Genomic DNA, 112,371 nt, shown 5'->3' with positions numbered 1-112,371 from the left:
GGGTACCACCTCGGCCAAACGCGGCTACTTCTTCGCCGCCGCTGTGCGCGATGGCGACAAGATCATCGGCGTGCTGGTGGTGAAGGTCGACCTGGACCACACCGAAAGCCTGTGGGGCAACACACCGGAACAACTGCTGGTGACCGACCACAACGGCGTGGTGATCCTGACCTCGCGCCCGCAATGGCGATTCCGCGCCACCCGACCACTGACGGACGAAGAACGCCGCGCCATCATCGCCATCCAGCCCTACCCGACGCGCGACCCGCAGCCGCTGAACCTCAGCTCTACGGCCTGGGTACGCCAGGCCACCGACATTGCCGAAACCGGCTGGAAGGTCGAGATTCTTGCCCCCCGCACGCTGATCAGCCGCCCGGTGCGCACCGTGGTCGCCGTAGGTGGCGCCACCCTGTTGGTGCTGATGCTGTTGCTCGGCTTGATGATGCAGCGCCGTCGTCACTACCTGGAGCGCATCGCCTTCGAAGCCAAGGCCCGCCGCGAGCTGGAAATGCGCGTGATCGAACGCACCAGCGACCTGGAAGGCCTCAACCGGCGCCTGAAACAGGAAGTACTGGAGCGCGAACATGCCCAGCAGGAACTGGTACGCGCCCAAGATGATTTGGTACAAGCCGGCAAGTTGTCGGCGCTGGGCACCATGTCGGCGAGCATCAGCCACGAGCTCAATCAACCGCTGGCGGCGATTCGCAGCTACGCGGAAAACGCCGAGATCCTGCTGGACCACCAACGCACCGACGACGCCCGTGGCAACCTCAAGCTGATCAGCGAATTGACCGGGCGCATGGCCTCGATCATCGCCCACTTGCGCGCCTTCGCCCGGCGTGACCGGCATGCGCCGGAAAGCGTGGCCCTGCAACCGGCACTGGATGATGCGCTGGCGCTGCTGGCCAAGCGCAGGCGGTCCATGGAGGTCGAGTTGATCCGCGATTTACCCGAGGCCACCTTGTGGGTCGCAGCCGGCGAAACCCGCTTGCGCCAGGTGCTGGGCAACCTGCTGGCCAACGCCCTCGACGCCCTGACCGAAAAAGGCCCGCCACGCAAACTCTGGTTGAGTGCCCAAACCACCGAACAGGGCGTCAACCTGTACATTCGCGACAACGGTCCGGGGTTCTGCATGGAAGCCCTGGGCCGCGCCAGCGAACCCTTCTACACCACCAAGACCCGCACCCAGGGCCTGGGGTTGGGCCTGGCGATCTGCGACACCCTGATGCGCGCCTTCGGCGGTGAACTGTTGTTCGCCAACCACAAGGAAGGCGGCGCGCTGTTAACCTTGAAACTGCGCGCCGGAGCACCGGGTGTCAGTCTGCAACCGTCCGAGGACCGCAGTGTATGAGTATCGATAACCAGATTCAGGTGGTGTTGATCGACGATGATCCACACCTGCGTCAGGCCCTGTGCCAGACCCTGGACCTGGCCGGGCTGAAGGTCCTGACCCTCGGCGAAGCCCAGGGCCTGACCGCGCGCCTGTCCCGGGATTGGCCGGGCGTGGTGGTGAGTGACATCCGTATGCCCGGCATGGATGGCCTGGAGCTGCTGAGGGAACTCCACGCGCAAGACCCGGAGCTGCCGGTGCTGCTGATCACCGGCCACGGCGACGTGCCGTTGGCGGTGCAGGCCATGCGTACCGGCGCCTACGACTTCCTGGAAAAACCCTTCGCCAGCGACGCCCTGCTCGACAGCGTGCGCCGTGCCCTCGCCCTGCGCCGCCTGGTGCTGGACAACCGCAGCCTGCGCCTGGCCTTGAGCGACCGCCAGCAATTGAGCACGCGCCTGGTGGGGCACTCACCGCAGATGCTGCGCCTGCGCGAGCAAATCGGCGCACTGGCGGCGACCAAGGCCGACGTGCTGATCCTCGGCGAGACCGGCGCCGGCAAAGAGGTGGTGGCGCGTGCGCTGCACGACCTGTCGAACCGCCGCACCGGCCCGTTTGTGGCGATCAACGCCGGCGCCCTGGCCGAGTCGGTGGTGGAAAGCGAGCTGTTCGGGCATGAGCCGGGTGCCTTTACCGGCGCCCAGAAGCGGCGCATCGGCAAATTCGAATTCGCCAATGGCGGCACGCTATTTCTGGATGAAATCGAAAGCATGAGCCTGGATGTGCAGGTCAAGCTGCTGCGGCTATTGCAAGAGCGCGTGGTGGAACGTCTGGGGGGCAATCAGTTGATCCCGCTGGATATCCGCATCATCGCCGCCACCAAGGAAGACCTGCGCCAGTCCGCCGACCAGGGGCGCTTCCGGGCTGACTTGTACTATCGCCTCAACGTCGCGCCCCTGCGCATTCCGCCACTGCGCGAACGGGGTGAGGACGCGCTGATGCTGTTCCAGCACTTTGCCGACGAAGCCAGCACCCGCCACGGCCTACCGATGAAAGAATTGCAACCGGGCCAACGCGCTCTGCTGTTGCGCCACAGCTGGCCGGGCAATGTGCGCGAGCTGCAAAACGCCGCCGAGCGCTTCGCCCTGGGCCTGGAACTGGCGCTGGACAGCACCCCGGACAACCCTTCGACCGGCATCCTCACCAGCACGCCCGGCGGCTTGAGCGAACAGGTCGAACAGTTTGAAAAAAGCCTGATCGCCGCTGAACTGACGCGCCCCCACAACTCCATGCGCAGCCTTGCCGAAGCGCTGGGCGTGCCGCGTAAAACCCTGCACGACAAACTGCGCAAGCACGGGCTGAACTTCGCCGACAGCGGCAACAGTCACGCTGACGACGAATGACCCTTTTCCACCTGCCACGAGGCCACCATGAGTCGCGATAGCCGTTACCTGGAATCGATCCTTCACCACGACATTCCCCTGACCCGGGAAATGGGCCTCAAGGTACTCGACTGGCAGGACCGACAACTGCAACTGCGCTTGCCGCTGGACGCCAACATCAACCACAAGAGCACCATGTTTGGCGGCAGCCTCTACTGCGGTGCCGTGCTGGCAGGCTGGGGTTGGCTGCATCTGCAGTTGCGTGAGGAAGGGATTGAAGATGGGCACATCGTGATTCAGGAAGGGCAGATCAGTTACCCGCTGCCGGTGACTACTGATGCGACGGCGGTTTGCCAGGCACCTGATGAGAAGGTGTGGAAGCGTTTTTTGGCGACGTATAAGCGTTATGGCCGGGCGCGGTTGGCGCTGGAGACGTGGATTGTCAATGAGGGCAGTGAAGAGCGGGCCGTGGCCTTCACTGGCCAGTACGTGCTGCACCGCTAACAATCATAACCCCCGCCCCGTATAACGCCCGCCCCGTAGCAGCTGTCGAGCGCCAGCGAGGCTGCGTCGGGCGCAACTCGGTCCTGCGCCAGCCGTGATTACAGCGGTGCTGCCACCGCAGCCTCGCTGGCGCTCGACAGCTGCTACGGGGCGCCGGGCTTCAGGAACGAGCCAGGGTCAGCAACCGCTCGCGCCACTCCGCTTTAGCCGGCAACGCCAGGAAGAACGGATTTAATAGCGACGCCCGAGCCGGATAACTGAACGGCTGCCCATCCAGCTCCAGCACTTCACCGCCCGCCCCTTCCAGCACACCCTGTGCCGCCGCCGTGTCCCACTGCGAGGTCGGCGCCAGGCGCGGGTAGCAATCGGCGCTGCCTTCAGCCAACAGGCAAAACTTCAACGAGCTGCCGATATTGGCCAGCTTCAACTCGCCCAATCCCACACTCAAACCGGCCAGCAAACGCTCCTGCTCCGGGCTGCTATGCCGTCGGCTGGCAACCACGGTAAACGCCTCGCCCGCCGCAGGTGTCCGGCGTACCTGAATCTGCTTGGGCGGCTCACTCACATCGGAGCGCCAGGCGCCCAGCCCGGCACCGCCGAAGTAGCAACGGCCGCTGGTGGGTATCGATACCACGCCGAACACCACGCGACCCTGTTCGATCAGGGCGATGTTGACGGTGAACTCCTCGCTGCCGGAGATGAACTCCTTGGTGCCGTCCAGCGGGTCCACCAGCCACCAGCGCTGCCAACCGGCGCGCACGCTCTGGTCGATGTCCGCGTCTTCTTCAGACAGCACCGGAATGCTCGGGTCCAGGGCGGTGAGCCCGGCGAGGATCAGGTGATGGGCGGCCAGGTCGGCGGCAGTGACCGGCGAATCATCGGTCTTGGTGGTCACGGCCACGTCGGCACGCCAGTACGGCAGGATGACCTCGCCGGCCTGGCGGGCCAACTCAATCACGGGGGCAATAAACGGGTGACCCAGGAACAGTTCGCTCATGGCTGGAACGCTCCTCGTTGAGTCAGCAGGTCACGTACCAGATACAGCGCAGCCAAGGCACGGCCCTCGCTGAACTGCTCGTTTTGCGCCAACTGCGAAAGCTCCCGCAGGTTGACCCGGTCAACGCGCATCGGCTCCGGCTCGTCGCCTTCCAGGCGCTCTTCGTACAGCTCGGTGGCCAGTACCACCTGGATTTTCTGGCTCATGTAGCCGGGGGACAGCGACAGTTCGGTGATGTGTTCCAACTGGCGGGCGCCGTAACCAGCTTCTTCCTTGAGCTCCCGGTCCGCGGCCGCCAACACATCCTCACCCGGCTCGATGAGGCCCTTGGGCAATGACAGTTCGTACTCGTCAGTGCCGCCGCAATATTCTTCAATCAGCAGCGCATGGTCCGAGTCGATCATCGCCACGATCATCACCGCGCCGTAACCGGCCCCCCTGCCCACCAGGCGTTCGTAGGTCCGCTCCACGCCATTGGAAAAGCGCAATTGCACTTCCTCCACGCGGAACAAACGGCTACTGGCGACTATTTCGCGGGCGAGGACGGTGGGTTTCTGGCGCATGAGCGGCTCCTTGGCGTGATCGGGTTACTATACCGTGGCTTTTCCGATTGTCTGTGTCGGATATCTTTTCTTACATGAGTGTTCTTTATGCCTCCACTGCCCTGGCACGCCATCGACACCGTCCTGCTGGACATGGACGGCACCTTACTCGACCTGCACTTCGACAATCATTTCTGGATGGAGCACCTGCCCCAGCGCTACGCCGAACTGCATGGCGTGAGCCGGGCCATGGCCGAGATGGAGCTGCAGCCGCTGTTCGAGCGTAACGCCGGACAGTTGCAATGGTATTGCCTGGATTTCTGGAGCGCCGAACTCAAGATCCCGGTGCGTGAACTCAAGCTGGAAACCGCCCACCTGATCGCCTTGCGCCCGGACGCCGATACCTTCCTGGCGGCGATCAAGCAGGCCGGCAAGCGGGTGATCCTGATCACTAACGCGCATCGCGATTCGCTGTCGTTGAAGCTGGAGCGCATCGAGTTGGCGCCTTATTTCGAGCGACTGATCAGCTCCCATGACTATGGTTTTGCCAAGGAAAACCCACAGTTCTGGGACGCCCTGTGCGCCGACATCGCCTTCGACCCGGCCCGCAGCCTGTTTATCGATGACACCTTGCCGATCTTGCGCAGCGCCCGGGATTTTGGCGTGGGGCACTTGCTGGCGGTGAAGGAGCCGGACAGCCGGAAGGGGCCTAAGGACACGGCGGAGTTTGCGGCGGTGGGGGATTATCGGGAGTTGATTGTCGGGCTTTAGATCGCATCGCGGGCAAGCCCGCCCCCACAGGAGAATGCATTCCAAATGTGGGAGCGGGCTTGCCCGCGATTGCCATCACTCAATATGAAGCCTTACTCAGGAATACGCAGTGTCTGCCCTGGGTAGATTTTGTCCGGGTGGGACAGCAGCGGCTTGTTGGCCTCGAAGATTTTGTTGTACTGGTTGGCGTTGCCATACACCGCCAGGGAGATCGCGCTCAGCGTGTCGCCCTTTTTCACCACCACAAAGCGGGCCGCAGCGACAACCGGACCGGAAACAGTAATCTGGTCATCAACACTCGCAACGCCGGCGATATTGCCCAGCGCCAACAGGATTTTTTCTTTCTCTTCCTGGCTGGCAACTTCGCCAGTCACGGTCACCTTGTCACCATCAACGGTGGTTTGCACATTGGGATTACCCAACCCGACCTTGGCCACGTGATCTTTCAACTGCTCGCTCGCGTTGGCATTACCCGGCGTCAACAGATCAATCAACTTCTCGCCTGCTTCCTTAACAAAACTGAAAATACTCATGGTGCGCTCTCCTTGGGATATGAATTCCAGATGCAAAAGACTAGACCAGTCCCACAGAATTGGGTTCCTGCCCGACCAAAGACCGGATAACTCCTACGGTTCCTGAGCCCCGACCCCAAACGCGCTAGAATTCCCCGCCTATGGACCACGCCCTGGAGCGAAGATGGACATCAAGCAGCTGAAATTCCTCATCGCCCTCGACGAAACCCGTCACTTCGGCCAGGCCGCCGCGCGTTGCCATATCACCCAGCCGACCCTGTCGATGCGCCTGCGCAGCCTGGAAGAAGAGCTGCAACTGCCACTGGTCAATCGCGGCCAGCGCTTCGAAGGTTTTACCGCTCCGGGTGAGCGCGTGTTGGCCTGGGCACGCACGGTGCTGGCAGCGTACGACGGCTTGCAGGCCGAGGCCGCCGCCTGTCGGGGCAACCTGGTGGGTACGCTGCGCCTGGGCGTGGTGCCGTTGTCGAGCTTCGATCCGCTGGCATTGATGCAGAAGCTGCATAAAGAGCACCCGAGCCTGCGCTTTGAGCTGTCCGCGTTAAGCTCCGAGCAGATCCTCGAACAACTGGCGAGCAACCGCCTGGACCTCGGTGTGTCGTACCTCGAACGCCTGGACGCCGAGCGTTTCGACTCCCTGGCCTTGGGCGAAACCCGCATGGGCCTGCTGTACGACCAACGGTTCTTCAGCTTCGGCGACAAGCCCCTGAGCTGGGAAGCGCTGATCGAGCTGCCCCTGGGCATGCTCACCAGCGGCATGCACTTTCGCCAGTCCATCGACCACAACTTCCACAGCCGCGGCCTCAACCCGCAGCCGCTGTTGCAGACCGATGCCGTCCATCAATTGTTACAAGCCGTGCACGGCGGCCTGTGCTGCGCGGTGATGCCACTGGACGGCGGCCTCGACGCCCTCACCGAGCACCTGCGCCTGCAACCCATTGAAGACGCTCACACTCTGGCCCGCCTGGGGTTGATCATGCGTCGCAGTGCTCCGCGCTCGGCATTGGCGGAAGCCTGTTTTGCGCTGTACCAGAAATCGCTGCTGGAACCTTGATCGACGTCATCTATCGATAGATCAGTACTGACGATTAGACGCGACCCTTTGTCGCGCCTAGTCTTAGAGCTGAATACTCCCGGTGGTAATGCCCAATGAACGCCCAGCGCCCAGTCTGCGCGGCGCCTGCCCTCGAAACGCCCGCGCCCGCCGCCAGCCAGAGCTACCAGTTTTGTAATCTCGAACACACCGAATCGGCCAGCACCGCGCTCGCCGAGGAAGTTGCGTTGGCGATTGCCTATAACGACATCAGCCAGGCGGTGATGCTGGTAACGCCCACCGACCTTGAAGACTTTATTGTCGGCTTCAGCGTCGGTAGCGGCATTATCGAAGACGTTAGCGACATTTATGACCTGAAAATCAGCGGATCGGGTTCAACTCAATACGCTCAGGTACAGATCTCCAGCCGCGCGTTCTGGAATATGAAGCAGCAGCGCCGGCAACTGGCTGGCACCAGCGGCTGTGGACTGTGCGGGGTAGAGGCCGTAGAACAGGCGCTGCCCAACCTCAAGGTGCTGCCCGGCGCGCCCCTGCCGCCTGCCGAATGGCTGGATGGCCTGCGCCAGCGCATCAGCGCGTTCCAACCCCTGGGCCAGTACAGCGGCGCGGTGCATGCGGCGGTGTTCATGAACAACCAGGGCGAATTGCTGCTGGGCCGTGAAGACATCGGCCGGCATAACGCCCTCGACAAGCTGATCGGCGCGCTGATCCGCCAAAAGATTCCGACCGACGGCGGCCTGGCGATTGTTACCAGTCGCTGCAGCCTCGAGTTGATCCAGAAAGTCCTGCGCGCAGGCATCCAGACCCTGGTCAGCCTGTCGTCGCCCACCGGCCTGGCCCTGCAATGGGCCCGCCGGCACAACCTCAATCTCATCCACCTGCCGCAGAAAAGTGCGCCGCGGGTCTACAGCCCTGCGATGGAGAATCAAGCGTGAGCAATCATCATCAAGCCGACGATAAACCCACCCCGCGCTACAAGCCCTACAAAGGCCCGGCCGGTGGCTGGGGCGCACTGATCAGCGTGGCGCAAGCCTGGCTGACCAGCGACAACGCGCTGAAAAACATCCGCATGATGCTCAAGACCAACCAGAACGGCGGCTTCGACTGCCCGGGCTGCGCCTGGGGCGACTCGCCGGAAAGCGGCATGGTCAAGTTCTGCGAGAACGGCGCCAAGGCGGTCAACTGGGAAGCTACCAAGCGCCGGGTCGACGCCGCGTTCTTCGCCAAGCACAGTGTCAGCGCACTGCTGGAGCAGAGCGACTACTGGCTGGAGTATCAGGGCCGCCTGACCGAGCCAATGAGCTACGACGCCGAAACCGACCGTTACAAGCCCATCAGTTGGGAGTCGGCGTTCGACCTGATCGGCAAGCACCTCAACGCACTGCCAAACCCGGACATGGCCGAGTTCTATACCTCGGGCCGGGCCAGCAACGAGGCGGCTTACCTGTATCAACTGTTCGTGCGCTCTTACGGCACCAACAACTTTCCGGACTGCTCGAACATGTGCCACGAAGCCAGCGGCGTGGCCCTGGCGCAAAGCGTGGGCGTGGGCAAAGGCACCGTGACCTTCGATGACTTCGAGCATGCGGACGCGATTTTCGTCTGGGGCCAGAACCCCGGCACCAACCACCCTCGGATGCTCGAACCGCTGCGCGAAGCGGTAAAACGTGGCGCCCAGGTGGTGTGCATCAACCCGCTCAAAGAGCGTGGCCTGGAACGCTTCCAGCACCCGCAACACCCGCTGGAAATGCTCACCAACGGCGACAAGCCGACCAACACCGCCTACTTCCGCCCGGCGCTGGGTGGCGACATGGCCATCCTGCGCGGCATGGCCAAGTTCCTGCTGCTGTGGGAACGCCAGGCCCAGGCCGAAGGCAAAGAAGCCGTGTTCGACCACGACTTCCTCAACGAACACACCACCAACGTGCTGGATTACCTGGGCAAGATCGACGACACCTCCTGGGATGAAATCGTCGAGCAGTCAGGCCTGAGCCTGGTGGAGATCGAGCAAGCGGCGCGCATGTACGCCAAAGGCAAGAACGTGATCATGTGCTGGGCGATGGGCATCACCCAGCATCGCCATTCGGTGCCGACCATCCAGGAAATCGCCAACCTGATGCTGCTGCGCGGCAACATCGGCCGCCCGGGCGCGGGCCTGTGCCCGGTGCGTGGCCACAGCAACGTGCAGGGCGACCGCACCATGGGCATCAACGAACGGCCACCGGTGGCGTTCCTTGACTCCCTGGAACGTCGCTTCCAGTTCCAGGTACCGCGGGAAAACGGCCATAACGTGGTGGAGGCCATCCACGCCATGCTCGAAGGCCGCTCCAAAGTGTTTATCGGCCTGGGCGGCAACTTCGCCCAAGCCACGCCGGACAGCCCGCGTACCTTCGAAGCCCTGCGCAATTGCGACCTGACCGTGCAGATCAGCACCAAGCTCAACCGCAGCCACCTGATGCACGGCAAAGACGCATTGATCCTGCCGTGCCTGGGCCGCACCGACATCGACATCCAGGCCGAAGGCCCGCAAGCGGTGACCGTGGAAGACTCGTTCAGCATGGTCCACGCCTCCAACGGGCAGTTGCAGCCGCTGTCGAAACAGATGAAATCCGAGCCTGCGATTCTGGCGGGCATTGCCGCCGCCACCCTGGGCAGCAAGCCGGTGGATTGGAACTGGCTGGTAGCCGATTACGACCGCATTCGCGACCTGATCGCCGACACCATTCCGGGTTTCAAGGACTTCAACGAACGCCTGAAAAACCCGGGCGGTTTCTACCTGGGTAACTCGGCCGGCGCACGTCGCTGGAACACCCCGTCGGGCCGCGCCAACTTCCGCCCGAACATCCTGCCCAAGGACCTGGTGCACGAACGCACCCGCAATACCGGGCAACTGCCGGACCTGATCATGCAGTCGATGCGCTCCCACGATCAGTACAACACCACCATCTATGGCCTGGACGACCGCTATCGCGGGGTCAAGGGGCAGCGGGATGTGCTGTTCGTCAACGAAGCCGACATCATCCGCCTGGGCTTCAAGCCGGGGCAGAAGGCCGACATCGTGTCGATCTGGGATGACGGCCGCGAGCGTCGGGTGAAGGGCTTTACCTTGCTGGCGTTTGATATTCCGGCAGGACAAGCTGCGGCTTATTACCCGGAAGTGAACCCGCTGGTGCCGCTGGAGAGCACCGGGGATGGCAGCCATACGCCAACCTCGAAATTCGTGGCGATTCGGTTGGAAGCAGCGAGTGCGACCGGCTTGATCATGGCGAAGTCGGCCTAAGCCACGCCGTCTTATTGTGGCGAGGGAGCTTGCTCCCGTTCGGGTGCGAAGCGCCCGTAAAAATTTCGAGGCCGCTGCGCAGCCCAACGGGAGCAAGCTCCCTCGCCACAAACAGCACCTGAGTTTTTTACGGGCACAAAAAAGGCCGCTTTTGCATAAAAGCGGCCGTTCCGAAGTAGTTAAAGACTCGCAAAAATCACTTAAGTTCCCCATACAAAACAGCAACTTATAGAATTGTATACAACCCATACCACTGGTCGGGTTTCGATTGTTTCCGCCTCGATACAACCTCAGGATCGCGCCGTCATCCTCTTGAGGTTCCTCTATGAAGTTCTCCTCGATTCTCTTGTTGTCCCTTGGCCTGGTCAGTGGCGCAGCCATGGCCGGTGGCACCACCGAAGCCGGTGTGGGCGGCGCATTGGGCGGGGTTTTAGGTTCGGTCGTAGGCCAGCAGTTGGGCGGTAACACCGGTTCGGCCATCGGTGCAGCCCTCGGCGGCGCAGGCGGCAGTGCGGTTGGTGCAGACAAACGCAGCCGTGGCGAAGCGGCCATTGGCGGCGCGTTGGGCGCAGCCGGTGGCAACGTGGTGGGCCGCAGTGTCGGCGGCAGCACCGGCAGCCTGATCGGCGCAGCAGCCGGCGGTGGCGCCGGTGGCGCGCTGGGCAACTACATGGGCAACAAGAGCGATGACGATGACCGTCGTTACCGCGGGCGCGACAACCGCCGTTATGACCGCGACGACCATCGCGGGCGCGGCCATGCTTATGGGCATCGCAAGAACAAGCATCACTATCGCCACCGGTAAGACTTGAAATACCTTCCGGAAAACGCAGCAAAATAGTGTGGGAGCTGGCTTGCCTGCGATGCGGTCGCCTCGGTGTATCAACCAAATCGCGGCGATGCTATCGCCGGCAAGCGAGCTCCCACATAAGCTGCGTCAGGCCACCAAGCGCTGCAAGGCACCTCGCAGCGCTTCTGGAATCGTCACCGGCTGGTTCGACGCCCGATCCACGAACACATGCACAAACCTCCCCGCGGCACAGGCGTCGTCTTCGCCAGCCTTGAACACCGCCAACTCATACTGCACCGAACTGTTGCCCAACTTGCCCACCCGCAGGCCTATCTCGATGCGCTCCGGAAAAGCGATCGAGGCGAAGTAGTCACACGCCGAACTCACCACAAACCCAACCACTTCACCGTCATGAATATCCAACCCGCCCTGCTCGATCAGGTAGGTGTTCACCGCTGTATCGAAGAAGCTGTAGTAGGTGACGTTATTCACATGGCCATACACATCGTTGTCGTGCCAGCGCGTGATGATCGGCTGGAAGTGACGGTAGTCGGCGCGCTGTGGCATTGAATCGGACATGGACAAATCTCGGGTCAGTTGATTTACAGGTCGTCCAAATGAGCTTCAGCCCATTCACGCACCTCGGCGTAGGGATATTCCTCAAGCGCGGCGAAGCCTGGAATGCTCTTAGCCTTCAGCTTGGTAAACAACGGCACGCTGATCCCGCCCAGGAACCGCGTCAAGCGCTCAGCGCCCGGCAAGTGACCGTTGTACTCATGATGCCTGTGGATAAAATCACCGCACAGCGCCTGGAAGTTTTTATCCACAAGCGGCGGCAGGCTTGGTGGCGGCGGCAAGTGAGCGACATTACCGTGACACACCGAACAATGCCCGCATTGCCGGGGCGCATTTTCATCGCCGAAATAGTGCGCCAGGCGGTAACCCAGGCACTGCTCTGTGGCGAACAGATCCAGCATGGCGTGAATCCGCGCCACTTCCGTCACCTCGTGCTGCTTGAAGCCTGTGTATAACTTTGTGCTCAGCGCCTGTGGATCAAAGTCGGTATTGAGCAAGCTGTAAACCTCGGTCATCTGCTTGCTTTCCATCTCGATCAGGCCCTGTTCCTGGAAGTAATCCAGGGCCTTCACCACACGGTTGCGCTCGGCTTGATGCTGCTGGTAAAGCGCATCGAAATCCACGGTCGCCCAGGTTTTCGCGCGTTTGCAGACCTGGATAATCGCTGCGACAAACTGCTGCCGCTCGCCGGAAAAACGCGCGAGCAAGGCTTCTGGCTCAATCAGATACTTGAAACGGTATTCAGCGTAAAACGCATAGCGCGGCGCGATCACGCCCTTGAGTTCAAGCTGCACCAGCAAGGTCTTCAGCGGCAGTTCGCGGATGTTGCTCTGGTCCGAAAGCGAGCGGAGCAGGAACTCCCACTGCCCGTCACCACGGGATGCCTGTATCTCCTCAAGCACGCGGCGAATACCTTCCTGTTCCGGCGTGTCGCCGTACACAAAGTTTTCCAGAATATTCAGGCTGTCGCGATTCGCCAGAACCAGGCAGTCGGAAGGCTGCCCGTCACGCCCGGCGCGACCGATTTCCTGGCTGTAGTTCTCGATGGACTTGGGCAAGTCGAAGTGCACCACGTTGCGAATGTCGCTCTTGTCGATGCCCATGCCAAAGGCGATGGTGGCGACGATGCAGTTGGACTGGCCGCCCATGAATCGCCTCTGGATGCCCTCACGCTTATCGTGCGCCAGGCCCGCGTGGTAAGCCTCGGCCTGGATACCGTTGCGATTCAGATGCTCGGCGATATGTTCGGCGGTTTTCTGCAGGGTGACGTAGACGATGCTCGGCTGATTGGCCCGCTCCTTCATCCATGCCACCAGCCGTCGACGCTTGTCCTGGCCAGCGACGGGCTCCACCAGCAGGTTGAGATTGGAGCGGTAGAAGCCCGTGGTGATCACATCGTCCGGCGCAATGGCGAACTTGGCCTGCATGTCGGCGATCACCTTGGGCGTGGCGGTAGCCGTCAGCAACAACGCCTGTGGGATACGGAACTGGCGCTGGTAATCCGGCAGCTTCAGGTAATCCGGGCGAAAATTATGGCCCCATTCGGAAATACAGTGAGCCTCGTCCACCACCAGCAGCGAGATCGGCACGCTTTGCAGGAAATTGCGGAAACGCTCGTTCTTCAAACGCTCCACGGAGACCATCAGGATTTTCAGCTCGCCCGAACGCGCCCGGGCCATGACGTCATTGGCGTCATCCCGGCTCTGGGCCGAGTCGATGCTGCCCGCCGAAATACCGTGGCGCTGCAAGAAACCCAACTGGTCCTGCATCAACGCCAGCAACGGCGACACCACGAGCGTCAAATGCGGCAGCAACACGGCGGATAGTTGATAGCAAAGGGACTTGCCGGAGCCGGTGGGGAAAATCGCCGCCGCCGAACGGCCCGCCAGAATCGCGCTGACCGCCGCTTCCTGACCCAAACGAAACTGTGGATAACCAAAGACCTGTTGGAGGGTGTTGTGCATAAGCTGTCACTCCATTGACCGCTGAACGAGCCCAAAACATAGACCAGCGCATTCAGCGAATCGAGAAAGGTCGCAAGTTAAAAAGAGTCAGGATGATACACAGCCTGGGCAATGGAGTAGGCACCAGTAGGAAACGTTCCAACCTCGCGCAGGACGCATCTGCAAACCCATTGCGCTACAATCAAGCTTCGCACCGAGAGGACGCTGTCATGGCCGAACTGACGTTTGAGCAAAAGCAGGATCACTACGACAAGATCCGCCGATCCAACTACCTGGCCAGCCTGCGCCTGGAAGGGTTCGACACCCAGCCCGCCGACGTCGACAAACCCCTGCCGACCCGCGAAGCCGTCCTCGCCAAGTACCGCAACACGCCACGCTGATGCTCGACAAATACGGCGTGGGCCAGGACCCGTACTGCTACCCCGGTAGCAGCGTCCTGCGTAACCGCCTGGATTTGTTCGACGAAGAGCGCCTGCACCAGGCCGAGCGGGAACTGTCTGAAATTGCAGTAGGCAGCCTGCCGCTGTATCCCCCACCCTACGACCTTGAACGCCTGCAACACATACACCGCACACTGTTCGGCGACATCTACGATTGGGCCGGTGAGCTGCGCACGGTCAATATCCAGAAAGGCGACACGCTGTTTTGCACACCGGAGCGTATACCGCCCGAAGCCGCGAAAATCATCCAGCACGTGGCCCAGGCCAACTGGTTCGTTGGGGCTACCCAGGCCGAGTTGGTGACGCAAATCGCCGAGGCTTATGGCGACCTCAACGTGATCCACCCGTTTCGCGAAGGCAATGGCCGGGCGCAGCGGATTCTGTTCGAGCAGATCATCGTCAACGCCGGATTTTCGGTGAATTGGTGGTTGGTGAAGAATGCGGCGTGGATACCGGCGAATATTGATGCGGTGGCGTGTGATTACCGGGGGTTGGAGGCGATTTTTGAGCGGTGCATCAGCACCCCGCGCTGAGCAAAACATTGCTCAACTTGCACCGCAACGCCACCCCCACCTATAGTTCGCCCCGTCGCTGCAAAATCAGCGATCAGGTTTGGTCACCTGTACAGAGTTCGCATACGCACCCTCAGATGTCGTAGGCACATTCGTGCCCACACGCTTCATGGCGGCTGTGTTTGGGACGCCTTCGGGCGTGCCGGGTGAATCTCTGCCGGTTGACCAACCTGGACACAGTCCGCCACCCATCGCTTGGTCACGATGATGGCGGTTCTCCTAAATTACAGAGATCGAAATCAATGAGCGCTATAAATCCATCTGAAAATCGCTATCGCCTTCTGCGCACCAACTTCACCGATACCCATCCTCTGGTCATAGATACTGAAGCCGCTGCCGAAGACATTCAGTCCGCCGCACACCAACGCATCCGCGCTGCAGCCGACCTACTGGAAACCTTCTCCTGCCTGACCTTCGAACAGGCCGACCTCAAAGACATTTCCCACATCACCAACGCCCTGTATTTGCTGGTCCAGGATGGATGTGACCTGCTGGAAGCCGCCCAATACGGAATGATGCAACTCACCACCGCAGATGCCATAAAGCGAACACCCTCTGAGCAATCACACAGTTAAAAATGTGGGAGCTGGCTTGCCTGCGATAGCGGAGTGTCAGACAACACCTCTACCACTGACACACCGCCATCGCGGGCAAGCCCGGCTCCCACTTTTGATTTCTTCGCATGCGAAGTATCAATCCACTGCAAATCTAGGATAAGGCCGTAAGAAAACGCCGAGCGCCACGCCATATCCTTCCCAAACTGCTTCCCGCACCAGCCAATCCCTCTACAGAACTCACCGCAGCCTGACCGAAACTAGCGCCCCGTCATCTACTCGGCAGAAACCCCGTGAACCTCGAAAGGACTCAATACATCGGCCACTATGGCGTCACGTTCACCGTGATCCAATTTACCGTAACACCCCATAACCGACACAAACTCGCCACTCCCTGCTTGATTGACGCACAAGCCTCTGCTGACGCTCAAGCTGAAGGCGGAATCGACCCTCAACGCTCTACGTCCTCAATGCACGTGTACTCAAATGAGTCATAGTCAGATGCTCTACTTACAAGCAGCGTGCTTTTTCGCCGCTTACCTGCTGCTGCACTACCAAATCACCGACGCCACAATCAGAAAGCGATGTGCCCTCACCTTTCTAACGACGGCGCTAATCCTGACTTTCTGGCTACCCTACGTGGCCATCATTCTCAGCATTCAACTCCTCCCTATCGCCCTGTTCTTGATAGGCTTGGCACTGTTCATCACACGAAATAAATTCCGCCGGAAACGTAACCGCCCTCCTCACCCACTCCAACGTGCCCCCACCATGAACCTGGCCCCCAACTTCCCCGAAGACGCCGCCATGCAGCAGCTCCTGCAACTGCTGCACGACGAAATCGGCTTGCCTAAACACAAAACCATCCGCCTCGAAACCTCAATCAACCTGGACTTGGGCTGCGACGGCACCGAGGCCAAGCAATTCATTGAGGCGCTGGAACAGGATTTCGCCGTCGACTTGAACGACTACGACGCTTATCGTTACTTCCAGCCTCCGGTCTTTGATGTGTTCCTGAAACGCCGAGCCAAAGGTCGCGGCGATAAAATCCCGCTGACCATCGGCATGCTCTACCTGGCTATCAAGACTCAGCGTTGGGACACCCAAACCCTGGAAAATCTCAGCTGAACTGTAGGAGCCGGGCTTGCCCGCGATGAGGCCCGAACAATCAACACACCTATAAGCCAATACACCGTAGCCTCAAAAAAATAACAAGGACCTTACATGGACGTACTAATGGGCCTGCTGGCCGCCCTGCTCTGGGGCGGCACGGACTTTCTCGTGGGCCTCAACGCCCGAGCCGTCGGCGTAAAACGCGCGGTGTATTTCGGCCAGGCCCTGGGCTTCCTGATCATGACCCTGCTGCTGGTCATATTCCCCGCCTTCCTCGTCAAATCCCTCGCGGCACCGTTGAGTGTCTGGCTCCTTGGCGCCGCTGCAGCCCTGCTGACCGTCTCCGGCGCCCTCGCACTGTCCAAGGCCTTCTCCCTGGGCAAAGCGGCCATCGTCGCACCGCTGGTGACGTCCTACGGCGTCGTGACCACTTTACTGTCATGGGCCAGCGGCGAACACATCAGCCTGATCCAACTCGGCTGCATCGCTCTCTGCGTAGTCGGCGTGATCCTGTCCAGCATTCACAAGGACAACGGCGTCCCTCACAACAGCTCCAGCCGCTCGATTGCCTACGCAATGCTCGCAGCGTTGCTCTACGGCACAAGCTTTTGGGTGCAAGGCCGCTACACCCTGCCGACACTTGGCCCGGTCACGATGCTTTGGCTTGGCTATCTGGTAGGCCTGTGTGTGCTGGTGATGATGGTGCTTAAAGTCAAAGACGGCCTGAAAATCCCACCGCTGAAAAACTGCGCAACATTGACCGGGGCGAGCCTGATGAACCTTGGCGGGTTCTCGGCATTTTCGTGGGGCGCAATGGTGGGGTCGGTTTCCGTGGTGACGGTGATCAGCACCCTATCCGGCGGGATCGCGGCGATTTTGGGATTTGTATTTTTCAAGGAACGACTTTCAGCGATACAAGTAACCGGCGTGGTACTGGTGTTGGTGGGAGCGGTGGTTTTGCACCTCGTCGACTGATCCATCGCCCACAAAAAAGCCGCCCACAAGGGGCGGCTTTTTCACAACCGCCGAATCTTACAACTTCGGACCAGCCGCCTTGATCGCATCGCTCACTTCAAACTTCTTGAAGTTCTCGATGAACAGACCCGCCAGCGCTTTCGCGGCTTCGTCGTAGGCAGCCTTGTCAGCCCAGGTGTTACGTGGGTTCAACAGGCCGGTATCAACGCCAGGTACAGCCAATGGCACGTCCAGGTTGATGGTGTCCAGGTGCTCGGTCTCGGCACCGATCAACGCGCCGCTCTGGATCGCTGCAATCACGCCACGGGTGGTCGGGATGTTGAAGCGCTTGCCAACGCCGTAGCCGCCGCCGGTCCAGCCGGTGTTGACCAGGTAGACCTTGGAGCCGAAGCCGCGCACGCGCTTGATCAGCAGTTCTGCGTATTCACCGGCCGGACGTGGGAAGAATGGGGCGCCGAAGCAGGTGGAGAAGGTCGACTTGATGCCGCCGCCCGAACCCATTTCAGTCGAGCCCACCAGAGCGGTGTAGCCGGACAGGAAGTGGTAGGCCGCTTGTTCTTCGCTGAGGATCGACACGGGCGGCAGTACGCCGGTCAGGTCGCAGGTCAGGAAAATCACAGCGTTGGGCTCGCCACCGAGGTTTTTCTCGGAACGCTTGGCCACGTGCTCCAGCGGGTAGGCGGCGCGGCTGTTCTGGGTCAGGCTGACGTTGGTGTAGTCGGCGTGTTTGGCATCGTCGATCACCACGTTTTCGAGCACGGTGCCGTGCTTGATGGCTTTCCAGATAACCGGCTCGTTCTTCTCGGACAGGTCGATGCACTTGGCATAGCAACCGCCTTCGATGTTGAACACCACGCCCTCGCCCCAACCGTGTTCGTCGTCACCGATCAGGTAACGGCTTTCGTCGGCGGACAGGGTAGTTTTACCGGTGCCGGACAGGCCGAAGAACAGGGTCACATCGCCAGCTTCGCCGATGTTGGCTGCGCAGTGCATCGGCAGTACGTCGGAGGCCGGCAGCAGGAAGTTCTGCACCGAGAACATGGCTTTTTTCATCTCACCGGCGTAACGCATGCCGGCGATCAGGACTTTTTTCTGGGCGAAATTGAGGATCACGCAACCGTCGGAGTTGGTGCCGTCACGCTCTGGCACGCATTCGAAGTTGGCCACGTTGAGCACTTGCCATTCTTCACGACCGGCCGGGTTGTACTGGGCCGGGTTGATGAACAGGCAACGACCGAACAGGTTCTGCCAGGCAGTCTGGGTGGTCATTTTCACGGCCAGGTAGTGGTCTTCTGCAGCCCCTACGTGAACGTGGGAAACGAAATGCTCTTGCGCGTTGTTGAATGCCTCGACGCGAGCCCACAGGGCGTCGAACTTGTCGGCCGGGAACTTGCGGTTGATCGGGCCCCAGGCAATGGCAGCCTGGGTGGAAGGCTCTTCAACGATGAAGCGGTCGACTGGCGAACGGCCGGTACGATGACCGGTTTCTACGACCAGCGCTCCAGTATCGGCAAGCACGCCTTCACCGCGCTGCAGGGCTTCTTTGACCAGATCGTCAACACTCAGGTCAGTGTATACGGCGTTATTGGCTTGCGTCATGAGGTTCCCCGTCGGCCTATGGCCGAGTGCTCCAAACGTTTTGTAGTAGAAAGTTGCGCACTACTACCGCGAAAAAAGTGGGCCGGATTATGCCAGAAAAGCCCAAAAAGAGTAGGGCCCTCCGGTCAGAACGGCGGAAATCTGGCGTTTCTCAGGTGATTTACCTGTGCTTAAACGTTTTAGTGGCGGGTGCCCGAAGGGGTGTCGACGCCCGCGCCGGCGAATAATTGAGCAATATCGGCGGCGTCGAACAGGTAGCGCTGGTTGCAGAACTGGCAGTCGATCTCGATGTTGCCACCGTGTTCCACCACCAGATCCTGCGCGTCTTCCAGGCCCAGGCTGACCAGGGCAGTGGCGGAGCGCTCGCGGGAGCAACTGCAGTGGAAGCGCAGGGATTGCACGTCGAACAGGCGCACGGCCTCTTCGTGGTAAAGGCGGTGCAGGATGGTTTCGTTGTCCAGGCCCATCAGTTCTTCGGCTTTCAAGGTGCCGGCCAAGGCGGTGATGTGTGCCCAGCTGTCGGCGCGGTCTTCTTCATCCTTGATGCGGTCGGCCGGCAGTTGTTGCAGCAGCAGGCCACGGGCGCGCTTGCCGTCGGCGTTTAGCCAGAAGCGGGTGCCCACTTGCTGGGACATCACGAAATAGTTGGTGAAGCAGTCGGACAGGGTTTCGCCGTCAAGGTCGACGATACCCTGGTAGCGCTGGCCTACGGTCGGGTCGACGGTCAGTGCCAGTACGCCGTCAGGCATGAGGTCGGCCAGGGTCGCGTCGGGGGCGATGCGGTCGGCGTCGTAACGGGCCAGGCCACGGATTTCGCGCTCGCTGGAGCATTCGATCATCAGCAGCGGGATCGGGCCTTCGGAGCGGGCCTGCAGGATCAGCAAACCATCGAACTTCAGGGTGCCCACCAGCAACGAGGCGGCCGCCATCAGTTCGCCGAGCAACTGCGCGACCGGCTCCGGATAGGGGTGCTTGGCGAGGACTTCGGCATAGCTGCGCTCCAGGGCGACCAGTTCGCCGCGGGCGTCGCTGTCGTCGAAGATGAAGCGTTGGGTGAAGTCGGTATCCGGTAGATCAGTCATAGGTCTGGGTATCTGAATTGATGACAAAAAGATGACAAGGTTTATAGAATTGCACGCTTTAGCACTATTTTGGTGCGGCCTTCCACGGGAAAACGAAGCGCTTTAAAGCAAAGAGGAAACAGTTTATGAACAATCCGGGTTTGTTCCAAGCCAAGTGGAACCTCGGGCGATTGGCCCTGTGCAATTTACTCGCTGTGGGGCTGCTGTGTTTTTGGCTCTGGCCGGCGGGCCAGGCGCTCTGCGTGGTTTTCGACGAGTGGCTGTTTCATCTGCTCAACGACCCTCTTGCCAGCAGCCCCGCGTGGCTGCATGTGTGGGCGGTGGCCAGTTTGCGCCCGTTTGACGCGGTGGTCGGGGTGATTCTGCTGACGCTGTTGATCCGCGGCGACTGGGTGTTCAAGGCGATTGAAGTGCGCCCGGCGTTTTTCGGATTCCTGGGCATTCTGCTGCTGTTGCTGTTTATCCGCATGCTGTTTTCCAAGCTGGCGGCGCAGATGGGCTGGCAACACCATAGCCCGTCGATGGTGATCAGCGGGGCGATCCAGATGAGTGACTATTTCCCCGGCCTTGAAAAAACCTGGGAACTGAAGGACCGCTCCAGCCAGAGTTTCCCGGGAGATCACGCGTCAGTTTTGTTGATCTGGGGAATGTTCATGACCGTGTTCGCCAAGCGCATCGGCCAGGTTCTCGTGATCTGGGGCTTGGCGCTGCTGTTCATGATGCCGCGGCTGGTGGCCGGCGCACATTGGGGGCAGGACGATTACATCGGCGGGGTGTTGCTGGCGCTGTTGGCGTTGGGCTGGGGTTACTACACGCCGTTTGCAGCGAAGGTTTCGGGATTTCTGATGCAGGTGACGAGCCCGGTGTTCGAGTGGTTTCAGCGGGTGCCGCTGGTTAATCGCTTGAGCGTTATTCGCAGCGTTTGAAGCGAAGTTGCAGGAGCCGGCCTGGCTCCTGCGCTTTTACGGTTAATCATCGTTGCCACTGCCGCGAAACTTGAACAGGTCGCGCCGCTGCTTCTTGCTCGGCTTGCCGTCGGTAGTCATGCCCAGTGAACCAGCCTTGCGCATGGCCGCCGCGTTTTCGCGCTTGGCGATGCTGGCTTCGGTTTCGGTATACAAGGCCTGCGCCTCGGGAGCGCCCCTTCGCACAATTGAAAGCGCCTGGACCACCACGGTTCGCTCATCAAAACCGGCACGAATCTGGAACTCATCGCCAATGCGCGGCTCCTTGCCAGGCTTGCAGCGCTCGCCCCGCCAATGCACTTTGCCACTCTCGATAGCCGCCTTGGCGAGGGCACGGGTCTTGAAAAAGCGCGCCGCCCACAACCACTTGTCCAGACGGACTTTTTCTTCCTCTTCCTGCTTCTGAGCCACTTGAATTCCTCGCTCTGAAAAATGTCGCAACTTTACCGTTGAAAGCCTTCAACGCATAAACCCTTGAGCTCACCTAAGATACGCCAGGTAGCAACCTGTTTTCGCGAGGTTAACGCGTGACCGACTTTCCCATTTCACTCACCTCGCCCAAACAAGGCTGCGCGGGTTGCCAGCAAAGCGAACCGCTGGGCTTTGAGTTTGCCTTCGCCTATCAGCCTATCGTGGACCTGCGCGACCACTCGGTCTTCGCCCATGAAGCCCTGGTGCGCGGCGTTAAGGGTGAGGGTGCGTTGTCGGTACTTGATCAGGTCAACGACAGCAATCGCTACCGTTTCGACCAGCAATGCCGCACCAAGGCCATCGCCACCGCCTCGACACTGGGCCTGCAGACGCACCTTTCAATCAACTTCATGCCCAATGCGGTCTATCGGCCCGAGTTGTGCATTCGCAGCACCCTGGAAGCGGCCCGCACGCATAATTTTCCATTGGACCGGCTGATTTTCGAGACACTGGAAAGCGAGCACGTAGATAACTATCGCCATTTGACGAATATTCTGCGTGAATACCGCGAATTCGGCTTCAAGACCGCCATCGACGATTTCGGGGCGGGCTATTCGGGGCTGAACCTGCTGGCCGATTTCCAACCTGACTTGATCAAACTCGACATGGCGCTGATCCGCGATGTCGACCGTGATCGTGTCCGTCAGGTGATCGTCCGGGGGATTGTCACAATCTGTGAGCAGTTGGGCGTTACTGTCATCGCCGAAGGTATCGAAAGTGCCGGCGAGCGGGATTTCCTCGCCGACTGTGGAATATTTCTGATGCAGGGCTACTGGTTCGCCAAGCCTGCATTCAAAGCCCTGGCCGAGGTTTCACCTGGCGCCTGGGCGAATTAATTGCCGGTTATTCATATTGAAGACATTTGACCATTTGACCGTTGTGGGTCTGCGTGAGTGGGTGGCACTTCCCGACTTGGGAGTGGCTGGCCTGCGCGCCAAGATCGACACCGGCGCCAGTACCTCAAGCCTGCATGCCACCGAGATCGAGCCATTTGAGCGCGACGGTGCAAAGTGGGTGCGCTTCACCGCGCACCTGGGCAGCGTGGTGCAACTGCGTCACCGGCGTTGCGAAGCGCCGCTGGTGGCGATGAAAACCATTAAAAGCTCCAACGGCCAGGCCCAGGTGCGGTATGTGATCAGCACCACTCTGGCCCTGGGTGATCGGGTGTGGCGGGTGGAATTCACCCTCGCCTGCCGCAAGGCGATGCGTTACCGGCTGTTGCTGGGCTCCAAGGCTCTGATTGACGGCCAGCTGGTGGTCAATCCCGGGCTCAAATACGTTCAAGACAAGCCGGTGTTCCCGGTATCTACTACCTCTGCCACAGGTGTTGCATGAAGATCGCTGTGCTGTCGCGTAACCCGCGTCTGTATTCCACCCGTCGCCTGGTCGAGGCCGGCACCGAACGTGGCCATGAGATGGTGGTGATCGATACGTTGCGCGCCTATATGAACATTGCCAGTCATAAGCCGCAGATCCACTACCGGGGCAAGCCGCTGGAAGGCTTCGATGCGGTGATCCCGCGTATCGGTGCTTCGGTGACGTTCTATGGCTGCGCGGTGTTGCGCCAGTTTGAAATGATGGGGGTCTCGCCCCTGAATGAATCGGTGGCCATCGCCCGTTCGCGGGACAAGCTGCGCTCGCTGCAGTTGCTGTCGCGCCGTGGCATCGGCTTGCCGGTCACCGGTTTTGCACACTCCCCGGACGATATTCCCGACCTGATCGAGATGGTCAACGGCGCGCCGCTGGTAATCAAGGTACTGGAAGGTACCCAGGGCATCGGTGTGGTGCTGTGTGAGACGGCAACGGCCGCCGAGTCGGTGATCGAGGCGTTTATGGGCCTCAAGCAGAACATCATGGTGCAGGAATACATCAAGGAAGCCGGCGGTGCGGATATCCGCTGCTTCGTGGTGGGCGACAAGGTGATTGCCGCGATGAAGCGTCAGGCCAAGCCGGGGGAGTTCCGCTCCAACCTGCACCGTGGCGGCAGCGCCAGCCTGATCAAGATCACCCCGGAAGAGCGCATGACGGCCCTGCGCGCGGCCAAGGTCATGGGGCTGAGTGTGGCGGGTGTGGATATCTTGCGTTCCAACCACGGGCCGTTGGTGATGGAGGTGAACTCGTCACCGGGCCTGGAAGGGATTGAAACCACCACCGGCAAGGATGTGGCGGGGATCATCATTCAGCATCTGGAGAAGAGTGGTGGGCCGAATATGACGCGCACCAAGGGCAAGGGTTAATCCCCCCTGTAGGAGCTGGCTTGCCTGCGATACAGGCACCTCGGTTTTTCTGGCGAACCGCGGTGATGCCATCGCGGGCAAGCCCGGCTCCCACACAAGCCCGCTCCCACATTTAATCTGTGTTGGGTGTTAGACCGCGTCTCTAGGCAGCATCAGCCCCAACGGCAAACGCACTCGTGCTTCCAGGCCGCCATCCGGCCGGTTGCGCAATTCAACATTGCCGCCATGCATCGAAGCAATTCGCCGCACAATCGCCAGCCCCAGGCCGGTGCCCTTGCCACCCCGGGCACGGTCGCCACGGGTGAACGGGTTAAAGATGCCTTCCAGTTCCGCCGGATCGATACCGGCGCCACGGTCCATCACACTCAGCACGACGTAAGGCGCGCTGGTATCCCCGGACACGTACGCCGCCACTTCCACATCGGAACCGGCGTGATGCAAGGCGTTGCCAATCAGGTTGTTCAGCAACCGCTTCATCGATACCCGGCGCAACGCGAACGGCTGGATCGGCTCCAAACGCATGCGAACCTGCTCGCCGTTCTGGTTGTAGGGCGCCACCACTTCACGTACCAGGTCCGTCAGGTCGACCTCTTCCACCACTTCGTCGCGACCGTCACGGATAAACGCCAGGAACTGGTCGAGAATCGCGTCCATGTCCTCGATGTCGCGAACCATGTCGTCGGTCAGGTCGGTGTGGTTGCCCATCAGCTCCAGGGACAGCCGCAACCGCGTCAGCGGCGTGCGCAGGTCATGGGATACCCCCGCCAGCATCAGCTCGCGTTCGCGTCCCGCCTGTTCGACATCCTCGGCCATCTGGTTGAACGCGCTGTACACCTCGGTCATTTCACTCGGTGTATCGCTGATGGGCAGGCGCACACTGCGGCCCTGGCCCAGTTGGCGTGCGGCAAACACCAGGCGCTTGAGCGGCTGGTTGAGCTGGCGCACGAAAATCCAGGCAGACGCGGTGGAAAGCAAACCAATCGCCAGGAACCAGCCCAGCACGTTCCAGATCTTCTGCCCCCGCAGCGGATGCGGATACAGCGGCACCTTCAGCCAGTCCTCGCCCAAGCTTGGCGCCCGCACCCACAGTGCCGGCGACACATGCATGCGCAGCCGCACCTCGGTGTCTTCACCCAGTTCGGCCTGCATCTGGCGTTGGTAGATTTCGCTGTAGGGCCAATGTTGCTCGCCCTCGGGCACGCCTGCGCCCGCAACCCGAACCAGGGTAGCGGCCTTGGCGATCTTCTCGCGGTTCTCGGGGTCTGCGGCCCAGTAGGCGCGCAAGGTCAGGGCGACACCGTGGCTGTACTGCCGGTCCACCAGCACGTCTTCGTTCATCAACAGATAAACCAGTGTCAGGGCCTTGGAAAACAGTACGACGATGAGCACCAGCCAAAGGGTGCGTGAGAAGAAACTCTGCGGGAACCACAACGGGGTTTTCATAAAAGACAGCTGGACACCTTGCAGGCGCGAGCGAAGCTCGCAGAATTGCAAACGCCGGGCAACCGGCTGACTCTTATCGAGTCATCACCGGCAGGCCCGCCTCTGCAAATCATTGGTCACTTGGTTGCAGTGCCGTCCGGCACAAACACGTAACCCACACCCCACACCGTCTGGATATAACGCGGCTTGGATGGATCGGGCTCGATCATCCGGCGCAGACGGGAGATCTGTACGTCGATGGAGCGCTCCAGGGCGTCCCACTCCCGGCCTCGGGCCAGGTTCATCAGCTTGTCGCGGGTCAGCGGCTGGCGAGCGTTCATCACCAGTGCCTTGAGCACGGCGAATTCGCCGGTGGTCAGCATGTGCACTTCATCGCCACGCTTGAGCTCACGGGTGGCCAGCGACAGCTCGTAGTCACCGAAGGTCACGCTTTCGTCTTCGCTGCCTGGAGCGCCCGGTACCGGGGCGGCCTGGCGACGCAGTACGGCCTTGACCCGGGCCATCAGCTCATCCGGGTTGAACGGCTTGGCCAGGTAATCGTCGGCGCCCAGTTCGAGGCCCTTGATGCGGCTCAGCTCATCGCCCTTGGCGGTCAGCATGATGATCGGGATCTGATTGTTGGCGCCGCGCAGGCGTTTGCAGGCGGTCAGGCCGTCTTCGCCGGGCAGCATCAGGTCCAGCACCACCAGGTTGAAGACTTCACGTCCCAACAGGCGGTCCATCTGTTCGGTGTTTGGCACCGCGCGGGCACGATAGCCCTTGGAGTTGAAGAAACGCTCCAGCAGGCTGCTCAGCCCCGGATCGTCATCAACGATGAGAATTTTTTCGCCTTCAGCAGTTTGTGCAGTGCTGCTCATTAGATGCTCCTCTTATCTCGGCGCGCATTATGGCGTAGCTGCCGTTATACGCACCGTGTGCATTGTTAGCAGATTTTTCCTCTACCGCCAGCGAACCCGCGCCCTACAACCTTGGCCGCAATCCCCCCAAGGGCGGAACGCTGGTTATAATGCGGCGCCTTTGTGCAGGGCAACGTCAGTTCGTTACCGCTTACTGCCAGGGGATTTTTTTACCCGCTTGTAGTGATTTTTTCGATTTCGAGGGTCAATAGGCTGCCTCTTGACCCAGGCAGCGGCGCCAGTCGGGCCGCTCAACCAGCCTCGCAAGCCTTGTTTTCCGGGCCTGCGAGCCTGCTTTCAGAATTTCAGGTGGTTTTATGGACAGCATCAACAGCCGCATCGCCGAGGAACTCGGTGTACGCCCACAACAGGTCGAAGCGGCCGTCGCTCTACTGGATGAAGGCTCCACGGTGCCCTTCATCGCCCGTTACCGTAAAGAAGTCACCGGCAGCCTCGATGATATCCAGTTGCGGCATCTGGAAGAGCGCCTGCGCTACCTGCGAGAACTCGACGAACGGCGTATCAGCATCCTCGCCAGCATCGAAGAGCAAGGCAAGCTGACCCCGCAACTGGAACGCGACATCAAGCTCGCCGACACCAAGACCCGCCTCGAAGACTTGTACCTGCCGTACAAGCAGAAGCGCCGCACCAAGGGCCAGATCGCCCTGGAAGCCGGCCTCGGCGAGCTGGCCGACGGCCTGTTCAACGACCCGTCCCTGGCCCCGGAAAGCGAAGCCGCACGCTTTGTCGATGCCGAAAAAGGCGTCGCCGACGTCAAGGCCGCCCTCGAAGGCGCCAAGTACATCCTCATGGAGCGTTTCGCCGAAGACGCCAACCTGCTGGAAAAACTGCGCAGCTACCTGAAGCAGGAAGCCACCCTCAGTGCCCGCGTAATCGCCGGCAAGGAAGAGGAAGGCGCCAAGTTCCGCGATTACTTCGAACACGACGAGCCGCTGAAAAGCATGCCGTCCCACCGCGCCCTCGCGATTTTCCGCGGTCGCAACGAAGGTATTCTGAGCTCCGCGCTGAAAGTCGGCGACGAGCTGCCGGGCACCATGCACCCGTGCGAAGGCATGATCGGTCAACAATTCGGCATCCAGAATCAGAATCGTCCTGCGGACAAATGGCTCGGTGAAGTCGTGCGCTGGACCTGGAAGGTCAAACTCTACACCCACCTGGAAACCGACCTGCTGGGCGAACTGCGCGACGGCGCCGAAACCGAAGCCATCAGCGTGTTCGCCCACAACCTGCACGACCTGCTGCTGGCCGCGCCGGCCGGCCCGCGCGCCACCCTGGGCCTCGACCCGGGCCTGCGTACCGGCTGCAAGGTTGCCGTGGTTGACGCCACCGGCAAGATGCTCGACCACGCCACGGTCTACCCCCACGTGCCGCACAACAAGTGGGACCAGACCATCGCGATCCTGGCCGCCCTGTGCGCCAAGCACTCGGTAGACCTGATCGCCATCGGCAACGGCACCGCCAGCCGTGAAACCGACAAGCTGGCCGCCGAACTGATCAAAAAATACCCAGGCATGCAGATGACCAAGGTGATGGTCTCCGAGGCCGGCGCTTCGGTGTACTCCGCCTCGGAACTGGCTTCCAAGGAATTCCCGGACCTCGACGTGTCGATCCGTGGCGCCGTGTCCATCGCTCGCCGCCTGCAGGACCCACTGGCCGAACTGGTGAAGATCGATCCGAAATCCATCGGTGTCGGCCAGTACCAGCATGACGTGTCGCAGCTGAAGCTGGCCCGCGGCCTGGATGCGGTGGTGGAAGACTGCGTGAACGCCGTCGGTGTCGACGTGAACACCGCCTCGGTTGCGCTGCTGGCTCGTATCTCCGGCCTCAACGCGACCCTGGCGCAGAACATCGTGACCCACCGCGACGAGAACGGTGCGTTCAAGACCCGTGCAGCGCTGAAAAAAGTCGCACGCCTGGGCGAAAAAACCTTCGAACAAGCTGCCGGCTTCCTGCGCGTCATGAATGGCGACAACCCGCTGGATTCCTCGGCCGTTCACCCGGAAGCCTACCCGCTGGTGCAACGCATTGCCGCTGAAACCGACCGCGACATCCGCTCGCTGATCGGCGACGCCGCGTTCCTCAAGCGCCTGGACCCGAAAAAGTACACCGACGAAACCTTCGGCGTGCCGACCATCACCGACATCCTGCAAGAGCTGGAGAAACCTGGCCGCGACCCGCGCCCCGAGTTCAAGACCGCCGAGTTCCAGGAAGGCGTCGAAGACCTCAAGGACCTGCAACTGGGGATGATCCTCGAAGGCGTGGTCACCAACGTGACCAACTTCGGCGCGTTTGTGGATATCGGCGTGCATCAGGACGGTTTGGTGCACATCTCTGCGCTTTCGGAGAAGTTCATCAAAGACCCTCGCGAAGCGGTGAAAGCCGGTGACGTGGTCAAGGTGAAAGTCATGGAAGTCGACATCCCGCGCAAACGCGTCGGCCTGTCGATGCGCATGAGCGACACCCCCGGCGAGAAAATCGACGGTGCCCGCGGCGCACGCCCAGGCTCTGCGCCACGCCAGTCCCAAGGCAGCGCACCGCGCAAGGAAACCGCAGCCCCAGCCCCGGCCAATAACGCCATGGCTTCGCTGTTCGCCAACGCCAAACAACTGAAGAAACGTTAATGGAACTGCCAGCCGGCTTGACCCACAGTGCTTTCAGCGAACTCATTGGCTGCCGCCTGCAACGCCTGGAAACCGGTGTTGCCGAGGTGGCCATGACCCTGGAACCACAGCTGCGCAACCGCGCTGGCAAACTCCATGGCGGGGCGATCTTCAGCCTGGTGGACATTGCCATGGGGCTGGCGTGTTCCAGCTCCCATGGTTTCGACCAGCAGAGCGCGACCATCGAATGCAAGATCAACTACATCCGCGCCGTTTCCGACGGCGACGTGCTGTGCACCGCGCGGGTGATTCACCCCGGCCGGCGCACGCTGGTGGTCGAGGCTGACGTGTACCAGGACGAAAAACTGGTCGCAAAAGCACAAGGCACCTTCGCTGTCCTATAGCTCCCTGTCATCGATTTGAGTTAATTTCGGCGCTGCGAAAGTTGCGCCGAACTTTTCTTCGTGCGCGATAGCCAGATTCAAGGACGAGGGCGGCTCTTTCAGAGTGGGTCAATCCGGCTCGAAAACCAGGCGATAACGCCAGTTTCCACTTCACCCTTGTAGACCGTCCTGCCCACCCCCATATTGGGGCGACTGACGCGTGAAGGAATCCAACTTGAGCGAACTTCTCAACCGCCGCCTGGCATTGCTCGGCAAGCACGAACACCTCTCTTTGCTCGAGCAATGCCTGCACGGCATCGAGCGCGAATGCCTGCGCGTCACCGGTGAAGGCCGACTGGCACAAACGCCGCATCCCGAGGCCCTGGGCGCTGCACTGACCCACGAACAGATCACCACCGACTATTCCGAGTCGCTGCTTGAGTTCATCACGCCGGCCCTGCCCAACCCGGCCGACACCCTGAGCAGCCTCGACAAGATCCACCGTTTTGCCTACAGCAAGCTCGGCAACGAGTACCTGTGGAGTCCATCGATGCCGTGCCCGTTGCCGGCCGAGGAAGATATTCCGATTGCCTACTACGGCACCTCCAACATCGGACAGCTCAAGTACGTGTATCGCAAGGGCCTGGCCCTGCGTTACGGCAAGACCATGCAGTGCATCGCCGGGATCCACTACAACTTTTCCCTGCCGGAAGACCTCTGGCCGCTGCTCAAGGAAGCCGAAGGCTTTGTGGGCACCGACCGGGACTATCAGTCCACGGCCTATATCGCACTGATCCGTAACTTCCGCCGCTACAGCTGGCTGCTGATGTACCTGTTCGGTGCCTCGCCGGCCCTGGACGCGGGTTTCCTGCGCGGTCGCTCGCACCAGCTTGAAGTGCTGGATGCCGACACCCTGTACCTGCCGTACGCCACCAGCCTGCGCATGAGCGACCTGGGTTACCAGAGCAACGCCCAGGCCGGCCTGACGCCGTGCTACAACGACCTGGCGAGCTACACCGACAGCCTGCGCGAAGCGGTGGCAACGCCCTACGCACCGTACGTCGAAGTCGGCACCCATAAGGACGGTGAGTGGGTACAGCTCAACACCAACATCCTGCAGATCGAAAACGAGTACTACTCCAACATCCGGCCCAAGCGCGTGACCTACACCGGCGAACGGCCGATCCAGGCGCTGATGGCCCGTGGCATTCAGTACATCGAAGTGCGCTGCCTGGACATCAACCCGTTCCTGCCGATGGGTATCGACTTGCAGGAGTCGCGCTTCCTCGATGCGTTCCTGCTGTATTGCGCACTCAACGACAGCCCGCTGTTCGCCGACAACGAGTGCGGCAACGCCACCTCCAACTTCCTCAGCGTGGTCAAGGAAGGTCGCCGTCCGGGCCTGCAATTGCAGCGCCGTGGCGAATCGGTGGACATGAAGGAATGGGCGGCCGAGCTGCTGGAGCAGATTGCTCCGCTGGCAGCCTTGCTGGACCAGAGCCAGGGCATCACTGAGCACAGCCAGGCGCTGGACGCCCAACTGGCGAAGGTCAAGGACTCGTCCCTGACCCCGTCGGCCCAGGTGTTGGCGGCGATGAGCGAACGTAAAGAGAGCTTTGCGCAGTTTTCGCTGCATCAGAGTCAGGTGCACGCCGAGCATTTCCGCAGCGAGCCGTTGAAGGCTGAGGAACAGGCACGCTTTGAGGAACTGGCGCGTAATTCGCTGGCGCAGCAGGCGGAGCTGGAGCAGAACGAAGTGGGCGACTTTGACGTGTTTGTCGGCTCGTACCAGGCGAGCATCCTCGCCATCAGCAACTAAAGGCCTTACGCAAAACCCTGTGGGAGCCGGGCTTGCCCGCGATGCAGGCGCCTCGGTACTTCAGTAGTACCGAGTCGATGCCATCGCAGGCAAGCCAGCTCCCACATTTGACCTCTGCAGACCCAAGCTTCAGGTTCACTTCTCCTCATAAGCTAATTCGAAAATGTTATTTATTTTCGGATTCTTAGATCATTTAGTCTTCTCACACGCCGACCTCCGGCCGCCTGATGAGGACTCTCCCCTTGAAACTGCACTTCCCCCTTCGCCTCCTGGCGGCCTTGTCCCTGGCCGGTGCCAGCCTGTTTGCCCAGGCCGCCGACGTGACCATCGCTTACCAGACCACCGTCGACCCGGCGAAAGTCGCCCAGGCCGACGGCGCGTACGAAAAAGCCACCAACGCCAAGATCGACTGGCGCAAATTCGACAACGGTGCCGACATCATCGCCGCCATCGCTTCCGGCGACGTGCAGATCGGCTACCTCGGTTCCAGCCCGCTGACCGCTGCGGTAACCCGCAAGGTGCCGGTGGAAACCTTCCTGATCGCCACCCAGATCGGCGGTGCCGAAGCCCTGGTGGCCCGCAACGGTTCCGGGATCAACAGCCCGCAGGACCTGATCGGCAAGAAAGTCGCCGTGCCATTTGTTTCCACCGGCCACTACAGCCTGCTGGCCGCGCTGAAGCACTGGAACATCGACCCTTCGAAAGTGACCATCCTCAACCTCGCCCCGCCGGCCATCATCGCCGCCTGGAAGCGCGGTGATATCGACGCCACCTACGTGTGGGACCCGGCCCTGGGCGTGGCCAAGGAAAACGGCAAGGTGCTGATCACCTCCGGCGAACTGGCCAAGTTTGGCGCGCCGACCTTCGATGCCTGGATCGTGCGTAAGGATTTCGCCGAGAAGCACCCGGAAATCGTCACGGCTTTTGCCAAAGTCACCCTGGATGCCTACGCCGCTTACCGCAAAGACCCACAAGCCTGGCTGGCTGACAAAGGCAACGTCGACAAACTGGTGAAGCTCTCCGGGGCCAAGGCCAGCGACATTCCGCTGCTGCTGCAAGGCAACGTGTACCCGCTGGCGGCTGACCAGGTGACCCTGCTCGGCGCACCGACCACCAAGGCCGTCACCGACACTGCTGCGTTCCTCAAGGAACAAGGCAAGGTCGACGCCGTACTGCCGGACTACGCCCCGTACGTCAGCCCGAAGTTCATCACTAACTGATACCAGGAGTTAACCGCGATGGCCTTGCTACAACTGGAGCGCATCAGCGCACAGTACCCAGGCAGCCCGGAGCCAGTACTGGCAGATATTTCCCTGAGCCTTGGGCCCCAGCAATTGCTGGTGGCCCTCGGCCCTTCCGGCAGTGGCAAGACTTCGCTGTTAAACCTGATTGCCGGTTTTGTCGAACCCAGCGCCGGGCGCATCACCCTTGACGGCGTGCCGGTGAAAGGCCCCAGCGCCGAACGCGGCGTGGTGTTCCAGGACGACGCCCTGCTGCCCTGGCAGGACGTGCTGGCCAACGTCGGCTTCGGCCTGGAACTGGCCGGCGTGTCCAAGGCCCAGCGGGAAATCCGCGCCCGGGAAATGCTCGCCCTGGTGGACCTCGCCGGTTTCGACAGTCGCCGCATCTGGCAACTTTCCGGCGGCCAGAAGCAACGCGTCGGCCTGGCCCGTGCGTTGGCTGCCGACCCACGCGTACTGCTGATGGACGAACCCTTCGGCGCCCTCGATGCCTTCACCCGCGAACAGATGCAGGAGCTGTTGCTGCAAGTCTGGCGACGCACGGCAAAACCCGTCTTCCTGATTACCCACGACATCGAAGAAGCGGTGTTCCTCGCCACGGACCTGATTCTGCTGGCACCCAACCCCGGGCAGATCGTCGAGCGCCTGAGCCTGGACTTCGGCCAGCGCTACGCTGCGGGCGAATCGGCACGGGCGATCAAGTCCGACCCGCGCTTTATCGAAACCCGCGAACACGTGCTGGGCAAGGTGTTCTCCCAACGGCAGGTGTCCGCATGAGCAGTTACGAATTACCGGCCACGGCCGCCAAGCCGGCGACCAAACCCGTCACGCCCGTACGCCGCAGCCTGAGCACCCGCTGGATCAGCGTGCTGACCCTTCTCACTCTGGTTGCCATCTGGTGGGCCGTAACCGCCAGCGGGCTGATCGAACCGCTGTTCCTGCCACCGCCTTCGGCCGTGCTGCAAAAAGGCTGGCTGCTGGCGACCACCGGCTACATGGACTCCACCCTGTGGCAGCACCTGGGTGCGAGCCTCAAGCGTATCGGCCTGGGCCTCGGTTTTGCGGTGCTGACCGCCGTGCCGGTGGGCATTGCCATCGGCTCCAATCGCATCGCCCGGGGCATTCTGGACCCGCTGATCGAGTTCTACCGGCCGATTCCACCCCTGGCTTACCTGCCGCTGATCGTGATCTGGTGCGGCATCGGCGAGCTGTCCAAGGTGCTGCTGATCTACCTGGCGATTTTTGCGCCGATCGCCATCGCGACCGCCACCGGCGTACGCACTGTCGACCCGGCCAAGTTGCGCGCTGCGCAGTCGTTGGGCGCAACACGGGCACAGCTGATTCGCCACGTGATCCTGCCGAGCGCCCTGCCCGACATCCTCACCGGCGTGCGGATTGGCCTGGGTGTCGGCTGGTCGACACTGGTGGCCGCCGAGCTGATCGCCGCCACCAGCGGCCTGGGCTTCATGGTGCAGTCCGCGGCGCAGTTCCTGGTCACCGATGTGGTGGTGCTGGGGATTCTGGTGATCGCACTGATCGCCTTCGCCATGGAAATGGGCTTGCGTGCCCTGCAGCGCAAACTGGTGCCTTGGCATGGCCAGGCACACTAAGCACATATTCGACGAGAACCCCATGAGCAGCCTGACCGTAACGCCTCTCAGCACCGCCCTTGGCGCCCAGATCAGTGGCGTCGACATTACCCAACCGCTGACCATCGAACACCGCGACGCCATCGAACAGGCGCTGCTCAAGCATTCGGTGCTGTTCTTCCGCAACCAGCCAATCAACCCGCAGCAACAGGCGCGGTTCGCGGCACATTTCGGCGACCTGCACATTCACCCGATCTACCCCAACGTGCCGGAACAGCCTGAAGTGCTGATCCTCGACACCGCCGTGACCGACGTGCGCGACAACGCCATCTGGCACACCGACGTGACCTTCCTGCCAACGCCAGCCCTCGGCGCGGTACTCAGCGCCAAGCTGTTGCCGGAGTTTGGCGGCGATACGTTGTGGGCCAGCGGGATTGCCGCGTATGAGGCGTTGTCGGAGCCGTTCAAGAAACTGCTGGACGGTTTGACGGCAACCCATGACTTCACCCGATCCTTCCCGCTGGAGCGTTACGGCAACACGCCGGAAGACCTGGCGCGCTGGGAAGAAGCCCGGCGCAAGAACCCGCCGCTGTCTCATCCGGTGATTCGTACGCACCCGGTGAGCAGGCGCAAATCGCTGTTCGTCAGTGAGGGGTTCACCAGCAAGATCAACGAACTGGAGCCGGCGGAAAGTGAAGCGGTGTTGAAGCTGCTGTTTGCACACGCCACCCGGCCGGAGTTCACCATTCGCTGGCGCTGGCAGGAAAATGACGTAGCGTTTTGGGATAACCGCGTGACCCAGCATTACGCGGTGGATGATTACCGGCCGCAACGGCGGGTGATGCATCGGGCGACGATTTTGGGGGATGTGCCGTTCTAGAAAGAACGCTACAGATCTAATGTGGGAGCGGGCTTGCCCGCGATAGCGGTGGGTCAGCGACATATTCATCGACTGGTACTCCGCCATCGCGGGCAAGCCCGGCTCCCACAGGTGACCGGGGTTGATTCAGAAACCGCTTATTCAGCCGTAGACGGCTTTTCCCACAAGTTGATCCCGCCTTCCTGGGCAAACCGATCAATCTCCGCCAGCTCCTGCGCACTGAAGCTCAGGTTCTGCAACGCGCCGACGTTTTCAATGATCTGCTCCGGCCGGCTCGCACCGATCAGGGCGCTGGTGACCCGTGGATCACGCAACGTCCACGCCAGCGCCATCTGCGCCAGGCTCTGGCCACGGCGCTTGGCGATTTCGTTCAACGCACGCGCGTGGGCAATGTTGGCCTCGGACAAGTGCTTGGCCTGCAACGAACCACCACCCGGACGATTCACCCGTGCATCCGCCGGTACGCCGTTGAGGTATTTGTCGGTGAGCAGGCCCTGGGCCAATGGCGTGAACGCAATCACCCCGGCGCCGAGTTCTTCGGTGACGTCCAGCAGGTCTTTTTCCACCCAGCGGTTGAGCAGGTTGTAGGCCGGTTGGTGGATCAGCAGCGGGACTTTCCACTCTTGCAGCAGCGCTGCGATCTCGCGGGTTTTCACGCCGGAATAAGACGAGATCCCGATGTACAACGCCTTGCCCTGTTGCACGGCGGTGGCCAGTGCGCTGGCGGTTTCTTCCAGTGGGGTGTCGGCATCAAAACGGTGGGAGTAGAAGATGTCCACGTAGTCGACGCCCAGGCGTTGCAGGCTCTGGTCGAGGCTCGCCAGGACGTACTTGCGCGAACCGCCGCCCTGGCCGTATGGGCCCGGCCACATGTCCCAGCCGGCCTTGCTGGAGATGATCAGTTCATCGCGGTAGTGCTTGAAGTCTTCGCGCAGCAAACGGCCGAAGTTGATCTCGGCGCTGCCGTACGGAGGGCCATAGTTGTTGGCCAGGTCGAAATGGTTGATCCCCAGGTCGAACGCGGTGCGCAACAACGCGCGCTGGGTGTCGATGGGGGTGCTGTCGCCAAAGTTGTGCCACAGCCCCAGGGACAGTGCCGGCAGCACCAGTCCGCTGCGACCTACGCGGCGATAAGGAATAGATTCATAGCGGTTTTCGGCAGCAATGTAAGTCATCGAATCCTCTCTGGTCTTATGAGCAAATAAGGCCTGGGAATAACGATATTCCCAAGCCTTTTAAGCAGCTGAATCGCTTAAGTGTGCTTGCTCTTTGTACAGCAATTTCCTACCAGAGTGGAACGACGTAGCTCACATAGAAGCGGTTTTCATCTTGCACGGTGGCACCGGTGATATCCGGGCTGGCGTGGGCATTTCGCCAGGTTACGCCGAGGCCTTTGAGGGTGCCGGTGGGCACTTGGTAAGCCACGGTGACGTTACGTTCCCATTCGCTGGTAGTGCCTTGGGTGGTGCGGATGTCATCACCGTGGGCGTAGGACGTGGCGAAGGTCAGGCCGTTGAGGCCGAGTTTGCCGAAGTCATATTTGTACTGGGCCAGCCAGGTGCGTTCGCCGGCGTGCTGGAACTTGTTCAGTTGCATGTTGGTGAGTGCCGGGGTGTCGGCGCCCGAACCCGGGCCCTGGTTGCTGGCACCGCTGTTCAGGCCGGAATCCAGGTACGGGAAGTCGCTGTCGCCGCTGTTTTTCTGGATGCCCAGGCCGACGGTATGGCCGTCCAGGCTGTAGCTTTCCAGCAGGCTGACGGTGGACTGGTTGATGCGACCCTTGGAGGTGCCGTCGCCGTAGAGGCCGGCAGCGGAATAGTCTTTGTCGCCGGAGGCGTTTTCACCTACACCCAGGCTGCGGTACAGGCGCACGTCGGTGTCGATCGCGCCCACAGGCAAGGCGTCATGGCGCTTGGCACCGAGGAAGAACTGCTGGTAGTAATCCTCGAGGTTCGAGTACCACAGGCTGATGGTGGTGTCCGGCAAGCCTTTGTAGTCCGCGCCGCCGTAGAGGAAGCGATCGCTCTCTTTTGTGCCGCCGGCGGTGATCATGCCCTGGTCGCCGGTTTCGTTGCGGATCTTGGTCTTGAGGATGTCACCGGCGGTAAAGGTGAAGTCGGTCAAGTCTTTGGAAACCAACTGCACGCCGGTGTTGGTCTGCTGGTACAGGCGGCCGTCGGTGTTGGCCAGTACCGGGTTGTTGCCGTAGAGCGTACCGACGCGCAATTCATCCTGGGCGAAGCGCATCTTGAAGGTCGGGCTGAGCACGCCGAACTGGTCGGCGGACTTGCCGTTATCCAGCGGGAACATGCTGCCGGGGTAGCGGCCCTGGTGATCCTTGTCGTTGAGGTCGCCACCGGAGTCCAGTTTCAAGCCGTAGAACGCCTGCAGGTCCAGACCAAAACCGACCGGGCCTTCGGTGTAGCCAGACTTGAAGTTGAATTCGAAACCCTGGCCCCAGTCACGGATGCTGTGGGCCTTGTTATTGCTGTTCACCACATCGCGCCCCTGCTGGTTGAGGTAGCGGTTCAGCAGGGTCACGTCGGCGTGGCTGTCATCGATAAAATCGGCGTGGGCGGACAGCATAAAGCTCGCCATGGCGGCACCCACCATGGGGCTTAATAACGTCTTCATTGGTACCGGTCTCCGTCACTGTTCTGAAATGAAAGCGTCAAACGCTTCACACAATTAGGCGATGGCCATGTGACAGTTCGGAGTCAAAACACCCTTTACCCGGATGAAATTAAATTTAAGAAACCCAGCAAGTACGCGGGTTAGCGGGCAGTGGCGAAGATTTCGGCGAGCCAATCGACGAACACTCGCACCCTCGGCGACATGTGTCGGTTTTGCGGGTAGAGCACCGAAACCGGCATGGGCGGCGGCGGGGTATCGGTGAGGATTTCCTGCATCACGCCCTGGTTAATCAACTCGGCCATGCGGTAGTGCGGGCACTGGATAATGCCCAGTCCGGCCACCGCGCTGGCGGAGTAAATCTCTGCACCAAACACCGACAAGGCACCCTCGATCGTGACTTCCCGCACTTGGCCGTCGACCATGAATTCGAACGGAAACAGCTTGGCGGTGGTGCGCGAAACGTAGTTCACCGCGCGGTGCTCGCCAAGGTCGGGGAGGCTTTTTGGCTCGCCATATTTACGCAGGTACGCCGGGCTCGCGCAGGTCACCTGGCGCAGCGTCGCAACACGTCTGCCGATCAACGCCGAATCTCCCAGGGTGCCCGCCCGCAGCACGCAATCCACGCCTTCGGCGATCAGGTCGACGAAGCGGTCGGCCTCGCTGATGGACAGTTCGATTTCCGGGTAGCGCGCCATGAATTGCGGCAGTGCCGGGATCACGAAGTACTTGGCCAGGGTGCCATGCAAATCCACTCGCAGACGGCCCTTGGGCGCCACTGAACGGAATGCCAGTTCCGCCTCTTCCAACTCCGCCAGCAGTTGCACGCAACGCAGGTAGTAGGCCTCGCCATCCAGCGTGGGCCGTACACGGCGGGTACTGCGCTCCAGCAACCGCGTGCCCAGCCAGGCTTCGAACTGGTTGAGGGTGTGGGTCAGAGTCGCGCGCGGCAGGTTCAGGTCATCGGCAGCTAGAGTGAAGCTGCTGCGCTCGTAGATCCGTACGAACACTTTCATCGCTTTGACCTGGTCCACAGTGCGTCTCCATTGTTGGCGATTCTTGAACAGTCAAGGCAACTCTGGCGCATTTATCGACCTGGGTAAACATGTGAATCTGCTTGCACACCCACTCCAAGGAACGCTCACCATGACCACTCAAGTTGCAATCATCACCGGCGCTTCCCGCGGCATCGGCGCCGTGGTTGCCAGACAACTGGCCGCCGACGGTTACGCCGTCGCCATCAACTACGCCAACAGCGCCACCGAAGCGTCGAAACTGGTAGTGGAGTTGCGCCAGGCCGGCCACCAAGCCATAGCGATCCAGGGCGACGTGGCCAGCGCCGCCGACGTCAAGCGCCTGTTCGACGAGACCGAGACCCAGTTGGGCAAGGTTGATGTGCTGATCAACAACGCCGGGATTCTCAAGGTGCTTCCGCTGGCCCAGCACAGCGATGAGCTCTACAACCAGAACTTCGACATCCATACCCGTGGCACCTTCAACGCCCTGCGTGAAGCGGCCACCCGCCTGAACGACGGCGGGCGCATCGTCAACTTTTCCAGCAGCACCGTCGGCCTCAACTTCCCGGGTTACGCGGTGTACATCGCCAGCAAGGCGGCGGTGGAGTCCCTGACCCAGGTGTTCGCCAAGGAAATGCGTGGCCGGCGCATCACCGTCAACGCTGTCGCCCCGGGCCCGGTGGCTACCGAACTGTTCCTGCATGGCAAAAGCGAAGAGCAGATCCAGGGCCTGGCGAAGATGGCGCCACTGGAGCGTCTTGGCCAACCGGAAGATATCGCGCGTGTGGTGTCGTTCCTGGTGAGCCCGGCCGGTGGTTGGGTGAACGGGCAAATCCTGCGGGCCAATGGTGGTTTGGTCTGAAACCACACAACCACTCACCCTACGACGCACTAATATTGTGGCGAGGGAGCTTGCTCCCGCTGGAGTGCGTAGCGCTCCCAGGATTTTGGGGCCGCTTCGCAGCCCAGCGGGAGCAAGCTCCCTCGCCACAGGGTTGTTGTTCATATCAGGAGACTTCAGCCATGCACACCGCTCTCGTCATCACCTGCGGCCTGATCCTGCTCGCGTTGATGCTGTTTGTCGGCCAGAAGCTGGGCGTCAGCCGGCACATTCTAGCCTACAGCTTTGTCGGAATCTGGCTGGTGGTGTCGGTGGTGAACGGCGCGGTAGGCGTGGTCACTGCCGGCCAGCCCCTGGTCTCGGAGCTGGTGATCGGCAGTGGGGTGTTCGGTGCGCCGTTGGTGGCACTGGCCCTGTTTATCAGGGCCTGAGCCTTAGCGAACCAGGTGCAGGAACTGCAGGTGCCGTTCGTACTGGTCAAGGATGTCGTTGATGATCTGCTCCTTGGTGTAGCCCACCAGGTCGTAGTCCTGGCTGCCCTCGCTCAGGTGCACTTCCGCGCGGTAGTAACGACGGTTGTTGAGCTGCTTGGAACCCATCCCGCCCCGTGCGAATGACGGCGTGAAATAGCCGCGCATCTGCACCTGATACACGAACGGATGCTCCTCGCCGTGGCCGATTTCCAGGCTGACGCTGTCGTTGGACGGGTCGGGCTGGGTAACCACGTTCAGGCCTTTTTCGACAAACACCGCCGTCACTTCTTCAATGGCCGGACGCACCGTGGTCTCGAGGAAACGGTACACCTCATCCCGTGACGGGAAATGCACCGCCTGGCTCAAACGCTGGCGCCAACCGCCCGTACCTTTGCGTGAACCCGACACCGGTGCCAGGGAATGCAGCTGCGCAATCTGCTTCTGCGACTCAAGGTAGAACGCCTTGTGCAGCCCCCACATCATCAGCAGCAAAATCATCGAGAACGGCAGCGAGGTCAGCACCACGGCCGACTTGAGGGAGTCGATGCTGCCGGCGAACAGCAGCGCGCTGGTCACCAACGCGGTCATCGCGCCCCAGAACACTCGCAGCCACTTCGGCCCGTCTTCATCGGCATTGCCGCCTTTGGCCGACAGGGTCGAGAGCACCACGGTGCCGGAGTCGGCCGAGGTGACGAAGAACACGAAGCTGATAAACACCGTGACCGCGATGACCGTCTTGCTCCACGGGTAGGTTTCCAACAGCAGGTAGAGGCTCATCGACGGGTTATCAATCGCCGACTGACCGAGGGCGGCCATGCCGTGGTTGAGCACCTGGTCGATGGCGCTGTTGCCGAAGATCGACATCCACGCCAGGGTGAAACCCAACGGGATCAACAGCACGCCGAACACGAATTCACGGATGGTACGGCCGCGGGAAATACGCGCGATAAACAGGCCCACGAACGGTGACCATGCGATCCACCAGGCCCAATAGAACACCGTCCAGCCGCCCAGCCAGTCGCTGGGTTTGTCATAGGCATAGAGGTCGAAACTCTTGGTGGGCAAGGCGCCGAGGTAGTCGCCGATGTTCTGGATCAGGGTGTTGAGCAAGTGCTGGGTGGGCCCGGCGAACAACACGAACAGCAGCAGCGCACAGGCCAGCAGCATGTTGATGTCGGACATCACGCGCACGCCCTTGTCGACGCCGGAGACGGCCACCAGGATCGCCGCGCCCATCATCAAGGTGATGAGGCCGACCTGGATCCACTGGGTGTGGGCCACGCCGAACAGGTAGTCCAGCCCGGAGTTGAGGTGCAACACGCCAAAGCCCATGTCGGCGCCGAGGCCGAACACCGTGGCGATGATGCCGAAGCCATCCACCGCGTAGCCTATGGGGCCGTTGATGCGCTTGCCAATCAGCGGGTACAGCGCCGAGCGCAACGCCAGCGGCAGGTTATGCCGGTAGGCGAAGTACGCCAGGGCCATGCCGACAAAGGCGAACACGCCCCAGCCATGCAGGCCCCAGTGCAGAAACAGGATCTGCATGGCCTGGCGCGCGGCGTCACCGTTCAAGGCTTCGCCCTGGGGCGGTTGCACCAGGTGAGTCAGCGGTTCGGACACGCAGAAGAAAAACAGCGTGATGCTGATGCCGGCGGCGAACAACATGCCGGCCCAGGACAGGTAACTGAATTCGGGCTCGTCGTGGTCGGCACCGAGTTTGATCTTGCCGTAGCCCGATAACGCGGTGACCACCACGAAGACCAGATACAGGGTCATCGCCAGCATGTAGTACCAGCCGACCGTATTGGCCGCCCAGTTTTGTGCGGCCAGCAGCCAGGCGCCGGCTTGTTCGGGAATCGCGATGACGGTCAGGCCGAACAGCAGGATGAAGCTCGCGGCGAAGTAAAACACCGGCGGGTTCATGCGGACCAGACCGCTGGAAGGTAGGGACGATGCACTCATGTAGGGTGCACCTCAAGGGTATGGGATGTGGCTGTGAAAAACGGACTCAGCAAAGGTAAGCCTCCTGTTGTGAGCGGGCAGCGAACCACCGATTTAACTTGAACGAACAGTCAAGTTAAACATGGATAGGGGTTTGAGGACTAATCGCAGGGCCGAGTGGTAGGTGTTTCCTACACTAGCTCAAGGATTGGTATGACGCGTGGGGATGGGGAAACGTTCAGTGATTGCTGAGCGAAAAAGCGGCCAGAACTGGAATACGGTCTCCTGTGGGAGCTGGCTTGCCTGCGATGGCGGTGGGTCAGCCATACCTCTGTCGCTGATACACCGCTATCGCAGGCAAGCCAGCTCCCACATTTGATCTGCGTGATCGTTAGAGAGAGCAGTGTTTTACTTCTGCGTGCCGTCGTCGTGCTGCAGGTTCGCCTGGGTCAGGTTCGCCCCCGCCGGCACGCTGCGCGTCAGCCACACGTTGCCGCCAATGGTCGAACCCTTGCCGATCGTGATCCGCCCCAGAATCGTCGCCCCGGCGTAGATCACCACGTCATCTTCAACAATCGGATGCCGCGGATGGCCCTTCTGCAACTGCCCATCCTCATCCGCCGGGAAGCGCTTGGCGCCCAAGGTCACGGCCTGATAAATGCGCACTCGCTCGCCGATGATCGCGGTTTCGCCAATCACCACACCCGTCCCGTGGTCGATAAAGAAGCTCGGGCCGATCTGCGCGCCTGGGTGAATATCAATCCCGGTCGCCGAATGCGCGATTTCCGCACTGATGCGCGCCAGCAACGGCAAGCCCGCACGGTACAGGTGGTGAGCCAGCCGATGGTGAATCACCGCCAGGATGCCCGGGTAGCACAACAGCACTTCATCCACGCTGCGGGCCGCCGGGTCGCCGTGGTAGGCGGCGAGCACGTCGGTGTCCAGCAGGCTGCGCAAGGCGGGCAAGGCCAGGGCGAAATCCTGGATCAGGTGGATGGCATGGGCGTCCACCTCACTGTCATCCTGGCCGCCTTGCCGCGCGGCGTAACGCAGCTCGAGCCGCGCCTGGGCGAGCAATGCATTGAGCGCCACATCCAGGGTGTGGCCGACGTAGAAATCTTCACTTTCTTCACGCAGGTCCACCGGCCCCAAACGCATGGGGAACAGCGCACCGCACAATGCCTCCAGAATCTGCGCCACGGCTTCCCGTGACGGCAGCTCGCGCCCGCCCTGCTCGCCGCTGACCCGACCATTGCGGGTGCGCCACTGGTCCCGGGCGCTGCGCAGCTGGCTGACGATGGTCTGTAATTGCCAATGACTGGAACGCTCACTCACGGTCTTCACTCCTGACGAAATGCCCATCACTTTACGGCAAGGAACCTTAGCGTCCTTAAGAACCAATAGTGCAATGCTAATAACCGGTGCGCATAAGCGATTGCCGGTTGCCCACTGAAAAGTGCCTGCCTATAGTCGGTGCATCTCTGACCACCCGTGCGTAGCCATGATCAAACAACAGCTCGACCGCTTTAACCGTCTGGAACTGCTGGGCGGCGCCACCGCCCTGGAAAAACTCGAACGGCTGTCGGCCTGGCTGGGGCGTGACGTGTACGTCAAACGCGATGACACCACACCGCTGGCGATGGGCGGCAACAAGCTGCGCAAACTCGAATACCTCGCCGCCGATGCCCTCGCCCAGGGCGCCGATACCCTGGTGACCGCCGGTGCGATCCAGTCCAACCATGTGCGCCAGACCGCCGCACTGGCCGCCAAGCTGGGCCTGGGCTGCGTCGCCCTGCTGGAAAACCCCACGGGCACCGAAGACCCCAACTACCTGGGCAACGGCAACCGTCTGCTGCTGGACCTGTTCGACGCCAAAGTCGAGCTGGTGGAGAACCTTGACGACGTCGACGCCCAACTCAACGCCCTCGCCGACCGCCTGCGCAGCAACGGCAAAAAGCCGTACCTGGTACCCATCGGCGGCTCCAACGCCCTGGGCGCCCTGGGTTATGTACGCGCCGGCCTGGAGCTGGCCGGGCAGATTGAAGACAGCGGCATCCAGTTCGCCGCCGTGGTCCTGGCCTCGGGCAGCGCGGGCACACACAGCGGCCTGGCATTGGCGCTGAGCGAAGTGCTGCCGGACCTGCCGGTGATCGGCGTCACCGTGTCCCGCACTGATGAAGCCCAGCGTCCCAAAGTACAAGGCCTGGCCGAACGCACCGCTGAACTGTTGGGCATAAACATACCGGATGCCTTCAAGGTGATTTTGTGGGACGAGTACTTCGGCCCGCGTTATGGCGAACCGAATGCCGGCACCCTGGCGGCAATCAAGCTGATGGCCAGCCAGGAAGGCCTGCTGCTGGACCCGGTCTACACTGGCAAGGCCATGGCCGGCTTGCTGGATGGCATTGGTCGCCAGCGCTTTGAAGAGGGGCCGATCATCTTCCTGCATACCGGTGGCGCACCGGCGTTGTTTGCTTATGATTCGAGTTTTTGATATTCCATAAAGAAATATCAATCTTGTTTTATATTATTTTCAAGTCTTAAAAGCGCTGTTTATAGTCACGCCGTAGGCGAAGTTACTGGCGATCCCCGCGACTCGGTGAATCTTAAACACCGAGTTGATGCATTCGCGAGCAAGCCCGCTCCCACACACCGCGCTTTTAAGGCAGGATACGACTACCGCGTCACCTGCATCGCTCAACATAAAAAACACAGGGGCTCTTCATGACTATTTCCGTATTCCGTCGCACGTTACTGGTTGGTACGTTGGGGTTGGCGCTTGGCGCCGGGTGGCTCGGCCAGGCGGTTGCCGGCGAGCAGCTGGACAACATCAAGAAAGCCGGCGAAATCAAGATTGGCCTGGAAGGCACCTACCCGCCGTTCAGCTTCGTCGATGAAAGCGGCAAGCTCAGCGGTTTCGAGGTCGAGTTGTCTGAAGCGCTGGCCAAGAAGTTGGGCGTCAAGGTCAAGCTGCAAGCCACGCCGTGGGATGGCATCCTCGCCGCCCTGGAATCCAAGCGCCTGGACGCAGTTGTCAACCAGGTGACCATCTCCGATGCGCGCAAAGAGAAATATGATTTCTCCAAGCCGTACACCGTCTCCGGGATCCAGGCGCTGACCCTGGCGAAAAACGTCGACACCATCAAGACCGCCGACGACCTGGCCGGCAAGAAAATCGGTGTGGGCCTGGGCACCAACTACGAACAATGGCTCAAGGACAACCAACCCAAAGCCATCGTCAAAACCTACAACGATGACCCAACCAAGTTCCAGGACCTGCGCATCGGCCGTGTCGACGCCATCCTGATCGACCGCCTGGCCGCACTGGAATACGCCAAGAAAGCCAAGGACACCGCCGCTGCAGGCGCTGCGTTCTCCCGCCAGGAAGCCGGCATTGCCCTGCGCAAAGGCGAGCCTGAACTGCTGGCCGCCGTGAACAAGGCCCTCGACGAACTGCGCGCCGACGGCACCTTGAAGAAGCTGTCCGAGAAGTACTTCAACGCTGACGTTACTCAATAATGGAAGCAGGTTTCCAACTCGCGCTGGACTCCGCGCCCTTCCTGCTCAAGGGCGCGTATTTCACGGTAATCCTTAGCCTGGGCGGGATGTTTTTCGGCTTGCTGCTGGGCTTCGGCCTGGCCTTGATGCGCCTCTCGCGCTTCAAGTTGTTGAGCTGGATCGCCCGGGTCTATGTGTCGTTCTTTCGCGGCACGCCCTTGCTGGTACAGCTGTTTTTGATCTACTACGGCTTGCCGCAAGTGGGCATCGAGCTGGATCCGATCCCGGCCGCCATGATCGGCTTCTCGCTGAACATGGCCGCCTATGCCTGTGAAATCCTGCGTGCCGCCATCGGTTCCATCGAGCGCGGCCAGTGGGAAGCTGCGGCCAGTATCGGCATGACCCGTGCGCAGACCCTGCGCCGGGCCATCCTGCCGCAGGCCATGCGCACGGCCTTGCCGCCGCTGGGCAACAGCTTTATTTCCCTGGTCAAGGACACCGCGCTGGCAGCCACCATCCAGGTGCCGGAGCTGTTCCGCCAGGCGCAATTGGTGTCGGCCCGTACCTTCGAAATTTTCACCATGTATCTGTCCGCCGCCTTGATCTACTGGATTCTTGCCAGCGTTCTGGCGCACGTGCAAAACCGCCTGGAAGCACGAGTCAACCGGCATGACCTGGAGTCTTGAAGCATGATCGTGGTTGAAAAACTGACCAAACAATTCAAGGGTCAGGTGGTGCTTAACGGGATCGACCTTGAGGTCAAGGAAGGCGAAGTCGTCGCCATCATCGGCCCCAGCGGTTCCGGCAAGACCACCTTCCTGCGCTGCCTGAATTTCCTCGAAGAACCCACCAGTGGCCGGATCAAGGTCGGTGACATCGAGATCGACAGCAGCCGCCCGCTCAACCAACAGCAAAGCCTGGTGCGGCGCCTGCGCCAGCACGTGGGTTTTGTGTTCCAGAACTTCAACCTGTTCCCCCACCGCACCGCCCTGGAGAACGTCATCGAAGGCCCGATCGTGGTCAAGAAGATGCCCCGGGCCGCCGCGGATGCCCTCGGCCGCAAGCTGTTGGCCAGGGTTGGCCTGGCGGGCAAGGAAGACGCCTACCCACGGCGCCTGTCCGGTGGGCAGCAGCAACGGGTCGCGATTGCCCGGGCACTGGCGATGGAGCCGGAGGTGATCCTGTTCGATGAACCCACCTCGGCCCTGGACCCGGAGCTGGTGGGTGAAGTGCTGGCGACCATTCGTAGCCTCGCTGAAGAAAACCGCACCATGGTCATCGTGACCCACGAAATGAGTTTCGCCCGGGATGTAGCCAACCGGGTGATCTTCTTCGACAAGGGCGTCATCGTTGAACAAGGCGAAGCCAAGGCACTGTTTGCCAACCCGAAAGAAGAACGTACCCGGCAGTTTCTCAGCAAGTTCATCAACAACTAACTTGCGCCGACCTGGTGTAAGAAACTTCGCTTTATAGAGTTGCCGAAAGGCAACTCACCTCTTTAGCATTTTTTGGGAAAAGCCCTTTATTCATTGGGTAAAAGTCACCTCGAAACCGCCAGTTCAAGCGCCTCTCCAGTAAGACCCTTCTGAATATTCCATAGCGCCCTATTTGCCCCGCCCAGCCTCTTGACGCCAACTAACCAAGCCTCTTATCTAACGCCAGGATAATTGGATCCATTCTGGTTTTTCATTAAATCGTTCCTTTCGGACTACGCCGCCTGCCCGCGCCAAATGTCCGGAACGATTGCTGCTGGCTGCATCAAGGAGATTATTTATGAAGCGTATTTCCACCCACGCGCTGCTCACCGCCCCGACCTTGCCCCAGGCCAATCGTGAAGGCATCAACGCTCTTGCCGCGACCCACCTGCAGGTCGATATCGCGCCTTACTGCGGCATGGACGAGGGCGACCTGATCGAGTTGTTCTGGAACAACTGCTTTGCCGCCTCCCGGCGCATCACCGCCGGCAAAATCGGCATGCCCACCCGCCTGCGGGTGCCGGAAAGCTTTGTGCAAAATGGCCCGGCGCGGATTCACTACCGGGTCATGCAAATCGGCCACGGCCCGGCGCGGTCGGCCGTCACCCGGGTGCAGGTCAAGACCGATTACCCCGGTGGCCATCCCTCTGCGTTGAGTAACGACGAAAACCAGAACCTGGCCGCCGTCGGCCTGCCCGAGACCATCCGCCGCCACGGCGTCAACAGCAGCCAGATCCGCCGCGGCGTGCCCCTGACCATCGAGCCGTACCTGAACATGGAAGCGGATGACGAGATCACCCTGCGCTGGGGCGACGTGCGCCTGGACCTGCCGAAAATCCAGGCCGGCGATGTGGGCAAGGCGCTGCAGGTGTGGGTGCCGTCGGCGGTGATTGTCGAGGCCGGGGACGACCATCGTCTCGAAGTGACCTACTGCATTCTCGATCGCTTCGGCAACAATTCACGCTGGGCGCCCGCCCGCACCCTGCGCATCGCCGCGCTTGTTCCCCAAGCCCCGACCAGCCCAGCCAGGGCCCCGCTGGTCTATCAGCCACGTCGCCCCGGCTCGCCTTGCGAAGCCGGGTGACAGACCTTCTATGCATATTCCTAAAAGTTAGTTTATTTAAAAATTTAACACGCTTAGGGTATATGCACCGGACCACCGGACATTCCTGATTTTTTTATCTTTTCAACGGATGTGAGGTAGGTATGGTCAAAATTACCCCGGTGCGTAACGCCAGGGCATTGCGTGCAGCCAAGGAGCGGCGCTGATGTCTAACTTGGCCCAAACACCCCACCAGAGTGATCTGGACGTCGCCCCGCTGTTGTTGCCCGCCAGGGTGCTGCGCAACGACGCCGAGGCCCTCAGCGCCGCCCACACACTTGCCCAGGCCGCGCGCCTGCAAGCGGCCAGGCGCGATCAGCAACGCAAACTGCCTTGGGCTGAAATCGAGCATTTCACCCGCAGCGGCCTGGGCAGCATTTCGATTCCCCGTGAGTACGGCGGCCCGCAGGTGTCCTTCGTGACCCTGGCCGAAGTGTTCGCGATCATCAGCGCGGCCGACCCGGCGCTGGGTCAAATCCCGCAGAACCATTTCGGCATCCTGCACGTGTTGCAAGGTGCGGCCAGCGAGCGCCAGAAAAAGCAGCTGTTCCAGAGCGTGCTGGACGGTTGGCGCATCGGCAACGGCGGCCCGGAACGCGGCACCAAAAACACCCTGGACCTCAAGGCACGCATCACCGCCGAAGGTGACGGCTACGTCATCAGCGGCCAGAAGTTCTACTCCACCGGTGCGCTGTTCGCCCATTGGGTGGCGGTCAAGGCGCTGAACGATGACGGCAAAGTCGTCATGGCGTTCGTACGGCGTGGCGCCGAAGGGCTGCGCATCGTTGATGACTGGTCGGGCTTTGGCCAACGCACCACGGCCAGCGGCACCGTGCTGCTGGATCAGGTGGCGGTGGACGCCGAACTGGTAGTGGACACCTGGCGCCTCGGCGAATCGCCGGGCATCCAGGGCGCGGTTTCGCAATTGATCCAGGCGGCCATCGACGCCGGCATCGCCCGTGGCGCAATCGACGACACCATCAGTTTTGTGCGTGAGCGCTCGCGGCCATGGATCGACGCCAAGGTCGAACGGGCCAGCGATGACCTGTATGTGATCGCCGATATCGGCAAGCTGAAAATCGAACTGCACGCGGCCGAAGCACTGCTACGCAAAGCCGGGCAGGTGCTGGACCAAGTGAGCGCGGTGCCGATCACCGCAGAGTCCGCGGCACGCGCCTCGATTGCCGTGGCCGAAGCCAAGGTGCTGACCACCGAGATTTCATTGCTCGCCAGCGAAAAGCTTTTCGAACTGGCCGGCAGCCGCGCCACCCTCGCCGAATTCAACCTCGACCGCCACTGGCGCAACGCCCGGGTGCACACCCTGCACGACCCGGTGCGCTGGAAGTACCACGCGGTGGGCGCCTATCGCCTGAACGGCACATTGCCGGCCCGACATTCCTGGATTTAACCGACCAGACCTCTGGAGAATACGCATGACCCTTTCTCACCACGTCGCGGTTATCACCAGCGATGAACAAGCCCTTATTGTCGCCAGCGACCTGGCTGAAGACTTCCGCCGCGACAGCGCCCTGCGCGACCGCGAACGACGCCTGCCCTTGCCTGAACTGGACGTGTTTTCCCGCTCCGGCCTGTGGGGCATCAGCGTACCCAGGGAGTTCGGCGGTGCCGGAGTTTCCAACGTGACCCTGGCCAAGGTCACGGCACTGATTGCCCAGGCGGATGCGTCCCTGGGGCAGATCCCGCAAAACCATTTTTATGCCCTCGAAGTGCTCCGTGTGAACGGCAGCCCGGCGCAGCAAAAACGCCTGTACGCCGAAGTGCTCGCCGGCCAGCGCTTCGGCAATGCCCTGGCAGAGCTGGGCACCAAGACCGCCCATGACCGCACTACCTCGATTACCCGCGACGGTGACGGCTTGCGCATCACCGGCCGCAAGTTCTATTCCACCGGTGCGATCTACGCCCAACGTATTCCCACTTCTGTGGTGGATGAAAACGGCGTGCAGCAACTGGCCTTTGTCCCCCGTGACAGCCAGGGCCTGAGCGTGATCGACGACTGGAGCGGCTTCGGCCAGCGCACCACCGGCAGCGGTTCGGTGGTGTTCGATAACGTGTGGGTCGCGGCCCAGGACGTGATCCCGTTCCAGAGCGCCTTCGAGCGCCCGACCACCGTCGGCCCGCTGGCGCAGATCCTTCACGCCGCCATCGACACCGGGATTGCCCGCGCGGCTTATGAAGATGCCCTGCATTTTGTGCGCACCAAGACCCGGCCATGGATCGACGCCACCAGCGACAAAGCCACCGAAGATCCGCTGACCCTGAAAAGCTTCGGCCACCTGAGCATCCGCCTGCACGCCGCCGAGGCATTGCTGGAGCGCGCAGGTGAGTTCCTCGACCGCGCCCAGGCCGACAGCAATGCCGACACCGTCGCGGCCGCGTCCATCGCGGTCGCCGAAGTACGCGCCTTGAGCACTGAGATTTCACTGGCCGCCGGCAGCACCCTGTTCGAACTCGCCGGCAGCCAGGCGACCCTCGCCGAACACGGCCTGGACCGCCACTGGCGCAACGCCCGGGTGCACACCCTGCACGACCCGGTGCGCTGGAAGTATCACGCGGTGGGCAATTACTACCTCAACGAGGCGAACCCGCCACTGCGGGGGACTATCTGATGGCAAAGAAAAAGATCCTGCTCAATGCGTTCAACATGAACTGCATCGGGCATATCAACCATGGCCTGTGGACCCATCCACGGGACACCTCGACCCAATACAAAACCATCGAATACTGGACCGAGCTGGCGCAGCTGCTGGAGCGCGGGCTGTTCGACGGGCTGTTCATCGCCGACATCGTCGGGGTGTACGACGTCTACCAGAACTCGGTGGACGTGCCGCTCAAAGAGGCGATCCAGCTGCCGGTCAACGATCCGTTGCTGCTGGTCTCGGCCATGGCCGCCGTCACCAAAAACCTCGGCTTCGGCCTCACCGCCAACCTCACCTACGAACCGCCGTATCTGTTCGCCCGACGCATGTCCACGCTCGATCACCTGAGCCGTGGCCGGGTGGGCTGGAACATCGTCACCGGCTACCTCGACAGCGCCGCCAAGGCCATGGGCCTCACCGAGCAGGTCGAACATGACCGGCGCTACGACCAGGCCGACGAATACCTGGAAGTGCTCTACAAACTCTGGGAAGGCAGCTGGGAAAACGACGCGGTGATCAACGACCCGCAGGCGCGGGTGTACGCCCAGCCCGAGAAGGTGCACAAGGTCGAGCACAAGGGCGAGTTCTATCAGGTGGAGGGTTATCACCTGTGCGAGCCGTCGCCGCAGCGCACTCCGGTGCTGTTCCAGGCGGGCAGTTCGGACCGTGGTTTGCTGTTCGCCGGGCGCCATGCCGAGTGCGTGTTCATCAGCGGGCAGAACAAGGCCGCGACCAAAATCCAGGTGGACAAGGTGCGCGCCAGCGCCGTGGAAGCCGGGCGCAACCCGCAGGACATCAAGGTGTTCATGGGGCTGAACGTGATTGTCGGTGCCACCGAAGAAGCCGCGTGGGCCAAGCACGCCGAGTACCTGAGCTACGCCAGCGCGGAAGCCGGCGTGGCGCATTTTTCGGCGTCTACGGCGATTGATTTTTCACAGTACGAAATCGACGAACCGATCCAGTACGTGAAGAGCAACGCCATTCAGTCGGCAACCAAAAACCTGCAAAACAACGACTGGACCCGGCGCAAGTTGCTGGAGCAACACGCCCTCGGCGGCCGCTATATCACCCTGGTGGGTTCGCCGGCACAGGTGGCCGACGAGCTGGAGTCATGGATCAGCGAGACCGGCCTGGATGGCTTCAACCTGACGCGCATCGTGACCCCGGAAAGCTACGTCGACTTCATCGACCTGGTGGTGCCGGAACTGCAGCGCCGGGGTTCGTACAAGACCGCGTATGAGACCGGGACGCTGCGGGAAAAAGTCTTCCACAGCTCCGCGCACCTGCCCGAACAACACACTGGTTCCAGCTACCGCCACTAACCCCGAACTGTAGGAGCTGGCTTGCCGGCGATTGCGGTGGGTCAGCGAAATCTTCTTCAACTGACACACCGCAATCGCCGGCAAGCCAGCTCCTACAGTTGACCGAGTTGCTCACACAAATATCTTATGACTGGAAATCCACTATGAAAAAAACATTGCTCAGCCACCCAGTCAAAGCACTGGCCCTCGCCCTCGGATTGTTCAGCTCGGCAGTGTTCGCCGCCGATGCGCCGTTGAAAGTCGGCACCACCGCCGCCTTCGCCATTCCCCTGGAGGCCGCCGTCGAAGAGGCCGGCAAACAGGGTTTGAAAGTCGAACTGGTGGAGTTCACCGACTGGATCGCACCCAACGTCAGCCTGGCAGCCGGCGATATCGACGTGAACTACTTCCAGCACATCCCGTTCCTGGAAAACGCCAAGGCCGCCGCCGGCTTTGACCTGGTGCCGTACGCGCCAGGCATCATCAACAACGTCGGGCTGTATTCGAAGAAGTACAAGAGCATCAACGACCTGCCCCAGGGCGCCAGCGTGGCGATTGCCAACGACCCGATCAACAGCGGTCGCGGCCTGCAACTGCTGGCCAAGGCCGGCTTGATCACACTCAAGCCGGGCGTGGGCTACAAGGCCACTGAAGAAGACATCGTCACCAACCCGAAGAAGATCAAGATCCTGCAAGTGGAGGCCGTGCAACTGGTGCGCGCCTATGACGACGCCGACCTGGTGCAGGGCTACCCGGCGTATATCCGCCTGTCCAAGACCTTCGATGCCGAGTCGGCGCTGCTGTTCGACGGCCTCGACCACCCGGAATACGTGATCCAGTTCGTGATCCAGCCCAAGAGCAAAACCGACCCGCGTGTGATCAAGTTCGTCGACATCTACCAGCACTCGCCGGTGGTGCGCGCCGCGTTGGATAAATCCCTTGGCAAGCTCTACCAAGTGGGCTGGGAAGATAAAAAATGACCGCCGCCCACTCTCAACTGCGCGACCTGGGCTTGCCGCCCAGGGACGCCGAGCAGACAGAACTGCACCCGGATCTGAACCGCGCGCACGTGCGCTTTATCAACCTGGGCAAGACCTATGACGGCCAGGCCGTGCCGGCCCTGCAAGGCATTGACCTGGCGATCCAGCGCGGCGAAGTGTTCGGCATCATCGGCCGCAGCGGCGCCGGCAAGTCGTCGCTGATCCGCACGATCAACCGGCTGGAGCAACCGAGCAGCGGCCGGGTGTTGATTGACCAGGTGGACATCGGCGATTTCGACGAAGACCGCCTGGTCGCCCTGCGTCGGCGCATCGGCATGATCTTCCAGCACTTCAACCTGATGTCGGCCAAGACCGTGTGGCAGAACGTCGAACTGCCACTGAAAGTCGCGGGCGTGCCCAAGGAGCAGCGCGAGAAAAAGGTGCGCGAACTGTTGGAACTGGTGGGTTTGCAGGACAAGCACAAGGCCTACCCGGCGCAGCTGTCCGGCGGGCAGAAACAGCGGGTGGGCATTGCCCGTTCCCTGGTGCATGACCCGCAGATTCTGTTGTGCGACGAAGCCACGTCTGCGCTCGACCCTGAGACCACCCAATCGATCCTCGGTCTGCTGCGGGAGATCAACAAACGCCTGGGCCTGACCATCGTGTTGATCACCCACGAGATGGCGGTGATTCGCGAAATCTGCGACCGCGTGGTGGTGTTGGAACACGGCCATGTGGTTGAGCAAGGCCCGGTGTGGGAAGTGTTTGGCAACCCGCGGCACGAGGTCAGCAAAACCCTGCTGGCCCCGTTGCAACACGGCCTGCCGGAAGAACTGCAAAACCGTTTGCATGCCCACCCGGCCTCAAGGGACGCCGCCGTGGTGCTGCGTTTGCAATTGACCGGCAGTGCCGAAGACGAGCCAGACCTGGCCGCGCTGTTCAGCGCCCTCGGCGGCCGTGTGCGCTTGCTGCAAGGCGGTGTGGAGCGCATCCAGGGCCATGCGCTGGGGCAATTGCTGCTGGCGGTCAGCGGCTCGTCCCTGAGCGCCGAAGAACTGCGCACCCGCGCCGGGCGCTGGGCACAACAGGTGGAGGTGCTGGGCTATGTGGTTTGATCGTTTATTGCAGGGCGCCATCGACACGCTGTTGATGGTCGGCGTGTCGTCGCTGATCGCGCTGCTGGTGGGGATTCCGCTGGCGGTGTTCCTGGTGACCAGCGACAAGGGCGGCATCTATCAGGCGCCCGCCTTGAATCGGGTGCTGGGGGCGTTCGTTAACCTGTTTCGCTCGATTCCGTTCCTGATCCTGATGGTGGCGTTGATTCCGTTCACCCGGCTGATCGTCGGCACCACCTATGGCGTGTGGGCGGCGGTAGTGCCATTGACCATTGCGGCCACCCCGTTCTTTGCGCGGATCGCCGAAGTCAGCCTGCGGGAGGTCGATCACGGCTTGATCGAAGCGGCCCAGGCCATGGGTTGCCGGCGCTGGCATATCGTCTGGCATGTGCTGTTGCCCGAGGCGCTGCCGGGGATTGTCGGCGGGTTCACGATCACCCTGGTGACCATGATCAACTCCTCGGCGATGGCCGGGGCGATTGGTGCCGGCGGGCTGGGGGACATTGCCTATCGCTATGGGTATCAGCGCTTTGACACTCAGATCATGCTGACGGTGATCGTGCTGCTGGTGATCCTGGTGGCCGTGATTCAGTTGGGCGGCGATCGGTTGGCCAGGGTTCTGAACAAGAGGTGAGGTATAGTCGGGCCATCTCAGCGCCCGGTACTGCCCGCCATGAAACTCGCCCCCGACGACCTCGACCAGATCACCTCCACCACCCTCGGCCACTACAACAAGGTGGCCGAGGATTTTCGTGAAGGCACCCGCGATCACGATGTGAGTCAGAACATCGATGCATTGCTGCGGCATATCCAGGGCGACGCACCGTTTACCGTGCTGGATTTCGGCTGCGGGCCGGGGCGGGACTTGCAGACGTTTACCCGCATGGGGCACATCGCGGTGGGGCTTGATGGCTCGGAGCGGTTCGCGCAGATGGCTCGGGAAGACAGCGGCTGTGAAGTGCTGCAGCAGGACTTCCTGAAGCTGGATTTGCCTGCCGGGCGTTTCGACGGGATCTTTGCCAATGCGGTGCTGTTTCATATTCCCAAGCAGGAGTTGCCGCGCATTCTTGGGCAATTGCATGGGGCGTTGAAGGTCGGTGGCGTGTTGTTCAGCTCAAACCCCCGGGGTGAAAACCAGGAAGGTTGGAACGGGCCACGGTATGGCTCGTATCACGACTTGCAGGCATGGCAGGAACTGCTGACGGCGGCGGGGTTTGTGGAGCTGGAGCATTACTATCGGCCGGCGGGATTGCCACGGGAACAGCAGCCGTGGTTGGCGAGTGTGTGGCGCAAAACCTAACCCCCCGTAGCAGCTGTCGAGCCCTGGCGAGGCTGCGTCAGGCGCACCTCGGTCACCGCGCCTGGCTCAAATTCGGCAGCGCGGCCAACGCAGCCTCGCTAGGGCTCGACAGCTGCTACGGAATAAATCGTAGGTGATTCGCCGGATATGAACGCCGTTACGCTGCTCGCCGCATAACCTTCTCTCACCTCCCCGGAAAAATTCGCCACCAACCGCGTTCCATCGGCAAAGCTGGTCTGCTGCACCTGTCTGTCTGCCGTCAACCAGCGGAAATCCGTCATGGCCTGAGTCGCCAACCGTTCATGCAGCGGCCGGAAAAATTCGTCCTGACGTTGAATCAACGGCAAACGCTGCTTCACCGTTGCCGCACTCAAGTGATACAGCGGCGGCACGTTGTAGAGCAGTTGCGTCAGTTCGTTCTCCCGCCGCACATTGCTCAGTTTCAGGCTGTCGAACAGCCAATGGTGCGTGGTGATCACCGAGCCGTGGAACACTGCCTGATACAGCGGCAGGCGCATCGTCGGGTCGAAGTAGACCGTACGGAATGGCTCTTTCAACGGCACGGATTTGAAGAACACCGCCGGCTGTTCCGGCGGGTACCAGGCGCCTACGTAATAGGGCGACTGCTTGTCCCGGGTCATCTCCTTGTCTCCCCAGCCGAGCACCGGTGTTTGCATGCCGTGGGCAAACAAAATGCCTTGGGCGGTCATCGCGTTGCCGTCCTCGGACCCTGCCGGCAGCTTGAGCACGGTACTGATCCAGCGGGACGCATCGATATTGCCATCGGCGTTCTGTGCCTGGGTCATGCCGGCGCCGATGCGATAGCTGTCGAACAGCATGCTGGTGGCATAGGCGTCGAGGAACCAGGCGTTGAACCCGGACCTGGCCTGCACCGCCTTGATCCGTGCTTCCAGTAACGGCCGCACGCAGCGTGGGTCGGTGTAGTGGCCGGACTTCTGGAAGCCGGTCTTGAACTCGCCGCCCTTCAATACGATCGCGCATTCGCTGTAGGCCTTGCTGCCCAGGTGCGCGGTGGTCCAGTCGGGGTTTTCGGTGGCGGACAAGGCGGTTTCATAGGAGTCGTAGGGCGCCATCAAGTAACCGGCATCAACCCCCGCCTTGACCGCTTCAGGGTGCCAAAGGCCGCCTTCCCAGCCTTCGCCCTGGGTCACCAGCAGGCGTTTGAGGTCTGCGCCCTTCAATGCGTTGGTGACCGATAACGTACTGCCCCAGCTCTCGGGCGTGGCGCTCAAGGCGCCGGCAAAGGTCACCGCCAATTCGCTGCGCAATGCGCCATAACCGTCAGCGAGCCGGGTCATGTCGGGCTCGGTGGAGGGCTGCCAGCCTTGCCGGGCCTTTTTGTTGATCGCGGCGTTCAAGCCCCGCAGGAGAACGCCTTGCTCATACGGTTGCTTGGCCTGCCGCAGCTGCGCCGATTCCTTATCCAGCAAACCATTCAATTCAGCCGCCAGGCCTTTGCCGCCGCGCAGCAGCTTGAGCAGTTGCGGCCAATCGCGCACATCGCCCGCGCCCAGCAGGTCATTGCCCCACAGGTAGATATGGCTCGCGCCCAGCAGTTTTTCCGCTTCCGGGGTTTGCCGCAGTTTGTCCGCCAGGGGTTCATAGCGGCCCTGCTCCACCAGCCACTGGCGATAACGCTTGGCGCCGGCCAGCGGATCGCTTTCGCCCAGGTGCAACAGCAGGGTCATCGGCGTGGCGGGATCCAGCGTTGTGAACTCATGGGAGGCCGACAACGCCAGCCCTTTGCCGTCAGCCTGCCAACGCAGCCGGTTGTTGTAGGGATTGGTCATCAGCCAGTTGAGGGTGAACGTGCCGTGATCCACACCCCACAGCGGCAGGCTGAGGTCTTGCGTGGTGTTGACGTCGCCCTGTTCCAGCAGGAATTTTTGCCATACGGCATTGCCCGCCGGCACGTAATGCCCTTCGGCCAGAGGCCAGACCAGGCCCTTGCCGATGGCACTGGCGGGTTGCCGCAGGATCGGCAGCTCACCGGCGTCACGTGCAGTGATCGTCAGCGCCAAGTCACGCTGCTCAAGGCTGGCACTCAGGCTGTAGGCGCCGCCGTCCCAGTGCCAACTGGCCTGTTTGGAACTCTCCTTCAGATCGCCAACCTTGTGCCCGTCGACGCCGCTGGAGGCTTGCACCGCATCACTGTCGGCCGGAGTCACACGTATCGCCAGGGTGGCCGGGTCGAGTTCGATGCGCCACAGCTGGTTTTCCAGCACGGTCGTGGCGACGGCCAGGGGCGATAAAACCAGGCTGCTCAGCAGCAGCCCGTGGCGCAACCAGTGAATCATGCTCAAGCCTGTTCGTTCTTCGGCTCGCGAATCTTGTACCAGGCCACATACAGCGCCGGCAGGAACAGCAGCGTCAGCAACGTCGCAATGATGATGCCGCCGATCATCGCATAGGCCATCGGCCCCCAGAACACTTCCCGGGCGATAGGAATCATGCCCAGGCTTGCCGCCGCCGCGGTCAGCAGGATGGGCCGGCGCCGGTGCTCGGTGGCTTCCACCACCGCGTCCCACGGCGTGTAGCCGTCGCGTTCATAGGCGTCGATCTGCGTCACCAGGATCACCGAGTTGCGGATGATGATGCCGATCAGCGCAAGAATCCCGAGGATCGCCACAAAGCCCATGGGCGTGCCCGTGGGAATCAGCGCCAACACCACGCCAATCAGCCCCAGCGGCGCGACGCTGGCCACCAGGAACATCTTCTGCACGCTGTGCAGCTGGATCATCAGGAAGGTCGCCATCAAGAACAGCATCAGCGGCACCACCTTGGCAATCGGGCCCTGGGCCTTGCCGCTTTCTTCCACGGTGCCGCCGGTGGCGACCTTGTAGCCCACCGGCAACGCGGCGCTGAACTTGTCGATTTCCGGCTTGAGCTGTTTCACCAGGTCGGTCGGCTGCATGTCGTCGCGCACCGCAGCCTTGATGGTGATGGTCGGCTTGCGGTCGCGACGCCACACCAGCGGCTGTTCAAGTTCATAGCGCACGGTGGCGAACGCCAGCAGCGGAATCGAGGTGCCGTTGGGCGTGACGATCTGCAGGTTCTGCAAGGTCTCCGGCGTGCCGCGTTCGGCATCTTCGGCGCGGCCGACCACGTTGATCAGGTAGATATCGTCATGCACCTGGGTCACCGACGCACCGCTGACCACGCTGTTCATCAACTGCGCCACGTCTTCCGACGACAGCCCCAGTTGCCGCGCCTTGTCCTGGGCGATGTCCACCCGCAGGACTTTGCCCGGCTCGTTCCAGTCGTAGATGATCTCGCCCATGTGGGTATTTTTATCGAGCATGGTCGCCAGTTCGATCGCATGTTTGCGCACCTGATCGATGTCCTTGCCAGACACTCGATACTGGATCGGACGCCCCACCGGCGGGCCCATTTCCAGCGGCTGCACAAAGCTGCCCACGCCCACAAAATCTTCCCGCAGGCGTTTTTGCAGGCGCGCAATCAGCGCGCCGCGCTCTTCCAGGCCCTTGCTGACAATCACCAGCTGCGCGTAGTACGGGTTCTCCAGTTGCTGGTCCAGGGGCAGGTAAAAACGGATCGCACCCTGGCCGATGTAGGTGCTCCAGCGGGCGATGTCCGGGTCGTCCTTGATGATCGCTTCAAGGCGGTCGACGGCCTTGCGGGTCTCGTTGATCGAGGCGTTTTGCGGCAGGTTGAGGTCGACTAGAATTTCCGGGCGGTCCGAAGACGGGAAAAACTGGTTCTGCACGAACTGCATGGAAAACACCGACGCCACAAACAACAGCACGGTAATGCCGATGGCCCACCAGCGATTGCGCATGGCCCACAGCATGCCGCCATTGAACGCCCGGCCCACCCGGCCCGGCTCGGCGTTATGGGGTTTTACCTTGCTGCTGAGGATGTGCACGCCGAGCACCGGCGCGAACAATACCGCGACCACCCACGACACCAGCATCGCCACGGCAATCACCGCGAACAAGGTGAAGGTGTACTCACCCGCCGAGCTGGCGTTGAGCCCGATCGGCACAAACCCGGCGACGGTCACCAGCGTGCCGGTCAACATCGGGAACGCGGTGGAGGTGTAGGCGAAGGTAGCGGCCTGCTCCTTGGTCTCGCCTTTTTCCAGGCGCGTGATCATCATTTCCACGGTGATCATCGCGTCGTCCACCAACAGGCCGAGGGCGATGATCAACGCGCCCAGCGACACCCGCTGCATGGTGATGCCGCTGTATTCCATGAACACGAACACCAGCGCCAGCACCAACGGAATCGAGCACGCCACCACCAACCCGGCGCGCACGCCGAGGCTGATAAAGCTCACTACCAGCACGATGATCACCGCTTCAAACAGTGCGCTTGTGAAGCCACCGACGGCCTCTTCCACCACTTCTGCCTGGTCGGAAACCTTGTGCACGCCCACACCCACCGGCAAGTCGGCAGTCAGGTCGTCCATGCGCTGGTGCAGGGCCTTGCCAAAGTCCTGGATGTTGCCGCCCTTCTGCATGGCGATGGCCAAGCCGATGGCGGGCTTGCCGTTGAAGCGAAACATCGGCGTCGACGGGTCGACATAGCCACGGGTGATTTCCGCCACATCCGCCAGCCGATAGAACCGGTCATTGAGCCGCAGGTTGACGTTGGCCAGGTCCTTCTCCGAGGCGAATTGCCCGGAGGTGCGCACCGAAATCCGCTCAGGCCCCGCCTCGATCACCCCGGCCGGGGTCACCGCGTTCTGCGATTGCAGGCTCTGCACCACCTGGCGTTGATCAATCCCCAGGGCCGCGAGTTTGCGGGTGGAAAAATTCAGGTAAATCACTTCGTCCTGCTGGCCGATCATCTCGACCTTGCCCAGCCCCGGCACCGAGCGAATTTCGGCGCGCACCTGCTCCACGTAATCGCGCAGTTGGCGCATCGACAGGCCATCGGCGGTGAACGCATACACCGAGCCGAACACATCCCCGAACTCGTCGTTGAACGCCGGCCCCTGCAAGCCCTGAGGGAAGCTGCCGCGGATGTCGTCGATCTTCTTGCGTACCTGGTACCAGATCTCCGGGATGTCCTTGGCGCTGGTGGTGTCCCGCAGGAACACGAACACCGTGGACTCGCCGGGCCGGGTGTAGCTTTTCACGTAGTCGAGGGAGTCCAGCTCTTCGAGTTTTTTCTCGATGCGGTCGGTGACCTGCTTGAGGGTTTCTTCCTGGGTCGCGCCCGGCCAGCGGGTCTGGATCACCATGGTCTTGATGGTGAACGACGGGTCTTCCTCACGCCCCAGGTTCATGTACGAGAACACGCCCATCAGCAGCGCGACGAACATCAGGTACCACACGAAGGACTGATGCTTTAGGGCCCAGTCGGATAAGTTGAAGCTCCCTTTCATCGCGGGCTGTCCTCGTCGATTTTGACTTTTTGCCCGGGCTTCAGGCTGTTCACGCCGGCACTCACCACCCGCTCGCCGGGTTTGACGCCGGCGTTGAGCAAGGCGCTGTCGGCGTCACGGCTGACGATGGTGACGTCACGGGGCTGCACGGTCTGGCTTTGGGTGTCGATGACCCAGATGCGGGTCTTGCCGTCGGCTTCCTGCAAGGCGCTGAGGGGCAACACGATGCGCGGGGCGATGGCCGAGCTGAGGGTTACGCTGATGGCGGTGCCGAGGCGAAACGCAGGCGGGGTTTCGGCCAGGGTCAGGCGGGCGCGACGGGTGCGGGTGGCGCTTTGGGCCTGGGGTTCGATCTCACGCACGGTGGCGGTGGTGCTGACGCTCGGGTCCATCTGCCCGGCAACCAGGAACACTACGTCCGGCGGCAGGCGCTCGGCGAGGCCGGCGGGCAAATCAATGACGGCTTCCTTGATGTCCGGTCGCGCCAATGTCACCACTTGCTGCCCGGCGCTGACCACTTGGCCGGCCTCGGCATTCCAGGCGGTGACGATGCCTGCATGGTCGGTGCGCAGTTCGGCGTAGTTGAGCTGGTCTTTGGCCTGGTTGACCGAGGCCTTGGCCTGGTCGAGCGAGGCCTGAGTGGTTTTCAGGTCGGTCTGGGCGATGTCCAGTTGGGCCTGGGCGCCGACGCCACGGTTGAACAATTCCTGCTGGCGGCGTGCGTTGGCCTGGGCGTTGATCCACTGCGCCTGCACGCGAGCCAGGTCGCCCTGGGCGGCGCGCAATTGGTTCTGTTGATCGGTGGGGTCGAGCACGGCCAGCAACGCGCCCTGCTCCACTTCAGCGCCTACGTCGACCGCGCGCCGGGCGATGCGGCCGGGCACACGGAAACCGAGATTGCTTTCGTAGCGGGCCTGGATCGTACCGGCGAAGCGCCCGAGGTTTTCCTGGTCTTCGGACTTCACTTCAATCGACAACACCGGGCGCACCGGTTCCGGCGCCGGTTCTTCCTTGGAGCACGCCATCAGCAACAGGCTGGCGGCCAGCACACACGTCAGCCGCTTCATGGCTGCACTCCTTGGGCCTGGGCCTGGTCCGGCGGCTGGGCGATTTCCACGATCATGCCGGGGTGCAGCAATTGCCCGCCGGCCACCACGACTTTTTCGCCGCCCTTGAGGCCGTCGCTGATGATCACCTTGCCGGTGAGATAACGCGCGACCGTGACCTTGTGCAGTTGCGCCTTGCCGTCGTCGTCAATCAGCCATACCGCTGGCTCGCTGATGTCTTTGGTCAAGGCAGCCCACGGCAACTCGATGCTGGCCTTGGCCGGCCCGTTGGCGGTGGCGCTGACCACCGAGCCCAGTTGCATGCCCTTGGGCAGCGCGTCGAGGGCGATCTTGACCTGCACGGTGCCGGTATTCGCGGCCACCGCCGGGGTGACTTCGCGGACTTTGCCCACGGCAGTAATCTGCGGGTTTTCCAGCAGGCTGACGGTAATCGGTTTGTCCGGTGGCGGCTCTACCAGCAACGATTCATAGACGTTGAACACCGCATCGCGCTCGCCATCCCGGGCCAGGCTGAAAATCGGCACGGTGGCCTGCACCACCTGGCCCACCTCGGCCTGGCGTGCGGTGATGATGCCCGGCGCGTCGGCGATCAGCGAGGTGTAGCCCAACTGCTCACGGGCATTGGCCAATTGCGCCTGGGCGGCGGTCAGCGCACTTTGGCTGCTGCGCAACGCGGCCTGGGCGGAGTCATATTCGCTGCGGCTGGTGTAGCCCTTGGGCAAGAGTTTTTCCTGGCGCACAAACGCGGCAGCAGTCTGCTTGACCCGCGCCTGTTCGGCGACCACCTGGGCCTGGGCGGAGTCGACATTGGTCTGCAAATCTTTCGGATCGAGCTTGGCCAGCACCTGCTTGGCGCTGACCCGGTCACCGACATCCACCATGCGCTGGATGATCTTGCCGCCGACGCGGAACGACAGATCGGTCTGCACCCGGGCCTGGATATCGCCGGTCAGGGTCACGGCGGCGGCGAAGTCGGCAGACTTCACGGTCTGCACAAACACCCGGGAATGTTCCTTGGGTTCGGCTTTTTCCTGGCCGCAGCCGCTCAGCAGCGCCAACAGGCCAAGGCCGAAGATAAATCTCGAGGTGGGACCGCCCATGCAGGCTCCTTTTGCGTGATGCCGCCGTGCCAGTGTCTATGCGACTGTGAGCTTAGAACAGGGTTCCTTATCTGCATGGAGAATCCCATACTCCGATGGTTCCCACGCCGATAATTTTTCTCATGCTCAAGACCCTCGCGGTGGCCAATTACCGCTCGATCAACAAATTGGTGGTGCCGCTGGATCGGTTGAACCTGATCACCGGCCCCAATGGCAGCGGCAAGTCCAACCTGTACCGCGCCCTGCGACTGCTGGCGGAGACAGCCCAGGGCGGGGTGATCAACGCGCTGGCCCGTGAGGGTGGGCTGGATTCGACCTTCTGGGCCGGGCCGGAAACCATCAGCCGGCGCATGCTCAGTGGCGAGGTGGCGGTAGAGCCCGTTGTGCGCCAGGGCGTGAGGCGCCTGCGCCTGGGGTTTGCCGGGGACGATTTCAGCTACGCGATTTCCCTCGGTTTACCCGAGAAAACCTTGTCGTTCTTCAGCCTGGACCCGCAGATCAAGAAGGAATGCATCTGGGCCGGCCACGTGTACCGCCCGGCCAGCCTGCTGGTGCAGCGTTCCGGCCCGATGGTGCGTGCCCGGGACGGTCGCGCCTGGGATGTACTGGCCCAGCACACGTCGAACTACCACAGCCTGTTCGATCAGGTCGGCAGCCTGCGGGGTTCGCCGGAAGTGCTGTTGCTGCGCGAGAGCATTCGCGGCTGGCGCTTTTATGATCACTTTCGCAGCGATGTCGACGCCCCGGTGCGCCAGCCACAACTGGGCACGCGTACGCCGGTGTTGCATCACGACGGTCGGGATTTGGCGGCGGCGTTGCAGACCATTCGCGAGATTGGCGACCCGGATGCGTTGCAGCGGGCGATCAGCGATGCGTTTCCCGGGGCACGGTTGAATATCGAGCCGTTGCAGGGCGGACGCTTTGCCATCGAGTTTTATCAGGAGGGGTTGCTGCGGCCGTTGTCGGCGGCGGAGTTGTCGGACGGGACCTTGCGCTATCTGCTGCTGGTGGCGGCGCTGCTGACACCGAGGCCGCCAACGATGATGGTGCTGAACGAGCCGGAAACCAGCTTGCATCCGGACCTGTTGCCGGCGTTGGCGCGGTTGATCATCCAGGTGTCGCAGCAGTGTCAGGTGTGGGTGGTGTCCCATGCCAGCCGCTTGATTGCGGCGTTGCAGCAGGATGAAGGGTGTAATTCGATCATGCTGGAAAAGGTGATGGGGCAGACACAGGTGGTGGGGCAGCGGGTGCTGGATGAGCCGGCGTGGCATTGGCCCAGTTAGGCGGCGCCTGGCCCGGCCTCATCGCGGGCAAGCCCGCTCCCACATTTTGATTTGTGAATACGTTCAAAGGTGGGAGCTGGCTTGCCTGCGATAGCGGTAGAACAGTCAGTGCAGAATTAGCCCTGCCACTTCCCGCCTTCAACAATCACGCTTTCTGGCTTGGTGTCATCGCTCAGTTCCTTGCGAACATACTGGTCATACAGCTTGAGCAAATATTTCTCCTCGCCCAGCTTGGCCAGCTCGGCATTCACCCAATCGCGCAGTTCGATGTTGCCCTTCTTCACCGCCGGCGCGATCGGCGCTTCATCGCCCAGTTTCTGCTCCAGCACACGGTAGCCCGGGTTCTGCTTGGCCCAGCTGAACAGCACCAGGTTGTCCTGCGCGTACGCATCACCACGGCCTGCCGACAACGCTTGCAGCGACTCGGAGTTTTTCTCGAACTTCAGCAGTTTCCAGTCCGGGTGGTTCTTGGTCAGCCAGATATCAGCGGTAGTGCCGGTGGTGACGATGGTGGTGCGGGTCGCCAGGTCGTCCAGGCTTTTCACCGGGCTGCCGTTGGCCACCAGCGCCTGCACTGCCACTTTCAGGTTTGGGTTGGTGAAGTCCACCGCTTCCTTGCGCTCAGGGGTCACGGTCATGTTGGCGAGGATCAGGTCGACCTTGTCGCTTTGCAGGAACGGAATGCGGCTCGCCGGTTCCACGGCGACAAATTCAACCTTGTTTTCGTCGCCCAGCAGGTCCTTGGCGAAGCGGCGGCCGATGTCGGTATCGAAGCCGACGTAGCGGCCGGACTCATCCACAAAACCAAACGGCGGTTTGTCGGTAAATACGCCGACGATCAGCTTGTCCCGCGCCTTGATCTTGTCGATGTAGCTCACGGCGGCAGCAGGTTTTGCGGGCTCTTCGGCCTTCTTGTCGCAGCCGGCCAGCAATGCGACGGCGAGCAATGGCAGTAACAACTTGGCAGTTTTCATATCAGCTCCAGTTCCTTGGTTTTCTTGGGCAGTGTTGAAACAAAGGAGAACTTCTCCAGGAACTGCTGCGCGCGTGCGGTTTGCGGGTTCGTAAAGAATGCCTCGGGGGTGTTTTGTTCGAGGATGCGGCCGGCCTCCATGAACACCACGCGGTCGGCGACCGCGCGGGCGAAGGCCATTTCGTGGGTGACGATCAGCAGGGTCATGCCGTCTCGGGCCAGGTCCTGGATCACTTCCAGTACTTCCTTGACCATTTCCGGGTCGAGGGCAGCGGTGACTTCGTCAAACAGCATGACCTGCGGGTTCATGCACAACGAACGGACGATGGCGATGCGTTGCTGCTGGCCGCCCGAAAGCTGGCGCGGGTAGGCGTCGCGCTTGTCCGAGAGGCCCACGCGTTCCAGGAGTTTTTCGGCCTGGGCCCGGGCTTCGCGGGGCTCGCGTTTTTGCACCTTCAGCGGGCCGAGCAGGATGTTGTCGAGCACGCTCATGTGGGGGAACAGGTGGTAACTCTGGAACACCATGCCCACGTCCTGGCGCACCTGGCGCCAGTCGGTGGCCTTGTCCAGCAGCTCCTTGCCGGCAAAACGCAGGCTGCCGCTGTGGGCCACTTCCAGGCCGTTGAGGCAGCGCAGCAAAGTGCTTTTGCCGCAACCGCTGGGGCCGAGGATCACCACCACCTCGCCGCCTTGCACGCTCAGGTCGATGCCCTTGAGCACCTGCTGGTCGCCGAAGTATTTGTTGAAACCCTGGAACTCGATCAATGCGCTCATGCTTGGGCCCAGCGCCGTTCCAGCACCTTGGAGGCGGCCGACAACGGGTAGCAGATAAAGAAGAAAAACAGGAACAGCGCGCCGTAGATCAACACCGACTCGTAGGTGCGCTCGATGATTTGCTGGCCGACCTTGATCACGTCCACCACACCGATCAGCACCGCCAGGGAGCTGGTCTTGATGATGCGGGTGTAGACGTTGATGGTCGGCGGGGTCATGCGTTTGAGGGCCTGGGGCAGCAGCACGTAGCCGTACAGTTGCGGGTCCGACAGGCCAATCGACAGGCCGGCTTCGCGCTGGCCGCGGGGCAGCGAATGCAAGGCGCCGCGCACCACTTCGCCGACTTCACTGGCGCCCCACAGCGACAGCACCAGCACCGCGCACCAGAAGCTGGGGATGCTCAGGCCAAAGAAAATCGGCAGGCCGAAGAACAGCAAATACAGCCACACCAGCACCGGGATGGCGCGGAATAGCTCCAGGTAAACCCGCAGCACCAGGTTGATCGCTTTCGAGTTCAGCGTGCGCAGCACGCCATACACCACGCCGCCGACGGTGCTGAAGGCGATGCTCAAGAATGAGATCGACAGGGTTTGCGCAGCGCCCTTGCCCAATTGCGGCAACGACACCCAGAGTAATTCAAGACCCGAACTGGCCATGCTGGAGCCTCCTTTCAAGGCGGCTGAGCAGCAGCGACAGCGGCAGGAATAACAACACGCAGATCAGTGTGAGCACCGCGAGCATTTCGTAGGTTTTGTAGTAGAGGGCGATGTAGCTTTTGGTGGTGTAGAGAATTTCCGGCACCGCCACCGCCGACACGATGGTGGTTTCCTTGAGCAGGAAAATGAAGTTCGCAAACAGCGCCGGCAGGCTGAGTATCCCGGCCTGGGGCAGGATCACATGGCGCAGCAGTTGCCAGTGGGACAGGCCGATGGACTTGCCCGACTCGATCTGTGCCAGCGGCACCGCCTCGACGCCGGCGCGCAGCACTTCGGTGAGATAAGCACCGCCGAGAAAGGTCATGGTGATGATCGCCGCCCAGAACCCGGAGATATTCAGCCCCAGGGCCGGCAACGCGAAGTACACGAAAAACAGTTGGATCAGCAGCGGGGTGTTGCGCGCCAGCTCGACGTACAGCGCCACCAGGCGCCACACGTAAGGGGTGCGAAATACCAGCAGCGCGGCGTTGATCAAGGCCACCAGCAGGGAGGTGCCAATGGCGATCAGGCCGACTTGCAAGGTCACGCCCACGGCCTTGAGAAACGCCGGCAGCGTGCTGAGGATAAATGCGTAATCGAAGGTCATCTCAAATCCCTGACGCCGCAGGGGTAATGCGGCGTTGGTGCGGTCCGGTCCAGCGTGGGTAACGCGGAGTAGCGCCGACTTTAAAGGTATAAAAAGTAAAATTTAAATACCGAAATAGCATATTGATATCACCCAAATAGATAACCTGCGGATTCGCGGTGCAGGCGGATGACAGCTACTGTTCCCGTGTAAGTAGGAAGGGTCTATTTATCGGCGCTGCACTTCAGGGATAGGCAGCGCCTGGCCAGACTGATGGCCCATCAACAGGCGAGGGAATGAGCGATGACCGAGGCAAAACCGATTGACCCGCAGGAACTGGTGAAGTGGCTGGTGGCGTTGCGCAGGGCCATTAACAGCCGGAATCTTTAAACCGACACCGATCCAGTGTGGGAGCTGGCAAGCCAGCTCCCACAGTTTTGACCGCATTCCAGCCATAAAAAACGCCGACGCTGTATAAGCCGTCGGCGTTTAAACCTTGAAGGAGGTTTTGGGGCTCGATCAGAACGCCGGCACGACCGCGCCGTTGTATTTCTTCTCGATGAAGGCTTTCACTTCAGGGCTGGTCAGGGCTTTGGCCAGCTTCTGGATGGCATCGCTGTCCTTGTTGTCCGGGCGGGCAACCAGGAAGTTCACGTACGGCGACTTGGCGTCTTCGATGATCAGCGCGTCCTTGGCCGGGTTCAGGCCGGCTTCCAGGGCGTAGTTGGTGTTGATCAGGTCCAGGTCAACCTGGTCCAGAACGCGTGGCAGCAAGGCCGATTCCAGCTCTTTGAATTTCAGGTTTTTCGGGTTGCTGGCGATGTCTTTCGGCGTGGCCAGGGCGTTGGTTGGATCTTTCAGGGTGATCACGCCAGCTTTCTGAAGCAGCAGCAGGGCACGGCCGGAGTTGCTGCCTTCGTTCGGGATGGCCACGGTGGCGCCATCTTTGAGCTCAGAGATATTCTTGATCTTTTTCGAGTAGCCGCCGAAAGGTTCGACGTGCACACCGATCACGGTGACCAGGTTGGTGCCTTTACCCTTGTTGAAGTTTTCCAGGTACGGCAGGGTCTGGAAGTAGTTGGCGTCCAGACGCTTCTCGGCCACCTGTACGTTCGGCTGTACGTAGTCGGTGAAGACTTTGATTTCCAGGTCCACGCCTTCTTTGGCCAGGGTCGGCTTGACCAGCTCGAGGATCTCGGCGTGCGGGATCGGGGTAGCGGCTACCACCAGTTTCTCGTTGGCCTGGGCGAAGCTGGCAGTCAGGGCAGCCGCCAATGCGGTAAACAACAGAACCTTTTTCATGCAGTGTCCTTATCGAAAATCCGGGTCGTCTGGGACGGCCGCTTTTTTAGTTGAGTGCCAGCGAAGTGCTATCGCGGCGTGAAGCGGACAATACCGAGGTTTTTTATTCCAGAACAATACTTTTTATTAACTTTGATATTCCATTTTGTTCATGTAGGAGCCCGGCTTGCCGGCGATGGCGTTCTTGAGCCTTGCGATGCTCCTGAGGACGCCATCGCCGGCAAGCCGGGCGCCTACAAAACAGCGTGTTCTTTCAGATAGCTTTTCAGGGCTTCAACCTCGGCGGCGCTGGCGTGGCCAAGAATTCGCCGCACCTGCTCCACAGGCGAACCTGCCACGGGCAGGTTCAAATGCTCCGGTAAAATCTCGTCGCCACTGCTGACCAGCAGGGCAAAGTGGATCACGTTCTCCAATTCCCGGGTGTTGCCCGGCCAGCTGTGATGCTCCAGCACGCGCTGGGCTTCATCGCTGATCAATGGCACCGGCAGGTCGAGACGCTGGCTGTAGATACCGAGGAAATACTCCGCCAGCGACAGGATGTCGCCCACTCGCTCGCGCAGTGCCGGCAACTCCAACTGGCCTTCGCTGAGGTAATGGAACAAGCGCTCATGAAACTTGCCGGCCGCCACGGCCTGGGCGAGGTCGATGCTGGTGGCGGCCACCAGCCGCACATCCACCGGGCTTGGTTGATGGGCGCCGACGCGAGTGACTTCGTGGTTTTCCAGCGCCGCCAGCAGCTTGACCTGGATCGGCAGCGGCAAGTCGCCGATTTCATCCAGGTACAAGGTGCCGCCATTGGCCGAGCCAAACCAGCCGGCCCGGCTGCTGGCCGCGCCGCTGTGGCTGCCGGCGGCATAGCCGAATAATTCGGCGTCGGCGTACGTCGGGCTGATGGCGCCGCAATTGACCGAGACAAACAAGCCGGTGCGGTCGCTGCCTCGGTGGATGTGGCGCGCGAGCAGTTCCTTGCCGCTGCCGGTTTCACCGCGGATCAACACGGGCAAGGCACGGGGGGCGAGGTTTTCGAGGTCTTCGCGCAGCTGGCGCGAACGCGGGTCGACAAACACCAGCGCCTTGGCACGAATGCTCAGGGGGCTTTTTTCGGCGTCGGGGAAGGTCAACAGGGGCTGACCGAAGGTTTCATGCAGGCTCATGGCAGACTCCCGCCCCATCCACGAAGGGGAAGGGGCGTTTAAAAAATTTTATGCACGGCGCCTGGAGTGGTGCTCCAGGCGATTTTGCAGGCGATAGAGGTAGGCGAAGCCCTGTTCCCAGCGTTGGTGGCCGGACTTCACATTGATGTGCCCGGCACCCGACAGGATTCCGGCTTCGGCGCCCCAGTTGCGGGCCAGTTCAAGGGCGCGGGTGGCGCTGACGGCGCTGTCGTTGTCGGAGCTGACGACCTGGCTGGGGAACGGCAACAGGTCGCTGGGGATTGGCGCAAAGTTACGCAGGGCGGGAGCGCATGCGGGGCGTTCGACATCGGCCGGGGCCACCAGCAGGGCGCCGCGTACCTGACGCAGAAACTGCACCGGGGCGGTGGCGGCCCAGTGGGCAACGGTGATGCAGCCCAGGCTGTGGGCAATCAGAATCACCGGGGTGCTGTCGGCGGCGATGGCTTCGGCCAGTGCTGCCACCCAGTCTTCGCGGCGCGGGGTGAGCCAGTCGGCCTGCTCCACGCGTGCGCTGTTGGGCAGGCTGTTCTGCCAATGACTTTGCCAATGATCTTCTGGCGATCCTTGCCAGCCCGGCACGATCAGATAACGAATCGACTCGCTGTGCATGGGTGTGCCCTCCTGCAGCGTTTAACGTTGTGGGTCAGTATAGGCACGGGGTATATATTCGTTAAGGAATAAGAAGCTATTTATTAATAACCAAAGTGATGGCTTGAGGGTACATATCCGTTATTTAGGTAACGGCCACCTATGGTTTCGCTCTTACAGCGACTCACTTTGGAAAAGCCGGAATGCCGGCCCAGCCCAAAGTAAGCAAAGGGCTCGGCCCCGCCTGTCGGCACCTCGCCTAGGCTCGGCGTTCCCTCACTCCGGGCTGAATGGGGCAGTCAGATCAAAATCAAAAGCAAGAGCACGGCGGCCTGAAAGCCGACCTGAGTGGTAAAAGCAAAGGCAAAAGCCGCTTTTCTGTAGGAGCTGGCTTGCCGGCGAAGAACCTGAGAACGCCGCGTTCATTCAGGACGCCAGCGTCATCGTTAACGACCATCGCCGGCAAGCCAGCTCCTACAGTGGACCGTGCTCGCTTTAGATTTTGCCTTTGCTTCACCACACTCAAGCCGGCCTGTAGGCCGCTGTGCTGTTGATCTGCTTTTGATCTTGATCTTAGGCGCCCCGTTAAACCACGCTGGCCGAACGCAGGTAGTACGGAGCGGGTAAACCGGCAGGACGCCGGTTTAGCCGCGACGGGGCAGGGACGCCCCGTCGCGGCGGCCCGCTTCGTGCTACCGGAGCTGAGGGCACACCGAGCCTAGGCGAGGTGCCGAGTGGTGGGGCAAGAGCGTTTTGCTTACTTTTGCGCTCTTCAAAAGTGAGCCGCTGTAAGAGCGGAACCATAGCCAGCCATCCCCCAAATAACGGATATGTACACACCCCCCCAAACCGCAGGCAAAAAAAAGGCCGCACCCTGCCAAGGAGACGGCCAAAAAAATTGTCGAGGCATTTGAAACTAACGTGCAGTAATCACCGACAGCTTGGTAATCCCAGCGCGCTCGATAGACGCCATGGCTCGCGCCACTTCGCCGTAGTTCACTCCATCATCAGCCTGCAGTTGCACCCGCACATCCGGGTCCTTGGCCTTGGCCGACTGCAGGTTGAATTCCAGCAGGTCCGGCTGGATTTCATCCTTGTTGATAAACAGTTTGCCGGCGGCATCGATGCTCACCACCAACGGGTCTTTCTGCTCCACCGGCGCCACGGCCTCGGTCTTGGGCAGGTTGATCGGAATCGCATTGGTCAACAGCGGCGCCGTCACGATAAACACCACCAGCAGCACCAGCATCACGTCCACCAGCGGGGTGACGTTGATCTCGCTCAGCACCTCATCACTGTCTTGCGTGGAGAAGGCCATCTCAGGACGCCTCCTTCACTTTTTGCGCGCCGCCCTGGGCACCACCCGCCTTGCTCAGCGTCGGGTGCAGCAGCACACGGAACGAGTTCTTCTGCGCCAGGCTGTAGAAGTCGTGGGCGAAGTCATCCAGGTCGGCGGCGGTGAGTTTCAGGCGACGCAGGAAGTAGTTGTAGACCAGCACCGCCGGCACCGCGACAGCGATACCAACACCCGTGGCAACCAGCGCGGCACCAATCGGCCCGGCCACGGTTTCGAGGCTGGCGGAACCGGCGGCGCTGATGCCTTTCAAGGCTTCCATGATCCCCCACACGGTGCCGAACAGACCGATAAACGGCGAGGTGCTGCCGATACTGGCGACCACGGCCAGGCCGGTTTCCAGAGAACGACGCTCACGCACAATCTGTTGGCGCAGGGCACGTTCGAGGCGGTCCTGGTGATTGATCGCCTGGCTCAGGTCAGCCGCGTGCGGCGCATCGCCGACCTGGATCGCGGCGTAACCGGCCTGGGCCACACGGGCAGCAGCGCCCGGTTTGGTTTCAGCCAGTTCCGCGGCCGAATCCAGGCTGGAGGCCGCCCAGAACTGTTTGTGGAACTTGCGATCCTGGGACTTGAGGCGGCCGAACTGGACGCCCTTGAGCAGGGCCAGGCCCCAGGTGGCGACCGAAAAGACCACCAGCAGCCAGATAACCGCGCTTTCGATGGATTCAGTTGGAGATGCTAATGCCATGATGTCTTCCCTCTGTGCAGGTCGCGATGTGTCCAACACACCGCATCCCAATAATTAATGAATCTTGAAATCGATCGGTACGCTGACCCAGCCGTCCTGGGCCACATCGCCCTGCTTGGCCGGTACAAAACTCCAGCGCTTCACGGCAGCCAGTGCGGCTTCGTCGAGTTGCTGGCGACCACTGCTTTTCTGAATCTGGATCTCACCCGGTTTGCCGGTAGCCAATACATGCACCCGCAACAACACCGTGCCTTCCCAACCCCGGCGCTGGGCCAGTGACGGGTATTCGGGCGCCGGGTTCTTCAGGTACGCGGCGTTGGCCGAGGCCGGCGTTACCGGCGCTGGCGCAGGCGGTGCCGGGGCTGGAGCCGGTGGCGCAGGTACAGGTGGCGCAGGCGGCTGCTCCGCCACCGGTTTCGGTGCGGGCTTGGGCACAGGCTTCGGTACCGGCTTGGGTTTCGGAATCTTTTTCGGCGCCGGCTTGGCGGCCAACTCATCGACCACCGGTGGCGGTGGCTCGACAACCGGTGGCGGCGGCGGTGGCGGCACGGGTGGCGGCGGTTCCACAACCGGCGGTGCCGGCTGGGAAAATTCGATGGTCATCGGCGGAATTTCCGGCGGCACAATCGGCAGCACCGGGGTTGGCTTCTGGCTGACCCAATAGATCACCGCGCCGTGCAAGGCCAGCGCGAGAATCCCCAACAGGATCGCTTCACGCCGACTCAACACACCCTTGGGGGTTTTCTGCGTACGCAGCTGCCCCAACGGCGCGCGATGCGGCCGGCCAAGGTCGACCAACTCACCACCCGGTGCCTGGCGCCACTGCGCCTCTTGTGCACTGGCGGCGGTCTGGACATTGCCCATTGATTAACTCCCCTGCGGTCTTAAGCAAAAAAACCGACGGGCCTGCCTTGGCGGCCGTCGAGGGGTGAATCATCGGCGGCAGACGCTTATCTCTTAAAGTAATCTTTAAAGTTATAGATAGATCTAAATTGAATAACCGAAACATCCGGATACGCCGAGGCCACGTCCTGCGCGGCCTGGCGCCGAGGGGGAAAATCTCAATGCTTTTCAGGCATAAGAAATATTCTCTAAAGGCATCGGTTCAGAGACAGCACTTACGCAATTGATCGCGCAGTTCAACAGCCACCTTCGTGAATCCCGACACCCAGTCACAGAAAATCACTTCGTCCAAGGCCTTCATCGACATCTGGGAACACAACCTGAGCAAACCGGCTTCATCCAAGGCTAACCAACGCCCAGCACTGCGTCCCTGTTGAAAATTCATCTCAAGCATTCGTCGGCATCCCAACGGACTCAAGTCAGACAGGCCCATCGTGCAATGCAACGTCACACTTGCCGCATTCTTCGGCATTTCGATGATTACCGCTTCCTGTTGCCGAGCGTCGGCCAAAGCGCACACACCGTCCTGCAATGAAAAATTGCCACCAAACCTTTTGCTCAACGCCGCCATTAGCAAATTGCTAGCTTCCACCGTCATTCTCCCTTGAGTTGTACGGCACAAAGAGTGGTTAGACGGCGACTCAGAGTTCCATGCAAAGCGTAGGAAACTCTCCGCAGCAGCCGTACGGCGTTTGGAACTGCGCTCAGCAACCGTACCACTGAGCTAAACCAATCTGAGAAAAGGTAACCGCATGTTCATCCATCAATCCGTCCCTTCCATGCCCCCACTCGTTGGCGTGGAACCTCCTCAGCTAAACCAGCTTCGCCAGCACACGGCTCCACCTGTGTCGCGCAGCGAGTCCTTGATCGAAAGGGGCGCGCGTGGAGCAGATTTGACTGCCCTCCAGCAGGTTCCTCTGCCTGCTCTCCCCAAAACGACTGCCCAGCCTCAGCACACGGGCTTTGTCGACCCAGCCACTCGTTCTGCCGCAAACAGCCAAACACGACAATTGGCGTTGCAACAGACCATGAGTGCCAGGGACCTGCTCTATAACCCAGGCGAGGCGCTACGCACCGAACTGGGATTGGCCGCAGGCCGCGCGCACGACATGATCAGCGGCCTCGGTGATCTGCAGGACCCTCTGGGTGGGCACTTGTTCGGAGCAGAAGGGCTCATGCCAGGCCAGAACGCGCAGGCATTGCTCGACACCTTGAAACGCATGCATAACGACATACCTCCGGGCCGCAGCAACGCGACGGCGAAAGACCGATCGATATTGATCGCGCTCATGGGGGATATCGGCGCGATTCTGAGTGATTCCACTACGGGTGTTGAGCGTACAAAAGACCAGGACAAGCAGCTCAAGGAATTGATTCCAAAGCTACTGAACCTTGCGACGTCACCAGAGACGATCATGGCGCCCACTGCGGCATTGGGAGGCTCTGGCACCATAGGCCCGGCCAAGAAACAGGAAAGAATCAAGCCACCCAATGAGCAGCCTCCCCGCACAGGTATTCATAATCTGGGAAAAGAGGCGGATGACCAGTTAGGTATTGCGCAATCAGGACGGCTGCTCCCCAGCCGATGGGATGTGTCGCAGCTGAAAACCGAGCGAGTCCTCCAGACGACAGAGCCTTTGGTAGCCCATATGTCAGGTACCCAGGCGGAAACCCTGGCCGTCTGGGACATGCTTCGTGGAGAAAAAACACCCTACACGGGGGTAATGGAAAACCTCAGGGCACAACCACAGCAGGCAAACGACCCCATGGCCCATTTGCCTGACGACGAACGGAACGCCCGATACGCGCGTGCGGCCGGCACTGCCGCGTTCCTGATCAGCAATGGCTACCATAGTGCGGTGGAAGTTCTGGGCGGAACACTGGCTTACACAGGCCAGGATGGACAATCTGTGGTCGGCCCTGGACAAGACGCTGCGCATCTCTTCGGGCAAGGTGCCGCGACGGAACTCGTCAGCGAACTGATGAGTAAACAGAGGTCTCCTCGCACTTAAGCCGTGGCACCATGACCGGGCACGTTCATCGCCCCGGCCATGGTGCCTGTTTGATCCAGCCCATCGCTCTCACCTGCCTGCGCATAACTTTACGATTTGCCGTTGTAACGTCTGCCCTGCGGCTCCCAGGCCTCCCCGCACATACAACGCCAGACGCACCCCCTGCACCACGGGCAAACCACTGTCCGTCCCGAGCACGATATGCCCCGCCTGCACCACTCGCCGTGGCAACAGGCTGATGCCCAACCCCGCCCCCACGGCCGAACACACACTCGCCAGGCTCGCGCTTGAATAGCCGATGCGCCAGCGCCAGCCACCCACTTCCAGGTGCTGCAGCATTTCATTACGGTAAAGGCCGCCTACGGGAAATGCCACCAAGGGCAGCGGGTCACGGCCCAGGGACGGCGTACTCAGGCTGTCCACCCAGCACAGCGGCTCCGGCCAGGACGCCACGCAGTCATCGCTGTCGCCCATCTGCTTGACCAACAAAATATCGAACTCACCACCACGATACTGACGCTGCAATTCAGGGCCCAGCCCGCTGGTGACTTCCAGCCGCACTCGCGGATACGCCACAACAAACGCCGACAGCAGCGGCATCAGGCGCTCCGCGGCAAAATCCTCCGGCACACCCAGGCGCAATACACCGTCGCTCTGCTGGTTGATCAGCACGTCGGCCGCCTCTTCGTGCAGCGCCAGGATGCGTCGCGCATAGGCCAGCAACCGTTCGCCTTCCACGGTGGCCACCACGCGGCGCTGATCACGGTCGAGCACCTGGCTGCCCAGCGCGTCTTCGAGGCGGCGGATCTGTTGGCTGACCGTGGACTGGGTCAAATGCAGGCGCTCGGCGGCGCGGGTGAAATTGCCGCAATCAACCACGGCGACAAAACTGCGCAACAAGACGGGATCGAACATGGGCCTCACCATTCCATTTGCCACTGATTGGCATGGTTATATTTAATTTCAGAATACCCCTGCGGCTGCCCATACTTCACGCCTCATTGCGCACAAGGGGGTTTCCATGACTGACGATCAGCAACATCTGCATCACGCCGTGCAACTGGCCCAGGCCAACGTCGCCGCCGGTGGCCGTCCGTTTGGTGCAGTGCTGGTGCACGACGGCGAGGTGCTGGTGGAAGCGGTCAATGAAATCCACTTGAGCCAGGACCCCACCGCCCACGCCGAGATGCTCGCCATCCGCGCCGCCAGCCAACGACTCGGCCCGCGCCTGGAAGGCTGCGTGATCTACGCCAGCGGCCAGCCCTGCCCGATGTGCCTGAGTGCGATGTACCTGTGCGGCGTGTCCCGCGTGGTATTCGCCGCCAGCAACGACGTGGCGGCGCCGTTTGGCCTGTCCACAGCGGCGATCTACCAGCAATTGGCGCTGCCGCTGGCGGAGCAAAAATTGCCCGTACAGCATCTGCCGCAGGCAGCGATGCAGACCCTTTACGCGCAATGGCAGGCCCTGCATGACGCTGAATAATTCGTTCGCCGGCAAACTCGCCGGCTGGGGCTTGCTGGTGGTGCTGGGCCTGAACCTGCGGCCCATCCTCAGTTCCATCAGCCCGTTGCTGGGGGAAATCCGCCTGGCCACCGGCCTGAGTTTCCAGAGCAGCGCGCTGCTCACCAGCCTGCCGGTGATCTGCATGGGCCTGGTGGCGTTGGTGGGTGTGCGCCTGGAGGCCAAGCTGGGGGAACGTCGCGGGATCGCCCTGGGCCTGATGATGATTCTGCTGGCGTGCCTCGCGCGCTGGCTGTTTGGCCAGGCGCCGGCACTGCTGGCCACCGCGTTGTTCGGCGGCGCGGGTGTGGCGCTGATCCAGGCATTGGTGCCGGCGATGATCAAGCGCCAGTTTCACCAGCGCGTGCCACTGGCGATGGGGGTTTACTCGGCGTCGCTGATGGGCGGCGGTGGCTTGGCGGCACTGCTCAGCCCGCTGGTGGCTGGGCATTTCCAGCACTGGCAGGCAGGGCTTGGGATCTGGTTGCTGCCGGCGCTGGGAGCGTTGTTGCTATGGGCCTGGCTGCCATTGGGCGCGGCGAAAAACCCGCAGGTGACAGCGCCATTCCAAGGCCTGCGCAACCGTCGCGCATGGCTGCTGGCGCTGTATTTCGGTTTGGTGAATTGCGGCTACATGAGCATGGTCGCGTGGTTACCGGCCTACTATCAGCAGTTGGGTTGGGACGTGCTGCCCAGTGGTTCGCTGCTGGCGTTCATGACGATCTTCCAGGTAATCGCCGCACTGTTGATGCCCGCATTGGCGCAACGCGGCATTGATCGTCGACCGCTGCTGAGCATCAGCCTGCTGGCCCAGACCGTGGGCTATATCGGCCTGCTGACGGCGCCGCTGCAATTCCCGCACCTGTGGGTGGCGCTGATCGGCTTCGGCCTGGGAGCATGTTTTGCCCTGAGCCTGCTGCTGACCCTGGATCACCGCCGCGACCCTCGGGAAGCCGGTCAACTGGCAGCGTTTGTCCAGGGCGTGGGCTTTTTGATCAACGCTATCTCGCCGTGGCTGACCGGCTGGCTGCGGGAGTTGACCGGCAGTTTCGTCAGCGCGTGGATGGTGCTGACAGTGACGGTGGTGGCGATGCTGATACTCACCCGAGTGTTCAGCCCGGCCACCTACCGCACCGGCTCTATGAATATGCAATTTGAGTCTAGATAAAACAATAAAGCTTCTTTGGCGGAATAAGCGAGGCGATTAGAATCCCGGTTTCCTTCAGGACGCCGGAAAACTCCATGGACCTTCGCCAACTGCGCTACTTCATCGCTCTGAACGAGTACCGCAGTTTTGTGCGCGCCGCCGACGCCATGGGCATTACCCAGCCGGCGTTCAGCCGCAGTATCCAGAGCCTGGAACAGGAGTTCGGCTGTGTGCTGGTGGACCGCGCCCACAAAGACCTGCGCCCCACCCCCGAGGGCCAGGTGGTGTTGCAACATGCCCTGTCGCTGGTTCAGGGGGCGGCGCGGCTGAGCCACGAAGTTACCCGCATGACCAAGCTCGACGCCGGCGAATTGCGCTTTGGCTGCGATGCCGTGGCGGCAGTGAACCTGGTGCCCGAGGCGATCGCGCGGTTTGTCGGCGCCCATCCCCGAGTACGCAGCGGATTGCAGGTGGATAACTGGGAAAAACTCGGGCGTAGCTTGAGCCGCGAGGAGATCGAATTCTTCATCGCCGATGTGCGCCACTTCGAGGCCGATCCGAACTTCCAGACCCAGGCCCTGACACCCCGGCGCAATGTATTTTTCTGCCGCGCCGGGCACCCGCTACTGGCTAAGGACAGCCTCTCAACCAACGATTTGTTTGACTACCCGCTGGCCACACCGCTGATCGCTCCCGGGGTACGCAAGCTGCTGGCCAACCTGAGCGGGCGTATCGACTTTTCTCCCGCGATCGAGCTGGAGCAGTTTGCGGCGCTGGCAGCCATCGTGCGCCAGTCCAATGCGATCGGCCTGGGCGCCGAGGATGCGTTTGCCGAAGACGTTGCCCGTGGCGCACTGACGGTGCTGCACTGGCGCAATGTGCCTCACAGCCTCGACAGTTTGAACAACCGCTGCGGGATCATCAGCCGTACCGGGTTTCGCTTGTCGCCGGCGGCGAAGGCGATGATCGAAACCCTGGTCACCGTGGACAGCCCCTCAGCTGAAGCAAGCTTGCTCGCCCGCAGCTAAAAAACCGGGCGTACGCGGCAACCCATTCTCTTGATTTCAATGAAACTGTTATCGGCAATCAGCGGGTTTTTTCGTCTGCCGGGAACCGACACCATTGGCCCCAGAACAGAAAAACCTGGAGCCCCGCCATGTACTTGAAATACCCACTCAGTTGGACTGCCCTTGCCTTGGCAGTGGCCCTCACCGGCACTGCCGCCCAGGCTTCCATGCCGGCGAACCTGCCCGCCGATCAGAGCGTTGGCGCCATCGAGCAGGTGCACGCCTTCAACGATGCCATGCCCACCGGCGTGAGCGTTACCGAGACCGGACGCATCTTTGTCAACTTTCCTCGCTGGGGCGACGAGGTGCCGTTTACCGTCGCAGAACTGCGCGATGGCAACGTCGTACCCTACCCTGACCAGGCGATAAACCAGGCCAACCCCAAAGACCCGGCCAAGGGATTTATCAGCGTACAAAGCGTGGTGGCCGACGGGCGTGGGCACCTCTGGATACTGGACACCGCAGCGCCTGGCTTCTCGTCTCCACAGCCGGGGGGTGCCAAGCTCGTCGCGGTTGATCTCGCCACCAACAACGTGGTCAAGACCCTCGTATTCCCGAAAAACGTCATGCTGCCCGGCACCTACGTCAACGACATGCGCTTTGATTTTCGCGTAGGTGACCAAGGCGTGATCTATATCACCGACTCCTCCCTTACCGGCCCGGGCGCGATCATCGTCATGGACATCGCCAGTGGCACCGCCATACGCCGGCTCAGTGGTGCACCCTCGACCTCGGTCGACCCGAACTTCGTGCCCACGGTCGAAGGCCAGGTCCTCAAAGTGCGGGATGCCAAAGGCGGCACCCAACCGTTTGCCGTGGCTTCGGACGGCATCGCCCTGTCGGCGGATGGGCAGACCTTGTATTTCTGCCCGCTGTCGAGCCGGCACCTGTATTCCATCCCCACGGCACTGCTGCGAGACGCGACAGTCAGCGAAGCGCGCCTCGAGATGGCGGTCAAAGACCTCGGGGAAAAAGGCGCCTCGGACGGGCTTGAAGCCGACGCCTCGGGGGCCGTCTATGCCGGCGACTACGAAAACAACAGCGTGCGCAAACGGCTGGCGAACGGGCAATGGCAGACCATCGTCCATGATCCTCGTGTGCTCTGGCCCGACACACTGTCAATCGGTCCTGACGGCTACCTGTACTTCATCGCCAATCAGTTGCACCGCCAAGGCATCTTTCACGCAGGCAAAGACTTGCGCCAGAAACCCTACAGCCTGCTGCGAGTGAAGATCGATGCCGCGCCGGCGCCCACACACTAGCGGCGCACAAGCATGAATATCGATGCGTTGAACCTTTTCATGCGATCAACGGAACTGGGCAATATCACCGCAGCCGGCAGGGAGCTGGGACTCGCGCCCTCGGTGGCCAGCCACAAACTGGCGAAGCTTGAAGAATACCTGGGCATGCGCCTGCTGCATCGCACCACCCGCCAGGTCAGCCTGACCGAAGACGGCGCGCTGTTTCTGCCCCATGCAATCCGGGTGCTGGCAGCCGTGGACGAAGCCTATCTGGTCGCGGTGAAAGGCAAGGACGTGGCCAAGCGGGTGTTAAGAGTATCCGCCCCCGGGTCCTTCGCGCGGATGTGCCTGATGCCGGCCATTACCCGGTTCCTGCACGCCAACCCGAAGCTGAAGATCGACCTGATACTGTCCGATCAAATGCAGGACCTGACCGAGATCGGGATTGATGTGGCAATCCGCATCGCCGCCTTGAAGGACTCATCCCTGGTGGCGCGCAAGCTCGGCTGCGACCGGCGCATCCTGTGTGCGGCACCCGCCTACCTCCAGGCGCATGGCGAACCGACTTCACCGGCGGAGCTGATCAACCATTCCTGCATCCTGCTGGGCGACGAGGACCATTGGCGTTTCGTGGGCGCCCAGTCACACGAAGTCACGGCAATCAGTGGTTCGCTCAGAGTCAATTGCGGCGAAAGCGCGCGGCTTGCCGCCGAGGGTGGGCTCGGCATCGTCTCTGTTTCACAGTGGAACGTCAGGGCCTCACTGGAAAGCGGCGCGTTGGTGGAAATCATGCCGTGCTGTGTGCTGGAGCAAACCCGGGATATCTGGGCGATCTACCCCAGCGCGCGGTTGATCTCCTCCAAGGCTCGGGCGTTCGTCGAGTTCATGATCGCCGAGTTCCAGGGCGATTTTTAGCATAGGAAAAAATCATGACGGTGACTCACCAAACTGCAGGCAAAACAAATCTCGCGAGCGGCCCACGCGTCGTTCGACTAGGGGTAACGGACCTGTCTTTCCATCGGGTTACCGCTGCGGTAGTAGCGCAGGTGTTGCAACGCATGGGCCTGACCGTTGAGCGCCACTATGCCCTGCACGAGGAAAACTTCGAGCAGTTGCGCAAAGGCTCGGTCGACATGCTGGTCTCCGCCTGGATTCCGTTCAGCCACGGGCTGTACAAGCAAGCGGTGGAGGCAGTGACGCCCACTCGCGAACTGGGCCTGCACTATCAGCCTTATGCCTTGTGGGGAGTGCCGGACTACGTCAGCGAGCAGGACGTGGAATCCATCGAGGACCTGCTCAAGCCCGACGTCCGGGCCCGGATGAACCCGCTGATCCAGGGGATCGGCCCGGGTGCAGGCATTACTCGTTTCTCGCTGAAAATCATGGACGAATACGGGTTGAACAACGCCGGATATCAGTTCCGCACGGGCAGCCAGGACGATTGTATTAAGGCGTTCGAGGCGCTGTATCAGCAGCGGCGCTGGGGCATCGTGCCGCTGTGGCATCCTCAGTTCCTGCACCACCGTTATCGAATTCGCGACCTGAAAGACCCCAAGGGATTACTCGGCAGTGTCGACAGAGCGGTGCTGCTGGCCCGCGAGGATCGCCTGGTGTTACTCACGGCTGCCGAAATCCAGGTGCTGGACAATATTCGCCTCTCCAACCTCATCGTTGCCGAACTTGATGATGCGCTCAACCGTGGAGGGCAAGCCGCGGATGACGCCGCGAGCGACTGGCTGGCAAGGCATCCCGACACCTTGCGCACCTGGCTCGCCCCACTGGCCTGACTCGGCAACGAGGCCTTTTACGAATTCTGAATTCGCGGCGGGCTGGCTACAAGGGCCCGCTCACTGAGGCTAGTTTGGCGATGCAGATGTTCTGCAATCTCCCCAAACCGAGGATTCCAACATGCTCTACCTGGTTTTCAGCGGCACCATCAAAGAAGGCAAGCAGGCCGAGTTCTATCGTGATGTGGCGGCCGTTTCACAGAAACTCACCCATCAGCACGACAAGGCCGTGGTCTATCAATGGCACAAGGATGAAGAGAACCCCAACCGGTTCTTTCTCAACGAACAGTGGGAAAGCGTCGCGGACCTGCACGCGCATTTCGAAACGCTCTACAAAGCCTTCGGCCCGGCGAAACCCACCGAGCGCCTGCCGGCGAAAATCCTCGCGTACCTCGATGAAGCACAGGTGAACTTCTACCAGGCCATTCAGTAAACCGCACCCGGTCACCCCAGGGTGACCGGGACGCTTGCTCAGCGCGCGGTCGTTTCCACCGGGTTGAGCTCGCTCAGCCGTCCCTCCTGGCGCGCAAACCGGTTAGCCCGGGCAAAGGTGCCGAAATCATTGAAGCGCACGCCCATCTCAGCCATCACCTTGTGCGCCGTTTTCACCGTCATCTGGCGAATGTAGAACGGCTCCTTGACCACAAAATGATGAATCCCGTGGGTGCTGCCGAAGTTGAAGCAGAACGCCTGCAACGGCCACAGCCACCAAGGGTTGAGCACCTGGGTTTGCTGGATCACATTGCCCGGTTCGATGTCGCCGTAGTAGTGCATGTTGGAGCTGACAAAGTGCAGGCAGAAGGTGCGCAGCACGTTGGGGCCGATGATCACCACGGCGGCGATGTCGATGACGTGCATCACCGCCAGGGTGTTGGCCGACCAGTCGATCGGCGCGCCCAGCAGGCTGGCGATGCCATTGGCCGCATGGAAGCCGAGGAACACATACCACGCGCCCCAATGCAGCAGCGCCAGCGGTGCGTAAACCAATGCCGTGCGCTTGAGAATGCCCAGCTTGTGCTTCCAGGACGGCGCCCGCAGCACCCGGATCAGCGCCGACATGATGTTGTCGCCGACCATCAGCAACCGCGCGATTCCCCACGGCTCACCGTTGGTGATTGCCCGCTCCTCGATGTCGGTTTCGCTGCCGGACACCTTGTGGTGATTGAGGTGCAGATGGCGCCGCACCCAGGGGTTGATGGTGCTCGGCCGCGCCAGCCACACCAGGCCCATCATCAGGTTGTGGGGCAGGCGCTGCTTGCGAAAGTACATGCTGTGGATCAGGTCGTGTTCCAGCTCGTGAGTCAGTGACGCCAGAAACGCGTTGAGCAACAGGCACACCCACCACGCCATGTGCCCGGTGATATACAGCGCCGCCGAACCCAGCATGCCCACCAGGGCAAAGGCCAGGATGCCCGCGCCAAGCGCGTCCTGGTGCAGCAGCCAGGGGTGGCGCTCACGCAATAACAGACCCTCGGCCAGCACCACTTCACGAATGTGCGCTGAACGCTGTTGCGCGTTCATCTGCCGGGGACTTGCAGAAGTACCGTCCATGCTTCCATCCTCTGTCTTATTGATGCGTACATCCTGCCCTATGCGATCTGGCGGGACGCTAGCCCCACACGCCAACCTGTTGACCGCAAGCGCCAATCAACATGACTGAACCGACCTCCCTAGCCAGCTGGACCCGCGCCCTGCGCAAGCAGTTGGACGCCCTGGACCTCGACAGCGCCGCACTGTGCGCCAAGGCGGGGCTCGACCCGCAGTTGATGGACGATCCCAACGCGCGCTATCCGTTGTCGGCCACCACGCGCCTGTGGGAACTGGCGGTGCAGGCCAGTGGCGACCCGGCGATTGGCTTGCGGGTGTCGCGGTTTGTCAGCCCCACCACCTTTCATGCCCTGGGTTATGCGCTGGTGGCCAGCGGCAGCCTGCGGGAAGTGTTCGAGCGGATCGTGCGCTATCACCAGGTGGTCAGCGATGCCTTGAGCCTGGAGCTTAGCCGCGAGGGCGAACGTTACCGCTTTCGCCTGCAACAGCCCGCCGGCACGCCCGCGCCAGCGTTTGAGGCAATTGATGCATTCGCGGCGATCTACGTGCGCACCTGTCGCAATCGCCTGGGCCGCGAATATGCGCCGCTGGCGGTGTACCTGCGGCGGCCCGAGCCGGCCGACCCCAAGCCGTGGCACACGGTGTTTCGCGCGCCGGTATTTTTTGCCGCCGAGGAAGACCGCCTGGAATTCGCCGCCCGGGACTTCGACAGCCACCTGGACGATGCCAACCCGGAGTTGGCTGAACACAATGAAACCGTGCTCAAACGCACCCTGGCGCAACTGCGGCCGCTGACCTGGGAGCGCAAGGTGCGTTCGGCCATTGAAGCGCAGTTGCCCGACGGTGAGCCGAGCGCCGAGCGGATTGCCCAGGCGTTGCATTTGAGTTTGCGCAGCTTGCAGCGGCACCTGGCAGACGAAGGCTGCCGGTTTGATGCGCTGCTGAATGAGTGCCGGGAGAACCTCGCGCTCCTGCATCTGCGGGATCCCGAGTGTTCGTTGGCGGAGATAAGTCATTTGCTGGGGTTTGCCGATACCAGCAGTTTTAACCGGGCGTTCAAGCGCTGGACAGGGATGACGCCGGGGCAGTTTCGCGATGGTTTAAGGTAGTTGGAGATGCGGTGGCTGTTAGGGCCTCATCGCGGGCAAGCCCGGCTCCCACAGTTGACCGAGTTGGCTTGGGCAACAGTGTTCAAATGTGGGAGCCGGGCTTGCCCGCGATAGCGATGGTTCAGCCACTACAAGCGCCAGATCAATCAGCGCCCCCGATCCCGCCGCAACACCTTCTTCACCCGCGCCACCAACGCCCGGGCTTCAAACGGCTTGAGCAAATAATCATCCTCATGCAATTCCAGCCCGCGCAGCCGATCCTCAATCCCGTCGGGCGTGGTCAGGAACAGCATCGGCGTCTCGCCTTTCAGCCGAATCGCCTGTTGGAGCTTCCAGGCATTCAACCCCGGCAACATCACATCCAGGATCACCAGGTCGTACTCGGTGCTTTCCACAAAGCGCAGGGCCGCCATGCCATTGGCCGCCACCTCCACCGTGTAGCTGGCCTCCTCAAGACTGCGGCCCATCGCCTCGGCCGCCTCTGACTCGTGTTCCACTAGCAGGACGCGCATAACACACCTCGAATGATCGTAACGCAGGCTACCACCCTCAGGCGTGCGCCGCCTCGCGCAAACGCTGCGGGTCGAGGATTTCGATCTCGCCATAGCCCAGGCGCACGATGCCCTGGCCTTGCAGCTCCTTGAGCAAGGCGTTGGTGGTCTGGCGCGACAGGCTCAGCATCGCGGCCAAGTCTTCCTGGGGCAGTTGCAGCACCTGCCGGGCCTGGTCGATGTCGCCGTAGCCTTCGGCGATCATCAGCAAGCGGTGCGCCACCCGCACCGACGCCGGCATCAGGCTCAGTTGCTCGATGTTGATAAAGGTCAGGCGCAGCTTCTGGCTCATCAACAGGGCCATGTCGCGCCAGTAACACGGAGCGTCTTCGAGGATTTTCAGCAGGGCCGGCTGCGGCACTTGCAACAGCGTGCAAGGCCCGACGGCGCAGGCGTCGTGGGTGCGTGGCAACCCGTCGAACAGGGAGATCTCGCCGAACCAGTACGGTAACTCTGCCAGGCTCAACACCGCTTCCTTGCCATGCTCATTCACCGCGCTGATGCGCAGGGAGCCTTCCAGCACCGCGTACAACCCGCACGGCGGGTCGCCGCGCTTGAACAGGTACTGCCCCGCCGTCAGCTGCCGCAGCCGGGCGCTGGCCAGCAGGCTATTCTGTAAGTCAGCAGGCAGATGGCTGTACCAGTGACCGGTGGCCAGCCGTGGGTGCCATTTCTCTGCATCCATGAGAACTCCGAAGATTGTCGGCCAGTTGACAGTGTGTCGAAGGCCTACAGGGCATGATCAAACATCCTACAGGAGGAATAACAATGAAAAGCCTCGTCGACCATCTCAGTCAATACGCCGCCTACCACCGCGACCCGCGCAATATCGCCAGCCACTTTATCGGCATCCCGCTGATTGTGGTGGCCGTGGCCGTGCTGCTGTCACGCCCCGAATGGACAGTGGCCGGGCTGTGGCTGTCGCCGGCCGTGGTGGTGGCGCTGCTCTCGGCGTGGTTCTACCTGCGCCTGGAACTGGCCCTCGGTGTGCTGATGACGGTGCTGATGGGCCTGTCGGTGTGGGCCGGGCATGTGCTGGCGGCGCAGAGCACGCTGGTGTGGCTGAGCAGCGGTATCGGCATGTTCGTGGTGGGCTGGGTGATCCAGTTTGTGGGGCATTACTACGAGGGCAAAAAACCGGCGTTTGTCGATGACGTGTCCGGGTTGATCGTGGGGCCGTTGTTTGTGGTGGCGGAGTTGGCGTTTCTGGTGGGGCTGCGGCATGAACTCAAGCAGCAGATTGAAGAGCGCTCGGGGCCGGTGGCCGTGCGGCACAAGAACGCCACGGCCTGACAAGCAACACAAACTAAATGTGGGAACCGGTTTTCTGTAGGAGCTGGCTTGCCTGCGATGCAGACGCCTCGGAGTATCAGGTACACCGAGGGGATGCCATCGCAGGCAAGCCAGCTCCCACACAAGCCTGCTCCCACATTGGTTTTGCAGCGGTCTTAAGCTTTTTGCCAGACCTTGGGCTTGAAGAACAACGTCTCGCCCCGCGCCAAACCGGTCAGGCTGTCGTGATCCTTCACCACTTCAGCCTCGATCAGCTCGCTCTGGCCCTCGACCTTCAGGGTCACCCGGGTGGTCGCGCCCAGTGGGCGAATATCACGTACTTCAGCGGCGTGGTGGTCTTCCAGCTCATGGCGCGACAGCGACACTTCGTGGGGACGGAACAGCACGTGCTTGTCTTCACCCAAATGCAAACGGTTGGAGTCGCCGAGGAAGTGATAAACGAAATCGCTGGCCGGGTTTTCGTAGACTTCGCCCGGTGAGCCGATCTGCTCGATCACGCCCTTGTTCATCACCACGATGCGGTCCGCCACTTCCATGGCTTCTTCCTGGTCGTGGGTCACGAACACCGAGGTCAGGTTGATGTCTTCGTGCAGGCGCGCCAGCCAGCGGCGCAGTTCTTTACGGACCTTGGCATCCAGGGCACCGAACGGTTCATCCAGCAGCAGCACCTTAGGTTCCACCGCCAGGGCACGGGCCAGGGCGATACGCTGGCGCTGGCCGCCGGAGAGTTGTTCCGGGTAGCGATCCGACAACCAATCGAGCTGCACCATGTTCAACAACTCATGGACTTTGACCGCGATCTGGCTTTCGGTCGGGCGCTGGTTTTTCGGTTTCATGCGCAGGCCGAACGCGACGTTGTCGAACACGGTCATGTGGCGGAACAGCGCGTAGTGCTGGAACACAAAGCCGACGTTGCGATCACGCACGTCGTGGCCGGAGACGTCTTCACCGTGGAACACGATGCTGCCGTCATCCGGGGTTTCCAGGCCTGCGATGATGCGCAGCAAGGTGGTCTTGCCGCAGCCGGACGGGCCCAGCAACGCCACCAGCTCGCCACTCTGGATGTCCAGATTGATGCTGTTCAGGGCCTTGAAGGCGTTGAAGTTCTTGCTGACATTACGGACTTCGATCGACATGACTTATTCCTCACCAGCGCTTTTGCGCAGGCGGTTGATACGGTTCTCGCTCCACTGCTTGAGCAGCAGGATGAAGAGCGCCAGGATCAGCAACAGGCTCGCGACGGCGAACGCGGCGACGTGGTTGTATTCGTTGTAGAGGATCTCGACGTGCAGCGGCAAGGTGTTGGTCACGCCGCGAATATGGCCGGACACCACCGACACCGCACCAAACTCACCCATCGCCCGCGCCGTACACAACACCACGCCGTAGATCAGGCCCCACTTGATGTTCGGCACGGTGACATGCCAGAACATCTGCCAGCCGTTGGCACCCAGCAGGCGCGCGGCCTCTTCTTCCTGGGTGCCTTGTTCCTGCATCAGCGGGATCAGTTCACGGGCCACGAACGGCACGGTGACGAAGATCGTCGCCAGCACGATGCCCGGCAAGGCGAACACGATCTGGATGTCATGGTCCTGCAGCCAGGGGCCAAAGAAGCCCTGGGCGCCGAACATCAACACGTAGACCAGGCCGGCGATCACTGGCGATACCGAGAACGGCAGGTCGATCAGCGTCACCAGGATACTTTTGCCACGGAACGAGTACTTGCTCACGCACCACGCGGCGCTGACGCCGAACACCAGGTTGAGCGGCACCGAGATCACCACGGCGATCACCGTGAGTTTCAGCGCCGACAACGCGTCCGGTTCAAGGATCGCGGTGAAGAACGCCCCCAGGCCATTCTTCAGGCCCTGGGACACCACGATAAACAGCGGCAGCAACAGGAACAGCGCGAACACCAGCCAGCCAAGGCTGATCAGGATGCGTCGGGACACCGCACTGCCACGGCGGGCAGCGTTGGCCGAGGACGCGGCGGAAATAGACGATTGGGACATGTTCCGCGCCTCCTTATGGGTGTTCGATGCGCCGCTGCAGCAAGTTGATCAGCAGCAGCAGGACAAAGGAAACCACCAGCATCATCACGCCGATGGCCGTGGCGCCGGTGTAGTCGTATTGGTCGAGCTTGACCATGATCAGCAACGGCAGAATCTCGGTTTTCATCGGCATGTTGCCGGCGATGAAAATTACCGAACCGTATTCACCCACGCCTCGGGCGAAGGCCAACGCAAAGCCGGTCAACCAGGCGGGCAGCAGCGCCGGCACCAGGATGTAGCGGAACACTTGCAGTGGCTTGGCACCCAGGCAGGCGGCGGCTTCTTCGATTTCCCGGGGGATATCGGCCAACACCGGCTGCACCGTGCGCACCACGAATGGCAGCGTGACGAAGGTCAGTGCCAGGGTAATGCCCAGGGGGGTGTAGGCGATCTTGAAGCCCAGGTCTGCGGCGAACTGCCCGACCAGGCCTGTCGGCGTGTACAGCGCAGTGAGCGCGATACCGGCAACGGCGGTGGGCAAGGCAAACGGCAGGTCGATCATCGCATCGATGATCTTGCGACCCGGGAAGGTATAACGCACCAGTACCCAGGCCAGCAGGGTGCCGATAATGCCGTTGATGATCGCTGCGCAAAACGCGGTGCCGAAGCTCAGTTTCAACGCCGCCAGCACACGGGGTGCGGTGATGATGTTCCAGAACTGATCCCAGGTGAGTTGAGCGGCATGTACAAACATCGCCGCCAGGGGGATGAGTACGATCAGGCTGAGGTACACCACGGTGTAGCCCAGCGTCAGCCCGAAGCCGGGTATGACGGGGGAGATACGACGCGACATAAGAGTCCTTGGTTAGCGGGTAGATACCACTGTAGGAGCGCGCTTTCTGTGGGCGCCGGCTCTTCTGTGGGAGCCGGGCTTGCCCGCGATAGCGTCACCTCGGGGTGTCAGCCACACCGCAGTGATGCTATCGCAGGCAAGCCAGCTCCCACACAAGCCAGCTCCCACAGAAAGGCGCGCTCCTACCGGTAGTTTGGCTTACTGCGCCGAGTAGATCTGGTCGAACACGCCACCGTCATTGAAGAATTTCGGTTGGGCAGTTTTCCAGCCGCCGAAGTCTTTGTCGATAGTCACCAGGTCCAGTTTCGGGAACTGCTGGGCGTATTTGGCGGCGACTTTCTCATCGCGTGGGCGGTAGAAGTTCTTCGCCGCAATCTCCTGGCCAGCCGGGCTGTACAGGTGCTTGAGGTAGGCGGTGGCAATTTCGGTGTTGCCCTTTTTCTCGGCATTCTTGTCGACCACGGCCACTGGCGGCTCGGCGAGGATCGACAGCGAAGGCACAACGATGTCGAACTTGTCGGCGCCGCCATCTTCTTTCAGGGCCAGGAAGGCTTCGTTTTCCCAGGCCAGCAAGACGTCACCCTGACCGTTGTTGACGAAGGTGATGGTCGAACCGCGAGCGCCGGTGTCGAGGATCGGCACGTGCTTGAACAGTTCTTTCACGTATTCCTGGGCCTTGGCTTCGCTGCCACCGGCTTTCAGGCCATAGGCCCAGGCGGCGAGGAAGTTCCAGCGGGCACCGCCGGAAGTTTTCGGGTTCGGGGTGATCACGGAAACGTCTTTCTTGATCAGGTCGCCCCAATCCTTGATGCCTTTAGGGTTGCCCTTGCGCACCAGGAACACGATGGTCGAGGTGTACGGGGTGCTGGCGTCCGGCAGGCGGGTTTGCCAGTTTTCCGGCAGGGTCTTGCCCAGTTTTGCGATTTCGTCGATGTCGCCGGCCAGGGCCAGGGTCACCACGTCGGCACGCAGGCCGTCGATCACCGCACGGCCTTGCTTGCCCGAACCACCGTGGGACTGCTGGATCTTGACGTTGTCGCCCGGGTGCTCTTTCTTCCAGAAGCTGGTGAATTCAGCGTTGTAGTCCTGGTAGAGCTCGCGGGTCGGGTCGTAAGACACGTTGAGCAGTTCGTAATCCTTGGCAACAGCGGAACCGGCAAACACGGCACTGGCCAGTGCTGCCAGGGCATAACGGCGAATCGACGACATAGAAGGCTCCTGAAATTCTTGGGTGTTGGCTTTTTTCTTATAGTTGCGGGTCTTGCAATCGAATCGCCGATCTTGCTCAGCTCGGTTTGTTGCCCGGGTTCTGCAAACGGAATTTCTCTTTGCGTTCGATTTGTACTACCTGGGCGTTGTGCACAGTGATTTCCACCGCACCAAACCGCAGATCGCGCAGGGCGCTCTGGATCTCGCGCAAAATGGCTGCTTCGTCCTGGCCGTCAACGCTACGTAGAGATGCGCTCATGGTCGTGCTCCTGAAATGAGAAGTGCCTCGCAGTGGCGGCACTGCTTGCGGCGTGAGGGCGATAGTAGATAAGCGCGGATATTCTTAAAAATACTATTTAAGAATGTTTATATAACCAGAAAGAATTTTCTGGTGGGGCGAGGGGTTGCGCGGGGTTTGGGCCTGAAAATACCGAAGCAAGAACGAGTGCTGTACTTGTGGCGAGGGAGCTTGCTCCCGTTGGACTGCGTAGCAGTCCCATTTTTTGGGGGCGCTGCGCACCCCAGCGGGAGCAAGCTCCCTCGCCACAAAACCCACATGATGTTCAGCGAATGATCGGCGCCTTGGCCCAATCCAGCTCATTGGCCGGCATCGGCCGACCAAACCAATACCCCTGGCCCAGGTCACAGCGCTGCTCCAACAGAAACCGCGCCTGTTCAACCTGCTCGATGCCCTCGGCATGCACCTGCATGCCCATGCTCTGCGCCAATGCGATCACCACCCGTACAATCGCCGCGTCGTCTTCATCCCACGGCAACCCGGCGACGAAGCCCTGATCGATCTTGAGCTTCTGCACCGGCAACCGCTTGAGCCGCAACAGCGATGAATAACCGGTGCCGAAGTCATCAATCGCCAGGCGCAAGCCCAGCTCCCGCAGGCGGTGCATTTGCTCAAGGGCGACTTCCGGGTCTTCCATTACCGCGCTTTCGGTGACTTCCAGCTCCAGGAACGCCGGATCCAGCCCCGTGTCATGTAGCACCTTGGCCACTTGCCCGTACAGCTCACGCCGGGCAAACAGGCGGCTGGACACGTTCACCGCGAGGAACGTGAGCGGCGCGCCCTCGGCCAGCCACTGGCACATCTGCCGGCAGGCCTGGTCCATGACCCAAGCATCAATATCGGCAATCAGCCCGGTACGCTCGGCAATCGGGATAAATTCCCCCGGCGGCACCAGCCCGCGCTCCGGGTGCTGCCAGCGCACCAGGGCTTCGACGCCGATCAGGCGGCTGTCTTGCAGGTCGTGCACCGGCTGGTAGTAGACCCGCAGCTCTTGCTGATCCAGGGCACGGCGCAGTTCGCCGGCCATTTCCACGCGGTGCTGGGCGTGGGCGGTGAGTTCTTCGGTGTACAAGGCGTAGCCTTCGCGGCCGGCGCTTTTGGCCTTGAACAGCGCGGAGTCGGCGTTGCGCAGCAGTTGTTCGGCGCTCAAGGCATCGCTGGGAAACAGGCTGATGCCAATGCTGACGCTGATAAACAGTTGATGACCATCGAAGATCACCGGGTCTTTCATCGCGTCGAGAATCCGTTGCGCCAGGGCCGCGGCCTGGACCACCTGTGGACAACTTTCCGCCAGCACCGCGAACTCGTCACCACCCAGGCGCGCCAGGGTCACGCCGGGACCAAACAGGCCTTGCAAACGTTCGCCCACGGCCTTGAGCAACTGGTCACCGACGTTGTGGCCGAGGCTGTCGTTGATGATCTTGAAGTGGTCCAGGTCCAACAACAGCAAGGCGCAGCCGCGTTTATGGATCTGCGCCGAGGCCAGGGCCTGTTCGGCGCGGTCGGTGAACAGCAGGCGGTTGGGCAGGTCGGTGAGCGGGTCGTGGTGGGCCAGGTGCGCCAACTCGTGCTCGGAGTGCTTGATGGCGCTGATGTCGGAGAACACCGCGACGTAGTGGCTGAGCTGGCCCTGCTCATCGCGGATCACCCGGATGGTTTGCCACTGTGGATAGATTTCGCCGCTTTTACGGCGGTTCCAGATCTCGCCGCTCCATTCGCCTTCGCGCTCCAGGGTCTGGAACATCTGTTGATAGAAACTGGCGGAGTGGCGCCCGGACTTGAACAGGCTCGGCTGGCGGCCCAGCACGTCGTCGCGCTGGTAGCCGGTGATTTCGATGAAGGCCCGGTTGACGTGAACGATCAGCCCTTGGGCATCGGTGACCAACACCCCTTCACGGGTGCAATCGAACACGGCGGCGGCCTGGCGCAGGCGCTCGCGGTTTTCCTTCAGGGGCTGCTGGATCAGGTTTGCCCGGGCAAAACGGGCGCAGATCAGGTAAATCGCCAGGGCACTGAGGCTGACCCACAGATAACCGCGCATCTGAAGCCAGCGGCCCAACTCCAAGGGCTCATCGATAAAGTTGATCAATACCTGATGGCTGAGCTGAATCCACACAATCGAAACCAGCAGGTACATCAGCCCCGCACGCAGGGCACCTCGGTATGAAAACAGCATATGGTCAGTAATCCTTACTAAAAAACCAGAATCGCCCTACAAACGACCCGGATTATAGAATAGGAAACACCTTGTAAGTCTTATCTGAAACGGTCACTGGTTTTATCCGAAAAGGGAGTGATAATGCGGATGCTGTTTTTTTCTTTATCTGAGGGCCATACAGCCTATGTGGTACAACGGTTTTCTTGACTTGTCGGCCTGGCAACTGGTCGCGGTCACCCTGTTGATGACCCACGTGACCATTGTCGGGGTCACGGTCTATCTGCACCGCTATTCAGCCCACCGCTCCCTGGAGCTCAATGCTGGCCTGAAACACTTCTTCCGCTTCTGGCTGTGGCTCACCACGGCGCAGAACACCCGCGAGTGGACCGCCATCCACCGCAAACACCACGCCAAGTGCGAAACCGTCGACGATCCCCACAGCCCGGTGATCAAAGGCTTGTCTACCGTGCTGCGCAAAGGCGCCGAGCTGTATCGGGCCGAGGCCGAGAACCCCGAGACCTTGCGCATCTACGGCAAGAACTGCCCGGAAGACTGGATCGAACGCAAGCTCTACACCCCGTACCCGTTGCTGGGCGTAGCAATCATGGGCGTGATCGACCTGCTGCTGTTCGGCACCATCGGCATCACCATCTGGGCCATCCAGATGATGTGGATCCCGTTCTGGGCCGCCGGCGTGATCAACGGCCTGGGCCATGCCATCGGCTACCGCAATTTCGAATGCCGCGACGCGGCGACCAACCTGATTCCCTGGGGCATCATCGTTGGCGGCGAAGAGCTGCATAACAACCACCACACCTACCCCAACTCCGCCAAGCTGTCGGTGAAGAAGTGGGAATTCGACCTGGGCTGGGCCTGGATCAAAGTGTTCAGCTTCCTGCGCCTGGCCAGGGTGCAACGGGTGGCGCCGATCGCCCACCGGGTCGAAGGCAAAGGCCACCTGGACATGGACACCGCCATGGCGATCCTCAACAACCGTTTCCAGATCATGGCCCAGTACCGCAAGCTGGTGATTGGCCCGCTGGTCAAGCAGGAACTGGAGAAGGTGGATCACTCGGTACGCCACCAATTCCATCGCGCCAAGCGCCTGCTGTCGCGGGAAACCAGCCTGCTGGACGACCGTCACCACGTGCGCATCCAGAGCATGCTGGAACACAGCCAGGCGCTGAAAGTGATCTACGAAAAGCGCCTGGCGCTGCAACAGATCTGGCTGAAAACCAGCACCAACGGCCACGACATGCTGGCGGCGATCAAGGAATGGGTACACGAGGCCGAGGCCAGCGGGATTCAATCCCTGCGGGACTTTGCCCACCAGTTGAAGACCTATTCGCTGCGGCCTGCGGCGGTCTGACACGGCTGTAGCGAGCCGATTTTTTGTGGCGAGGGGGCTGCTGTGGCAAGGGAGCTTGCTGTGGTGAGGGAGCTTGCTCCCGCTGGAGTGCGCAGCGCTCCCAAGATTTTGGGGCCGCTACGCAGCCCAGCGGGAGCAAGCTCCCTCGCCACAGCAAGCTCCCTCGCCACAGCAGCCCCCTCACCACAGCTATCTCCCTCACCACAGCAGCCCCCTCCCCACAGCTATCTCCCTCCCCACAGCAAGCCCCCCACCCCAACAAGCTCGTCCCTACATGTTTCTGACGCCATTTCTTGGTCGCCTCAAATCGACGCTGATAACGGAACTTCGCTGCAAATTCCCCCTCTCAAACAACACTTCGCCATCCCGGCGGCCCTTGTTGTGACCGCTGCCCAACCCCGCGGCATGCCCAGAGAGAGTTGTGCCGATGGTCCACGAAAAGACCTTCACCGACCCACCCGTCCTCGACCAGCCACGACCGGCCGCCGCCGCTACGTTGCTGGCGCTGATGCATGCCCAGGGCGAAGTGGAGCGTTTGAGTGAACGCGAGCAACTGCTGAGTTCGCTGCTGGTGAGCGTGAATGCCGTGCTCTGGGCCATCGAGTGGGACACCCGCCGCGTGCTGTATGTCAGCCCGGCCTATGAGCGGGTTTTCGGACGTACGGCGGGCCTGCTGCTGAGCGACTATCGGGAATGGCGCGACAGCATCCACCCCGAAGACCTCGACTACGCCGAACACAGCCTGGCCCAGGTGCTGCACAGCGGCGCCGTGGAAGACCGCGAGTACCGCATCATCACCGCCGACGGGCAGATCCGCTGGCTCAGCGACAAGTGCTACATCAGCCAGCAGGCCGAGCCCGGCCAGCCGGTGATCGTGGTGGGCATGGCCGAAGACATCACCGACAAGAAGCAGCTTGAGCTAGAGCTGCACCGCCTGGCCACCACCGACGTGCTGACCCGCAGCAGCAACCGCCGACACTTCTTCGAGTGCGCCCACCACGAGTTCGAACGCGCCTGCCTGCAAGGCACGCCGTTGGCGTTCCTGTTGCTGGACATCGATGACTTCAAAGTGATCAACGACACCTACGGCCATCTGGAGGGCGATCAGGTGCTGCGGCGTATCGCCGAGAGCGGTCGAGGGGTTTTGCGCCGTGGCGACCTGTTCGGGCGCATTGGCGGCGAAGAATTCGCGGCGGTGCTGCCCGGTTGCGCCCCGGAAATGGCCATGCAGGTGGCCGAACGCCTGGGACACGAGATTGCGCAACTGAGCTTCAGCCATGACGGCGAGAGCTTCGCGGTCACCGTCAGCCAGGGCCTGGCCAGCCTGACCGCCGAGGACGCCAACCTGGACAGCCTGTTCGCCCGGGCCGACGCCGCGATGTACGAGGCCAAGCGCCAGGGCAAAAACCGCGTGCTCACGGGCTGACGCACCACGATTCCCTGTAGGAGCTGGCTTGCCTGCGATAGCATCACCTCGGTGCAACTGACACACCGAGGTGCCTGCATCGCGGGCAAGCCCGGCTCCTACAAAAGCCAGCTCCTACGCTGGCCCGCATCGCCTGCTAGGTTTTGCGCATGCGCGCCAATTCCGGCAAACCCACCTTGAGCAAGCGCGCCGTCTTGCCTTTGGCCAGCGCCTCGACGCCTTCATGCTCGGTCAGCCGTGCCAGTTGCGCCGCCAGGTTCACCACCAGCGCTTCCCGGGAATACACCCCGCCCTCCAGCGAATAAATCGCCGCGATCAACTGGCGCAACTCCAGCGGCAAGCGCCAGCGGGTACGCAACGCCGAACCATAGGCCGCACCAAAGGTGTAAAGCGACTCGCCAATCACTTCGTCATCCAGCTCGCCGCCGCCCTGCAGCCAGTCTTGCAGGCACCGCAGCAAGGCCAGGTCGCCGAGGCGATGGAGGATGCCGGCGCTGTAGCAGCGCTCGTGATCCAGGTCGAGCATGCGCGCCAGGCTGCGGGCGTAATCGGCGGTGCGTTGGGACAGCTGCCAGTGACGCTCGGCGTAATCCACAAGGCTTGGGTCGCTCAGCACCACGTTGTGCTTGAGGGCGAGCCCCAGGATCAGGTTCATGCTTTGCCCGGCCGCCAGCTTGTGCAGGGCCATGGACAAGGTTTGCACCGGCGAACCGTGATGGCCGGCGCTGTTGGCCGCGGCGATCAGCACGGCGGTGATTTGCGGGTCTATGCGCACCTGTTCTTCCAGGCGCTTGAGGTCCAGGCCTTCCGGTTCCAGGCTGTGTTGCACTGCGGCCTGCACGTCGACCCGCAGCGGCGCGCCGTCGGACGCTTCGCGGCGCCGCTCCAGGAACACCGCCAAGGTCATACCCGGCGCCAGGGCCGGGACTTCGCAGTACACCGTCTCGCCTTCGTTCAGCAGCAAGTCTTGCAGGCGCTGGGTCAGGCCTTCCATGTTCAGGGGTTTGGTCAGGTACGCCGTCGGCGCCAGGGGCAAGGCTTCGCGCACGCTGGCGCTGTCGTTGCGGGTGCTCAGCAGGATAAACGGCAACAGCGGCGATCGCCGTTGCTGGCGCAGGCTGCGCAGCAGGCTCAGGCCATCGACGCCGGGCAGCTCCCAGTCGGCGATGATCAGGTCATAGGGTTTTTCTCGCAGCAACTCGGCAGCCCGCTGGCCATCGGCACACACATCCAGCCGCGCGTCACAGCGCACATTCAACAACACCTGCTTGAGCAAATCCCGGGACCAAGGATCGGCCTCGGCAATCAACACACGGGGTACCGCAGGTAAATCAACAGCAGTCATCCAGCACGCTCCATCGGCAATACCTGCACCTTAGACAAAGGAGCCGCCTGCGTACAATGAACAACCGCTGAATACCGTTCATCGGGCACAAAAAAACCCGCCTAAGCGGGTTTTTTGTCGATCAGGTCAACTTTTGATCACAGCTCGGAGAAGCACTCTTCGATGATCGCCAGGCCTTTGTCCAACTGCTCGTCCGGCGAGGTCAGCGGAACCAGTACGCGCAACACGTTGCCGTAGGTGCCGCAGGACAGCAGGATCAAGCCCTTGTCGCGAGCCTTGGCCACCACGGAAGCAACGGCTGCTGCGTTCGGCTTGTGGCTGTCGCCATCTTCGAACAGCTCGACCGCAATCATCGCGCCCAGGGCACGTACTTCACCGATCACCGGGTACTTGGCCTGGATAGCTTTCAGGCCGGTCACCAGGCGCTCGCCGACAGCCTTGCAGCGGTCCAGCAGGTGCTCTTCTTCGAACACTTCCATCACGGCCAGGGCCGCGGCGCAAGCGATCGGGCTACCGGCGTAAGTGCCGCCCAGGCCGCCTGGAGCAATGGCGTCCATGTACTCCGCCTTGCCGCACACGCCGGCCAGCGGGAAGCCGCCCGCGATGGATTTGGCGAAGGTGGTCAGGTCGGCAGCAACGCCCATCTGTTCCATGGCGAAGAAAGTACCGGTACGGCCGGCACCGGTTTGCACTTCGTCGGCGATCAGCAGGATGCCGTGCTTGTCGCACAGTTCACGCAGGCGCTTCATGAAGGATTTAGGCGCGACGTAGAAACCGCCTTCGCCCTGCACCGGCTCGATGATGATGGCAGCGATATCACGCGGCTCGGCATCGTTCTTGAAGATGCGTTCGATGCTGGCGATGGAGTCGTCGTCGCTCACGCCGTGCAGTTCGTTCGGGAACAGTGCGCGGAACACGCCGCCTGGCATCAGGCCCATGCCGGCCGAGTACGGCACGACTTTACCGGTGAGGCCCAGGGTCATCATGGTGCGACCGTGGTAAGCGCCGGTGAAGGCGATCACACCGGCACGGCCAGTGGCGGCACGGGCGATCTTCACGGCGTTTTCTACCGCTTCGGAACCGGTGGTGACCAGCAGGGTTTTCTTGGCGAAATCACCCGGAACCTTGGCGTTAACTTTTTCGCACAGCTCAACGTATGGCTCGTAGGCCAATACCTGGAAGCAGGTGTGAGTCAGCTTGTTCAGCTGTTCGGTCACGGCCGCGATGATTTTCGGGTGCACGTGGCCGGTGTTCAGCACGGCGATACCGCCGGCGAAGTCGATGAACTCGCGACCTTCAACGTCGGTCACGGTGGCGTTCTTTGCCGACTCGGCGAAGATCGGGTGAATCTGGCCAACACCGCGTGGTACAGCGGCTTCGCGGCGTTTCATCAGGGATGCGTTGGTCTTGCTCATAAAGTCCTCATTCGCCACTCATCGGGTGGCGTGGTCCAAGGAATACGTGGCGGGGAGGCAACTACGGCAGCATGCGATGATCGACTGCCACAGCTTTCCCGGCCACTACGAATAACGGGGTGAAACACGCAAAGGGACAGCGCTCTCGTGCCCTTTGCGTTTGCAGCAATGCCTTGCCGAGCTTAGATGCCCAGGCAGAGGTATTTGATTTCCAGGTAATCCTCGATCCCGTACTTGGAACCTTCACGGCCCAGGCCCGAAGCCTTGATGCCGCCGAACGGCGCCACTTCGTTGGAGATCAACCCGGTGTTGACGCCGACCATGCCGTATTCCAGGGCTTCAGCCACACGGAACACACGGCCCAGGTCGCGAGCATAGAAGTAGGAAGCCAGGCCGAACTCGGTGTCGTTGGACATCGCGATCACTTCGGCTTCGTCTTTGAAGCGGAACAGCGGCGCCAATGGGCCGAAGGTTTCTTCCTTGGCCACGGCAGCGTCTTTCGGCACGTTGACCAGGATGGTCGGCTCGAAGAAAGTGCCATCGATGACCTTACCGCCGGCCAGCAGGGTGGCGCCTTTGCTCAGGGCATCAGCGATGTGCTCCTGAACCTTGGCCACGGCCTTCTCGTCGATCAGCGGGCCAGTGGTGGTGCCTTCTTCCAGACCGTTGCCGATCTTCAGCTTGGCCACGGCCACTTTCAGTTTCTCGGCGAACGCGTCGTACACCGAATCCTGAATGTACAGGCGGTTGGCGCAGACGCAGGTCTGGCCGTTGTTGCGGTACTTGGAAATGATCGCGCCTTCGACGGCCTTATCCAGGTCGGCGTCGTCAAACACGATGAACGGCGCGTTACCGCCCAGTTCCAGGGAGACTTTCTTGATGTCCTTGGCGCATTCGGCCATCAGCTGGCGACCGATTTCGGTGGAGCCGGTGAAGGACAACTTACGCACGATCGGGTTGCTGGTCAGCTCGCTGCCGATATCGCCGGCGCTGCCGGAGACCACGCTGAACACGCCGTTCGGAATGCCGGCACGCTGGGCCAGTTCAGCCAGGGCGAACGCCGAGAACGGGGTTTGCGACGCAGGCTTGAGCACCATGGTGCAACCGGCGGCCAGGGCCGGGCCGGCTTTACGGGTGATCATCGCGGCCGGGAAGTTCCACGGCGTGATGGCGGCGGTAACGCCGATCGGCTGCTTGATCACGATCAGGCGCTTGTCCGGCTGGTGGCCGGGGATGACATCACCGTAGACGCGCTTGGCTTCTTCGGCGAACCACTCGATGAACGAGGCAGCGTAGACGATTTCGCCCTTGGCTTCGGCCAGTGGCTTGCCCTGTTCCAGGGTCATCAGGCGGGCCAGGTCATCCTGGTTCTCGATGATCAGTTCGAACCAGCGACGCAGCTTGTTGGCGCGGTCCTTGGCGGTGAGTGCACGCCAGGCCGGCAGGGCCTTGTCAGCTGCTTCAATAGCGCGACGGGTTTCGGCGGCGCCCATTTTTGGCACGGTACCGAGGATTTCGCCGGTAGCGGGGTTGTTGACCTTGATCGTTTGACCGTTGTCCGCATCGACCCAAGCGCCATCAATGAAGGCTTGCTGGCGGAACAACTGGGTGTCTTTGAGCTGCATGTCGGCTTTCCTTAACAGCACCGCGCACGCGCGGAGCGAATTAGAGTTGTTGAAAGGCGCCTTGAGGGCTGCCGTCAGGGAAATCATTCACTGGGCTGAAGCACGTAAATAGCGCACGGATGGACAGATGTGCGGTTCAGCACCCAGACAAGAGCGTTTGAAATCTCAAACGAATCCTAGGATCAATGGGGGTACAGGGCAATAGTCTGTTCGAAAAAAAGAACGAAAACGGCGCATTTGCTCCATTTTTCTGATCAGCGTATTTCAAGCGAGTTCCACCCCGATGGGCCAAGACGCCCGGCACAGGGCTTCAGCGGCGCGTAATCCTACGGGCGGGCGGGCGAAAAGCGGCATGGACGCCCAAGGTCGACATGGGTATGATGTCGCCCGCACAAGCATCCGTAGCTCAGCTGGATAGAGTACTGCCCTCCGAAGGCAGGGGTCGTGGGTTCGAATCCCGCCGGGTGCACCAGATACAGACGAAAAAGCCCCAGGTCGAAAGACCTGGGGCTTTTTTGTGAGCGCTGACTTATGGCTTCTGCAACGCCTCCAACCGCGCCGGCAAATCCTCCTTGGGAAAGCGCTTATGCAACTCCAGCAGTTTCTCATCCGCCGCCTTGGCCTCTCCCGCCTGGCGCAACCGCAGGATTTCCTGCAAGCCTTGCTCCAGCGGCGACAGCACAACAGCCGCGCGTTTGCTCATCTTCGCTACTGGCTCATCCGCCAGCGAACCCGCGACTTCTGCCTGCACCTGCGGCGCGCTATCGGCCTGCGGAGCCACAGAGAATCGAGCCATCGGCGCGGCTGCCGGGGCTGGCCGGGCCAGTTCTTGCGGGGCGGCCGCGTAAGTCCCTGTGGATAACTCCGGCTGTGGCACCGGCGAGCGCGTTACCAAACCAATCATCAGCGCCACGCCGGCCACGGTGGCGAATGCCATCTGCCAGCGCGGCCGTTGGCAGGCCTGCAACCAGCGTTGCCAAAGGTTGGGCTGGCGCACAGGGGCTTCACGGTGGGCGGTGGCCAGGATGAAAGCGTCCAGGGACGCCGGCGGCTCACCGCTGGCGTGTTGACGGAAATGCTCGATCAGCAGGTCGTCGTTTGAATCCTGGGTATCTCGGGAGTCAGTCATGCGGGTACCTCCTCGGCCAGCAGTCGGCGCAGTTTCTGCTGGGCGTAACGCAAGCGGCTTTTTACCGTTTCCAGTGGGGCGCCGGTGAGCGCGGCAATTTGTGGCACTTCCAGGTCGCCGTGCAGGCGCAGCAGGAACACTTCGCGCTGGTCTTCGGGCAAGCTTTGAAGTGCGGTGTCCAGGCGCGCCTGGTCGCGGCTCAGGCTCAGCTGTTGCTCAGGCCCGGCGCTGTCGTCGGGCTGGCCGTGCAGCTGCTCATCGTAGCTGTCGTGCAGCGGGTTGTGGATGCCGTGCCTGCGCCAGTGGTCGATCAGGCGGTTGCGGGCAATCTTGAACAGCCAGGTACGAAAACTCGCCCGCCCCTGTGGCTCGCTGGTGCTGCGGATCAGGCTGAGCCAGGTGTCCTGGAACACTTCCTCGGCCAGTTCGGCCTTGTTGCTCAAGGACACGAGGAAACGGTACAGGCCCTGTCGATGCCGCGCATACAGGGCCTCGAACGCTGCGCCGTCGCCGCTGCGATAGCGGGACAGCAGGGCTTCGTCGCTGGGTGAATCCATCAGGTGGCACACTCCTTTGAGGTGAATCAGTGTTTGGCCGGGGCCTGGAGGCTCTGGGCCAATTCGACCAGTTGCACAAACTCGCCGCGCAAGCCGAAGGGGTCGTCGCCCCGGGCGGAGCGGGCCAGTGCGGCCGTGTCCTTGAAACTCATGCTGCCAGTGTAGCGGCCATCACCCTTGAGTTGCTGGGCGAAAGCGGCCACGGCGGCAGAGAAGCGCAGGTCGTCGCTGGGTTTGGCGCTCTGCTCGTTGCTGATCGGGCGTTCGATCAGTCGGCTATTGCCACCTTCAGCCGGCTTGTAACGTACCCGCAGCATGGCCAATTCGGAGCTTTTACCGTCAGCGTTGGGTGGCGATGCGTAGCGCAGTGGCTCCAGCCATCCCTGTTCGCCCTTCGGGACAATTTCATACAGCGCCGTAACCGTGTGCCCTGCACCGATCTCTCCGGCGTCGACCTTGTCGTTGTTGAAATCCTCTCGTTTCAAGGCACGGTTTTCATAGCCCAGCAGTCGGTATTCACTGACCTGCGCCGGGTTGAATTCCACTTGCAGTTTCACATCCCGGGCCACTACCGCGAGGGTCGAGCTGAGTTGGCCCACCAGCACCTTGCGGGCTTCGCGCAGGTTATCGATGTAGGCGTAGTTGCCGTCTCCGGCATCGGCCAGTTGTTCCATCAGGTGTTCGTTGTAGTTATCCACACCAAAGCCGAGGGTGGTCAGGGACACGCCGCTTTTGCGCTGGTCCACGGCCATTTGCTTGAGGCTGTCGAAGTCGCTGACGCCCACGTTGAAGTCGCCGTCGGTGGCCAGCAGGATGCGGTTGATGCCTTTGTCGATAAACCCTTCGCGGGCCATTTGGTAAGCCATCTCGATACCCGAAGCGCCTGCGGTGGAGCCGCCGGCGGTCAACTGGTCGATGGCGTTGCGGATCGTGGTTTTGTCCCGACCCGAAGTGGGCTTGAGCACCACCCGCGATTCGCCGGCGTAGACCACCAGCGACACGCGGTCCTGGTCGCGCAATTGATCCACCAGCAGCTTCAGGGTGCTCTTGACCAGTGGCAGGCCTTCGCGGCGGTTCATCGAGCCGGACACGTCCACCAGGAACACCAGGTTGGCCGGTGCCAGGTCGGCCACGGCGCGGTCCGAGGCCTTGATGCCGATGCGCAGCAATCGGGTGTGGGGGTTCCAGGGTGACGGTGCCACTTCGGTGGTCACGCCAAAGGGCGAGCCATCGGTGGGCAATGCGTAGTCGTAGGGGAAGTAATTGACCATCTCCTCCAGTCGTACAGCACCCTCGGGTGGCAGGCTGCCTTGATTGAGGAAACGTCGTACGTTGGCATAGCTGCCGGTATCGACATCGACGCTGAAGGTGGAGACCGGCGTTTCGGCCACGCTGCGGATCGGGTTGTCCGGGAGGTTCTGATATTGCTCCCGGTACTCCATGGCAGCCGAGTCACGCATCACCAACTGCGACGCCATCGGTGCCGGCGCAACCATGCGCTTGACCATGGCGCCCTGGGCGCGGACGGGTTCGCTTTGCAGCTCCGCAACAGGCGCCGTGTCAGCCGGCTTGGCCACATCACGGGATGAAGAAAGCCCACACCCGGCAAGCGCCACCAGCAGGGTCACGGCAAAGCCTTGGGCGGCAGGGCGCAAAAGCAGAAGAGGACGGGACATGGGCTGAACCTCGTGAATGAATGATCCGTTCACAAGGTCAGACGCAAGGGATTGGTGATTCGGGTTAAAGCAACTTAGCGCGACGGAATATCGCGCAAATCATCGACGATAAAGCGGCTCAACACGCCCGTGTAAAAAGGCTCGACGCTGGTGTTGCCGGTGTTGCTGATGACCCCGCCCATGGTCTTGTACTGCTGCCACTGGCCCAGCACACCGCCGGGCACCAGGCCACTGCGGTCCTTGGCAAAGTGCAACACCTCGGCACCGCCCTTCTTGACCTTGACCTGATAGCTGAAGTCGACACTCAGCAAGATGGTGTTGTCATCAACAAGCACCGTGGCGAGTCCGCCCTTGGAGTCCTGGATATGGCGGGTGTAGACCAGATTCACGTCCAGCAGGTAATCGGCGGTTTCTTTGCTGGTGGCGTAGCGCTTGGCCTTGAGCAGGCGGTTGACCAGGTCGACGCCCAGTTGCTCGCGGACTTTTTCATCAGGCAGGAAGCGTGTGTTCTTGCCCACCACTTCAACATCGAAGGTGTCGAGCCAATAGGTGGCGGTCTTGGGGATGTGAACCGGTGCGGGGGAAATGTAGTAAGCCGGCTTGGAGGCGCAGCCCGCCAGAAAGCTGAAGGCCAGGAGTAAAGCAAAAACGCGCATGTCTGAGTTCTTCCCTGAGTGATGTCAATTTGACTTCATTTTACGGAATTGTCCGCGCCTTTTCGAGCCCGACCTCAATTCGAGGCCTGGCGAACTTTTCTGACATAAACATAGACATGGCAGGGGATAAACAGGCACAGCAGTGCATGCACATTCCCCGAGCGCCGGGCAGCCGCCAGCGCGTGACCTTCATTTCAGCCGCGGTATCCGCCGCGGGCTTAATCGCCACCTTTACATCGGCGTCAGCCTGCAGCTCCTGTCGCCGCTGCCACAGTCGCCACAGGGATACGCTCATTGGGCGCAGTCACGTCGTACACATGCTGCTCACAGCCCTTCCCGATAATCACGAACTCCACCAGGTAAACCTTCTGCTTCTCAGGCTTGAAGGTCGAACTCATGGGGCCGCATTCATACACATAGGTTTTGACGAGGCCGACGTAGTTGGCGTTGTAGACCCGTGACTCACCGATCACTTCAAAGGGCTGCCCCGGGTCAGCCTGCGCTTCCAACTGCGGGAAGCGTTTGACGACAGCGCTGTTGGTGACCTCGCTCATTTTGGCGATCCAGCCGAACACTTTGCCGCGACCGGAATCCACGACTGTCCCGAGGAGTTCCGGACGCTGGTCCGCATCGGAGCTGCGACGTATGGAGAACTGCACCGGGTAGGTGAAACCGGTGGCCCGCATGATGACCTTGGCGTGTTCGCTATCCGCCTCGACCTTTTTTTGCTGCAACTGCACACCGTCCGTGAGCAGGGTTGGCGAGGAGTTCCTGGCGGTGGAGTGGCAGCCGGCCAAAGCCAGGGCGAGGATCAGGAGTGAGGTCTTTTTCATTGGGTTTTTCCCTAAACGCATTTAAAAATCCGAAACTACATTCAAAGCCGCCAATACGACGGCCACAGTAGCTTTGCCAAAAGAGGGATCAATTGATCCCAATGCACTCCCCCGGAGGTACCTTTCTGAAACGCAGGCGCGCGCATGGGCGCCGACGCCGGCGGTGACAGAGAAAAGGTTGGGGGGGGCGAGGTTCACATTAATCCTTAATGTCATTTGGAAACGCGGCAGTCCATGCAGCCCGACCGGTTGCGGGTGGGCGGGGTAAAGACACTGGAATATACAAAATGTTCAAGATGCTGCGCGTTATGGCACCGGGGCCTACCCCGCAGGCTCAAGCGCTAACCGAACAAAAAGCTCGGGCACATTCTGCGCGACCGGCTCGGCATACTGGCGCTCCATACCGATAAGGGGGATGCGCACAATTGGCATCGAAGCCTCATCGGTGTCAAAACCGTAGCCTTCGCCACCACCATCGCAAGCAAATAGAAAGATGCCCGGGGCATAGGTTCCAACCTCGTACTCACGATTGAAGTCAGCCAGTTCCTGCGCTTGCCAGAAGACGATGTAATGGTCGCCGATAAAGCCATCACCGCCATCGTGTGCTTTGAGAAAATCGAGGTAGCTCGGCGGGAGCGCGACGCCCAGTGCTGCGTTGAGACCGTCGACAAATGCAGCCTCGGCGGGGCCGTTCAGTTGGCCTTCGGTGAAGTTGTAGAGCTCCATGCCTGCCTCCTTTCGATCAAATCTTTTACATAAGCCAGCTTATTAAAAATGAAGCTCGAAAAGTCTTCAGACACGACTTCAACCTCATCGATTTCAGCGTCCAGCTCAACGATCGCCCAATTGCCCCGAGTATCAAAAGCGTATGAAACCTCACAGGAGTCCCCCGCGAAGACATACAGCCCGGCATAGATGCCCGCGTCTGCATCGGCTAGAGCGGTATACCTTACCGGCCCATCACTCACATAGAGCGCACAGTCCAGCTCACCAAACCCAAAGGTGGCAAGGAACTCCAGATAGTCAGCAGGAACACCATTGCGACTCGCGGCATCCACCCCGCTCAGTATCAAGTCGACGTTATCTATACGGTCGCCGAAGTCCCCTTCATAGCCCACAGCCGAGGTAATCTCGCTGATCAACTGTCGTATTTCAGATGTGTTTTCCATTGTCGCTCTCCTGATATTTTCTGATCTGCTCGCGGAGCTACTTGAGCTCCTTCACCAGATACCCACCGGAGATCTGCGTGATACCCGTCAACGCGCGGCGCAACGCCTCAGGATCAGTGCGATAAGTGAGCGGTGTGTAGCCGTAGACATTCTGACCATTGAACGGCGTGACCGACTCCACCGTGCGCCAGAGCATCTCGTCGCCACGGTCCATGCGCGCCACCACGGTAAGCGTCGGGTAGACCACGCTGCTGAAACCCTGAGTCAGGCGAAAGCCCCACTCGCCCACTGTCAGTTGAATCTGCGCATCGGCCGGCTCGTCGTCGCCCACCACCTTCAGCGATGACGCCTTACCCAAGGCCTCGATAAACGCCTGCTTGAGCAACACGCCCAAGTCGATATTTTCGGCGTCCATCACCGTGAGGATCGCCGCCGGCGTCGACATCTCGGCCAGTTGCCCCGCCTTCATGCCGGCGGCGAACCCCGCGCCGCTCAAGGCCGCCGTGCCCAGCTTGGACGCACCGCTGGCCATGCCGACGCCCGCGCCAAGCCCGGCGCCCAGGGCTGCACCCCAGGCTTGTTCACGGCCCATGTAGACCATGTTCTTTTCCCATTTCACGGGCAGCACTTTGACTGTCTTGACCTGCGCACGATGCTCGGGCGTGAGGGGCTGGCTGACACAGCCGCCGAGGATGAGGGTGGAGAGGAGAACCAGGAGAAGGTTTTTCACATCAGTCCTTTAATGTTGGTGGTGGGTGGATGCGTTTAATCATCGCCAGGGTGTCGGCAATGGGGGTGAAGACATGAGGCATTGGGATTGGGATTGGGCCAGTACTTTGCTGCCTTGCGTGGGTTTGGGTGGGGGCTTATAGTCCGGGCCGTCGCCCACATGGCGATTCAGGTTTGGCGACCTGACGGTAGAGAATGCGTAAGCTGGTGGCTTTTTGCAGCCACTTGCTCGCCTGCAAAGTCGTTCTATGACGGCTGTGCGCGGGAGACCTTAGGGTCTGCCGGTTTTCTCTACTGCCGGTTCGCCAACCTGCGTACAGCTGTCACCCATTCGTTTGGCGACGTTTGAGTGATTGCCTCAATCACTTAAGTAGAGAGTCAAAGATGAACCAATATATGCCCCTCACGGGCCACGACTGCACCGTCCCCGCCCTGCTTATCGACACCCATGCGCCCCTCGATGTCCTCCACGACGCTGCCGTGTACCGGATTCGCGCCGTCACCCAATTGCTGGAAAACCTGGCCTTTCGCGACCAGTTCAGCAGCGACGCCGTGGTGCTTCAAGACTTCGCCCAATTGCTGGCGATTCCGTTGCGCGATGGGTGTGATTTGCTGGATGTCATCAGTCGCCGGCTCAATGCCGATCCATCCTGAGTAAAAGCCGGGCGGCGGTAGCGCCGCCCACTTGATGGCCAGGGCGGAGATGAAAACGGGGCTTTGACCGCTTTCATGTTCAACCAAAAAAACGCCTGTAAGCGGATTCAACCCTTACGACCAATTCGTCAGGTGAGAACGATGCCGCCGCTCCCACGCAAAGCAGCGGGTCTGTCACGGTAGGTAATGGCAGGCCAAGCTGTTGGCGCACCCGATAAATCGCGCCGACCTCCACCAGCAACACATCAAACGGCGGGCTTTTGAATTCGGGTTTCCAGGCGCCACCATTGTCCTCGGCATTGGCCAAGTGATACCGACCAAGCTCCTCCAGCACCACTGCCAACTGCTGCTCGTCAGCCCAGTTGTCGATCACCGACTGATAAACCCCCAGGTTCATCGACCCGATCTGCGCGGCGGCCTCCTCCTGCGAATAAACGGAGTAAAGCCACAACATGAACGGCTCAAAATGGCGTCCTTTCAAAAAGCGCGCATCAACGGCGCCGGGTACAGACAGCATCCCGGCCAACACATCGGCCGTCGATGACGCCAGGTCACGCCGGTTCGCCGCGATGAAGGCCGCGAGCAAACACGCGGCATGGCTCAGATGATTGCTCAGGTCAGGCACCGTCTTGATGCCTTGGAGAAAACGCGTGTTGGAGAAGGACCTGGCTCTCAACATCAGTGCCCAGTAGCGATACATCATCGAACGGGCGACGTTCTCCCAGCCGGTTTCATCGCCGTCGAAAATGGCAACTTCGCCCTGAATGCCGTAATGGACCGCAAGCATCCCCAGCGAGTCCGAGACGTTGTCAAACCCCAGCAACGAGTCACTGGCCAGGTCCTCGTCCAGGAACTCAAGCTCTTGAGCAACCATGAGAGGCGAGCGGGACAGCCAATGCCGGTGTTGTTCAAGAATGCGGTTTAATTTTTTCATGATCGTCCTTGTCAGCCATGCTCGTATATCGCTCACAGATATCGGGGCAGGACACCAGAGCACCGTCAATTTTCTTCAGAGCACAATCGCTCACGGTGACACCCCTCCCCCCTCAATAAGCCCCTGCACTCACATCCGCAATGGACAGCCAGTAGGCCACTACCTTATCGAACGCTTCATCATCTGCCTTAGCCTGCAACGCTATAAGGGCTTGCCTTGCGTCGGCAATCAAGCCCCACCGCGTCGGCGAACTGCTCAAGCTCCGGTGTGATGCCGTCGTCCACACTCATCGACATCATCGCGATCACGGCAAACAACTGCGCGGAGGTCCTGGCGATTTCATAGGTCATGCAGTGGGGCCGGAACCGTCACTCCAGATAGGCGTAAGCGCAGGTGGAAAGCAATACCAGGCTGCGGGGGCTTCCAGCGTGCAGATAGGCACGCTGATGGCTTCCTGCGCGCAGGCCAGCAACGTCTCGGGCAGGCTCAACGCGGTGGCTATTTCGCTGATCAGCTGTCGTATTTCAGGTGTATTTTTCATTGCCACTCACCTGAGATTTCCTTATCAGCTCGATAAAATCCATAAAGCGGGTGTGCCGTCTGGGGCTGCCGACCCAAACCGATCAGAACACCTATTTTTTTGCGCATCTACTCGACGGGACTTCTGCGCCAGCGCCAGGCGCCTCTACGCCGGAGAGCAACCGAATTACCCCACCGCATTGCCCGCCTTGCCTCTGAAGGTACGCCTCATAGTCTTTACCCGCCTCAGGAACAAACACGCGGGGATCTGGCACACAAAACGCCTCGCCGGAAAGCATTTTCATCACCACTACAGACGGTAAACCCGCAGGTATAACAAACTCTGCGTAAGACTCGCCGTAGCTCAGGTGATCACTTCTCCAGGAAGCAGGCATTCCGACACTTCGTTTGGTGTGTTGCCCCAAGGTGGAATTGACCTTATCCGCAAGGGTATAACCGTAGGCATAAAGAGGCTCTTTACTCGAAGCGCAGTCTTGCCCTGGATTGATGGCAACCGGCAAACCGTTGTTCCCAAAAAGACGGATGCGTGCGGTGGTTGCCTGATCATAGGGAATAGGCTTCTCATAGCTAGTAGAGCCGCAGCCGCTCAGCAACAGAGCAGAAAAGAGGGCTAGCGAAAGGGTCTTCAAGATAACTCCTAGGCTTACATATCAAGCTGTTATGGGTAATTTATTGAGGGGTGAATAGGGCACACCACCAATATCCGCCGTCTCAAGAATAATAGGGGTCAGAGAAATAGTCGGAAATAGGGGTCACGGAAATAGGGGTCAGACCACTATTAATACTATTAATGATTTAATTAGAAAACCGTGGTCTGCACCCTATTTCTACACACTTCAAACTTTACTTCTGACATGCACATAAGTAACAAATCGACTTTCGGCATCATAATGAACCGTTATCACTTTCTGCTTTAATAGAAAATCACACCCAGGACTTGTAGGTGCTCTTCCGGGAATACGTATGGAGGGTACATCCCGCGCGGGTTGTCCAAGAAGATCGATTGAATCGTCGACAGTCGCAATATCAAGACACTCCTTTTTTGTTTCGGAGCCAGCATGATAATACTCATCCGTGGCCTGATAATAAACTCTGTAAGCCGCAATAACTCCGTCGCTACCGGCTTGAAAATATACGCCGAATTCGGGCAACTTTAAAAACTCATCATCTTCAACTTTGGCGTAGTCAACCATCGATATGGACTTCCTAAAGCTCACTAAAGTTTCAATCAGTAGCTCGCCTAAATAGTCATTTGGATTCATACTTAATACCCATCCCATCAAAGAAAAATAGGGGTCAGACCACTATTCTTCTAACTCACATTTTTTGGACGTCCTGCTCTACCCCGAGAAACTCTTTTACCTAATGCCTGTGCGACCTCTGAAGCAAACTTCTGACCACCCAAAACGTAATTGCCGTTTGTAGATAGTCGAATTTGCTCTATTAGCTCAGGGGAAAGCCGGTCTTTGAATAGAGACTGGTAAGCTTCTGCTCGTTGCGAGATGTTGCTGCCTAAGTTTCTATAAACCGCATGCGGGTTGATAAAATCTGATGGCTCGCACTGTGCGTTCACTCTATAGCTGGTCCATCGATACTCCCCCGGATGAGCAACCATACCCGCTCTAACTGGGTTCATTTCTATATATCGATAGCACGCCAAAACATAGTCATCTTGCTGAACCAAGCAAGAGCGAAAGCGGCCTTCCCAAAGAGTGCCCGTCCGTTGATATGTTCGATTTACATATTGGACGTAACGCTGCCCCAGCCCTTTCATAAGTAAACCAGCTCCTGCACAGCAGGCGGGAGTCAATAATAAATGCACGTGATTTGTCATCAAACACAATGCATGGACTTTACAGCCATGCATTTCAGCAAGCACAGTTAAGTTATCAATGTAAAAATTGTAGTCGTCATCCGAATAAAAACATGCAGACCTGTTATTTCCCCGTTGAATAATGTGCAATGGGATATCTGGCAATAAAACCCTAGGACGTCGAGGCATAAAAAACTCATAACTGGACAAGAGTTTTGAGCTTAGCCGCTTATCACGAAGGCGACAAAGACAGAACAATTAAAAAATAAATCAAGTTTTTAAAGAGCAACTCTGCCAGCCTTAAACGTGGTCTGACCCCTATTTCTCACCACAGGCGCGGGAGGCACGACTTCACCTGCCGCTTTTGCACCAGCTAATCAAGCGAGAATGATGAGAAGTAAAACGACAGCTTTTTATCCTCAAGATCACTCAGTTGATAACGCATCCTATCGAAGCCAGAATCCAGCTTACTAACGTTCATGTGCATCAGCTGAGTTAATCCGCCGCCAAAATCACGGGACGTAAATTGGCTAATATCAATGAACCTGATACTCACCACATCAGCCCCTACCTTTTCAGAGGCAGAAATCGATAAAGATAAATCATAAGCCATCCCGTCAACATTCAACTGAATACTAATTGCATGCAGGCAGTTGTGAGCAACAAGCAATTCATTCAATTCTGGAAGACTAATCATTATTAATCCTCGTCTCTTTCCCATTGGATCCATAGCCTGGACCATATTCATAGGTATGCGTGTGGGGGTCGGAATGATATTCCGCAGGCTTTTCTTGGTTTCCATATCCGTGATTAGTGTAATCCGTTCTTTTAACCTGCCGGCCAGGGAAATAGGGGTCAGACCACTATTTTTTCCCTCTAGCTTTAAAGATAAAGCTCTTTAACAACTGCAATTTCTGCAGCAACCTGCTCAGATTTAACACCCAACCCACCCTTCTCGGCCTCACTCAATAAATCAAACTTTCTAAATGCATCAGATAGAATCTCCAACATATCCTGAGCATATACACTTTCCTTCGAAAGTTTAACTCCATGAGCTGCACCCCACTTATATATTGCTGTTTGCAAAATAATATTAGCGAGTGGATCATCATTATGGAGAAGCTCCGACTCATCTTGTACGTAGGCAAATGCCTGCTCAGGCTTCAGATTTAGCTCTCCCAACGCCTTATTGTAAAGCCGCTGCACTACCTGCTGAATTTCGTCGTACGTGATTTTCTCGTAGGGCATTATTTATCTACCGTAAAAATATTGAGTTGAATTTTTGGATATCGGTCACGAAACTGCTTAATCACATCACTACAACTAGGACACACCATCTTCTCCGACACAAGGTTAATGCGCCCCGCTGCCGCCGTGTTATCGCCCAAGCGCTGTGCGACTGTTTCAAGGATTTTAAACTCCGTATCCATATCTCTCAAGTAAGCTTCGGGTGTACCAATATATCTCGACGTGGCCGGCTGTGGCTTTAACAGCCAAGAATCTAAATTGCCAGCGGGCTTTGGCAAAAACTCACCGACGCGGGCGTCATATTGACTAAAAGACTTCATTACCATTACTTCTTTGGACAAAGCATCAACAGAAATAGGGGTCAGACCACTATTAATGATTTAATTAGAAAACCGTGGTCTGACCCCTATTTCTGATGATTTAATTAGAAAACCGTGGTCTGACCCCTATTTCTCTATTTCTGCTCTATTTCTAGGGGGTAAAGGGCCTTCTGATGCACCTGGACCACGGGGCGTTATGACTTTGTAACTTGACCCGAGATCAGTGGTAAGTGGCGCTGGCTGAGGTGAAACAGGAATTGGCCCTTTTGCACCTAATCAGCAGCTGTAAAAAAATGCTTATCCAGATCAACAGGAGGAAACTGACTAGGTAGAATTTTTGACGAAATACCTCTGCTAAGCAGCTTTAAAAGAA

Annotated in this window: 113 protein-coding genes and 1 tRNA gene (2 of these 114 running past the window's edge); 53 read left to right on the top strand and 61 right to left on the bottom strand. The window is 60.8% G+C overall.

Going from position 1 to position 112,371, the window contains the following annotated elements:
* The 3 genes in view from V3W39_RS06115 to V3W39_RS06105 are tightly spaced (at most 27 nt apart) and all read left to right on the top strand, a layout consistent with a single transcriptional unit that may run on beyond the window.
* Positions 1 to 1,351, top strand: the 3' portion of a protein-coding gene (locus V3W39_RS06115) for a sensor histidine kinase (protein ID WP_177075934.1). It extends 458 nt beyond the left edge of the window; only the last 1,351 of its 1,809 coding nucleotides appear in the window; its start codon lies beyond the left edge, outside the window; its stop codon occupies positions 1,349 to 1,351.
* Entirely contained in the window at positions 1,348 to 2,733 is a 1,386-nt protein-coding gene (locus V3W39_RS06110) for a sigma-54-dependent transcriptional regulator (RefSeq protein ID WP_177040964.1), read from the top strand. The genes V3W39_RS06115 and V3W39_RS06110 overlap by 4 nt, the downstream gene beginning before the upstream one ends.
* 27 nt (positions 2,734 to 2,760) lie before the next feature.
* Positions 2,761 to 3,216, top strand: coding sequence for a YiiD C-terminal domain-containing protein (locus V3W39_RS06105; RefSeq protein WP_177075932.1), 456 nt, complete (start codon positions 2,761 to 2,763; stop codon positions 3,214 to 3,216).
* 160 nt (positions 3,217 to 3,376) lie between these two features.
* Here the strand turns inward: V3W39_RS06105 and cysQ are convergent, their stop codons facing one another.
* Positions 3,377 to 4,213 carry a 3'(2'),5'-bisphosphate nucleotidase CysQ gene (gene cysQ / locus V3W39_RS06100; protein ID WP_177040960.1) on the bottom strand — a complete coding sequence of 279 codons (837 nt, stop codon included), beginning with the start codon at positions 4,211 to 4,213 and terminating at the stop codon, positions 3,377 to 3,379.
* On the bottom strand, positions 4,210 to 4,776 hold the full coding sequence (gene nudE / locus V3W39_RS06095) for an ADP compounds hydrolase NudE (protein WP_177040958.1): 567 nt from the start codon (positions 4,774 to 4,776) through the stop codon (positions 4,210 to 4,212). Before nudE ends, cysQ begins: the two co-directional genes overlap by 4 nt.
* Before the next feature lie 87 nt (positions 4,777 to 4,863).
* Between nudE and yrfG the strand changes: the two genes are divergently transcribed.
* Positions 4,864 to 5,526 carry a GMP/IMP nucleotidase gene (yrfG, locus tag V3W39_RS06090; RefSeq protein WP_177040956.1) on the top strand — a complete coding sequence of 221 codons (663 nt, stop codon included), beginning with the start codon at positions 4,864 to 4,866 and terminating at the stop codon, positions 5,524 to 5,526.
* Between the two features lie 92 nt (positions 5,527 to 5,618).
* Here yrfG and lysM read toward each other — a convergent pair whose 3' ends face one another.
* Positions 5,619 to 6,059, bottom strand: a complete 441-nt coding sequence (gene lysM / locus V3W39_RS06085; protein ID WP_010168967.1) for a peptidoglycan-binding protein LysM — start codon at positions 6,057 to 6,059, stop codon at positions 5,619 to 5,621.
* 163 nt (positions 6,060 to 6,222) lie between these two features.
* Here lysM and V3W39_RS06080 point away from each other — a divergent pair, with 163 nt between their 5' ends.
* From V3W39_RS06080 to V3W39_RS06065, 4 genes are all read left to right on the top strand, one after another.
* Positions 6,223 to 7,110 carry a LysR family transcriptional regulator gene (locus V3W39_RS06080; protein WP_017478126.1) on the top strand — a complete coding sequence of 296 codons (888 nt, stop codon included), beginning with the start codon at positions 6,223 to 6,225 and terminating at the stop codon, positions 7,108 to 7,110.
* Between the two features lie 95 nt (positions 7,111 to 7,205).
* Positions 7,206 to 8,045, top strand: a complete 840-nt coding sequence (gene fdhD / locus V3W39_RS06075) for a formate dehydrogenase accessory sulfurtransferase FdhD (RefSeq protein ID WP_330212357.1) — start codon at positions 7,206 to 7,208, stop codon at positions 8,043 to 8,045.
* Positions 8,042 to 10,390, top strand: coding sequence for an FdhF/YdeP family oxidoreductase (locus V3W39_RS06070; protein WP_330212356.1), 2,349 nt, complete (start codon positions 8,042 to 8,044; stop codon positions 10,388 to 10,390). Before fdhD ends, V3W39_RS06070 begins: the two co-directional genes overlap by 4 nt.
* Before the next feature lie 325 nt (positions 10,391 to 10,715).
* A complete protein-coding gene (locus V3W39_RS06065; RefSeq protein WP_076018173.1) occupies positions 10,716 to 11,195 on the top strand; it encodes a glycine zipper domain-containing protein in 480 nt (159 codons plus the stop codon).
* A gap of 132 nt (positions 11,196 to 11,327) precedes the next feature.
* Here the strand turns inward: V3W39_RS06065 and V3W39_RS06060 are convergent, their stop codons facing one another.
* The gene (locus tag V3W39_RS06060) at positions 11,328 to 11,759 is read right to left on the bottom strand and encodes an acyl-CoA thioesterase (RefSeq protein WP_177040950.1); all 432 of its coding nucleotides are present in this window, start codon (positions 11,757 to 11,759) and stop codon (positions 11,328 to 11,330) included.
* 23 nt (positions 11,760 to 11,782) lie between these two features.
* Positions 11,783 to 13,720 (bottom strand): RecQ family ATP-dependent DNA helicase, encoded by a 1,938-nt coding sequence (locus V3W39_RS06055; protein WP_330212355.1) that lies wholly within the window; start codon positions 13,718 to 13,720, stop codon positions 11,783 to 11,785.
* Between the two features lie 209 nt (positions 13,721 to 13,929).
* On the opposite strand from V3W39_RS06055, the gene V3W39_RS06050 reads away from it, so the two are divergent.
* The 5 genes from V3W39_RS06050 (at position 13,930) to V3W39_RS06030 (ending at position 17,374) form a co-directional block, all read left to right on the top strand.
* The gene (locus tag V3W39_RS06050; RefSeq protein WP_003213201.1) at positions 13,930 to 14,100 is read left to right on the top strand and encodes a YhfG family protein; all 171 of its coding nucleotides are present in this window, start codon (positions 13,930 to 13,932) and stop codon (positions 14,098 to 14,100) included.
* Positions 14,100 to 14,693 (top strand): putative adenosine monophosphate-protein transferase Fic, encoded by a 594-nt coding sequence (locus V3W39_RS06045; RefSeq protein ID WP_330212354.1) that lies wholly within the window; start codon positions 14,100 to 14,102, stop codon positions 14,691 to 14,693. Before V3W39_RS06050 ends, V3W39_RS06045 begins: the two co-directional genes overlap by 1 nt.
* A gap of 281 nt (positions 14,694 to 14,974) precedes the next feature.
* The gene (locus V3W39_RS06040; RefSeq protein WP_177075921.1) at positions 14,975 to 15,307 is read left to right on the top strand and encodes a hypothetical protein; all 333 of its coding nucleotides are present in this window, start codon (positions 14,975 to 14,977) and stop codon (positions 15,305 to 15,307) included.
* 750 nt (positions 15,308 to 16,057) lie between these two features.
* Positions 16,058 to 16,414 carry a DUF1493 family protein gene (locus V3W39_RS06035; RefSeq protein ID WP_177075920.1) on the top strand — a complete coding sequence of 119 codons (357 nt, stop codon included), beginning with the start codon at positions 16,058 to 16,060 and terminating at the stop codon, positions 16,412 to 16,414.
* A gap of 108 nt (positions 16,415 to 16,522) precedes the next feature.
* Positions 16,523 to 17,374: a DMT family transporter gene (locus V3W39_RS06030; protein ID WP_330212472.1), complete on the top strand. Its 852-nt coding sequence runs from the start codon at positions 16,523 to 16,525 to the stop codon at positions 17,372 to 17,374.
* Positions 17,375 to 17,431: 57 nt separating this feature from the next.
* Here the strand turns inward: V3W39_RS06030 and V3W39_RS06025 are convergent, their stop codons facing one another.
* Positions 17,432 to 18,973: a phosphoenolpyruvate carboxykinase gene (locus V3W39_RS06025; RefSeq protein ID WP_177040941.1), complete on the bottom strand. Its 1,542-nt coding sequence runs from the start codon at positions 18,971 to 18,973 to the stop codon at positions 17,432 to 17,434.
* A gap of 179 nt (positions 18,974 to 19,152) precedes the next feature.
* A complete protein-coding gene (gene hslO / locus V3W39_RS06020; RefSeq protein WP_177040939.1) occupies positions 19,153 to 20,055 on the bottom strand; it encodes an Hsp33 family molecular chaperone HslO in 903 nt (300 codons plus the stop codon).
* Between the two features lie 125 nt (positions 20,056 to 20,180).
* Here hslO and V3W39_RS06015 point away from each other — a divergent pair, with 125 nt between their 5' ends.
* Positions 20,181 to 20,981 carry a phosphatase PAP2 family protein gene (locus V3W39_RS06015; protein ID WP_330212353.1) on the top strand — a complete coding sequence of 267 codons (801 nt, stop codon included), beginning with the start codon at positions 20,181 to 20,183 and terminating at the stop codon, positions 20,979 to 20,981.
* A 42-nt stretch (positions 20,982 to 21,023) separates the two neighbouring features.
* On the opposite strand, the gene V3W39_RS06010 is transcribed toward V3W39_RS06015, so the two are convergent.
* Positions 21,024 to 21,431, bottom strand: a complete 408-nt coding sequence (locus V3W39_RS06010; protein ID WP_003213184.1) for an RNA-binding S4 domain-containing protein — start codon at positions 21,429 to 21,431, stop codon at positions 21,024 to 21,026.
* 116 nt (positions 21,432 to 21,547) lie between these two features.
* On the opposite strand from V3W39_RS06010, the gene rimA reads away from it, so the two are divergent.
* The 3 genes from rimA to rimK are packed head-to-tail and all read left to right on the top strand — an operon-like array spanning position 21,548 to position 23,728.
* Positions 21,548 to 22,327 (top strand): S6 modification regulatory phosphodiesterase RimA, encoded by a 780-nt coding sequence (rimA, locus tag V3W39_RS06005; protein WP_294738513.1) that lies wholly within the window; start codon positions 21,548 to 21,550, stop codon positions 22,325 to 22,327.
* Positions 22,328 to 22,343: 16 nt separating this feature from the next.
* Positions 22,344 to 22,826: a retropepsin-like aspartic endopeptidase RimB gene (gene rimB, locus V3W39_RS06000; RefSeq protein WP_026078048.1), complete on the top strand. Its 483-nt coding sequence runs from the start codon at positions 22,344 to 22,346 to the stop codon at positions 22,824 to 22,826.
* On the top strand, positions 22,823 to 23,728 hold the full coding sequence (gene rimK, locus V3W39_RS05995; protein WP_003213178.1) for a 30S ribosomal protein S6--L-glutamate ligase: 906 nt from the start codon (positions 22,823 to 22,825) through the stop codon (positions 23,726 to 23,728). The genes rimB and rimK overlap by 4 nt, the downstream gene beginning before the upstream one ends.
* Before the next feature lie 129 nt (positions 23,729 to 23,857).
* On the opposite strand, the gene V3W39_RS05990 is transcribed toward rimK, so the two are convergent.
* Entirely contained in the window at positions 23,858 to 25,171 is a 1,314-nt protein-coding gene (locus tag V3W39_RS05990; protein ID WP_003213176.1) for an ATP-binding protein, read from the bottom strand.
* A gap of 116 nt (positions 25,172 to 25,287) precedes the next feature.
* The gene (gene ompR / locus V3W39_RS05985) at positions 25,288 to 26,028 is read right to left on the bottom strand and encodes an osmolarity response regulator transcription factor OmpR (protein ID WP_003213175.1); all 741 of its coding nucleotides are present in this window, start codon (positions 26,026 to 26,028) and stop codon (positions 25,288 to 25,290) included.
* A 356-nt stretch (positions 26,029 to 26,384) separates the two neighbouring features.
* Here ompR and V3W39_RS05980 point away from each other — a divergent pair, with 356 nt between their 5' ends.
* From V3W39_RS05980 to tauD, 7 genes are all read left to right on the top strand, one after another.
* Positions 26,385 to 28,709, top strand: a complete 2,325-nt coding sequence (locus V3W39_RS05980; RefSeq protein ID WP_177040933.1) for a Tex family protein — start codon at positions 26,385 to 26,387, stop codon at positions 28,707 to 28,709.
* Positions 28,709 to 29,092: a PaaI family thioesterase gene (locus V3W39_RS05975; protein WP_008435797.1), complete on the top strand. Its 384-nt coding sequence runs from the start codon at positions 28,709 to 28,711 to the stop codon at positions 29,090 to 29,092. The genes V3W39_RS05980 and V3W39_RS05975 overlap by 1 nt, the downstream gene beginning before the upstream one ends.
* A gap of 214 nt (positions 29,093 to 29,306) precedes the next feature.
* Complete coding sequence (gene gshA, locus V3W39_RS05970) at positions 29,307 to 30,890, top strand: glutamate--cysteine ligase (protein ID WP_177075914.1); 1,584 nt, start codon at positions 29,307 to 29,309, stop codon at positions 30,888 to 30,890.
* 242 nt (positions 30,891 to 31,132) lie between these two features.
* The gene (gene tauA / locus V3W39_RS05965) at positions 31,133 to 32,110 is read left to right on the top strand and encodes a taurine ABC transporter substrate-binding protein (RefSeq protein ID WP_003213167.1); all 978 of its coding nucleotides are present in this window, start codon (positions 31,133 to 31,135) and stop codon (positions 32,108 to 32,110) included.
* An 18-nt stretch (positions 32,111 to 32,128) separates the two neighbouring features.
* Positions 32,129 to 32,908, top strand: coding sequence for a taurine ABC transporter ATP-binding subunit (gene tauB / locus V3W39_RS05960; RefSeq protein WP_177040929.1), 780 nt, complete (start codon positions 32,129 to 32,131; stop codon positions 32,906 to 32,908).
* On the top strand, positions 32,905 to 33,741 hold the full coding sequence (tauC, locus tag V3W39_RS05955) for a taurine ABC transporter permease TauC (RefSeq protein ID WP_259195180.1): 837 nt from the start codon (positions 32,905 to 32,907) through the stop codon (positions 33,739 to 33,741). The genes tauB and tauC overlap by 4 nt, the downstream gene beginning before the upstream one ends.
* Before the next feature lie 22 nt (positions 33,742 to 33,763).
* A complete protein-coding gene (gene tauD / locus V3W39_RS05950) occupies positions 33,764 to 34,600 on the top strand; it encodes a taurine dioxygenase (protein WP_330212352.1) in 837 nt (278 codons plus the stop codon).
* A gap of 137 nt (positions 34,601 to 34,737) precedes the next feature.
* On the opposite strand, the gene mgrA is transcribed toward tauD, so the two are convergent.
* The 3 genes from mgrA to V3W39_RS05935 all read right to left on the bottom strand — a co-directional run bounded on the left by mgrA (position 34,738) and on the right by V3W39_RS05935 (position 38,265).
* A complete protein-coding gene (gene mgrA / locus V3W39_RS05945; protein WP_003211877.1) occupies positions 34,738 to 35,775 on the bottom strand; it encodes an L-glyceraldehyde 3-phosphate reductase in 1,038 nt (345 codons plus the stop codon).
* Positions 35,776 to 35,884: 109 nt separating this feature from the next.
* A complete protein-coding gene (locus tag V3W39_RS05940) occupies positions 35,885 to 37,213 on the bottom strand; it encodes an OprD family porin (protein ID WP_259195365.1) in 1,329 nt (442 codons plus the stop codon).
* 161 nt (positions 37,214 to 37,374) lie between these two features.
* Positions 37,375 to 38,265 carry a LysR family transcriptional regulator gene (locus V3W39_RS05935; RefSeq protein ID WP_177120360.1) on the bottom strand — a complete coding sequence of 297 codons (891 nt, stop codon included), beginning with the start codon at positions 38,263 to 38,265 and terminating at the stop codon, positions 37,375 to 37,377.
* A 112-nt stretch (positions 38,266 to 38,377) separates the two neighbouring features.
* Here V3W39_RS05935 and V3W39_RS05930 point away from each other — a divergent pair, with 112 nt between their 5' ends.
* Together V3W39_RS05930 and V3W39_RS05925 are read left to right on the top strand one after the other, a co-directional pair.
* Positions 38,378 to 39,109: an SDR family oxidoreductase gene (locus tag V3W39_RS05930; protein WP_177040922.1), complete on the top strand. Its 732-nt coding sequence runs from the start codon at positions 38,378 to 38,380 to the stop codon at positions 39,107 to 39,109.
* A gap of 161 nt (positions 39,110 to 39,270) precedes the next feature.
* The gene (locus V3W39_RS05925; protein WP_259195177.1) at positions 39,271 to 39,519 is read left to right on the top strand and encodes a hypothetical protein; all 249 of its coding nucleotides are present in this window, start codon (positions 39,271 to 39,273) and stop codon (positions 39,517 to 39,519) included.
* Positions 39,520 to 39,522: 3 nt separating this feature from the next.
* Here V3W39_RS05925 and betT read toward each other — a convergent pair whose 3' ends face one another.
* Positions 39,523 to 41,484: a choline transporter BetT gene (betT, locus tag V3W39_RS05920; protein WP_177041509.1), complete on the bottom strand. Its 1,962-nt coding sequence runs from the start codon at positions 41,482 to 41,484 to the stop codon at positions 39,523 to 39,525.
* Positions 41,485 to 41,910: 426 nt separating this feature from the next.
* Positions 41,911 to 42,837, bottom strand: a complete 927-nt coding sequence (gene epsC / locus V3W39_RS05915) for a serine O-acetyltransferase EpsC (RefSeq protein WP_010168915.1) — start codon at positions 42,835 to 42,837, stop codon at positions 41,911 to 41,913.
* Between the two features lie 166 nt (positions 42,838 to 43,003).
* On the opposite strand from epsC, the gene V3W39_RS05910 reads away from it, so the two are divergent.
* The 12 genes from V3W39_RS05910 (at position 43,004) to V3W39_RS05855 (ending at position 54,930) form a co-directional block, all read left to right on the top strand.
* Entirely contained in the window at positions 43,004 to 43,996 is a 993-nt protein-coding gene (locus V3W39_RS05910) for a D-cysteine desulfhydrase (protein ID WP_259195176.1), read from the top strand.
* Between the two features lie 230 nt (positions 43,997 to 44,226).
* On the top strand, positions 44,227 to 45,021 hold the full coding sequence (gene tcyJ / locus V3W39_RS05905) for a cystine ABC transporter substrate-binding protein (protein ID WP_177040916.1): 795 nt from the start codon (positions 44,227 to 44,229) through the stop codon (positions 45,019 to 45,021).
* Positions 45,021 to 45,686 (top strand): cystine ABC transporter permease, encoded by a 666-nt coding sequence (gene tcyL / locus V3W39_RS05900; RefSeq protein ID WP_010168909.1) that lies wholly within the window; start codon positions 45,021 to 45,023, stop codon positions 45,684 to 45,686. The genes tcyJ and tcyL overlap by 1 nt, the downstream gene beginning before the upstream one ends.
* A 3-nt stretch (positions 45,687 to 45,689) precedes the next feature.
* Positions 45,690 to 46,436: an L-cystine ABC transporter ATP-binding protein TcyN gene (tcyN, locus tag V3W39_RS05895; protein ID WP_177040914.1), complete on the top strand. Its 747-nt coding sequence runs from the start codon at positions 45,690 to 45,692 to the stop codon at positions 46,434 to 46,436.
* 337 nt (positions 46,437 to 46,773) lie between these two features.
* Complete coding sequence (locus tag V3W39_RS05890) at positions 46,774 to 47,559, top strand: hypothetical protein (protein WP_330212351.1); 786 nt, start codon at positions 46,774 to 46,776, stop codon at positions 47,557 to 47,559.
* A gap of 184 nt (positions 47,560 to 47,743) precedes the next feature.
* Positions 47,744 to 48,985, top strand: coding sequence for an SfnB family sulfur acquisition oxidoreductase (locus V3W39_RS05885; protein WP_177040911.1), 1,242 nt, complete (start codon positions 47,744 to 47,746; stop codon positions 48,983 to 48,985).
* Between the two features lie 25 nt (positions 48,986 to 49,010).
* A complete protein-coding gene (locus V3W39_RS05880) occupies positions 49,011 to 50,204 on the top strand; it encodes an SfnB family sulfur acquisition oxidoreductase (protein WP_330212350.1) in 1,194 nt (397 codons plus the stop codon).
* Positions 50,204 to 51,556, top strand: coding sequence for an LLM class flavin-dependent oxidoreductase (locus V3W39_RS05875; RefSeq protein WP_177120356.1), 1,353 nt, complete (start codon positions 50,204 to 50,206; stop codon positions 51,554 to 51,556). Before V3W39_RS05880 ends, V3W39_RS05875 begins: the two co-directional genes overlap by 1 nt.
* A 143-nt stretch (positions 51,557 to 51,699) precedes the next feature.
* On the top strand, positions 51,700 to 52,515 hold the full coding sequence (locus V3W39_RS05870) for a MetQ/NlpA family ABC transporter substrate-binding protein (protein WP_010168897.1): 816 nt from the start codon (positions 51,700 to 51,702) through the stop codon (positions 52,513 to 52,515).
* Complete coding sequence (locus tag V3W39_RS05865) at positions 52,512 to 53,630, top strand: methionine ABC transporter ATP-binding protein (protein WP_177114404.1); 1,119 nt, start codon at positions 52,512 to 52,514, stop codon at positions 53,628 to 53,630. Before V3W39_RS05870 ends, V3W39_RS05865 begins: the two co-directional genes overlap by 4 nt.
* Positions 53,620 to 54,264 (top strand): methionine ABC transporter permease, encoded by a 645-nt coding sequence (locus tag V3W39_RS05860; protein ID WP_003211840.1) that lies wholly within the window; start codon positions 53,620 to 53,622, stop codon positions 54,262 to 54,264. The genes V3W39_RS05865 and V3W39_RS05860 overlap by 11 nt, the downstream gene beginning before the upstream one ends.
* Before the next feature lie 39 nt (positions 54,265 to 54,303).
* A complete protein-coding gene (locus V3W39_RS05855; protein WP_177040903.1) occupies positions 54,304 to 54,930 on the top strand; it encodes a class I SAM-dependent methyltransferase in 627 nt (208 codons plus the stop codon).
* Positions 54,931 to 55,028: 98 nt separating this feature from the next.
* Here V3W39_RS05855 and V3W39_RS05850 read toward each other — a convergent pair whose 3' ends face one another.
* Genes V3W39_RS05850 through V3W39_RS05835 form a run of 4 tightly spaced genes read right to left on the bottom strand, consistent with a single transcriptional unit; the run spans position 55,029 to position 62,471 of the window.
* Positions 55,029 to 57,248 (bottom strand): glycoside hydrolase, encoded by a 2,220-nt coding sequence (locus tag V3W39_RS05850; protein ID WP_330212349.1) that lies wholly within the window; start codon positions 57,246 to 57,248, stop codon positions 55,029 to 55,031.
* Positions 57,249 to 57,250: 2 nt separating this feature from the next.
* Positions 57,251 to 60,304 carry an efflux RND transporter permease subunit gene (locus V3W39_RS05845; protein ID WP_177040898.1) on the bottom strand — a complete coding sequence of 1,018 codons (3,054 nt, stop codon included), beginning with the start codon at positions 60,302 to 60,304 and terminating at the stop codon, positions 57,251 to 57,253.
* Positions 60,301 to 61,371 carry an efflux RND transporter periplasmic adaptor subunit gene (locus tag V3W39_RS05840; RefSeq protein ID WP_177120354.1) on the bottom strand — a complete coding sequence of 357 codons (1,071 nt, stop codon included), beginning with the start codon at positions 61,369 to 61,371 and terminating at the stop codon, positions 60,301 to 60,303. Before V3W39_RS05840 ends, V3W39_RS05845 begins: the two co-directional genes overlap by 4 nt.
* Positions 61,368 to 62,471 (bottom strand): efflux RND transporter periplasmic adaptor subunit, encoded by a 1,104-nt coding sequence (locus V3W39_RS05835; RefSeq protein WP_177040893.1) that lies wholly within the window; start codon positions 62,469 to 62,471, stop codon positions 61,368 to 61,370. The genes V3W39_RS05840 and V3W39_RS05835 overlap by 4 nt, the downstream gene beginning before the upstream one ends.
* Before the next feature lie 122 nt (positions 62,472 to 62,593).
* On the opposite strand from V3W39_RS05835, the gene V3W39_RS05830 reads away from it, so the two are divergent.
* Positions 62,594 to 63,754 carry an AAA family ATPase gene (locus tag V3W39_RS05830; protein ID WP_330212348.1) on the top strand — a complete coding sequence of 387 codons (1,161 nt, stop codon included), beginning with the start codon at positions 62,594 to 62,596 and terminating at the stop codon, positions 63,752 to 63,754.
* Between the two features lie 116 nt (positions 63,755 to 63,870).
* On the opposite strand, the gene V3W39_RS05825 is transcribed toward V3W39_RS05830, so the two are convergent.
* The 11 genes from V3W39_RS05825 to V3W39_RS05775 form a co-directional block, all read right to left on the bottom strand.
* The gene (locus V3W39_RS05825; RefSeq protein ID WP_177120353.1) at positions 63,871 to 64,728 is read right to left on the bottom strand and encodes a transporter substrate-binding domain-containing protein; all 858 of its coding nucleotides are present in this window, start codon (positions 64,726 to 64,728) and stop codon (positions 63,871 to 63,873) included.
* Positions 64,725 to 65,501: an amino acid ABC transporter ATP-binding protein gene (locus V3W39_RS05820; protein ID WP_177120352.1), complete on the bottom strand. Its 777-nt coding sequence runs from the start codon at positions 65,499 to 65,501 to the stop codon at positions 64,725 to 64,727. Before V3W39_RS05820 ends, V3W39_RS05825 begins: the two co-directional genes overlap by 4 nt.
* Complete coding sequence (locus V3W39_RS05815; RefSeq protein WP_177075894.1) at positions 65,498 to 66,157, bottom strand: amino acid ABC transporter permease; 660 nt, start codon at positions 66,155 to 66,157, stop codon at positions 65,498 to 65,500. The genes V3W39_RS05820 and V3W39_RS05815 overlap by 4 nt, the downstream gene beginning before the upstream one ends.
* Positions 66,138 to 66,803, bottom strand: coding sequence for an amino acid ABC transporter permease (locus V3W39_RS05810; RefSeq protein ID WP_017478083.1), 666 nt, complete (start codon positions 66,801 to 66,803; stop codon positions 66,138 to 66,140). The genes V3W39_RS05815 and V3W39_RS05810 overlap by 20 nt, the downstream gene beginning before the upstream one ends.
* Positions 66,804 to 67,301: 498 nt before the next feature.
* The gene (locus tag V3W39_RS05805) at positions 67,302 to 68,084 is read right to left on the bottom strand and encodes a MetQ/NlpA family ABC transporter substrate-binding protein (protein WP_010168878.1); all 783 of its coding nucleotides are present in this window, start codon (positions 68,082 to 68,084) and stop codon (positions 67,302 to 67,304) included.
* 233 nt (positions 68,085 to 68,317) lie between these two features.
* Complete coding sequence (locus tag V3W39_RS05800; RefSeq protein ID WP_003211821.1) at positions 68,318 to 69,238, bottom strand: sigma 54-interacting transcriptional regulator; 921 nt, start codon at positions 69,236 to 69,238, stop codon at positions 68,318 to 68,320.
* 48 nt (positions 69,239 to 69,286) lie between these two features.
* Complete coding sequence (locus V3W39_RS05795; protein ID WP_177040882.1) at positions 69,287 to 69,868, bottom strand: alpha/beta hydrolase; 582 nt, start codon at positions 69,866 to 69,868, stop codon at positions 69,287 to 69,289.
* A gap of 895 nt (positions 69,869 to 70,763) precedes the next feature.
* Positions 70,764 to 71,165, bottom strand: coding sequence for an ExbD/TolR family protein (locus tag V3W39_RS05790; RefSeq protein WP_003218118.1), 402 nt, complete (start codon positions 71,163 to 71,165; stop codon positions 70,764 to 70,766).
* A 1-nt stretch (position 71,166) separates the two neighbouring features.
* A complete protein-coding gene (locus V3W39_RS05785) occupies positions 71,167 to 71,895 on the bottom strand; it encodes a MotA/TolQ/ExbB proton channel family protein (RefSeq protein ID WP_177120271.1) in 729 nt (242 codons plus the stop codon).
* A 51-nt stretch (positions 71,896 to 71,946) separates the two neighbouring features.
* On the bottom strand, positions 71,947 to 72,756 hold the full coding sequence (locus V3W39_RS05780) for an energy transducer TonB (RefSeq protein WP_177042273.1): 810 nt from the start codon (positions 72,754 to 72,756) through the stop codon (positions 71,947 to 71,949).
* Positions 72,757 to 72,997: 241 nt separating this feature from the next.
* The gene (locus tag V3W39_RS05775; protein WP_330212347.1) at positions 72,998 to 73,387 is read right to left on the bottom strand and encodes a CesT family type III secretion system chaperone; all 390 of its coding nucleotides are present in this window, start codon (positions 73,385 to 73,387) and stop codon (positions 72,998 to 73,000) included.
* Positions 73,388 to 73,688: 301 nt separating this feature from the next.
* Here V3W39_RS05775 and V3W39_RS05770 point away from each other — a divergent pair, with 301 nt between their 5' ends.
* On the top strand, positions 73,689 to 74,807 hold the full coding sequence (locus V3W39_RS05770; protein ID WP_330212346.1) for a hypothetical protein: 1,119 nt from the start codon (positions 73,689 to 73,691) through the stop codon (positions 74,805 to 74,807).
* Positions 74,808 to 74,876: 69 nt separating this feature from the next.
* On the opposite strand, the gene V3W39_RS05765 is transcribed toward V3W39_RS05770, so the two are convergent.
* Positions 74,877 to 75,722: a LysR family transcriptional regulator gene (locus V3W39_RS05765; protein WP_259195163.1), complete on the bottom strand. Its 846-nt coding sequence runs from the start codon at positions 75,720 to 75,722 to the stop codon at positions 74,877 to 74,879.
* Positions 75,723 to 75,828: 106 nt separating this feature from the next.
* Between V3W39_RS05765 and V3W39_RS05760 the strand changes: the two genes are divergently transcribed.
* The 7 genes from V3W39_RS05760 to V3W39_RS05730 all read left to right on the top strand — a co-directional run bounded on the left by V3W39_RS05760 (position 75,829) and on the right by V3W39_RS05730 (position 81,983).
* The gene (locus V3W39_RS05760) at positions 75,829 to 76,290 is read left to right on the top strand and encodes a nucleoside deaminase (protein ID WP_330212345.1); all 462 of its coding nucleotides are present in this window, start codon (positions 75,829 to 75,831) and stop codon (positions 76,288 to 76,290) included.
* On the top strand, positions 76,277 to 77,476 hold the full coding sequence (locus V3W39_RS05755; protein WP_177042282.1) for a CynX/NimT family MFS transporter: 1,200 nt from the start codon (positions 76,277 to 76,279) through the stop codon (positions 77,474 to 77,476). The genes V3W39_RS05760 and V3W39_RS05755 overlap by 14 nt, the downstream gene beginning before the upstream one ends.
* A gap of 74 nt (positions 77,477 to 77,550) precedes the next feature.
* Positions 77,551 to 78,483 carry a LysR family transcriptional regulator gene (locus V3W39_RS05750; protein ID WP_177042284.1) on the top strand — a complete coding sequence of 311 codons (933 nt, stop codon included), beginning with the start codon at positions 77,551 to 77,553 and terminating at the stop codon, positions 78,481 to 78,483.
* A 128-nt stretch (positions 78,484 to 78,611) separates the two neighbouring features.
* Positions 78,612 to 79,784, top strand: coding sequence for an L-dopachrome tautomerase-related protein (locus tag V3W39_RS05745; protein ID WP_330212344.1), 1,173 nt, complete (start codon positions 78,612 to 78,614; stop codon positions 79,782 to 79,784).
* Positions 79,785 to 79,796: 12 nt separating this feature from the next.
* On the top strand, positions 79,797 to 80,678 hold the full coding sequence (locus tag V3W39_RS05740) for a LysR family transcriptional regulator (RefSeq protein WP_330212343.1): 882 nt from the start codon (positions 79,797 to 79,799) through the stop codon (positions 80,676 to 80,678).
* Positions 80,679 to 80,692: 14 nt separating this feature from the next.
* Positions 80,693 to 81,550, top strand: a complete 858-nt coding sequence (locus V3W39_RS05735; protein ID WP_259195161.1) for a glycine betaine ABC transporter substrate-binding protein — start codon at positions 80,693 to 80,695, stop codon at positions 81,548 to 81,550.
* A 121-nt stretch (positions 81,551 to 81,671) separates the two neighbouring features.
* Positions 81,672 to 81,983, top strand: coding sequence for a putative quinol monooxygenase (locus V3W39_RS05730; RefSeq protein ID WP_003218128.1), 312 nt, complete (start codon positions 81,672 to 81,674; stop codon positions 81,981 to 81,983).
* 38 nt (positions 81,984 to 82,021) lie between these two features.
* Here the strand turns inward: V3W39_RS05730 and V3W39_RS05725 are convergent, their stop codons facing one another.
* On the bottom strand, positions 82,022 to 83,101 hold the full coding sequence (locus V3W39_RS05725) for a fatty acid desaturase (RefSeq protein WP_177120265.1): 1,080 nt from the start codon (positions 83,099 to 83,101) through the stop codon (positions 82,022 to 82,024).
* A 101-nt stretch (positions 83,102 to 83,202) separates the two neighbouring features.
* Between V3W39_RS05725 and V3W39_RS05720 the strand changes: the two genes are divergently transcribed.
* Positions 83,203 to 84,207, top strand: a complete 1,005-nt coding sequence (locus tag V3W39_RS05720; protein WP_177042296.1) for an AraC family transcriptional regulator — start codon at positions 83,203 to 83,205, stop codon at positions 84,205 to 84,207.
* 146 nt (positions 84,208 to 84,353) lie between these two features.
* Here V3W39_RS05720 and V3W39_RS05715 read toward each other — a convergent pair whose 3' ends face one another.
* Together V3W39_RS05715 and V3W39_RS05710 are read right to left on the bottom strand one after the other, a co-directional pair.
* Positions 84,354 to 84,719 carry a response regulator gene (locus V3W39_RS05715; RefSeq protein WP_003218132.1) on the bottom strand — a complete coding sequence of 122 codons (366 nt, stop codon included), beginning with the start codon at positions 84,717 to 84,719 and terminating at the stop codon, positions 84,354 to 84,356.
* Between the two features lie 37 nt (positions 84,720 to 84,756).
* Entirely contained in the window at positions 84,757 to 85,443 is a 687-nt protein-coding gene (locus V3W39_RS05710) for a Crp/Fnr family transcriptional regulator (protein WP_330212342.1), read from the bottom strand.
* An 83-nt stretch (positions 85,444 to 85,526) separates the two neighbouring features.
* Here V3W39_RS05710 and V3W39_RS05705 point away from each other — a divergent pair, with 83 nt between their 5' ends.
* A complete protein-coding gene (locus tag V3W39_RS05705) occupies positions 85,527 to 86,051 on the top strand; it encodes an Mpo1 family 2-hydroxy fatty acid dioxygenase (RefSeq protein WP_330212341.1) in 525 nt (174 codons plus the stop codon).
* A 155-nt stretch (positions 86,052 to 86,206) separates the two neighbouring features.
* Here the strand turns inward: V3W39_RS05705 and V3W39_RS05700 are convergent, their stop codons facing one another.
* The 6 genes from V3W39_RS05700 to dibA all read right to left on the bottom strand — a co-directional run bounded on the left by V3W39_RS05700 (position 86,207) and on the right by dibA (position 92,578).
* Complete coding sequence (locus tag V3W39_RS05700; protein ID WP_177042302.1) at positions 86,207 to 87,187, bottom strand: sulfate/molybdate ABC transporter ATP-binding protein; 981 nt, start codon at positions 87,185 to 87,187, stop codon at positions 86,207 to 86,209.
* Positions 87,188 to 87,190: 3 nt separating this feature from the next.
* Entirely contained in the window at positions 87,191 to 88,063 is an 873-nt protein-coding gene (cysW, locus tag V3W39_RS05695; RefSeq protein WP_177042304.1) for a sulfate ABC transporter permease subunit CysW, read from the bottom strand.
* 13 nt (positions 88,064 to 88,076) lie between these two features.
* Positions 88,077 to 88,895, bottom strand: coding sequence for a sulfate ABC transporter permease subunit CysT (gene cysT / locus V3W39_RS05690; RefSeq protein WP_177042306.1), 819 nt, complete (start codon positions 88,893 to 88,895; stop codon positions 88,077 to 88,079).
* Positions 88,896 to 89,093: 198 nt separating this feature from the next.
* Positions 89,094 to 90,104: a sulfate ABC transporter substrate-binding protein gene (locus tag V3W39_RS05685; RefSeq protein WP_010168832.1), complete on the bottom strand. Its 1,011-nt coding sequence runs from the start codon at positions 90,102 to 90,104 to the stop codon at positions 89,094 to 89,096.
* Between the two features lie 76 nt (positions 90,105 to 90,180).
* Positions 90,181 to 90,363, bottom strand: coding sequence for a sulfur starvation response protein OscA (oscA, locus tag V3W39_RS05680; RefSeq protein ID WP_003170956.1), 183 nt, complete (start codon positions 90,361 to 90,363; stop codon positions 90,181 to 90,183).
* Between the two features lie 304 nt (positions 90,364 to 90,667).
* Positions 90,668 to 92,578, bottom strand: a complete 1,911-nt coding sequence (dibA, locus tag V3W39_RS05675) for a phosphodiesterase DibA (RefSeq protein ID WP_259195159.1) — start codon at positions 92,576 to 92,578, stop codon at positions 90,668 to 90,670.
* 166 nt (positions 92,579 to 92,744) lie between these two features.
* Here dibA and desA point away from each other — a divergent pair, with 166 nt between their 5' ends.
* Both desA and V3W39_RS05665 read left to right on the top strand, forming a co-directional pair.
* A complete protein-coding gene (gene desA, locus V3W39_RS05670) occupies positions 92,745 to 93,929 on the top strand; it encodes a delta-9 fatty acid desaturase DesA (protein WP_330212340.1) in 1,185 nt (394 codons plus the stop codon).
* 427 nt (positions 93,930 to 94,356) lie between these two features.
* Entirely contained in the window at positions 94,357 to 95,355 is a 999-nt protein-coding gene (locus V3W39_RS05665; protein WP_177078944.1) for a GGDEF domain-containing protein, read from the top strand.
* 136 nt (positions 95,356 to 95,491) lie between these two features.
* Here V3W39_RS05665 and V3W39_RS05660 read toward each other — a convergent pair whose 3' ends face one another.
* The 3 genes from V3W39_RS05660 to gabD all read right to left on the bottom strand — a co-directional run bounded on the left by V3W39_RS05660 (position 95,492) and on the right by gabD (position 99,740).
* Complete coding sequence (locus tag V3W39_RS05660; protein ID WP_177116159.1) at positions 95,492 to 96,700, bottom strand: HDOD domain-containing protein; 1,209 nt, start codon at positions 96,698 to 96,700, stop codon at positions 95,492 to 95,494.
* Between the two features lie 137 nt (positions 96,701 to 96,837).
* Complete coding sequence (gene gabT, locus V3W39_RS05655; RefSeq protein ID WP_003218153.1) at positions 96,838 to 98,115, bottom strand: 4-aminobutyrate--2-oxoglutarate transaminase; 1,278 nt, start codon at positions 98,113 to 98,115, stop codon at positions 96,838 to 96,840.
* Positions 98,116 to 98,297: 182 nt separating this feature from the next.
* Complete coding sequence (gabD, locus tag V3W39_RS05650) at positions 98,298 to 99,740, bottom strand: NADP-dependent succinate-semialdehyde dehydrogenase (protein WP_330212339.1); 1,443 nt, start codon at positions 99,738 to 99,740, stop codon at positions 98,298 to 98,300.
* Between the two features lie 395 nt (positions 99,741 to 100,135).
* Here gabD and V3W39_RS05645 point away from each other — a divergent pair.
* Positions 100,136 to 100,212: transfer RNA gene (locus V3W39_RS05645), tRNA-Arg, on the top strand.
* 57 nt (positions 100,213 to 100,269) lie between these two features.
* Here the strand turns inward: V3W39_RS05645 and V3W39_RS05640 are convergent.
* The 8 genes from V3W39_RS05640 to V3W39_RS05605 form a co-directional block, all read right to left on the bottom strand.
* Positions 100,270 to 100,869, bottom strand: coding sequence for a hypothetical protein (locus V3W39_RS05640; protein ID WP_177042338.1), 600 nt, complete (start codon positions 100,867 to 100,869; stop codon positions 100,270 to 100,272).
* Positions 100,866 to 101,426, bottom strand: coding sequence for an RNA polymerase sigma factor (locus tag V3W39_RS05635; protein ID WP_177078941.1), 561 nt, complete (start codon positions 101,424 to 101,426; stop codon positions 100,866 to 100,868). The genes V3W39_RS05640 and V3W39_RS05635 overlap by 4 nt, the downstream gene beginning before the upstream one ends.
* A 26-nt stretch (positions 101,427 to 101,452) precedes the next feature.
* Complete coding sequence (locus V3W39_RS05630) at positions 101,453 to 103,102, bottom strand: vWA domain-containing protein (RefSeq protein WP_330212338.1); 1,650 nt, start codon at positions 103,100 to 103,102, stop codon at positions 101,453 to 101,455.
* A 74-nt stretch (positions 103,103 to 103,176) separates the two neighbouring features.
* On the bottom strand, positions 103,177 to 103,758 hold the full coding sequence (locus V3W39_RS05625) for a hypothetical protein (RefSeq protein WP_177042341.1): 582 nt from the start codon (positions 103,756 to 103,758) through the stop codon (positions 103,177 to 103,179).
* A 242-nt stretch (positions 103,759 to 104,000) separates the two neighbouring features.
* Positions 104,001 to 104,591, bottom strand: coding sequence for a hypothetical protein (locus tag V3W39_RS05620; protein ID WP_330212337.1), 591 nt, complete (start codon positions 104,589 to 104,591; stop codon positions 104,001 to 104,003).
* 321 nt (positions 104,592 to 104,912) lie between these two features.
* The gene (locus V3W39_RS05615) at positions 104,913 to 105,317 is read right to left on the bottom strand and encodes an SMI1/KNR4 family protein (RefSeq protein WP_177042343.1); all 405 of its coding nucleotides are present in this window, start codon (positions 105,315 to 105,317) and stop codon (positions 104,913 to 104,915) included.
* On the bottom strand, positions 105,284 to 105,760 hold the full coding sequence (locus V3W39_RS05610) for an SMI1/KNR4 family protein (protein WP_177116157.1): 477 nt from the start codon (positions 105,758 to 105,760) through the stop codon (positions 105,284 to 105,286). Before V3W39_RS05610 ends, V3W39_RS05615 begins: the two co-directional genes overlap by 34 nt.
* Before the next feature lie 37 nt (positions 105,761 to 105,797).
* Positions 105,798 to 106,490, bottom strand: coding sequence for a hypothetical protein (locus V3W39_RS05605; RefSeq protein WP_259195153.1), 693 nt, complete (start codon positions 106,488 to 106,490; stop codon positions 105,798 to 105,800).
* 395 nt (positions 106,491 to 106,885) lie between these two features.
* On the opposite strand from V3W39_RS05605, the gene V3W39_RS05600 reads away from it, so the two are divergent.
* Positions 106,886 to 107,143: a hypothetical protein gene (locus V3W39_RS05600; protein WP_330212471.1), complete on the top strand. Its 258-nt coding sequence runs from the start codon at positions 106,886 to 106,888 to the stop codon at positions 107,141 to 107,143.
* Between the two features lie 79 nt (positions 107,144 to 107,222).
* Here V3W39_RS05600 and V3W39_RS05595 read toward each other — a convergent pair whose 3' ends face one another.
* From V3W39_RS05595 to V3W39_RS05550, 10 genes are all read right to left on the bottom strand, one after another.
* Positions 107,223 to 108,077, bottom strand: coding sequence for a hypothetical protein (locus V3W39_RS05595; RefSeq protein WP_330212336.1), 855 nt, complete (start codon positions 108,075 to 108,077; stop codon positions 107,223 to 107,225).
* Between the two features lie 188 nt (positions 108,078 to 108,265).
* On the bottom strand, positions 108,266 to 108,427 hold the full coding sequence (locus tag V3W39_RS05590; protein WP_177078933.1) for a hypothetical protein: 162 nt from the start codon (positions 108,425 to 108,427) through the stop codon (positions 108,266 to 108,268).
* A complete protein-coding gene (locus tag V3W39_RS05585) occupies positions 108,424 to 108,618 on the bottom strand; it encodes a hypothetical protein (RefSeq protein ID WP_177042354.1) in 195 nt (64 codons plus the stop codon). Before V3W39_RS05585 ends, V3W39_RS05590 begins: the two co-directional genes overlap by 4 nt.
* 91 nt (positions 108,619 to 108,709) lie before the next feature.
* On the bottom strand, positions 108,710 to 109,246 hold the full coding sequence (locus V3W39_RS05580) for a hypothetical protein (RefSeq protein WP_177116152.1): 537 nt from the start codon (positions 109,244 to 109,246) through the stop codon (positions 108,710 to 108,712).
* A 207-nt stretch (positions 109,247 to 109,453) separates the two neighbouring features.
* A complete protein-coding gene (locus V3W39_RS05575; protein ID WP_259195151.1) occupies positions 109,454 to 109,810 on the bottom strand; it encodes a hypothetical protein in 357 nt (118 codons plus the stop codon).
* Between the two features lie 119 nt (positions 109,811 to 109,929).
* A complete protein-coding gene (locus V3W39_RS05570) occupies positions 109,930 to 110,619 on the bottom strand; it encodes a transposase (protein ID WP_330212335.1) in 690 nt (229 codons plus the stop codon).
* Between the two features lie 184 nt (positions 110,620 to 110,803).
* A complete protein-coding gene (locus V3W39_RS05565) occupies positions 110,804 to 111,127 on the bottom strand; it encodes a hypothetical protein (protein ID WP_256348442.1) in 324 nt (107 codons plus the stop codon).
* Positions 111,128 to 111,312: 185 nt separating this feature from the next.
* On the bottom strand, positions 111,313 to 111,678 hold the full coding sequence (locus V3W39_RS05560) for a hypothetical protein (RefSeq protein WP_177042365.1): 366 nt from the start codon (positions 111,676 to 111,678) through the stop codon (positions 111,313 to 111,315).
* Complete coding sequence (locus V3W39_RS05555) at positions 111,678 to 111,998, bottom strand: deaminase domain-containing protein (RefSeq protein ID WP_330212334.1); 321 nt, start codon at positions 111,996 to 111,998, stop codon at positions 111,678 to 111,680. Before V3W39_RS05555 ends, V3W39_RS05560 begins: the two co-directional genes overlap by 1 nt.
* Before the next feature lie 272 nt (positions 111,999 to 112,270).
* Positions 112,271 to 112,371 carry the final stretch of an SMI1/KNR4 family protein gene (locus tag V3W39_RS05550; RefSeq protein WP_177042367.1) on the bottom strand. The gene runs 430 nt beyond the window's last position, so 101 of the gene's 531 nt are visible here — the last part of the coding sequence; the start codon falls outside the window, past its right edge; it ends in the stop codon at positions 112,271 to 112,273.

Source organism: Pseudomonas sp. Z18(2022), from assembly GCF_036346535.1.
Taxonomy (GTDB): domain Bacteria; phylum Pseudomonadota; class Gammaproteobacteria; order Pseudomonadales; family Pseudomonadaceae; genus Aquipseudomonas; species Aquipseudomonas yamanorum_A.
Note: the sequence above shows the minus strand (reverse complement) of the source record. Positions and strands in the feature narration are given on the sequence as shown.

Bases quoted from the DNA above. Each gene is read 5' to 3' on its own strand.
- V3W39_RS06110 (WP_177040964.1), top strand. From the start codon at position 1,348: ATGAGTATCGATAACCAGATTCAGGTGGTGTTGATCGACGATGATCCA.
- V3W39_RS06105 (WP_177075932.1), top strand. From the start codon at position 2,761: ATGAGTCGCGATAGCCGTTACCTGGAATCGATCCTTCACCACGACATT.
- cysQ (WP_177040960.1), bottom strand. From the start codon at position 4,213: ATGAGCGAACTGTTCCTGGGTCACCCGTTTATTGCCCCCGTGATTGAG.
- nudE (WP_177040958.1), bottom strand. From the start codon at position 4,776: ATGCGCCAGAAACCCACCGTCCTCGCCCGCGAAATAGTCGCCAGTAGC.
- yrfG (WP_177040956.1), top strand. From the start codon at position 4,864: ATGCCTCCACTGCCCTGGCACGCCATCGACACCGTCCTGCTGGACATG.
- lysM (WP_010168967.1), bottom strand. From the start codon at position 6,059: ATGAGTATTTTCAGTTTTGTTAAGGAAGCAGGCGAGAAGTTGATTGAT.
- V3W39_RS06080 (WP_017478126.1), top strand. From the start codon at position 6,223: ATGGACATCAAGCAGCTGAAATTCCTCATCGCCCTCGACGAAACCCGT.
- fdhD (WP_330212357.1), top strand. From the start codon at position 7,206: ATGAACGCCCAGCGCCCAGTCTGCGCGGCGCCTGCCCTCGAAACGCCC.
- V3W39_RS06065 (WP_076018173.1), top strand. From the start codon at position 10,716: ATGAAGTTCTCCTCGATTCTCTTGTTGTCCCTTGGCCTGGTCAGTGGC.
- V3W39_RS06060 (WP_177040950.1), bottom strand. From the start codon at position 11,759: ATGTCCGATTCAATGCCACAGCGCGCCGACTACCGTCACTTCCAGCCG.
- V3W39_RS06055 (WP_330212355.1), bottom strand. From the start codon at position 13,720: ATGCACAACACCCTCCAACAGGTCTTTGGTTATCCACAGTTTCGTTTG.
- V3W39_RS06050 (WP_003213201.1), top strand. From the start codon at position 13,930: ATGGCCGAACTGACGTTTGAGCAAAAGCAGGATCACTACGACAAGATC.
- V3W39_RS06045 (WP_330212354.1), top strand. From the start codon at position 14,100: ATGCTCGACAAATACGGCGTGGGCCAGGACCCGTACTGCTACCCCGGT.
- V3W39_RS06040 (WP_177075921.1), top strand. From the start codon at position 14,975: ATGAGCGCTATAAATCCATCTGAAAATCGCTATCGCCTTCTGCGCACC.
- V3W39_RS06035 (WP_177075920.1), top strand. From the start codon at position 16,058: ATGAACCTGGCCCCCAACTTCCCCGAAGACGCCGCCATGCAGCAGCTC.
- V3W39_RS06030 (WP_330212472.1), top strand. From the start codon at position 16,523: ATGGGCCTGCTGGCCGCCCTGCTCTGGGGCGGCACGGACTTTCTCGTG.
- V3W39_RS06025 (WP_177040941.1), bottom strand. From the start codon at position 18,973: ATGACGCAAGCCAATAACGCCGTATACACTGACCTGAGTGTTGACGAT.
- hslO (WP_177040939.1), bottom strand. From the start codon at position 20,055: ATGACTGATCTACCGGATACCGACTTCACCCAACGCTTCATCTTCGAC.
- V3W39_RS06015 (WP_330212353.1), top strand. From the start codon at position 20,181: ATGAACAATCCGGGTTTGTTCCAAGCCAAGTGGAACCTCGGGCGATTG.
- rimK (WP_003213178.1), top strand. From the start codon at position 22,823: ATGAAGATCGCTGTGCTGTCGCGTAACCCGCGTCTGTATTCCACCCGT.
- V3W39_RS05990 (WP_003213176.1), bottom strand. From the start codon at position 25,171: ATGAAAACCCCGTTGTGGTTCCCGCAGAGTTTCTTCTCACGCACCCTT.
- ompR (WP_003213175.1), bottom strand. From the start codon at position 26,028: ATGAGCAGCACTGCACAAACTGCTGAAGGCGAAAAAATTCTCATCGTT.
- V3W39_RS05980 (WP_177040933.1), top strand. From the start codon at position 26,385: ATGGACAGCATCAACAGCCGCATCGCCGAGGAACTCGGTGTACGCCCA.
- V3W39_RS05975 (WP_008435797.1), top strand. From the start codon at position 28,709: ATGGAACTGCCAGCCGGCTTGACCCACAGTGCTTTCAGCGAACTCATT.
- tauB (WP_177040929.1), top strand. From the start codon at position 32,129: ATGGCCTTGCTACAACTGGAGCGCATCAGCGCACAGTACCCAGGCAGC.
- tauC (WP_259195180.1), top strand. From the start codon at position 32,905: ATGAGCAGTTACGAATTACCGGCCACGGCCGCCAAGCCGGCGACCAAA.
- tauD (WP_330212352.1), top strand. From the start codon at position 33,764: ATGAGCAGCCTGACCGTAACGCCTCTCAGCACCGCCCTTGGCGCCCAG.
- mgrA (WP_003211877.1), bottom strand. From the start codon at position 35,775: ATGACTTACATTGCTGCCGAAAACCGCTATGAATCTATTCCTTATCGC.
- V3W39_RS05940 (WP_259195365.1), bottom strand. From the start codon at position 37,213: ATGGTGGGTGCCGCCATGGCGAGCTTTATGCTGTCCGCCCACGCCGAT.
- V3W39_RS05930 (WP_177040922.1), top strand. From the start codon at position 38,378: ATGACCACTCAAGTTGCAATCATCACCGGCGCTTCCCGCGGCATCGGC.
- V3W39_RS05925 (WP_259195177.1), top strand. From the start codon at position 39,271: ATGCACACCGCTCTCGTCATCACCTGCGGCCTGATCCTGCTCGCGTTG.
- betT (WP_177041509.1), bottom strand. From the start codon at position 41,484: ATGAACCCGCCGGTGTTTTACTTCGCCGCGAGCTTCATCCTGCTGTTC.
- V3W39_RS05910 (WP_259195176.1), top strand. From the start codon at position 43,004: ATGATCAAACAACAGCTCGACCGCTTTAACCGTCTGGAACTGCTGGGC.
- tcyJ (WP_177040916.1), top strand. From the start codon at position 44,227: ATGACTATTTCCGTATTCCGTCGCACGTTACTGGTTGGTACGTTGGGG.
- tcyL (WP_010168909.1), top strand. From the start codon at position 45,021: ATGGAAGCAGGTTTCCAACTCGCGCTGGACTCCGCGCCCTTCCTGCTC.
- tcyN (WP_177040914.1), top strand. From the start codon at position 45,690: ATGATCGTGGTTGAAAAACTGACCAAACAATTCAAGGGTCAGGTGGTG.
- V3W39_RS05890 (WP_330212351.1), top strand. From the start codon at position 46,774: ATGAAGCGTATTTCCACCCACGCGCTGCTCACCGCCCCGACCTTGCCC.
- V3W39_RS05885 (WP_177040911.1), top strand. From the start codon at position 47,744: ATGTCTAACTTGGCCCAAACACCCCACCAGAGTGATCTGGACGTCGCC.
- V3W39_RS05880 (WP_330212350.1), top strand. From the start codon at position 49,011: ATGACCCTTTCTCACCACGTCGCGGTTATCACCAGCGATGAACAAGCC.
- V3W39_RS05875 (WP_177120356.1), top strand. From the start codon at position 50,204: ATGGCAAAGAAAAAGATCCTGCTCAATGCGTTCAACATGAACTGCATC.
- V3W39_RS05870 (WP_010168897.1), top strand. From the start codon at position 51,700: ATGAAAAAAACATTGCTCAGCCACCCAGTCAAAGCACTGGCCCTCGCC.
- V3W39_RS05865 (WP_177114404.1), top strand. From the start codon at position 52,512: ATGACCGCCGCCCACTCTCAACTGCGCGACCTGGGCTTGCCGCCCAGG.
- V3W39_RS05860 (WP_003211840.1), top strand. From the start codon at position 53,620: ATGTGGTTTGATCGTTTATTGCAGGGCGCCATCGACACGCTGTTGATG.
- V3W39_RS05855 (WP_177040903.1), top strand. From the start codon at position 54,304: ATGAAACTCGCCCCCGACGACCTCGACCAGATCACCTCCACCACCCTC.
- V3W39_RS05850 (WP_330212349.1), bottom strand. From the start codon at position 57,248: ATGATTCACTGGTTGCGCCACGGGCTGCTGCTGAGCAGCCTGGTTTTA.
- V3W39_RS05845 (WP_177040898.1), bottom strand. From the start codon at position 60,304: ATGAAAGGGAGCTTCAACTTATCCGACTGGGCCCTAAAGCATCAGTCC.
- V3W39_RS05840 (WP_177120354.1), bottom strand. From the start codon at position 61,371: ATGAAGCGGCTGACGTGTGTGCTGGCCGCCAGCCTGTTGCTGATGGCG.
- V3W39_RS05835 (WP_177040893.1), bottom strand. From the start codon at position 62,471: ATGGGCGGTCCCACCTCGAGATTTATCTTCGGCCTTGGCCTGTTGGCG.
- V3W39_RS05830 (WP_330212348.1), top strand. From the start codon at position 62,594: ATGCTCAAGACCCTCGCGGTGGCCAATTACCGCTCGATCAACAAATTG.
- V3W39_RS05825 (WP_177120353.1), bottom strand. From the start codon at position 64,728: ATGAAAACTGCCAAGTTGTTACTGCCATTGCTCGCCGTCGCATTGCTG.
- V3W39_RS05820 (WP_177120352.1), bottom strand. From the start codon at position 65,501: ATGAGCGCATTGATCGAGTTCCAGGGTTTCAACAAATACTTCGGCGAC.
- V3W39_RS05815 (WP_177075894.1), bottom strand. From the start codon at position 66,157: ATGGCCAGTTCGGGTCTTGAATTACTCTGGGTGTCGTTGCCGCAATTG.
- V3W39_RS05810 (WP_017478083.1), bottom strand. From the start codon at position 66,803: ATGACCTTCGATTACGCATTTATCCTCAGCACGCTGCCGGCGTTTCTC.
- V3W39_RS05805 (WP_010168878.1), bottom strand. From the start codon at position 68,084: ATGAAAAAGGTTCTGTTGTTTACCGCATTGGCGGCTGCCCTGACTGCC.
- V3W39_RS05800 (WP_003211821.1), bottom strand. From the start codon at position 69,238: ATGAGCCTGCATGAAACCTTCGGTCAGCCCCTGTTGACCTTCCCCGAC.
- V3W39_RS05795 (WP_177040882.1), bottom strand. From the start codon at position 69,868: ATGCACAGCGAGTCGATTCGTTATCTGATCGTGCCGGGCTGGCAAGGA.
- V3W39_RS05790 (WP_003218118.1), bottom strand. From the start codon at position 71,165: ATGGCCTTCTCCACGCAAGACAGTGATGAGGTGCTGAGCGAGATCAAC.
- V3W39_RS05780 (WP_177042273.1), bottom strand. From the start codon at position 72,756: ATGGGCAATGTCCAGACCGCCGCCAGTGCACAAGAGGCGCAGTGGCGC.
- V3W39_RS05765 (WP_259195163.1), bottom strand. From the start codon at position 75,722: ATGTTCGATCCCGTCTTGTTGCGCAGTTTTGTCGCCGTGGTTGATTGC.
- V3W39_RS05760 (WP_330212345.1), top strand. From the start codon at position 75,829: ATGACTGACGATCAGCAACATCTGCATCACGCCGTGCAACTGGCCCAG.
- V3W39_RS05755 (WP_177042282.1), top strand. From the start codon at position 76,277: ATGACGCTGAATAATTCGTTCGCCGGCAAACTCGCCGGCTGGGGCTTG.
- V3W39_RS05750 (WP_177042284.1), top strand. From the start codon at position 77,551: ATGGACCTTCGCCAACTGCGCTACTTCATCGCTCTGAACGAGTACCGC.
- V3W39_RS05745 (WP_330212344.1), top strand. From the start codon at position 78,612: ATGTACTTGAAATACCCACTCAGTTGGACTGCCCTTGCCTTGGCAGTG.
- V3W39_RS05740 (WP_330212343.1), top strand. From the start codon at position 79,797: ATGAATATCGATGCGTTGAACCTTTTCATGCGATCAACGGAACTGGGC.
- V3W39_RS05735 (WP_259195161.1), top strand. From the start codon at position 80,693: ATGACGGTGACTCACCAAACTGCAGGCAAAACAAATCTCGCGAGCGGC.
- V3W39_RS05730 (WP_003218128.1), top strand. From the start codon at position 81,672: ATGCTCTACCTGGTTTTCAGCGGCACCATCAAAGAAGGCAAGCAGGCC.
- V3W39_RS05725 (WP_177120265.1), bottom strand. From the start codon at position 83,101: ATGGACGGTACTTCTGCAAGTCCCCGGCAGATGAACGCGCAACAGCGT.
- V3W39_RS05720 (WP_177042296.1), top strand. From the start codon at position 83,203: ATGACTGAACCGACCTCCCTAGCCAGCTGGACCCGCGCCCTGCGCAAG.
- V3W39_RS05715 (WP_003218132.1), bottom strand. From the start codon at position 84,719: ATGCGCGTCCTGCTAGTGGAACACGAGTCAGAGGCGGCCGAGGCGATG.
- V3W39_RS05710 (WP_330212342.1), bottom strand. From the start codon at position 85,443: ATGGATGCAGAGAAATGGCACCCACGGCTGGCCACCGGTCACTGGTAC.
- V3W39_RS05705 (WP_330212341.1), top strand. From the start codon at position 85,527: ATGAAAAGCCTCGTCGACCATCTCAGTCAATACGCCGCCTACCACCGC.
- V3W39_RS05700 (WP_177042302.1), bottom strand. From the start codon at position 87,187: ATGTCGATCGAAGTCCGTAATGTCAGCAAGAACTTCAACGCCTTCAAG.
- cysW (WP_177042304.1), bottom strand. From the start codon at position 88,063: ATGTCCCAATCGTCTATTTCCGCCGCGTCCTCGGCCAACGCTGCCCGC.
- cysT (WP_177042306.1), bottom strand. From the start codon at position 88,895: ATGTCGCGTCGTATCTCCCCCGTCATACCCGGCTTCGGGCTGACGCTG.
- V3W39_RS05685 (WP_010168832.1), bottom strand. From the start codon at position 90,104: ATGTCGTCGATTCGCCGTTATGCCCTGGCAGCACTGGCCAGTGCCGTG.
- oscA (WP_003170956.1), bottom strand. From the start codon at position 90,363: ATGAGCGCATCTCTACGTAGCGTTGACGGCCAGGACGAAGCAGCCATT.
- dibA (WP_259195159.1), bottom strand. From the start codon at position 92,578: ATGCTGTTTTCATACCGAGGTGCCCTGCGTGCGGGGCTGATGTACCTG.
- desA (WP_330212340.1), top strand. From the start codon at position 92,745: ATGTGGTACAACGGTTTTCTTGACTTGTCGGCCTGGCAACTGGTCGCG.
- V3W39_RS05665 (WP_177078944.1), top strand. From the start codon at position 94,357: ATGGTCCACGAAAAGACCTTCACCGACCCACCCGTCCTCGACCAGCCA.
- V3W39_RS05660 (WP_177116159.1), bottom strand. From the start codon at position 96,700: ATGACTGCTGTTGATTTACCTGCGGTACCCCGTGTGTTGATTGCCGAG.
- gabT (WP_003218153.1), bottom strand. From the start codon at position 98,115: ATGAGCAAGACCAACGCATCCCTGATGAAACGCCGCGAAGCCGCTGTA.
- gabD (WP_330212339.1), bottom strand. From the start codon at position 99,740: ATGCAGCTCAAAGACACCCAGTTGTTCCGCCAGCAAGCCTTCATTGAT.
- V3W39_RS05640 (WP_177042338.1), bottom strand. From the start codon at position 100,869: ATGACTGACTCCCGAGATACCCAGGATTCAAACGACGACCTGCTGATC.
- V3W39_RS05635 (WP_177078941.1), bottom strand. From the start codon at position 101,426: ATGGATTCACCCAGCGACGAAGCCCTGCTGTCCCGCTATCGCAGCGGC.
- V3W39_RS05630 (WP_330212338.1), bottom strand. From the start codon at position 103,102: ATGTCCCGTCCTCTTCTGCTTTTGCGCCCTGCCGCCCAAGGCTTTGCC.
- V3W39_RS05625 (WP_177042341.1), bottom strand. From the start codon at position 103,758: ATGCGCGTTTTTGCTTTACTCCTGGCCTTCAGCTTTCTGGCGGGCTGC.
- V3W39_RS05620 (WP_330212337.1), bottom strand. From the start codon at position 104,591: ATGAAAAAGACCTCACTCCTGATCCTCGCCCTGGCTTTGGCCGGCTGC.
- V3W39_RS05615 (WP_177042343.1), bottom strand. From the start codon at position 105,317: ATGGAGCTCTACAACTTCACCGAAGGCCAACTGAACGGCCCCGCCGAG.
- V3W39_RS05610 (WP_177116157.1), bottom strand. From the start codon at position 105,760: ATGGAAAACACATCTGAAATACGACAGTTGATCAGCGAGATTACCTCG.
- V3W39_RS05600 (WP_330212471.1), top strand. From the start codon at position 106,886: ATGCCCCTCACGGGCCACGACTGCACCGTCCCCGCCCTGCTTATCGAC.
- V3W39_RS05595 (WP_330212336.1), bottom strand. From the start codon at position 108,077: ATGAAAAAATTAAACCGCATTCTTGAACAACACCGGCATTGGCTGTCC.
- V3W39_RS05590 (WP_177078933.1), bottom strand. From the start codon at position 108,427: ATGACCTATGAAATCGCCAGGACCTCCGCGCAGTTGTTTGCCGTGATC.
- V3W39_RS05585 (WP_177042354.1), bottom strand. From the start codon at position 108,618: ATGAAAAATACACCTGAAATACGACAGCTGATCAGCGAAATAGCCACC.
- V3W39_RS05575 (WP_259195151.1), bottom strand. From the start codon at position 109,810: ATGGTTGACTACGCCAAAGTTGAAGATGATGAGTTTTTAAAGTTGCCC.
- V3W39_RS05570 (WP_330212335.1), bottom strand. From the start codon at position 110,619: ATGCCTCGACGTCCTAGGGTTTTATTGCCAGATATCCCATTGCACATT.
- V3W39_RS05565 (WP_256348442.1), bottom strand. From the start codon at position 111,127: ATGATTAGTCTTCCAGAATTGAATGAATTGCTTGTTGCTCACAACTGC.
- V3W39_RS05560 (WP_177042365.1), bottom strand. From the start codon at position 111,678: ATGCCCTACGAGAAAATCACGTACGACGAAATTCAGCAGGTAGTGCAG.
- V3W39_RS05555 (WP_330212334.1), bottom strand. From the start codon at position 111,998: ATGAAGTCTTTTAGTCAATATGACGCCCGCGTCGGTGAGTTTTTGCCA.